The sequence below is a fragment of the Paenibacillus sp. P46E genome, assembly GCF_001909095.1.
GTDB lineage: Bacteria > Bacillota > Bacilli > Paenibacillales > Paenibacillaceae > Paenibacillus_AQ > Paenibacillus_AQ helianthi.
The window spans coordinates 57,672-173,014 of record NZ_LVYZ01000044.1; the positions used below are offsets into that span (position 1 = coordinate 57,672).

The following is a 115,343-nucleotide window of genomic DNA, read 5'->3' on the forward strand; positions in this document are numbered from 1 at the left end:
CTGAGAGAAATATGGTATTCTCCTGATTCCAGCTGTACAGGCGTTTCGAATAGCTTCAAAAGTTCATCCGCCCGAATCAGGCAATTCTCTACGCCAGTCCGGTCGTACATCAGAAAAGCAAATTCATCCGCCCCCATGCTGTACAGTTCTTCATTCAACCTCACATTATTTCCAATGCGCTTCGAGACCAGTTGAAGCAAAAGATCCCCGGCATAATGGCCGAGAGAGTCGTTGATATTCTTAAAATGGTTAATATTCATAATCACTAATGCAGCGAATCCTCGGCTTTTATCCTGTTCACCTTGAATCACGATTTCTTCCATCCGCTGCATAAGACGGCGTCTATTCGGCAGTCCTGTCAGGTCATCGTGGTATGCCAAATAGTTAATCCGGGCTTCAGCCTGCTCATTTTCTTGAAAAGGCTCTTCGATCGTAAGTCGGTATACTCCTTTCAACAGAAGGTAATAGGCGACTCCACTGCTAAGCATGCCAAACAAGTAATCCATTTTCCCTACGCTCAGCGGATTCATAAAGAATACCTGTCCGAGAGCAAAAAAGATTAATGAGCGGATAATAATCAGAAAGGAAGCCGACTTGTCTGCTTTGCCGGGGTATACAATAAGCACCAGCGCAAGCAGGTATACAAAAAGAACAACCAAATCCGTCAAATGCTGAAGTCCCGAGACCCATGAATAACCCGATATCCACGGAGTCAGCATGTAGCCAAAAATAAATACAGCCAAAGCCACCAGGATCATCACAAAGGATACCCGGAATACCTTATGCTTCTCTTCAGCCGCTACCGGCTTATCTGCCCTGCTGAAAATGAATAAAATCCCCAGCGCACTGGCTAAACGGGAGAAGGTGAGCAGCCATAGGGATTGTTCTGCATTTATATAAGAAGATACTGCAGGAATGCCTGCAAAACTCAGCGTGTGCAAAAAATCTAAAATACAGACACCCAAAAAAAGAGCAGAAGTGTGCAGTCTTGCTTTGGATAGCCGATTAGCAAAGAACAGCCAGCCCTGGGCAAAAATCGCAAATGCGAAGGCCACATTGCAGCAGCCAATAATAAGATAGAGTGCAGAGAGCATATCTTTATCTTCTATATTCCCAAGCGGCGTCCGAAAAATTTGAATCAGAAGGAACAGTACGGCCCCTATAATCGCCGCATGAATGGTCTTTTTCTCTTCTTGTCTCATAGGTCCCTCGCGTCTGAAATTGATATCTATAATAAGTGAATGGATATATTTATGTCCTATGTATAAATATCGGTTTGATAGCTCCTTAAAGTTACATTCAGCTTCTTATAAAACAAATAAAACAAATAAAAAGCACTTCACCCTGTTGAAGAGTTCAGTGCTCCTTATGAAGCCTTTATTTGTCTCCAAAATTCACTTCAGGCGTGGTCAGCTTGTCATAGAATTCAACGGCTTTGTCTTTCTCTTCAGATGCACGCAGCGCCATTGCAGAACGCGGATGCTCATCCAGTGTTCCCGTAATCATGTACGGAATGATATAACCCCATTCTTCCTTCTCGCGCAGAGGAATCATCAGTCGTTCAACAATATCGATTACAGGACGGAGCGTGTATTTGGTATTCTTCAAATGGGTAACCAGCAGTTCGGTTGGACAGTTGCCGGCAGCACGTCCCATCCCGTAGCAGGAAGCATCCAGCAGTTCTACACCTTTTTCGGCAGCTACTAGTGTATTAGAGAAAGCCAGCTGCAGATTATTATGGGTATGTACGCCCAAACGCTTATTCGGCAGATGAGTCTGGAACTTCTCCACCAGATAATGAACGTCTTTATGGTCAAGGCTTCCGTATGAATCTACAATGTATACAACATCTACAACGCTCTCGCGAATCTGTTCAAAAGCCTCCAGCAATTCGTTCTCCATAACATTCGACAATGCCATAATATTAATGGTAGTCTCATAACCTAGATCATGAAAGGTTTGCACCAGCTGCAGTGCTTTGTCCACATCTTTGCTGTAGCAGGCTACACGGATCAGATCCAGCATACTTTCACTGCGGGGCAGAATATCATTCTCATCCACCCGTCCGATATCCACAAGTGCAGAGAGCTTGGTATGACCCTTCTGCGGGATAACTTTTCTCAGAAAATCATCATTCAAAAAACGCCAAGGCCCTGCCCCCTCAGCTCCCTTAAGCAGTTTGGGCGAATTCTTATAACCGATTTCCATATAATCAACACCGGCTTCATTCAGACCGGCATACAAATTTTGAACAAATTCAACACTGAAATCCCAGTTATTTACCAGCCCGCCATCACGGATGGTGCAGTCGACAATTTTGCTCTGATTACTCTTGACCATTGTGTTCTCCCTTCAACTATAACCTTCATTTTCCTGCCAGGATAACTTCCTATGCAGTCATTATCGTTCAATCATACTGAGCAAAGAAACAATTGTAAAGGAAATTTCAGATTATTTGCATAACCCTTTTCACCAGGGTTGCGCAATGACAAATATCACTGTAAAATGTCACCTAAAATGCTACAGTACAAGAAAACAATTGAGATTGATTATCAATCTCTCTCGGGGGGATTACAAATGGCTTCTACATCCTGCTCCTTACTGCGCTTAGAACCGGGCTCCATGGGCTCCATCCAAAGAATTGAAGGCATGAATCCCATCTTGCGGCGCCGCTTGGCTGATCTCGGGGTGTCTGAAGGCGTTATGATCCGTCTGAAAGGAAAAGGGCCTTTTCTGGGTCCCATTACCCTAGAATGTAACGGTCAACTATTCGCCATCCGCCGGAAGGAAGCCTCCATGATCGAGGTGAACGTCTCATGAGTTCAATAGCTCTCGTAGGGAATCCTAATACCGGTAAAACCTCGCTTTTTAATACATTGACCTCTTCCTATGAATATGTGGGTAACTGGGCAGGCGTAACGGTAGAGAAAAAAGTCGGAAGCCTGAAGAATGGTGCCGGCAAGCTGATAGATCTTCCAGGCATATATTCACTACACCCGCTCTCCCGTGATGAGGGTGTGGCCACGCAATATCTGATCGAGGAATCCCCGGAAGCCCTCATTAATATCGTTGACGCCTCCCAGCTTGAACGGAACCTGCTGCTCACACTTCAATTGCTGGAATACGGCAAACCTACTGTCCTGGGACTCAACATGATGGATGTGGCCAAAGCACGCGGCATCTCGGTCAATCCTGAGGTGCTGGAATCACGTCTTGGTATTACTGTCCTCCCGCTGATTGCCAGAACGGGCAAAGGCAGCGGACAAGTACTCAGTGTTCTGGAGCAAACCTCGGCTATTCCCCGGGTAACCTTCAAACTGGACTATGGTGAATTAGCCGAGGAAGCCATCGCTTCTATTGAAAAAGAATTACAGGCTATTCAGGGGCTGCCTAATCTGCGCTGGATTGCGCTTCAATTAATGGAGCAGAATCCGGTGGTTCTTGAACTGCTCAAAAAACGTATAGATACTTCACGGCTTATGGCCATCTGCGACAGCTGTCAGAGTGAACTGCAGAGCCGCAAGCTTGCATTGACGCTGCCTCAATGGATTCGTTCAGTCCGTATGGACTTTATCCGTTCTCTATGTGCAGCTGCAATAGATACTACACTTATCAAACCGCATAATTTGACCGAACGCCTGGATGCTGTCCTGACTCACCGTTTCCTTGGCCTCCCCCTGTTCATCGTCTTCATGTACGCCATGTTCAAGACAACCTTTGACTGGATCGGCGGTCCTTTGTCTGATATGGTGGATGGCTTTATTTCCGGCCCGCTCAGCGATGGAGCAAATTCACTGCTTCAGACGATTGGTGCATCAGGATTTACACATGCGCTTATCGTAGACGGAATCATTGGCGGGGTTGGTGGCGTAGTGGTATTCGTCCCGCAGATTTTCATTCTGTTCCTGATGATTTCTTTTCTTGAGGACTCCGGCTATATGGCTCGCGTCTGTCTGCTGATGGACAGTACAATGGAACGCATGGGCTTGAACGGTAAAGCCTTTATTCCTTTTATAATCGGCTTCGGCTGCAATGTACCTGCGATTATGGCCGCGCGCAGTATCGAACAGCCTAAAGACCGCATGCTGACCACACTCCTGATGCCACTTATGTCCTGTTCCGCCCGGCTGCCGGTATATCTATTGTTCGCAGCAGTATTCTTCCCCGCCCAGCAGGCCACTGTAGTACTTACGATGTATGTGCTGGGCGTGGTGTTCGCACTTATTTTGTGCAAATTGTTCTCAAAATATCTGTTCAAGAATGAATCTTCCGTTTTCATCATTGAGCTGCCTCCTTACCGGATGCCGCAAATGAAGACCCTTGGACGCAGCACTTGGGAAAAGGGTAAGGGATTTCTGCGCAAAGCCGGAACGATTATTCTCGCCGGTTCCGTTATCATCTGGCTGATGTCCTACGCTGGTCCTTCCGGACTGAATGTGGACATGGACAACAGTTTCCTGGCTAAGTTTGGCGGAATGATTGCGCCGCTGCTGCATCCGCTTGGATTTGGCACATGGCAGGCCGGTTCCACCCTCGTTCCAGGTTTTCTGGCCAAAGAGGTGGTGGTATCCACCATGAATATCATCTACCATACCCCGGATGCTGCAGGACTGGAAGGGCAAATCTCGCAGGTGTTCACACCACTCAGCTCGGTCAGCTTTATGGCCTTTATTCTGCTCTACACTCCTTGTCTGGCTACTGTGGGGGTAATTAAGAAAGAAACAGCTTCATGGAAATGGACCTTTTTCTCCATAGGTTACTCCGTTGCACTGGCGTATATTGTTGCACTGGTCATTTTTCAAGGCGGCAGCTTACTCGGATTGTCTTAAAATTCGGTTAACCAAAAGTAATTTGAGCGAAAGCGGGGAACAGCAATGATTATTAATATATTAATTATAGCGCTTGTATTTGGTTACTCCGGTTGGATGATCTACCGTCACGTGCAGAAGGGCAAACAGGGCGCTTGCGCCGGCTGTGATAAAAGCAAGACCTGCGCAGCCGCTTCATCCGATTCTCCTTTCTCCTGCAGCGGAGGACCTGTAGATACCAAACATTCGGCCAAGGCTTGACCAGCCAATGCAAACAGATTCGTTTAGGATCCCTGGGATGCGGGTATGTTACTAATAAGCAACTACAGCCAGACCAACCCAAGGAGGGAATACACATGAATACCAAAAAGACGTTATGGACTACAGCAGCACTTGGAGCAGCCTACCTGCTCAGAAACAAGGATGCGCGTAACAAGGTCATGAATGGCATTCAATCTATCACTTCCCAGATGAGAGCCAAAAAGAACATCTAGCCGGAACGTTGGAACAGATTGGACAACGCTTATAGGTTATTATAGCTGCCCTGCAGAATAGACGAATTCTTATATCTATGCGAAAAGCCGCAAGACCTTGTAATAAGGGTCTCGCGGCTTTTAGTTGTAATCGATTTGGAAATGGCTAGCCTTCCACTGTATTTGCAGAACGTGCTTCTTCGTAGGAGCTTAAATGGAGTAAATATTGTAAAAGCGTGCGAACCATGACCCCCGTTGCTCCCTTCGGATTCACTCCTCGTTCCTTGGACAGAAATGCCGTTCCGGCAATGTCCAGATGAATCCATGGCAGACCCTCTGCGAACTCGCCAATGAACAATCCTGCCGTTGTGGCTCCGCCGTATCTCCCGGCCGCATTGCGGATATCAGCTACCTCACTCCGCAGCATTTCCCGAAACTCGGGATACACCGGCAGCTTCCAGATCCTCTCTCCAGCTCTAATCGAAGCCCTCTCTAATCCCTCCATCATTGCCTCGTTATTGGTTACAGCACCTGTTGCAATGTCACCCAGAACCGATAGTACAGCACCTGTCAGGGTCGCTACATCGATAATCCGCTCTGCCCCCCATTCCCGGGAATAGGTAAGGGCATCCGCCAGTATAATTCGGCCTTCCGCATCGGTATTTAGTATTTCAATGGTTCGTCCGCTCAGGGAGGTAATAATGTCTCCCGGTTTGAAGGCATTAGGTGCAGGCATGTTCTCAGCGGAAGGAATAACCATTACCACGTTAATCCGCGGACGCAGAGTCCCAAGCGCATCCATGACCCCGAGCACCGCTGCTGCCCCCCCCATATCGCTGATCATATCTTCCATACCCGGCGCTCTTTTCAGGGAAATACCACCGGTATCGAACGTAACGCCTTTGCCGATAATTGCTGTAACATCCTTCCATTGGCTAGTCCCCTGGTAACGGATTACAATCATCCGCGGTGGGTGCACGCTTCCCTTGCCAACCGCAAGCAAGCCCCCCATACCTTTTTGTTCGATCTCCTGTTCATCAAGTACTTCTGCAGGGAATCCGTGCCGCTCAGCAATTTCTATCGCGGCTCTTGCAAGTGCTGAAGGTGTCAGCAGATTGCCTGGAAGATTGGTAAGACGACGTGCCAAATGGGTCGCTTCACCAAATGCCTTTCCCTGCTTAATCCCTTGCAGCCATTCATCAGACTCTGCGGTCTCCGCTATCCGTTCCATATGCAGCACAGCAGACTCCAGTCCAGTGTAGACTGGCTGTTCCCGCTTGTAATGCATCCGGAGGTATCCACCTAGAATAACACCCTCCGCAAGCACTTGACTGGCCTCTTCAGCTCCAACATCCGTCAGCAGACTTAAGGTGTCAGGCACCTGAATAAGGAGTCTGGCAGCCTTCAGCTTGAGTGCAGCACGGGCTGCCTGAGCGGCTAGAAGACGAAGTTCCTCCGCTTGCAGAAGGCCGCTCCCGCTGCCGGCCAGAATGACAACAGGTAACTCAGGCCATCCTTCTACGGGGATAGTATAGGTTTGGTTCAGCTTCCCGGCGAATAATCCGGCTTTAGCCAGCATGCTTATTTGCCCGGACCATTCAGCAGCCATATTGCCACCTTCACATTCAGCCTCAGATATAAAGATGCATAAGGCATCAGCCTGTAGTGTCTTTGACGGGCTGCCACTGCTCCAATGAATATCGATAAGAATCCCTCCTGGCCAATAGTCCAATGATGTTTTCCTCCACCATAACACAGCGAGGCTGATTCCTACACAGACTTGCTGCGCGGGAATCAGCCTCTCATGAATCTAATTTACCTAAATATACGGGTGGATATTGAATTACTGAATCAGCGGCAGCGAAATGACAAATCGTGTGCCTTCGTTAAGCCGGCTGCTGACCGAAATGCATCCCCCATGGTTCTTGATAATCCGGTCACTGACGGACAAACCAAGTCCAGTCCCGTTTTCCTTCGTGGTGAAAAAGGGATTGAACAACCTGTCCAAGGTACAGATATCCATCCCTTTACCATTATCAGAGATAAAGATGCGAACCTCCGCCCCTTCTCTGCGAGCCCCCAGCTCGATCCTGCCCATAGCGTCATCCACTTTTTCAGTAATTGCTTCCATCGCATTCCTTATCATATTGAGAACGACCTGCTTCATCTGTTTGATATCGCCGGAGATGATCATATCCTCCTGAAACGGCTGAAGCTGGATCTCACAGCCTTTCATTAATGCTTCACTCTCGGTAAGCAGGACAACTTCCTTAAGCAACCCCGATACAGAGATCATGGCTACCTGAGGCACGGAGGGTTTGGAGGACATGAGAAATTCATGAATAATATCATTGGCCCGGTCAATCTCCGCTAATATGATCTTGGCGTATTCCTCCTTGCCCAGCTGATGAAGATGGGGATGAAGTAATTGTATAAAACCGCGGATCGCTGTAAGCGGATTACGGATTTCATGAGCAATCGAAGCTGACAATTTGCCAAGCATCACCAGACTGTCGTTCTGATATGCTGTTTGCTCAATCAGCTTGTAGTCGGAGATTTCCTTGAACGTGAACAGATAGCAGCCTTTCATTTGTTCGCCACTGCATAAAGTTACTTTCCAATACCGGCCGTATTCATCTACAAACTCATAGCTTGGCTTACCTTTTTTCATCATTTCACGATATCCGCGCAATACCTGTTTCTTCTTGAACCGGTTCATCTGGATATTAGACAATAAATGAATCATAGTGCAGCCCAACAACGAATGCCTGCTCAGTCCCAGGATAGCATACATTTGCTTGTTCACAAATGTTAGTACCCCTTCTTCATCAAAAAGCATGATTCCGCTGTCCATTTGCTCGAGTACATCCTCATATGTAGTAGTCATCGGCCCAGTTTGAAACGTTCTTGCCGGCAGAAGCAAGCTTTCCTGATATTGGCTTATCACGATACGAAGTTCCCCCTTTTACTGCATTTGACGAAGACGCTTAAGCGACATCAAATTACTATGTATATGAGTATATGACGAAGCCGCCAGAACATTCGGAAATCGTATTATATTATCCAACCGTTTCAACTATATTCCAATCATATCCAAGAGAAGCAGACAACGCAATCAGAGAAACTGTCGAATTGCAAAATTATTCCTAAAATGATTCTAAAGACACACTTATTCCTATTGTGAAACCAGTTTCCCTCCACTTTTAGTTAAACTGACTGCAAAAAGAGCCTCCGCGATAGCGAAGACTCTTGGATCTACATATCAGGCTGTTCCAGCAACAGTCTGTTCTATCAGGCTTTTTGCTGCAAGCGGTGGCGCCGCTGACTCATTACAGCCAGACGTTTCTTAAGCTCCCGCTCCCATTTGGTATCTTCGATCTGCTTGGCTACGGCCAGCAGGTCAAGGGCCATATCAATCTGGCTGCGCACGATGTGCAGCGGATCTTCACTCTCTACATTGATGACATTCTCGAAAATGGCTTCCTCGTCTTCCATCACATAATCCTGGAAGTCAACATCTGTCACACCGTCTCCATGAGCATATTCAGCCAAGATTTCATACTCATTTTCAACTTTATAATGTACCTCTACCCGATGGCAGACCGGGCAAAAAAGCAGGGGAACATTATGGACTTGCGTGCGATAATGCTTTAGGGTTCCCTTCGTTCCAACCATACTCGCTCCACAGCAAAAGCTCATTTTTGTTCACCCTCCTTGGTATTTTACATTGATTTAATATTATATTACACAATGGCACTGGAGATTCCTCTCCCTGAAGCTATAAAATAACCTTTGCGCCCATTTTCATACGGGAGATCCGTTGCCTACGGGCTATTTGGTGCAAAAAACCCCCTCGCCGGGATTTCTCCCGCAAGGAGGTTCTTTAAATATCTCAAAGATCGGTGCTTAACTGAGCCCCAGCTTACAGGTTCTTATCGCCGGGTTTCCAGTTCATGGCGCACAGTCCGCCTGATTGCAAAGCTTGCAGAACACGTAGAGTTTCTTCTACACTGCGGCCTACATCATTGTGGTTAACTACCTGATACTTCAGTTCACCGTCAGGATCGATGATGAACAAGCCGCGCAGAGCGATACCTTCTTCTTCAATCAGGATACCATAATCACTGGCAACCTTCTTAGTGATATCAGATGCGAGCGGAAAGTTGATGGGACCAAGACCGTTCGAATCCTTAGGTGTAGTGATCCAAGCCTTGTGGCTGTGTACCGAATCGATACTTACACCAAGAATTTCGGTATCAAGTGCCGTGAAATCAGCTGCAGCATCGCTTAATGCTGTGATTTCTGTAGGACATACAAAGGTGAAATCAAGCGGATAAAAGAAGAATACAAGCCATTTGCCGCGATAGTCGGACAAGCTAACCTTACCGAAATCTTTACCGTCGCCCGTTACGGTTTCCATTGTAAAATCTGGGGCTGGTTTACCTACCAAACGTTCTGCCATTGCTTAAATCCTCCTTTGAGTATGTAAGAAAAACAATTGTTGAAATCCACTTCCAGTGCAATATGCTTTTCTTGATTGGATGAGTTGGTGAATACTTGTTGCTATAGACCAAATGGTATCATCGTACAAAATTAAAGTCAATATTACAGTCATTACTTTTTTATAATTATTATAAATAAGCAATTTTCTGTGAAGTTTTTTGTTTTTCTGCTTCAAAAGGAGAACAGCTGGATTACATCCTAGGCTTTACGGATAGCGGCAACAATGAGATCACCCATCGCTGTAGTGCTGATAGCCTTACTCTTGTCTACAGCGATATCACTGGTACGGTGACCGGCATCAAGCACTTCTGCCACTGCAGCTTCAATGGCCGCTGCCGCTGCCTCATAACCAAAGGTCATACGGAACATTAGAGCGAGCGACAGAATCGTAGCGATCGGATTTGCCAGGCCTTGTCCGGCAATATCAGGCGCAGAGCCGTGTACCGGTTCATACAGACCGTAGCTGCCTTCGCCCAGCGATGCCGATGCGAGCATACCGATCGAACCGGTCAGCATCGCTGCTTCATCACTCAGGATATCGCCAAACATATTCTCAGTCACAATAACATCAAAGCTGGCAGGACGACGCAGCAGCTGCATAGCGCAGTTATCAACGAGCACATGCTCCAGCTCTACTTGCGGATATTCCGGAGCAATTCTGTTCACAACCTCACGCCAGAGGCGTGAAGTCTCGAGAACATTCGCCTTATCTACACTTGCCAGCTTGTTGCGGCGTTTGCCGGCAATTTCAAAGGCCTGGCGCACGATGCGCTCCACTTCCGTAACATTATATACGCAAGTATCCACAGCCTCTTCGCCGAATTCACCTTGACGGCGCAGCTTGTCTCCGAAATAAATGCCGCCGGTGAGCTCGCGGACCACCATAAGGTCCGTGCCTTCCAGTACTTCCGGCTTCAGTGTTGAAGCATCCTTCAGGCAATCGAAAACGACAGCCGGACGCAGATTGGAGAACAACCCCAGCGCCTTACGGATACCCAACAGGCCAGTTTCCGGACGCAGTTCCTTCGGATTGTTATCCCATTTCGGTCCACCTACCGCACCCAGCAGCACGGCATCCGCCTTGCGGCAGATCTCCAGTGTGTCCTCCGGAAGCGGAGTTCCCCGTTCATCAATGGCGATTCCGCCAAAGAGTGCCTGCTCGGTTTCAAACGCATAACCGAACAAATCTTCCGTTTTTTTCAATACTTTCAACGCTTCTGCCACAACTTCAGGTCCGATACCGTCCCCGGCGATTACGGCGATTTTTTTGACCTCGCTCATTCCCGTCACTCCTCTGATTTCTGCTGCTCGCAGACATAGTTCTTCTGTATATTGTTGTATCATACCTAGGCCCAAAGGACAAAGATATAGATTCTATGGGAGTGATAGGCCCAGCCTATAACGCAAAATAAATGAATACAGGCCAGCTGACCTTGCACTAGCGATTCCCCACCCGGAAGTACCGTCTGTTCATTTGCTCTTGATTCTTAAGTTGTTTACAATAAGTATGTACTTATGCAAATAACCGGCTTGGCCATTACAATTAGAGGAGTTGTTGTGTGGTGCAGTATGCAAAGCTTGGAAAATCCGGTATGAAGGTCAGCCGCCTTTGTCTCGGAACGATGAATTTTGGTCCGATTACGGATGAAAAGGAAGCTTTCCGTATTATGGACGCCGCGCTGGATGCGGGGGTCAACTTTTTTGATACGGCCAATGTGTATGGCTGGGGTGAGAATTCCGGACTTACCGAGACGATCATCGGACGCTGGTTCAAGCAGGGCGGCGGACGGCGGGAAAAGGTAGTACTGGCCACCAAAGTCTATGGCGCCATGAGCGACAAGCTTGACGGCCCTAATGATGAAAGCGGTCTCTCGTCCTATATTATTCGGCGGCATCTAGAGGGCTCGCTCCTGCGTCTGCAGACTGATCACATTGAGCTGTATCAGATGCACCATGTAGACCGGAGTGTCTCGTGGGACGAGCTGTGGAGCGCTTTTGAACTCGCAGTCAGCCAGGGGAAAATCGGCTATGTCGGCTCCAGCAACTTTGCCGGCTGGGATATCGCAGTAGCGCAGCAGGAAGCCAAAGCCCGGGGATTCCTGGGGCTTGTATCGGAGCAGCATAAATACAGCCTCACCTGCCGTCTGCCGGAGCTGGAGGTTCTTCCAGCATCCCAGAACCTCGGTCTGGGGATTATCCCCTGGAGTCCTCTCGACGGGGGACTGTTGGGACGCAATGCGCTCAAGAAAATCGAGGGCAGCCGCAGCGGCGGGAACGCGGATCGGGTAGAACAGTACAAGAACCAGCTTGAAGCTTTTGCTGAACTCAGCCTTGAGCTTGGCGAACCGCAGGACAACATCGCACTGGCCTGGCTGCTGGCGAATCCGGCAGTCACAGCTCCAATCATCGGACCGCGGACGCTGGAGCAGTTCGAAAGCGCACTGCGCAGCCTTGAAGTCATTCTGGACGAATCCGTACTGAAGCGTCTGGACGAGATCTTCCCTGGCCCGGGCGGTGCAGCACCGAAGGCCTATGCCTGGTAGAATGAATTCCATGTAAGCTTAAAGTCTAACGAGAAGAAGCAACAGATGGGGTGCTGAGCCCTCACTTCACACCGCAAAAAAAGAAGCTGTCGTGCCTGGCAATTATTCTGCCAGGCACAACAGCTCTTTTTATTCGCATCCGGTCTACTTAGTCAGCATCATGAATACTTAACTAAAGCTCCCAGTTATTCTGCCGTATCAACCGTCACTGATCCGTTACTTGTAGACAAGGAAACTTTGTGCGTCCCGCTCCCGAGCACAGCAGTTCCGTGACTGTTATCGTCACCATCCCATTTGACATTCCCCTTGAGTGAACCGTTGCTGGTATCTGCTGTAATTGTTGCATCGGTAACAGCCGGCAGGCCCACTACAATCTTGCCGTTGCTGGAGGAGCACTCCCATTCGCCTGTGATCGCCGAGTTAATCGTGATCTTGCCGTTGCTGCTCTTGGCGTATAGTGAACCGTCGATATTCCCAAGATTCAGAGCACCATTGGAGCTGACCAGCTTCACTTCACCCTGCACATTCTGCACAGTTAATGTCCCGTTGCTGGTATGCGCATCTACACCGCCGGCTACATCATGAATGTCCAGTCTTCCATTACTAGTATCCATTTCAACACCAGACTTCAAGTTTCCAGCTTCAATCGATCCGTCACTGGTTTCAACCTCTACTGCAAGATTGCTGGGAAGGTTGACATTTATATAGGGATCTTTGAAATTAAATCCAATATGAATGTTGGAGAGCCAGCCGGATTCCCCTTCCAGCTTCATGGTCAAGGTGTCTCCTTCGGCTACAACTGACCACTTCTGCTCCAGTGCGCTAGACCCTTCACTTTCCGATTTCCCCGGGACTTCCAGCTTCCCCTCATAGTCAAGCGTATTTCCGTCCACACCGCTCAGCTTAACCTTACCGTGTGGCAGTTCAATCTTCACTTTTTTGATCCCTGCCTGCACATCCACTGTTCCAGTTACCGGCACAAGCTGTGTTCCTCCAAAAATTCCGCTGAGCGAGCCGTCGGCCAGCACCCTCTGGGCTCCACTTGCTGCGACCAATACCACGATCAGGACAATAGCCCAGCCGCTGACACGGGTTTTGGCATCGGACTTAATAAATATCCGGAGCAGTGTCTCCAGCCCGAACAGTATAAGTAGTGCAGGCCAGAGATACGCAAGCGCCTGGTAAGTAACCACATCAAATTGGGCCAGTGCAATAATCCCCCCCAACATGATGCAGCCCAAGGCTGCGGTAAAACTGCCGATCTTCCATCTCGCCATTGTTCATTTCCCCATTTCTCTATACTTTTGGATTTTTCTTCAGCATTCTCAGCCCGTAGCCGATCAGCCCCAGGGACAACAGAATGGATCCGATATTCATATCGGTGAGTAAATCCCAGAGCCCCGGAAAGGTGGTAATGATCAGCAGCAGAATGCCAGCAGTTACACAGCCGAAACCAACCCAGACCGGACTAACTTCATCATTCGGATAAGCCGGACTGGCAGGCATCCCCATACCCCAGGGCACCCCGTAGCTATCAGGATGGAACATCATACGTTCATGTTCTTCGGCGGCTATTTTCATCCACGCTGCTTTCTGAAGAGCATCAAATAATTGATAGAACCACAGAGCAGCCAAAGCGAACGGGAAAACCGTTGGCATGGAAGGGATAAAAATAATACACAGTGCTGCTCCAATCATATACTCAAGCCCCAATTTTTTGAAGCCTAAATACAGATGCCCGATTCCCGGAATCATAGCCAGAAGAAAGGTGAGCCAACGTCTTTTTTTGATCATATAATATCCTCCTATTTGAAGTTGCTGATTTATTTATTTATTTATTTATTTATTTATTTATTTGTACCCTCGGAGTTAAGCCAGGCGCTGACTGATGTGGACATATGCCCATTAATCTCAGTGATACCGTAGGCCATATCCTTGAACACCCCAAGCTGCAGCAGCAGGAAAGTCAAACCGACCGCGACCCCGTAATGTACCCAAGAGGTTCTGGGAGCTGTGCGGCGTCTTGCCATAGTTGCTCTGACTGCCCTTTCCCGGCGACCCGATTCCAGTTGTTCTATTTGCCCCATAACATCGGCAGTAATATCCGGAAAATCAAGTGCATCCATGGACTCTTGTCCATTCTCCATTTCATTCCATAGCGCAGACATTTCTCTAGCTTCCTCCAGCCACTGTGCGCAATCGGGACAAGACTCGATGTGCAGACGGATTCTCAGCTCCGCTTCCGGAGACAGCAAGCCTTCGATATAATGCGGCATCCATTCTTTGACTGTTGCACAATTCATCGCCATTCCTCCCCGTTTTTACGCATCATCTGTCTGGCCCTGTACAGCTGTGACTCTACTGTTTTTACCGAAACGCCTTTCTGCTCGGCAATCTCCTGATAAGAGTGTCGCTGAAAATAATACATCTGCACGACCGACCGGTACGGTTCTGTGAGATGGTTCAGATTCTCGCCCAGCTCCTCCGATGCTTCCTTGCGGAGCAGCACATGCTCAGGCGTCTGCGATGTCACCCAATCATTCTCTGTATAATCCGCTGTACTGCGGTGCTTCCATTCCCTGTCATTGGCCCGTTTCCAGTCCAGGCAGGTCCGGTAAGCAATCCGGTATAGCCATGTGGAGAATGAGGATTGCCCTCTGAAGGAAGGGAGCGCCTTGTAGGCTTTGATAAAGACTTCCTGGGCCATATCCTTGGCCGACTCGGCTTCTCCTGTAATCTTGATACATACCCGATACACCATGCCTTGATAGCGCGACACCAAATGCCCAAAAGCCTGATGCTGCCCGTCTAGCACGGCTGATATCCATTCTGCCTCTTCCAAGTAGTTCTCCCCTCCTTCAGCTTCATAATGTTAGACGCCGGCCCTCTGGCTTCCCCTGCAACTTATTTAATATTTTTTAATCCCGGTAATTTCAAATCCTCTATTCTATATCCTACAACAAGAATACTCTGTTTTTGAAGGGATACCCCTGAGTTTGTCGAACTATGTAACACTATGACAAAGAAAAAACTTATTGTGGTAATCGTACTTTTCCTGATAGGACTTACCGGCCTGCGTTTCCTATGGATCGGCATCCATCCCCTCCCGGTCCCGCTTAAGGCGTTACAGGGTGTACTTGATTTGCGCGGCACCCCGTTCCCGGACGACAAAATTTACAGTTTGGGTGGCGAGTGGGAACTCTACCCCGGTACACTGCTTGCTCCCACCAGCCGTACCCATACAGTTATTTCTCCAGAGACTAAACGCAGCTATATTCACGTTCCAGGCAGTTGGAAAGAAGCGATGAAGCAGGACCATGGAGCTTATAGCTACGCCACTTATCGTCTGAAGATTCTGACGGAGCAGCCGGAGCAGCGGATTGGGATGATTTTCCCTAAGATAAATTCGTCCTCCGTCCTCTATGTAAACGGCAAGACAGTTGGGCACTCAGGCTTCCCTGCTGAAAAGGCACAAGAATACACAGCCCGGGCTGTTCCTTATCCAGTATTTTTCAATACAGTCAACGGTGAAGCTGAACTGATACTGCAGGTGGCCGACTTTGACACCGACTCAGGAGGGATTCTGCGGCCGGTCTTGTTCGGTAACGATCAGACCATACATAAGGAGCGCCTGCTAACCATCGGAATGGAGCTTGCAGTCTGCATTGTACTGCTGCTTCACGCCGCTTATGCCGTAATTTTGTACCTGATCATCCCGCGTCAAAAGGTATTGCTGTATTTCACGTTGATGGTGACCTTTGCAACAATCAGCATTTTGTCGGATGACGACAGATTGTTAATGCTCTGGCTGCCTATCAGCAACGGATGGTCGCTCAAGCTATTGCGGCTGGCTTATTTAGGAACGTTTTTTTTCATGCTTCATCTGGCCAGACAGCTGCTATTTCCGAATGAGCGTTTAAAGTGGCTGCGGGTGTTGTCCATTATTACCTCTTTATTCGCAGGTTTGTTGATTACTGTTCCCAGCAGCAGTGTTCTCTTTTCGGTACTGAGCTATCAATACGGACATCTGCTACTATCTCTGGCTATAGGCATTTTTATCATCATCTACAAATCCTTTATACGAAATGAGGAGGGGACGATTTTCCTGCTCCTGGCCATAACCAGTATCATCAGCAGCACCATATGGGGTTCAGTCAAAAACAATACCGAGTTAGGGCTCAGTTTCTATCCTTTTGATCTGATTTTTGCCTTTCTGGCTTTTGCCACTTTCTGGTTCCGCCGCTTCTTCTGGAATGCGGCGCATACAGCCAAGCTGGCCGAAAGCCTCCAACGGGCTATCAAGCAAAAGGATGACTTTCTGGCCAATACCTCACATGAGCTGCAAAATCCGCTTCACGGCATTATAAATATTGCTGAAGCGGTGTTGTCCAGCGATAAAAGCACTCTGCATAAGCAGAACGCCGAGGATTTGAAACTTCTGATCACCGTCGGGCGCCGCATGTCCCTGCTGCTCAACGATCTGCTGGATCTGTCACAGCTACGCGAGAGCAATATCCAATTGAAGCTGCAAAGCCTCCACATTCAATCCGCGGCTTCGGGAGTAGTGGACATGCTGCGTTTTATGACTGGGGAAAAACCCATAGCGCTTAAGATGGATATTCCACAAAACTTTCCAAATGTAATTGGTGATGAGAAAAGAATCATTCAAATTCTGTTCAACCTTCTGCAAAATGCCGTTAAATATACAGAGAAGGGCACTGTCAGCGTGTATGCGGATATTCACCAGCAAACGGCCCGTATTCATATTATGGACACTGGAATTGGAATGGATCAGGAAACACAGCGCAGAGTGTTTGATCCCTATGAGCAGGGTGATTCCAGTATGACCGCCATGGGCGGGGGGATCGGTCTTGGACTCAGCATCTGCAAAGAGCTTGTTCAACTGCACGGGGGAAGCTTGAGCGTAGTCTCAAGCCCACATGAAGGCTCAGTCTTCACCTTTACTCTGCAATTGGCCGATGAGCCGTCAGGGATGGTTGTTAATAACGATGTCTTCCTTCCCGAGGCCGGAGAAGCAGCACCGGTTCTAAATGCGCAGGTTCAGGATCAAAGCAGGGGACATTCTGACAGAATGTCCAAGTCCAGAGTTCTCGCGGTAGATGATGATCCTGTCAATCTAAAGATACTCACCGCACTTCTCGCCGATGATTATGATATCAAAACCGTTACCACCGGACAGGGAGCATTGCTGCTCCTGGATGAGGAATCATGGGATCTGGTCATTTCGGATGTAATGATGCCTGTGATGTCTGGATATGAGCTTACCCGGCGGATACGTGAACGTTTCTTGGTCACAGAACTGCCGGTTCTGCTTCTTACAGCACGCAACCAGCCGCAGGATATCTATAGCGGGTTCGTCTCTGGAGCTAATGACTATGTAAGCAAGCCGGTAAATGCTATGGAACTGCGGATGCGGGTTCGTTTTTTAACTGAAATGAAACAATCTGTCTCCAGGCAGCTCCGCGTAGAGGCCGCTTATCTGCAAGCGCAAATTCAGCCGCATTTTCTATTCAACACCCTAAATTCCATTTCAGCGCTGGCCTCCTTTGATACGGGAAGAATGAGTGAATTAATTGATGCGTTCAGCTCCTACCTGCGGTTAAGCTTTAACTTCCTTAATGCCGAACCGCTAGTCCCGTTTGAACGTGAGCTGGAGCTGGTCGAGGCTTATCTCTATATCGAAAAGGAACGTTTTGAGAACCGTCTGGAAATCGCCTGGTCACTGGATCCGGATCTCCATTTCCTGCTTCCTCCGCTAACGATTCAACCTCTCGTGGAGAATGCGGTCAGACACGGAATTCTGAATCGTGCCAAAGGCGGCCGTGTAGAGATCTCTGTCAGACAGCTTGGAGAGGGCACTGAAGTCACCATTGCCGACAACGGCATTGGGATAAGTGCAGAGCTTCTAGCCGAGTTGCTTACCGGGCCCCCTGAACCTGAACGGGGAATCGGGTTGCAGAACACCCACAAACGGCTGATGCGAATGTATGGCCGTGGACTGACTATCGATAGCACAGTCCTTAAGGGGACTGTAGTCAGCTTCATTATTCCTTTAAGCAAGTCAGAGGCTTCTCCGGGAGCAATGCCAAAGAATACTTAATGAGGTGGTGGAATCAGTTATGATTCAAGCCCTGCTGGTAGATGATGAACGGCTGGCGCTTATGAAATTGCAGCTGATGCTGGAAGAATTGGGCACAGTTACGGTTACCGGTGTTTTTACAGACCCGAGCGAAGCCCTAAGTGCAGCACCAAGCCTAGATCCTGATGTAATCTTTCTGGATATTGAAATGCCGGAAATCAACGGTATGCAGGCGGCCGAGCTTATGCAGAATCTTTGTCCCAGGGCAAGCATTGTGTTTGTAACCGCCTATAATGATTATGCTGTGGACGCTTTTGAGCTGAATGCTCTTGATTACGTGCTTAAGCCTGTGCGGCGTGACCGTTTGCAAAAGACGGTGCAGCGTCTGGAATCGGCCAAAGCTCAACTAGTGCCGGAAAATCAAGCCAGAGTTATGCTTCACTGTATGCAGTCGATCCGCTTTGAGCTCAGCGGTCAGCCGTTACAGAGCATCCGCTGGCGCACCTTGAAGGCCCAGGAAGTATTCGCCTATTTGCTCCATAACAGAAACCGCTTGATCATCAAGGATTATCTGATCGAATGGCTATGGCCTGAATTGGATTATAAAAAAGCCTCCACTCTTCTCTACACCACGATTTATCAGGTGCGGCAATGCCTGAAGCAGGCGGGGATTGAGCTCCAGATCAACAGTGCCAATGAAGGCTATGTTCTAGAAACAGGAGGATTGCTGATTGATACTGTCGAGTGGGAGAAGAGCATTCTGTCGCTGCCTGTAATTAACGAAAAGAATTATACAGAGCATCAACAGATACTAGATTTCTATACCGGTGATTATTTAGGGGATTATGGCTATGTATGGGCCGAAAGCGAGCGTCAGCGGCTGCGCACCATCTGGCTGCATCATGCCACCGGCCTGGCTGAATTTTTTGTCAGCAACGGTAAGCTTTCTGCAGCCGTTACGACCTATCAGCGGATTGTTCTGCTCCAGCCTTATTTCGAGCAAGCCCATCTGGACCTCATGAAAGTCTATGACAGCATGGGTGAGCGAAAAGCGGTAGAACAGCAGTACAGTACGCTGTGCGACTTGCTGAATCGTGAGCTGAACATTGAACTGCCGCCCCATATCACAGACTGGTTCGAGAACTGGAAGCATATTAATCTCAGCATTTAGCATCTCTTGTTCCTATACTCATTTTGTTAAGATACAACACCAAAGACACCCGGAAGCTCCGGGTGTCTTTGGTGTAATTGTGCAACCTATTCTCTTAATCAGCGGCTGTTTACTATTTCCCCTGTTTAATGCGTGTCTTGAATCTTCTGCTGAGAAGAACTCCCAGTACAATCAGACCTCCGCCTGTCAGATACAGCGGAAGCGGACTGTTCTCTCCAGTCTGCGGAAGCTTACCGGGCAGTGCGTCATCTCCTTTATCCGCTGTATCGGTTACTGTACCTTTTGGTACATCATCGATCCCCACCTCAATGACAACTTCTTCTTCATTACCGTCTTCATCGGTTACAACAATCGTAAATTTATCTTTTCCAATATAGCCGGAATCCGGTGTATAGGTCCATTTGCCGTCTGGAGTAATTGTAACAGTACCATGATCCGGTTTATCTCCAATGCTTGGAATGCCGCCAAGCGGGATCTCGCCTTCAATTGGAACATCAACAATTGTAGTAGCCTGAGTGGCTTGTGGAACAGCAGGTGTGCTGCTTACCACAGGCTGCCCCGGTGTGGCTGCTGGTGTTGCCGATGCCTGTACAGGCGTGGCAGACGGTACAGGTGTGGCAGACGCCGTAGACGTTGCTGTAATAATGACTCCCGGTATCGTAGAAGCCCCAGGTGTCGGCAGCGAAGTCGGTGATATCGTAGGCGTTGTTGTCGGTGATGCTGTAGGCGTTGCTGTTGGTGATGCTGTAGGTGTTGCTGTCGGTGTTGACGTCACTGTCGGTGATGCTGTAGGCGTCACTGTCGGTGTTGCTGTAGGCGTTGCTGTCGGTGTTGACGTCACTGTCGGTGATGCTGTAGGCGTCACTGTCGGTGTTGCTGTAGGCGTTGCTGTCGGTGTTGCTGTAGGCGTTGCTGTCGGTGTTGGCGTAGCTGTCTTATTGTCAGTCACCGTCATCGTTGTTTCCGTTGTTGAATTGAAGGTTACAGCAAACTTAGTCGGGTTGAGATCGTACCCGGCTGGAGCGGCAACCTCCTGAAGTACATAAGTTCCGGGCCATAGATTATTGAAGGCAGCGGCTCCGTTTGAATTTGTCGTCAGCTGATTAATGAGAACTTCCGTCGAACCTGACTTACGGTACAGGGCAAAGGTTGCCCCGCTCAGCAGTGCCTGATCCGCAGCATCTTTTTTCACAACATATAGTGTCTTGCGGGTTCCGGTTCCCACTGCGTCTACGCTTGATAGAGCTACTATTATCTCTTTACTGCTTTGTTTGGTGATTGTGGTCGAGTTATTGCCGCTGAGCCGCACACTATTGGATACTTTATCATTGTTGTTGGCCACAATCAGTGACTCATATTCAAGAATGTAGGGCTTCTCAATATCTGTTCTAAATGTAAGCACAAATTGCTGTTTTCCGGTATTCTCATCCGTGCTGATGACCAGATCATAATCTGTTCCTTTCACCAGCGGTGTTGTCACCTTAGTAATATCGCCGCCTGCATTTACCGTTGTCGGATACAGCTTGAACGAATCAGACAGCAGGATCTGATTGTCACTTGGATCATCCGTAACCGTTGCATCTTCAATGAAAGACAGGCTGTTATTGATATTAATAGTCCATTTTATCTTGGTGTTGCTCTGTGTTCCGCTCTTTGCCACATATTCTCCACCCTTGGGAATCGTAAGTGAAGCAGTCAAATCCTTGGATGCAGCCGTTGTGCCACTGTATAAATTAGCGGTATTGGCAATGGTCGGTGACTCAACGAGCTGTCCCTGCAGGTTTGTTTTGAAAATGATGTAGTAGGCCGAATTCATATCATTCTTGAAATTCACCTGCAGCAGCTTGCTGCTCTCCGTATAAGCCACGGTGTAATCTGTGCCCAGCACAAGTTTAGTGCCTTTGGAGGGGTCCCCGTTTTTGGCAACACTCAGATTATAGACCTCCACCGAACCCGGCACATACTGCTGATTGCTCTGCAGCACATCCGATACATTGGCATTTGTCAGCGGATTGCGGTTGTAGTTAACGCCAATGGTCCAAGTGATTTCCTTGCTCACCGCATTGTAGGCTCCGTTCTTGAAGCCGTTCGCTTTGTCCGACGCATTCGGATCGAAAGCTGCAATTACCGTCTTAGTCTTCACTGTTGTGGAACCGGGATCTTTCCAGTTCACCATTGCCTTATTCTCGAACTTGGCTGCAGTGTTCAACCAGTTGTAACTAAGCCAGTTGTTATCAAAATACGTATCATAAGTAATTGTATACGGTCCTGTAATCTGTGAGTTGAATACCACGTCAAATCCGGCAGTATCATCCAGGTTTTGAATGGTATAGCCTGTGCTAGTCGCAGCCGACCCTTTTTTAACCACAATAGAGCCGGGTACAATTTTCAGTCCTTTGTTCGTGAATATATCCTTAACCACCACTTCATCCATCGGATAGCTGTCTGCATTTAAGGTTACAGACCATGAGACGGTTTTGGTAAGGTAGTTGTAATCCGCTACTTTTTTGCTGATGATTACCTGACCAATGTCCCGGGTACCTGTTACAGTAGTAGTTCCGGAAGTAGCCGAATTCATGATTGTCGTGTTATCTTCTACACGGTTGATGGCTCTAGTCTGATATTTAATTTTGTAAGCGCCGTTGAGATCACTGGTGAATTTAAGTTCGAATCCGTTTTGCCCACTGACCGGGACCGAAGGTGCACTCATTGTATAATTGGTAGATTCAATGGTTCCTGCCGTGCCGCTTGAACTGGTCAGGAAATTAACCGGGAACACTTGCAGGGAACCAGGCACCAGCTCTTGCGTGTTGTTATAGTAATCCTTCAAAACAGCATTTGCCTGGGCAACCTGCAGCTCATTATAGTTGTAATCAATCTCCCAGTCTGTCACCTGTGTTGCCGGATTATAATTAGTGGACGACTTCTTTAAAAAAGTGCCCTGCGATACGTTCACAGTCGATGATGCTGTAGCCGCCGCCTGGTTTGAACCACTGAAGACTGCACTATTGGTAAAGCTCGTCTTGGCAGCATCCGTTATGTCCGTAGTATATTGGATACGGTATGCCCCCGTGATCGTTGAATCATTAAAAGCAACATTCAACTTGCCGGAAGGTATCATTACAGCATAATGCGAAGCATCGAGCTCCGCTCCCTGCGTGACGGAACCATCCAGCTTCACATTAAGGTTAAACACCTTGACGTCCAGCGGATTCACCAGCGTCAGGCCGGCAGGAAGCGTGTCGGTAACCGTTGCTCCTTGGACACTTGACAGCACTTTGTTCACGTCTACAGTCCAAATAATCTGCTTGGCGTTCAGGTTATCCTTGTTGGAGCCGGTCGGAACTCCGCTTTTGGCAATGGGAGAGGTGACATCAGGAATAAACGTAAGCGTCACCGTCTGATTGCCTCCGTTGATCGGGAATACGATCTGCTGGACAGTCGTTTCCGTAAATTTAGTTTTATCGAATTTGGTGCTTATGGTAAAGGAGCCATGTACACCGAAATAACTTTCGATGTCATCGTTAAAGGTCATAACCACTTTGTTCGGATTGCCCTTCAGGACATCAAAATGACCCAGAGGAACGCCGTCAAACATCAGAGGAGTTCCGCTAATATCACTTGCAAGCACAAACTTGTCAGGCAACTCGAAGCTGTATGTATCACCGCCTTTATACGTTGAATCCGGAAGCTCCCAATTATAGGTAAGCTTCACTTCAGCCCCTTGCTTATAGACAACGTCTGTTACGGGAACCCCATTGTCATACACGGCCATAGTTACACTGGTGATGATATTGTCGGTGATTTCCGCTGCGTTGGCCTGTGTGTTGAAGCCAAAGCTGTAAGCCCCTTGTATGAAAATGATAAGTAAACTAAGTATGACTGCCATTCTTTTTTTATTCATTACCAGTTGTCTCCTTCTTCTCCCCGAGTAAGATATCAGCCTTAACTGTAATCTTCACGCATGAACAATTTCTGAACAGCCTATGTACATACCGATATATTTCTGCTATTCCCGATTGTTTCTTCACAAAAACGACAAAAACCTAGAGTTAATTTCACAGATACCATTCTATTTAGTAACGAAAGTCACTGATAAAACACTGATGTCTTCCAGCAAACTCTATGGGCAACAGAGCTATCTGAAACATCATTCAAATTACTGCAGCACAAAAAAAGCCATCCGGTCAGCAGAGGGGACTCCACTGAAGGAATGGCTTCAAAAATTACACTAAATAAACAAAAGTCTTGAGGGCTACAACTGCGCATGATCACGCTGTGTGTACGTCTTACGTTTCTCCAGCAGCTTGTTGAGCGCATTCAGATAAGCTCTGGCGCTCGCCTCCAGAATATCTGTGCTGAGTCCCCGGCCCTGTGCGGCAACCTCACCCTGTGACAATACAACATGCACTTCACCCTGCGCGTCCTTGCCCCGGCTTACAGCCTTGATGGAATAGTCACCAAGCGTGACTTCCTCCCCTGTCGCTTGATCAATAGCATTATAGATCGCATCTACTGACCCGTTGCCTTCAGCCGATGCAATAATCGGTTGCGGGTCTGGCCCGTTAATGACTACCTTGGCTGTAGGAGTGGCCTCATTGCCGTAAGTGACATAAATCGTCTGCAGGCTAAAAACTTCCGGCGTATCGATTAGTTTTTCATCCAGCAGTGCCAGAATGTCCTCATCGGATACTTCCTTCTTCTTATCTGCCAGATCCTTGAATTTGGCAAACGCAGTATTCAGTTCTTCTTCCAAGAGCTCATAGCCCAGATCACTGAGCTTGTCGCGGAATGCATGGCGGCCGGAATGTTTACCCAGCACCAGCTTGCTCTCTTTAAGCCCGATGGTTTCAGGTGTCATGATTTCGTAAGTGGTTTTCTCCTTCAACATGCCGTCCTGGTGAATCCCGGATTCATGAGCGAAGGCATTAGCACCGACAATCGCCTTGTTGCCTGGAACCACCATGCCTGTCAGCTTGCTGACCAGACGGCTGGTACGGGCGATCTCAGAAAGTACCAGCGATGTCTTGGCATCAAAAAACTCACTCCGTGTCTCCAGCGCAAGAGCTACCTCTTCAATAGCTGTATTCCCGGCGCGTTCGCCGATGCCGTTAATGGTGCCTTCGATCTGATCGGCACCGTTCTGAATCGCAGCCAGCGTATTCGCTGTAGCCATTCCCAAATCATTATGACAATGGGCGCTAAGCTGAACTTTTTCAATATCTGGTACGGTGTCCTTAAGAAACTTGAAGATTGCACCATATTCCGAGGGGTTCAGATAACCGACAGTATCGGGAATATTGACCACATTCGCACCTTCACGAATCGCCATCGCCACCATTTCAGCCATGAAGTCACGTTCAGTGCGGCCGGCATCCTCCAATGAGAATTCCAGCTTGGAGAAATATTTCTTGGCATATCGGATGGCAGCTTGTGCAGTCTCCAGAACCTGGGCCTTTTCCATTCGGAGCTTATGCTGCCGGTGAATCGGTGATGTCGCCAGGAAAAGATGAATGCAGGGGTCCTGCGCTCCTTGAAGCGCTTCTTTAACCGCATCGATGTCGCTCTCTCTGGAACGGGAGAGGCCAATCAAAGTTACATTCTTTACGGCTCTTGCTACCGCGTTTACCGCAGCCAGGTCTCCGGGTGACGCTGCAGGAAACCCTGCCTCCATCCGGTCAATCCCCAGCTTCTCCAGCTGGTACGCAATCTCTACCTTTTCACGTGTATTGAGATTGACGCCCGGCGACTGCTCTCCGTCACGCAACGTCGTATCGAACACATATATTTTCCGCAAAGCTGAGCACCTCCTGAAAAAGATTGTGCTAAAACCCTCAAATGCGGCCCGCAAAAAACACGGCCGCATCTGAGAATCACACTATATTACGTTCTTCATTTGAAGTATATGAGACTATTTCTTAATCCAGTGCATCATTTCACGCAGCTGGCTGCCAACTACTTCTACCGGATGAGCAGCTTCGTTGCGGCGGGTAGCTGTCAGGAAGGCACGGCCGGATTGGTTTTCAAGAATAAAGTCGCGGGCGAACTTACCTTGTTGGATATCGCTGAGCACTTCTTTCATCGCTTTTTTGGTTTCGTCAGTAATGATGCGAGGACCTGTTACATAATCTCCGTACTCGGCAGTGTTACTGATGGAATCGCGCATGGTTGCAAGTCCGCCTTCATACACAAGGTCAACGATCAGCTTCATTTCATGCAGACATTCGAAATACGCCATTTCAGGAGCATAACCGGCTTCGGTAAGTGTCTCGAAACCTGCTTTGATCAACGCGGATACGCCACCGCACAGAACGGCCTGCTCACCGAACAGATCGGTTTCGGTTTCTTCACGGAAGGAAGTTTCGATAACCCCTGCACGTGTACAGCCAATGCCTTTGGCATAAGCCAATCCGATAGCCTGAGCATTACCGGTTGCATCCTGTTCAATGGCAATCAGGCCGGGAACGCCGAAGCCTTCAACATAAGTACGGCGAACCATGTGACCCGGGGATTTTGGAGCCACCAGCAGCACATCCGCATCCTTAGGAGCTACGATTTGGCCAAAATGTACGTTGAAGCCGTGGGAGAACATCAGAGCCGCACCGTTTTTGAGGTTTGGTTCGATTTCATTTTTATATACGGATGCCTGTGTTTCGTCCGGCATAAGAATTTGTACTACATCTGCACGGGATACTGCTTCAGCTACCGGCAATACTTCAAAGCCGTCATTTTTGGCGGTTTCGAACGATTTGCCTTCGCGCAGGCCGATGACAACCTGAAGACCACTGTCACGCAGGTTCTGTGCCTGGGCATGCCCTTGGCTGCCGTACCCGATTACTGCAATTGTCTTCCCTTTTAGTACACTAAGTTCTGCATCCTGTTCATAGTACGTTGTCACTGCCATTGTCAATATCCTCCTTTAATTTGGGACCCATCGTAAAGAGCGGGTGCTTCAAGAGCCTTCATTCCTTAATTGGATAGGCTGCTCCTCAAGCCCCCGCTCTTTCGCGGGAATTGCCTTACCCTTATCTTATCAAATTAATGCAAACAAGCAGTAATCCGTTAAAGCTGTAAAATATGACGATCAGGCATTGCCCCGAATCATTGCCGTAACTCCGGTACGGGACAGCTCTTTGATGCCATAAGGCTTAAGCAGTTCAATCATTGCATCAATTTTCTGGGTATCTCCAACCACCTGTACGAGCAGGCTGGTTGTACCAATATCCACCACAGAAGCACGGAAAGTCTCAACAACACCCATGATTTCCGGACGTTCAGCCGGTTCCGCTTTGACTTTGATCAATGCGAGCTCGCGGGCTACCATTGGTTTTGAGCCCAGATCCACTACCTTGATTACATCAATCAATTTGTAGAGTTGCTTCTCGATCTGCTCCAGGGTGTGCTGGTCACCCAGTGTAACAATCACCATCCGGGACAGGCCTATTTCTTCAGATTGCCCGACGGTGATACTCTCAATATTGAAGCCCCGGCGGCCGAACAGGCCTGACACCCGCTGCAGCACACCCGGCTGGTCATTCACAAGCACAGCAATTGTATGTTTCATCACTGTCATTCATCCCCCATCAGCATTTGATCGATGGTTGACCCTTGAGTTACCATCGGGTAGACATTCTCGTCCTTGGGAACAACGAATTCTACCAGAACGGGTCCCGGCGTTTCCAGTGCTTCTTTCCACGCAGCGCCTGCTTCTTCCTTGTTTGTGGCCCGTAATCCTTTTACCCCGTATGCTTCAGCCAGTTTTACAAAATCCGGGCTGCCTGCGAGGTCGGTATAGCTGTACCGCTTCTCATAGATGAGGTTCTGCCACTGACGGACCATCCCCAGAACCTGGTTGTTGATCACTACAATTTTAACCGGAATCTTATTGATTGCACAGATTGCAAGCTCCTGTGAACACATTTGCATGCCGCCGTCACCGTTAATGGAGACTACCAGTCGGTCCGGATGCGCCATCTGTGCTCCGATTGCCGATGGAAATCCGAATCCCATCGTTCCAAGTCCACCAGAAGTGATCCATGAACGCGGATGATTGAACTTGTAATACTGAGCTGCCCACATCTGATGCTGGCCTACGTCTGTAGTTACGATGGCTTCCCCTTTAGTGGTGTCATTAATCATCTCAATGACCCACTGAGGTTTGAGTTCAGTATCGGAATCGTTGTAGCGGAGCGGATAATCCAGCTTCCACTGGGCAATCTGCGTTCTCCAGGCATCGGCATTGGCGGCTCGGCTTACTTCAGGAATCAGCATCTCCAGTACCGTCTTCACATCACCGACAATCGGAATATCCGGCGATACATTTTTACCGATTTCAGCCGGGTCAATGTCGATATGAACAATTTTCGCTTTTGGTGCGAAACCGTCCAGCTTGCCCGTCACACGGTCATCGAACCGGGCACCGATATTAATCAGCAGATCGCATTGCTGAATGGCATTGTTAGCCGTGTAAGTACCATGCATACCCGGCATTCCCATCCACAACTCTTCTGCACTCGGATAACAGCCCAGACCCAGCAATGTTGTGGTGATCGGAATTTCTGTCCGCTTTACGAATTCGTACATGGCCTCATGAGCACCGGAGTATATAACACCACCGCCGGCAATGATGATTGGACGCTCTGCCGATGAAATTGCGCGGACCAGCTTATCCAATTGAAGCTTGTTCGGAACCGTGCGCGGATTGTAGCCGCGAAGATTGACGCCCTGCTGTTTGGCCGGGGCAAACAGTGTCTTGGCAGCCGATACATCCTTAGGAATATCAATCAGTACCGGACCTTTGCGGCCGGTGTTTGCGATATGGAATGCTTCATGAATGATGCGCGGAAGATCCTCAACATCACGTACCAAATAGCTGTGTTTTGTAATCGGCATGGTTATACCTGTAATATCCGCTTCCTGAAAAGCGTCCGTTCCAATCAGGCTGGAAAAGACATTACCTGTGATTACTACCAGTGGAACGGAGTCCATAAAAGCGGTGGCAATACCTGTTACCAGATTGGTTGCTCCTGGCCCCGAGGTTGCTATACACACACCCGCCTTTCCACTGGCTCTGGCATAGCCGTCCGCCGCGTGAATCGCGCCTTGCTCATGCCGTGTCAGGATATGGTTGAAATCGGTGAAGCCATGAAGGGCATCGTAGATGTACAATACGGCACCGCCCGGATATCCGAATACGGTATCTACCCCTTCCAATACAAGACTGCGCAGCAGCACTTCGGAACCCGTAATCACCTCGGGATTTTTCCATTTCTCACGTAACTGCTCTATAGACTGTACTTCCGGTATTTGCGCGCTCATCAGTATTCCTCCCTTCGATAGTTAACATTCATTATGCAAATGACAGAACGTCTTATATACGACCGATAATGTTCCTGGCAACAAAAAAACCTTTCGCCGCCCACGCGCAAAAGACAGCGCGTGAGGGACGAAAGGTTGATCTTCCGTGGTACCACCCATGTTTGCATTGCATCTCACGATGCAACACCTTATCAGGATACAAAAATCCATCGATGTAGGCAGGGCCCAAATCTCTGTAACCTGAAGTCCCTAACGCGGACCAAACGATTCCCCCTAATAATTCCACCACTCTTGCCGATGGACCTTTCAGGGAAACAGCTCCGAGGTGAGCTCGTATATAAGGGATTCTGGTGGAGGTTGCAGCAATTCCTCTCACTCTCTGAGCAAAAGAGCCCTTAAAACTTCGTCCTCATCATTGCCGATGCATGTATGTTCGTTAAATGTTTAGACACATTATATGATTCCTCACACGGTTAGTCAATACCCATCTTTTCTGCAATCGTCATAAATCGTTGTTCTATTCCTGCCGGAACGCCCACACCCCTCCGGGCATATGATGTACGACAATGCGTGAAGGGGGCGCTTTATGATTCGTTACCGCAGACCCAAGCAGGATGACACCGTCATTCTTGACTTGATTGAGAAACAGCTGGTTCCATTATCGCATCTTCCGCAGACGGTAATCAACCAGGTCCGAAAAGATCTGCCCCGGCGTCTGGGTCAAGGGGTTACCCTTGTCGCTTGTCCGGATTACGAAAGTGATCCGCTGGGCTTCGTTCATTTCATGCTGCATGGAGACTTGCTCTATATCGACATGCTGGCTATATCCCCTTCCGCGAGGCGTAAACGTTGGGGGAATATGCTTATGGATAGAGCAGAACGGTTTGCACTATCTCGCGGGTGTCAGAGGGCCAAAGTTTCTGTAGACATTGGCAATGTGCCAGGCATTTCCTTTTATCAAAAATTGGGCTACAGCGTAGCCCGTTATCAGCCGCAAAACTTCTGCTACGAGTTTGAAAAACCTTTAGCCGGCAGGCTCAGAGCTTAGAAGAAACCAATCGGCGGGACACCGTAACCAGGTCCGTAGCCGCCATAAGGTCCGGCTCCAGGCCCGCCGTAAGGTCCTGGAACCCCGCCACCATAAGCATAACCTCCGCCATAAGCATAGGGTGCTGTACCGATGGCCAGCAAATCAAACAGCACCAGCGGAATCAAGGCCTTGGTTTGCACTTTTTTACCGGTGATCCGTTGTAGTACCAGACGACTGCCTGATACTCGGAGTAGCTTGCCCGTTACTTTCGTGCCATCCTTTTTCACTGCGACAATATTTTTGCCTACCAGCTTCATCACCTGTCTTTTTGTAACCGGCTGTGCCATATTATCCCTCCTAAAAGTTTGTATGCCTAGGCTTCCTGATTGGCATTGTACAAAACTTGCTTTCTTCAAAACAGTCTATTCGAGACTAGCGTACTTCGCCTGTACACCTGTCCCTGTCGGCTTTTTGTGGAATTCCAACAAAAAAACGCATTCCCGGATCATACCGGAAATGCGTTTTTCGATCAATGCAGCAAACACTGCATCAAGATTAACGTTTGCTAGGGTCGTAAGGTTCACCCAATGCCTTCGGAGCCGAAGAACGGCCAACCGCACTGACTAGAACAATAATCGTTAACACATAAGGAATCATGAAGATAAATTCCTGCGGGATGTCCTTAGACCACGCGAACAATTGCACATAGTTGCGGATTGCTTGAGAGAACCCGAAGAATACGGCAGCCCCAAACGCTCCAAGCGGATTCCATTTCCCGAAAAGCATCGCCGCAATTGCGATAAAGCCCTGACCGGAAACCGTGTTATGCGCAAAGGTGCCTGTTGTCGTAAGTGTGATGGTGGCTCCGCCAATACCAGCCAAGAGCCCGCTCAGCATTACGCCGATATATCTCATACGGTTTACATTGACACCAAGCGTATCCGCCGCACTTGGGTGTTCACCGACTGCACGGAGGCGGAGGCCAAATGGAGTCTTGAAGAGCACAAAATAAATGACAATAACCAGGATTATCGCAAGATAAGTCGTCGGATAGGAATTAAAAATCCCTTCACCGATTATTGGAATCTTGGAGAGCCCAGGGATAGCCACTTTACTAAATCCGTCCAGCAGCGGTGTTTCGCCAGCTCCGTCAAAAATGAGTTTTACTACATAAAGCGTACTCCCGGCAGCCAGAAAGTTTATGACTGTACCACTGATGGTCTGATCTGCCTTGAATGTAATCGATGCTACCGCATGAATAAGTGAACCAAGCACCCCGACCACCATAGCACAGATTACACCGACCCATGGAGCCCATTCACCCATACCTGCATCCTGTGCATAATATCCGCCTACAGCTGCAGCAAAGGCACCAAACATCATCAAGCCTTCAAGTCCAATGTTCACGACACCGGAGCGTTCAGAGAAGATGCCACCGAGGGCGGCAAAAATCAGCGCTGTGGAAAAAACGAGCGTTGTATTGAGCAATTGGCCTAATACTTCCATCTATAACACCTTCTCTTTCTTGCGCTTGAAGTAGAACGGTTTAAGCACCCAGCGCACAATTCCTTGTGCCGCAATGAAGAAAATAATTGAACCGATTACGATTCGGATGAGTTCAGGAGGAACATCCGCTCCAAAGCTCATACCTGCAGATCCATAAGTCAAACTACCATAGAGAATAGCAGCCAAAATTACTCCAAGTGGATGGGTCAGACCAAGCAGCGCAACGGCAATCCCGTCAAAACCATAACCTGGAGAAGCCGCAAATACAGATTGGTAATGGAATACACCAAGCACTTCTCCTGCACCTGCCAGTCCGGCAAAAACACCGCTGATGAACATGGCTTTGATGACATTGCGGCCAACATTCATACCTGCGTATTCTGCAGCATGCGGATTCAAGCCGACGGCGCGCATTTCGTATCCCTGTTTGGTTTTCCACAGATAGACATAGAAGAAAACTGCTGCTGCAAGTGCGATTGCAGTCCCCCAGTGAATCCGTGCATTATCAAACATTGAGTTTAAAAATGTCATGGACAGCGAGGCCGAAATATCCTCAGAACGGTTCTGCCCCTGAAGCAGCAAGAACGTTCTGACAATATAGTTGGACAGGAACAGTGCAATCCAGTTCAACATAATAGTTGTAATAACTTCGTTGATTCCGCGTTTTGCCTTGAGATATCCAGCAATGCCTGCCCAAAGACCGCCACAGACTCCAGCAATGATAACTGCTAGCGGAACCAGCAAGAAATTCGGCAAGATTCCGGCCAGCTTAATACCAACAACAGAAGCTGCTGTCATTCCAATAAGCACTTGTCCATCCGCACCGATATTGAACATCCCTGAACGGAAGGCGAAGGCTACTGCAAGTCCTGTGAACATCAGTGGTGTCATCTCGCGGATGGCCTCACCAAAGTCATAAGGACTGCCAAATACACGTTTGAACAGCGCTGAGTATGCGGCTATAGGATCGTAACCGCCGATCAGCATAACAACAGCCCCAACCAGGAAGCCCATCACGATTGCGACTAAAGGAACGATGTAGCTGTCTGTCGCGAATATTTTTTTGAGTCTATACATCCGTATGGCCTCCCCGCTTCAAACTTCCCGCCATCATCAGACCCAGTTCCTGATCATTGGTATCCTGCGGGAATACTTCACCGACAATCTGGCCTTCATAGATAACGGCAATTCTGTCGGACACATTCATAATTTCATCGAGTTCAAAAGAGATCAGCAGAACTGCTTTGCCTTGATCGCGCTGAGCAATCAGTTGCTTCTGCACAAATTCAATCGCACCAACATCGAGGCCGCGGGTAGGCTGAGCCGCAATCAGCAGTGTCGGATTTTTATCTATTTCCCGCGCAATAATCGCTTTCTGTTGATTACCGCCTGACAAAGAGCGTGCTTTGTTCTCAATAGAGGGGGTTCGCACGTCAAACTGCTTGACCAAATCCTCGGCATGCTTATCGATGACTTCTTTGTTCAAGAAGCCATTCTGATTATACGGGCTCTTATAGTATGTCTCCAGCACCATATTCTCGCTAACTGTAAAGTCCAGCACTAGCCCATGCTTATGACGGTCCTCCGGAATATGGGAGACATTCATTTCAGAAATTTTGCGTGGACTCAGATTGGCAATCTCCTTGCCGGATACGGTAATTGAACCGGAATCAATCTTGCGCAGGCCGGTTATTGCCTGGATCAGCTCACTTTGTCCGTTGCCGTCCACTCCAGCAATACCTAGGATTTCGCCAGCCTTCACTTCAAAACTGAGGCCGTCCAGTACCGATACGCCATCTTTACTCTTACTGCTGACATTCGTCAGCTTGAGCACACTTCCACCAATATGCGGAGGCTGCTTGTCTACCTTGAAGGTCACACCGCGTCCTACCATTTTTTCAGCCAGCTCATTCGGATTGGTCTCAGCAGTCCTCACAGTATCTATAACTTTTCCCCGGCGGATGATGGTAACCCGGTCAGAAATTTGCATGATTTCCTTAAGCTTATGCGTAATCAAAATGATGGATTTGCCCTCTGCAACGAGCCGCTTCATAATCGCCATCAGTTCGGTAATTTCCTGTGGCGTAAGCACAGCGGTAGGCTCGTCGAATATAAGTATATCCGCACCACGGTACAGCGTCTTCATAATTTCTACCCTTTGCTGCATACCAACCGAAATGTCGTAAATCTTGGCATTGGGATTGACTTGAAGACCGTACTGTTCCGATAGCTTGCGAACCTGCTCCGCAGCGGATTTATAGTCGATTTTAAGACCTTTTTTCGGTTCCATACCAAGAACAATGTTCTCAGTTACCGTAAAAGGCTCTACAAGCTTGAAATGCTGGTGAACCATTCCAATGCCAAGCTCAATCGCTTTATTGGGGTTATCGATAATAACCGGCTTTCCGTCGATTTCGATGCTGCCTTCATCGGGTTGATACAATCCGAAGACAATGTTCATCAAGGTGGATTTGCCTGCTCCGTTTTCACCTAGCAGTGCATGAATTTCTCCTTTTTCGAGCGTAAGACTGATGGAGTCGTTCGCAACGATACCGGGAAAGCGTTTTGTGATTTGCTTCAACTCTACGACAGGAGCCGCAGCACTCATGGAATCACCCTCATCACAGAATATATATATTTCCTTATAGACACGGCTGTACCGTCCTATGAAGGACGGTACAGCTCAGCCTAAGTTATTGCATGTTACTTTCCACTAACAAGGAACAAGGCCAGCACAATAACCGGCCTTGTTCCTTGTTCATTATTGTAAGGCAAGAAACATCAAGTCAGTCTTACTCGGTAGGAACTTTGATTGTTCCATCAATGATTTTTTTGCTGTATTCATCAACTTTGGCAAGAATTTCAGCCGATACGTTAGCTTTGGAAGTTTCAGGAAGGCCTACACCGTTGTCTTTTAGACCCAATACAGTTGTAGTGCCGCCTTTGAATGTTCCGTCAACAACCTGCTGGGAAACCTTCTTAACCGCTTCGTCAACACGTTTGATCATGGAAGTCAGAGTTACATCATCGCCAAATTCCAGGGATTGGTCTTTGTCTACGCCGATTACCCATACTTTAGCACCGCCTGCTTTGTTACGGGATTTAGCCTCGTTGAATACACCGTTGCCAGTTGCACCGGCAGCAGGGAAGATGATGTCATTGCCATCATTGTACAGGGTAGCAGCCAAAGATTTACCAACATCCGGCTTGTCATAAGCACCTGCATAAGTAACTTTTACTGTTGCATTAGGGTTAACAGCTTTTACACCAGCAACGAAACCTACTTCAAAGCGTTTGATTACTGGGCTTTCCATACCGCCGATGAAACCTACTTTGTTGGTTTTTGTAGTCAGACCTGCAACTACACCAACCAGGAAGGAACCTTCATTTTCGGAGAAAGTAACGGATTCTACGTTAGGAGCATCTACCACACTGTCGATGATCGCAAGATTAGCGTTCGGATTTTCAGTTGCAACTTTCTTAACTGCATCACCAAGGTCAAAACCAATACCCCAAGTCAGGTTGTAGCCGCCTTTAACGAATTGGTTAAGGTTAGGCTCGTAGTCTGCATTGGATTTACTTTGCAGATATTTGATATCAATACCGGATTCTTTTTGAAGAGCCTGCAGAGCTTCCCAAGCAGATTGGTTAAACGATTTGTCGTTTACGCCACCTACGTCAGTAACCAGACCGACTTTGACATCAGTTTTAGGAGCATCCGTTGGTGCTGCTGTTGCTTCAGCTGGTGCGTTAGTTGCTGTTCCAGCGTTGCTTGCTGCATTGCCGGAGTTGTTATTGTTCTTTCCGCAGCCTGCCAGAATGACAGTGAACGCAAGCAACATAACAAGAGATAGTTGGTAAACCTTTTTCATTGAGTGTGATCCCCCTTAAGAAATTGGATGTCTTCTTTGTTCTTGGACATACCATTAGATCAAATTATAACTGGTAAAAACCCTAAAATCCAGTCTATTAATGACCTCAGGTCAATAATAATTTGCATTTTTTCACAAGAAACCGCTTACTGTTACATTGTGTGTCAACAAAACATTCAAACCATGTCAGAAACCCTCGAATTTCCTGATTATCTCCAGCACAATATAAATATTATTGCACGGATATGCGTTTTCTATTATCATGAATGTTTACATATTGTATAAAAAGGGAGTACTGAAAAATGGATGATCAAAACCAACCCCAAGCTGCACCGGATTTCAAATACTGCCGAGAATCCCGCGTGTTCAAAACTGGCCGTGTATTCCCGAATGATGTCAACAATCACAAGACGCTGTTCGGAGGCAAGTTAATGAGTACGATTGACGAAGTCGCATCCATCTCTGCAATGCGTCACTGCCGGACTAATGTAGTTACCGCCTCTGCAGACTCTGTAGACTTCCTCCTGCCTATTAGGCCCACAGATTCAGTATGCTTCGAGTCCTTTGTCTCTTGGACAGGCAGAACCAGTATAGAGGTATTCGTCAAAATCATTTCAGAGAACCTGTACACCGGGGAACGCGCTGTTGCCGCTACATCTTTCCTTACCTTTGTAGCTGTCCATGAAGACGGCACACCGGCACTGGTACCTGCAATCATTGCTGAAACCGACGAGGAAAAGCTCATCAGCGCTTCAGCAGATCAACGTTCAGAACTTCGTAAGGTCAGAAGAACCAGCAGCAAGCTATTGGCATCCCAACTGAGCACAACCAAGTACTGGGAGTGAGCGGTGCGGGGGACTAAGCATCCTCTGAGCCAACACCAACACTCAAGTCTCGAGCTTGTCCTTCAGGGACTGCAAACCCTTTCCAAGGCCCAAAAAAAAGCACCGTCACACGGGATGTCCCGCAGGCGGTGCTTTTCGGTTACTTCTAAGTAATTACGCGTTGATCTTCTCTTTGGCTACTACAGCCAGGGAGTTGAATGCGTTAAGGTCGTTAACTGCCAGGTCAGCCAGCATCTTGCGGTTCACTTCTACTCCAGCCAATTTCAGGCCGAATACAAGCTTGCTGTAAGACAGGCCGTTCAAACGGGCTGCTGCATTGATACGCACGATCCACAGTCTGCGGAAGTTACGTTTCGTCTGACGACGGTCACGGTATGCGTAAACCATCGATTTCATTACCTGCTCGTTAGCAGTTTTAAAAATGCGGTGTTTGGAACCGAAATAACCTTTTGCCAGCTTCAATACTTTTTTATGTCTACGACGAACTACAAATCCGCCTTTAACTCTTGCCATATTAATAAACCTCCCAAAAATGTGTGATAAAACTATTTCAAGTTAGCGAGTCCTTGTTTCAAGCGTCTTACATCCCCAGGGGCCATAACCGGATTGCCGTTCAATACGCGTTTTGCGCGTTTGGATTTGTGGGAAAGCAAGTGGTTCTTGTGAGCTTTGTAACGCAGTACTTTGCCAGTTCCAGTGATCTTGAAACGGCCTTTCAGACTGCTGTGAGTTTTCATTTTAGGCATGGTGTTTCCTCCTTGAATATTATGCGGCGCCAAATTGCTGTGCAAGTGACTCCAAATTTATTGGGCTTTGGGAGCCAAGATCATAATCATGCTGCGGCCTTCCAGCTTAGGCTGGCGTTCTACAACAGATATATCTTCAACTTCGCTCTTTACACGTTCCAAAATCTTCTGACCGATGCTGGCGTGTGTAATCTCACGTCCGCGGAAACGCACGGAGCATTTCACTTTGTCGCCTTCACCCAGAAACTTGATAACGTTGCGGAACTTGGTCTGATAATCATGCTCCTCGATGTTGGCACGGAACCAGACTTCCTTGATGTCTACGATCTTCTGGTTCTTGCGCGCTTCCTTCTCTTTCTTCTGCGTTTCATAACGGAACTTGCCGTAATCCATGATGCGGCATACTGGCGGTTTCGCCTGCGGTGCTACGTTGACTAAATCCAGATTAAGATCAATCGCCATCTGCAACGCTTCGCGGATCGGTTTGATACCGATTTGCTCGCCTTCCGCTCCAACCAACCGAACCTCTTTGGCCCGAATTTCATCATTGATCATATGTTCCTTACTGATAATACTCCACCTCCGGATCTACTTGGAAAAATCACTTCTGCGGTTCTCCATAAAAAAGGGGTGCCGGTAACTCCCGACACCCCGTTTGATCAACGTTCATGAATTATAACATCCATAAAGCATTGAGATCAAAACCAGCTGGCTTATAGCCAGTCAGGTGAGAAGCCGGTGCTTCTGCTTGCAATCCCTATGTTTTGCATACTTGAATACTATACAACACTGCGCACATGGTGTCAACAGTTACAATAACTTTTTTTCCTGGGACAACCTTCGTTAAGAAACCTGCTTGCTCTGCACTTCCTCAAGCCGTACGACACGCGTATGCTTGGTATGGCTCCACTGCTTGTTGTTCTGCGTAAAGAATGCATAGAACGTGATGGGGTACCATGAGATCAGGTAGATCGGGAAGACCAGCAAGTACAGATATACCTTCTTGAACTTAACCTTCTCCAGCGCCATCGCGAGCAGGAAGGTTAGAATATTGGCGCCAACCGCAAAGTAACTGAGCCACAATGGCAGTTGCCCATAGATGTTGGCTATATGCGGGCCTCCAAACATGGAATTGTCGATAAACATGACAGCAGTCATCAAGAACGTCAGCAGTACGATGTAGACATTGGCACCGTATAGAGCCAGGTCAAATTTCGTAAGACTGCGTTCTTTAACGCTTTGCCACAACAAAGGAAAGAAATAACGGCGAGCCACTGTAAAGTGACCCTGCATCCAGCGCAGCCGCTGTCTTGAAGAAGCCTTGAATGTCAATGGCTTCTCGTCGAACACCTTGGCGTCATAATTAAATCTTGGATAGACACCCTTGGAGGCACTCCGCATAGTAAATTCCAAATCCTCTACAAGGCTTGTCGCTCCCCAGCCCATTTCCTTCAGCAGGTTGGTCTCGAAGCACATACCTGTTCCACCAAGGAAGTTCGCCATATTAAGATTGTGACGCGACAGCTGCCAGAGCCGGTTGATGTACCAGTAGGATACACCGTAAGCGGCAGTGATCCAGGAATCCTCCGGATTCTTCGTATCGATGTAGCCTTGAATAACGCGTGCGCCTGAGCAGAGATCATTGTTCATCTCCATCAGAAATTCTGTGTGAGCCAGATTATCGGCATCGAACATAACTACGGCATCATATTGCCGCGGCATGGCCCACAGTTCCTTGAGCATCCATTCAATGGCATAGCCCTTACCCCGCAGGCTGTTGTTGGTACGGACGCAGGCATTCATGCCGTGTTCCCTTACAATCTTTGCTGTACCATCCGTACAGTTGTCGCAGATAACAAATACATCGTACAGTTCCTGGGGATAATTAAGCTGTTTCAAATTCTCCATCAGCGCGCCGACGACTTCTTCCTCGTTATGTGCGGCAACCAGTACAGCAAATGATTTTTGCGGCGTGAAATGCGCCTTATTCCTTTTCTTGTGCAGTCCAAATAAAGAAAACGTAAACTGATAGACTGCAATAGCCGCCAAGATCACTTGGAGCGTAACAAACAGTGCGTCTGCCATGACCTTTGATGCCCCCTTTTCAATCTTGATGTTCTTTTTTTCTCTCTCTGGCATAGCTAACGTTCTTGCTGACCCTTTTGTTGCATCCCTTACAGTAAGACCTATTGCTTCCCTTTTTGCTAAGGCAGGCTTGCCTGTATGTGTATCACGTCAAAAGATAAGGCCCGGATGCCTCTGTCTTCGGCTCCTCTTTTTCTCTGTTACCTTATAAACGCGTTCCGCCTGCTTGAATCATTGTAAGGCGTAAGTGGTGATGAAGTCAAAACTGGCATTTTCCGAGCGAACCCGAGCTTTTTCCTTGAAATGGACTACCTTAAAAAAGTATGATAAAGACAGCTTTATGGCATAGACCGGATTGCTGCAGCTGCGACTATAATCATCAGCCGGACTATCGGAGGGACAAGATATGAGACATCTGTTTATAAAAATGCATCTCTTGGAGCAGCGCCTGTTCAAGTGGATTAACGGACGATTGCATCACCCTTTCCTGAACTTCTGGCTTTTTTATCTGACCCATCTGGGTGGAGCCACAAGCGCCATTGGCATTAATCTGCTGATCTGGGCGCTGTCCCCTGAGCCTTTGAGAACTGCGGGGCTTAAGGCGCTGACTGCCCTGGCTATCAGCCATCTGCCTGTTGCTGTGGCCAAGAAGCTCTATCCGCGTATGCGGCCGTATCTGGCGCTCCCTGGCACCAATACGTTTCACAATCCGCTTAAGGATCATTCTTTTCCTTCAGGCCATACGACTGCTATCTTCGCTTCTACAGTACCTTACATGATGGCCTTTCCTGCCCTGACTGCCATCCTGCTGCCTTTGGCCTGTATTGTCGGATTTTCCCGAATTTATCTCGGACTGCACTATCCGTCAGACGTTTTTGCAGGTGCAGTAATTGGTTCCGGAGTCGCTGCAGGTACAGTTGTCTTATGGTTCTAAAGTCAGAGATCATCTAAACCAGCGAATACCATTCATGAAAACAGGTGGATTATACATTGCGTAAAAAGAGAGTACTATTGCTGTCTGAAGGTTTTGGCGCTGGGCATACGCAAGCGGCTTACGCGCTGTCAAGCAGCCTGCGTAAATTGTCGCCTAATCTGCAAACAAAGGTGCTTGAGCTTGGAAGCTTTCTGAATCCCAAAATGGCGCCTCTGATTGTGTCGGCATACCGTAAGACGGTAATCTCCCGGCCCAGGCTGATGGGATATGTGTACCGTCACCAGAAATCATTCAATCGTCTTACCACACTTGCCCTGCACCGCATATTTTATACACGTACACAAAAAATTGTGAAGCAGCTTAGGCCCGACATTATCGTCTGTACTCATTTCATTCCCAGTGCCGTCGTTTCCCGCCTCAAACGGCTCGATCCGGCCTTCAAGGCACCCCTGATCACCGTCATAACCGATTACGACGCCCATGCGACCTGGATCAGTCCGGAAGTTGACCGGTATCTGGTCTCTACTCCAGAGGTCAAAGCGAAGCTGCGCGGCCGAAGCGTTACTGCAGCCAAAATCCAGGTCACCGGCATGCCGGTTCATCCGAGCTTCTGGGAGCATCCGGGCAGAGCCGATATTCTGAAGCAGTTCACTCTTCAGGACATGCCAACCGTTCTGGTTATGGGAGGCGGCTGGGGAATGATGAACGACGAGGTCATTAACGAAGCTTTGGCCGGCTGGCGGGACAAGGTACAGATTATTTTTTGCCTGGGCAAAAACGAGAAGCTGCTTCAAGTGATGCGGGAGAATCCACTCTACAGTCACCCCAACGTTTCGCTGATCGGCTTCACACGTGAAATTGACAAGCTGATGGAAATCTCCGATCTGCTGGTTACCAAGCCGGGTGGAATGACCTGCAGCGAAGGTCTGGCCAAGGGAATTCCTATGCTGTTTTATGATCCGCTCCCCGGGCAGGAAGAAGAAAACTGCCGTTATTTCACGGCAGCCGGTCTGGGCGAACCCATTTCTTCACTTCAGGTAGTCGACGGATGGATGAAACGTCTGCTGTACAGCTATGACGAGGTGCAAGCCGAGCGCCAAAGCCTGCTTAAGGAGATCGACCGCTTCCATCCCATGCAAAGCGCCCAGAGCATTATTGATATGCTGGTATAGCCAGGGCAAGAACTTGAATCTATAACAATCATATCGATCATGAATCATAAAAAGGCGGTCCAGGTATTTGTTTACTGGTCCGCCTTTTTGTGTACACACCGGCTTATGAAGTGGAACTTCTTCGCCGCTGAGATCCGATTACAGGCGGTATTTGTCCAATCGCGAGGCCTGATAGCGTTCCAGTGCTTCTGCGCCGACAATCGCCTCACAGCGGTGAATATTGACACCCCGGCCAAAAAATTTGGTTTCGTACTCTGTCATAACCTGTTCTTCGTTCATCACTCCGTCCGGATGCAGATCGAGAGAGATGTTCTTCATCTGCAGACCATAGTCGGCAAAGGCATTCAGAGAGAACTCAAACAGGCTGCGCGAATCCGTCTTCAGATGGATCTCGCCAAGCGGACTGAGCAGACCGCGGTATTTGTCGAGAAAACGCGGATGGGTCAGCCGGCGGCGCGCATGCTTGCCCTTAGGCCACGGATCGCTAAAGTTCAAATAGATCCGCTCAAGCTCTCCAGGGGCAAATACTTCCTCTGCATAGTTAATATTGGCAAGCGCCACTCTGAGGTTAGGTGGCGTCTCCTGCCCAGCCGGTTCCCAGACTGCACGGGCCTTCTCAGCCGCACGGCGGATCAGCTCATCATACATATCGACGCCGATAAAATTTATATCCGGATATTTGAAGCTCATCTGGCTGATGAACTGTCCCTTGCCCATGCCAAACTCTACATGAATAGGATGATCGTTGCCGAACAGTTCAGACCACCGCCCCTTCAGGCTGCGTGGATCCAGGATGACCAGATCGGTCTGTCCTTCCAGACTTTCACGTATTCCTTTTCTTCCGCGTAAACGCATAAGTTTTCCTCCGCTTTCTCTGATACAAACACTGTCACTTGCAATATTGTGCCGAACTTACCCGCAAAAGTAAAGGGATTTTAACAAGAAAGCAGGCAGAAACCGAAGAATAGTGAACAACGCAAAGCTTAAGTATTCTCAAAATTCAAACAAAAAGGAATTCTCCGCTGGCCTGCATACGGCCGGACAGAGAATTCCTTTTTGATATATTTGGAATTGGGGTCCATGTTTTCATGCAGCTAATAGTCTACCTTGGAGGAGATTGAAAATCAAATCTCTTCTCAAAGGCACTGCGGATCTTGCGTTGTGCTTCGGTCTTGATCTTGTGATTGCCATTAAATTCAACACCCGTGAGCGCAAGCGCTTCGTCGGGAGTCAGCTGCACGTCAATGGAGCCTTTTCCTTCGGCATACACCGTTTGAGAATTCATCGTGATCACCTCTTGGTTTTATTATGGACCTTGCGACACGAAATTATGAATTCAAGAAATAGAGATTATGGTTGCTGCAGCGGTGTTTTTACACCCTAAATATAACACACTATGTAAGCAATATCAAGATGAAAGCGCTGTTATTACAGCCTATTTTCCACTGTTTTTAGAGAGGCCTGAGTGTTACGTTCACCGCTGATTTTTGATACAATAGAAAGGTTAAGTTGAAACGGTGTTATCTCAGTTAGATATATAAGGATCATGTATGGATTTAAAATCTATACAACCTTATGTTGCAAAGAAAGGAGTACCCATGTCTAATCTTTTACAAACCTCCTCTCCACTATTGTGGGGGGATAAACGTTTCCATACCTGGAATTATGAAATGCGCGAGCAACTGGACGCCAAGGTATTCAAGGTGATGCTCGATGCCGGGTTTACGTGCCCAAACCGCGACGGGTCCATCGCCAAAGGAGGCTGCACCTTCTGCAGCGCCAGAGGGTCCGGGGATTTCGCCGGCAGCCGCCGCGACGATCTGGTCACCCAGTTCAATAACGTAAGGGACAGGCAGCACTTGAAATGGCCGAATGCCCAATACATCGGTTACTTCCAGGCCTATACAAACACCTATGCTCCAGTTGAAGAGCTTAGAGAATATTATGAAGTGATTCTGCAGCAGCCCGGCGTAGTCGGCCTCTCCATCGCAACGCGTCCCGACTGCCTTCCGGATGATGTGGTCGAATACCTGGCGGAGCTGAACCAGCGAACCTATCTCTGGGTCGAAATGGGCCTGCAGACCATTCATGATTCCACCTCGGAGCTGATTAACCGGGCACATGATACCCAGTGTTATACCGAAGCTGTCCAGAAGCTGCGCCGTCATGGGATCCGCGTCTGTACCCACATTATTCACGGTCTTCCGCAGGAAACCCATGAAATGATGCTGGAGACGGTATCTGCAGTGGCGAATATGGATGTACAGGGAATCAAGATCCATCTGCTACACCTGATGCGCAAGACGCCAATGGTTAAGCAATATGAAGCCGGGCTGCTGCGATTCATGGAGCAGGACGAATATGTGAAGCTAATCGCCGATTCTCTGGAAATCCTGCCGCCGGAGATGATTGTGCACCGGCTGACCGGCGATGCTCCGCGCGACCTGCTGGTCGGACCCATGTGGAGCCTAAAAAAATGGGAAGTGTTGAACGCGATTGACGATGAATTGATTGCGCGCGATACCTGGCAGGGTAAATACTGGAGGAAGAGCTAATGGGCTTTATGTCGGTCCTTAGCTTTGCTCATAAATTAACCGAGGAACGCCTGCAGCCAGGCGGCCGGGCCATTGATGCTACCGTCGGCACCGGTGCCGACACGCTGTTTCTCGCCAAAACGGCCGGTCCGCGCGGCGGAGTATACGGCTTCGACATCCAGCCTGCGGCGCTGGCTCTTGCTGAAGAGCGCCTGCGGCTGGCCCGGGAGGAAGTGCAGGCGGCGCTGTCTCCCGTAACGCTGCTGCTGCGCAGCCATGCAGCCATGGCAGAAGCCGTTCCGCCGGACTGGCGCGGAACGGTCTCGGCGGTGATGTTCAATCTTGGCTATCTGCCCTCGGGCGATGCCGATAAGACGATCATCACCGAGCCTGTGAGCACGCTGGCCGCGCTGGATGCCGCCCTTGCGCTGCTGCGGCCGGGCGGCATCATCACAGCGGTGCTCTACCCCGGCCATGAAGGCGGCCAACATGAAGCCGCCGCAGTGGAAGCCTGGGCGGCGGCCCTTCCGTCCCAGCAGGCGCAAGCAATTGTCTACCGCCAGCTGCAGCGGGCAACCTCCCCCTACACGCTGGCAGTCGAGAAGAAAAAAGGAGCTGATCTGTAAGTGGCCGTAACCAAAATTGAGCACATTGGTATTAAAGTGAACCACCTGGAGCGTTCGCTGCAATTTTACCAGGAGGTCATCGGTTTGACCCTTCAGAACATTCTGGGTGAGCCGGGAGACGAGATCCGTCTTGCTTTTCTAAGCTTCCCTGGCCAGTCCAGTGTGGAGATCGAATTGATTGAACGGGCATTTGAAGGCCTCCCCCAGGAGGGCAGAGTCAGTCATGCCGCCTTTACAGTGGATGATATTGAGCAGGAACACCGTAGAATTGCCGGACTCGGCATACCCGCTCTAACCAGCATTTCGACGCTTGCGAACGGCTGCCGCTATTTCTTTTTTGACGGGCCAGACGAAGAAAAGCTGGAGTTTTTTGAATCCAAACGAACCAGGTAAACCAAGCAGGACATTATTCTATAACTTGGAAAGGAAGATAAAAAATGACTAAGCCTTATCCTTTAAAATTTCAGCCGGAGTTCAAAGAACGTGTGTGGGGAGGCCGGGCCCTGGAGAAATTCGGTCTCGAGCTGCCGGAAGGGCACATTGGGGAAGGCTGGATGATCGCCGACCATCCAAACGGCACTTCATCTGTGCTAAACGGCGAGCTTGCTGGTCAAGGGCTGGATCAGATTCGCCAGCAATTCGGTCAGGAATGGTTCGGAAGCAAGGGCAGCCCGAAGGAAGGCGGACGTTTTCCGCTCCTGATCAAGCTTCTGGACTGTAACGACAATTTGTCGGTGCAGGTGCATCCAACGGATGAGTATGAAGGATTGCCAAAGGGAGAATTGGGCAAAACAGAAATGTGGTACGTACTTGATGCCAAACCAGGCGCCAAAATCATCTATGGCCTCAAAGACGGGGTAACCCGCGAAAGTCTGCGCGAAGCACTGGAAAGCGGCAAAGTGATGGACAGCATGCAGGAAATCACTGTCTCGGCCGAGGACGCTTTCTACATCCCTGCCGGAACCGTTCATGCATTGTGCGCCGGTGTGGTTGTAGCGGAAATCCAACAAAACTCCGACACTACATACCGGATTTACGACTACGACCGTCCGGGTCTGGACGGCAAGCCGCGTGAGCTTCATATTGAGGATTCCCTTAACGTGACCGCTTATGAAGGCGCTGGCGCAACTTCCATGAAGACCGACGGGGCTGTAGCCGGAGAGTGGCTGCAGATTGCCTCGTCCCCTTATTTTATTGTAGAAAAAGGGGTCGTTAACGGAGAGTGGAACCTCTCTACCACACCGGACAGCTTCACAATCCTCGTGGTCTGCGAAGGCAGCGGGCATCTGACCTGGGAGGGCGGCTCCCAACCTTATTCCGCTGGAGAGTGCTACCTGCTTCCGTCCACCCTGGGTGCCTACGGAATTGAAGGCCACTCTACTGTGCTCCGTTCGTATCTGCCATAAGCCATGCCCGCACCGGCATATGATTAAGGCAGAAGGCCACAAAACTTAGGCCTATGCTTACGAAGTGAGTTTTGTATGTCGCATCTCCAAGAAGTATTGCTCACAAAACTTTTAGGAGGAACGGTATGAGGGAGAAAAGCTTTAAGATGACTGATCCGCTAGGGGTCGCCATTCATGTCTATGAATGGCTGCCAGAGCCGGAGGCTCCGGTGAGGGGAATTGTCCAGATTGCCCACGGCATGTGTGAAACGGCTGCCCGCTATGCACGGTTTGCAGCGGCACTCACCGGAGCAGGTTATGCGGTGTATGCTAATGACCACCGGGGTCATGGGCATACCGCAGACCGGATCGATTTACTCGGTGACACAGGTGAGGACGGCTTCTACTGGATGCGGCGTAATCTGCTCCAGCTGGCTGGCATCGCCTCATCCCGGCATGAGGGCCTGCCAATCTTCCTCCTGGCCCACAGTATGGGCTCCTTTTTGGCGCAGAAGCTAATGTGCGAGGATGGCCACGAAGTCTATACCGGCTTTATCCTGAGTGGTACGAACGGGCCGCGCGGTATGCTCCGGCTCGGAGAATCGCTTGCCGGACTGCAGTCCAGGCTGCAGGGGATACGTCACCGCAGTGTTCTTATGAACGGGATTGTTTTTGGCCCTTATAACCGTTCCTTCGCCCCGGTAAGAACTGCTTTTGACTGGTTGAGCAGTGATTCACAGGAAGTAGATCTCTTCATAGCTGATCCTTACTGTGGAGCAGTCTGCACAACCCGGTTCTTCCGCGACTTTTTCCGGCTGCTGCGGGATATCCATTCTCCGGAAACTCTGCTTACACTATGCAAGAATAAACCCGTATATTTATTTGCGGGAGCCAAAGACCCTGTAGGCATGAACGGTCAAGGTGTAATCCGCCTGGCCGGAATCTATCAGGAGCATGGAATATCCGATGTAGAATTCAAGTTGTATCCCGAAGGCAGGCACGAAATGCTCAACGAAGTGAACCGGGATGAGGTGACTTCGGATGTGCTGGATTGGCTTGTACGCCACCTTCCGGCAGAATCGCTGCTGCTTCAACCCGCTGCTCATTAGCATACTATAAAAGACAGGCTTTCCGTCAGTTCCGGAAAGCCTGTCTTTGTATTTTTCCGCTATAAATCTACTAATGATCCATTTTTTAACATGCCGAATGTGATATGATTTTCTTGTACAACATTGTTCATGAGCAGAAGGCGCGCTCTCCCATAGAGGAGGTGACGGTAATGGACGTAAAAGATGCTATTACCCTGATGTTCATGTTCGGTATGTTCCTATTGGCTCTACTTGGCTACATTAAAAAGAAATAGACCGCCCCGGAAGGTAACGGTCTACTCCAAACCACAAAAGATGAGACGACCGGCTGCTCTACAGCAGTGGTTGTACACCAGGGCTGTGCTGATGACACAGCTCCTTTTTTACTTTATTTAAGCACAATCTATATTATTACATAAAGACCTGCCGGGCAATTCTCTCCGCCTAGCTTCCCTTTCCGAACACTCTCCTTCACTGGCGCCTCAGAAGATAGACTAGCTACAAAGGCAATGAGTAGTACTTCGCCCGCTGGCTCTCGTCCTGCTGGTACATAACGATCAGCAGCGTGCTTCCGGCAATATGCGCCATGGGTTCTGCAAGAGCAATGGAACTCTTGTCTGCAGCAGCAAGCAGCGGCGTGCTATCCATTGCCAGATCTGCTGGCTTTGTCTGCACTGAAGCTGCTGCCGTGCCTGTATGTTCGCCGCTCGTTGCAATGAGGTTCCCTAGCGTACTATCGTCTGTTTTCTCGGCCCCCTCAGCTTCAGAAGCCACAGGATCAAAACGCAGCCCGCTAATCGAATTCAGCACGGCATCCAGCTGGAATGGCAGCACTTCGAGCACGGTGAACTTCTGCAGCTCCCGCTCACTGAATCCCGCCTCTGCCAGCTTGGCGGACAGGCGCTCCGGATGATTCGTGATTTCCTTCATATAACGGGACCAGTCAGATTTATCCAGCGTGATATCCCACCAGATTTTACGTGGCTTATATTTGTGGCCCAGGAAATAATCCAGTTTCATCAGCCCGGTGATTACTTCCATGGAATCCGTTCCCCGGTCCGTCAGAAAGGCATGCAGCCGGGTAAACAGATCCTCCAGCTGGTGCCCGATCTTTTGCCAGCCCCGCTCCTCCCAATAATCGCCAAACTCCTGGAAGAAATCAAACGGAGATGGGAATACATGCCGGATCAGGTACTTGACCGAATGATCCAGCCGGTGGCTGTTCCAATATTTCTCCAGCACATCCTCCAGCCGTTTGAGTCGGATGATGTCAGAGAAAGGCATCACGTGGCTGCTGAGTATTTCGTAAGGAGCGTGCTCCATATACGTATAATCGTATTTGGCCGCCTGGGCGCGCAGGCCGGTGCCGCGCAGCATTTTGAGGAATCCGAGCTGCAGCTCTTCCGGCTCCATGGCAAATACATCGTTGAAGGTTTTGCGGAAGGTGGAGTAATCCTCCTGCGGCAGACCGGCTATCAAATCGAGGTGCTGATCGATGTTGCCGCTGGCCTTGATTTTCATGACGGTGCGGGATAGCTTGGTGAAGTTCTGACGGCGTTTGACCAGCTCATTCGTCTCGTCATTGGTGGACTGCACGCCAATCTCGAACCGGAAGATGCCCGGAGGCGCATTCTCCGCCAGGAAGTCTAGTACCTCTGGACGCATAATGTCAGCCGTAATCTCGAACTGGAATACACAACCCTGATGGTTGTCGATTAGGAACTGGAACATTTCCATGGCATAATTGCGGTTGATGTTAAAGGTACGGTCGAGAAATTTGATGACTTTTGCACCATTCTCAATCAGATAGAGCAGATCGGATTTGACCCGTTCAATATCGTAGTACCGCACCCCCACCTCGATGCTGGACAAGCAGAACTGGCAGTTGAACGGACAGCCCCGGCTGGTCTCAAAATAAACGATCCGCTTGCCAAGATCCGGCAGATCATCCGGGAACCGGTGCGGCGTCGGCAGGGTGTTGAGATCGCTTTTGGGACGCGGCGGATTGACGATCAGCTCTTCGCCCTTGCGGTAGGCAGCCCCATAGACAAAATGGAACTTGTGGTCATCCCGCAATTCCTGCAGCAAATGATGGAAGGTCTCTTCCCCGTCTCCATTCACTACAAAATCAATCCCGGCCTCACGCTGCATCCAGTATAGCGGCTCATACGATACTTCCGGCCCTCCCAGTACAATCTTAACCTCCGGCATCACTTGCTTAAGAATCCCGATCAGCTTGACGGTCTCCTCGATGTTCCATATATAACAGGAAAAACCGATCACATCCGGTTTCTTCTGGAATAGGTCCGACACGATATTCATCACGGGATCTTTGATGGTATATTCTGCCAAATGAATATCTTGAAACTCATGTTCGCTGTATGCCTTCAAGAGACGGATCGCCAGCGAGGTGTGAATATATTTGGCATTTAATGTGGCCAGGATGATTTTCATGCCTCATAACCTTCTTTACATTTCATTTTGAAAAAATTCCAGGAATGGCTTGCCATACTTCCGGTATTTCACTTCGCCGACCCCTTTGACTCTCAGCATTTCCGCTTCGGTCTGCGGACAAACCACGCTCATCTCGCGGAGGGTCGCATCATTGAAAATAATGTAGGACGGCACATGCTCGCGCCCTGCCAGCTCGCGGCGGATCAAGCGCAGCTGCTCGAATACCGTCTCATTGACAGCCGACGGCGACAAATCCCGGACACGGCTGCGGTCCCGCGAACCGGATGCACTTCCTCCGGTACGGAGTGGACGGGCCACACGCTGCAGTACCTGCCGCTGTCCGCGCAGCACTTCAGCTGCCAGAGGCTGCAGCCGTACAACAGGATACTGGCCCTCCGACAATGCCAGATAACCTTCTGAGATCATTACATTGATGGTCTCTGTAATCTCCTTCTCCGTGCGGCTGGACATCGCCCCGTGGGTAGGCAGATTCTCAAAGCCGTACTGCAGCACCTTTTGGTTACGTGAGCCTTTCAGCACAGAGGATACCAGGGCCACGCCATAACGCTCGCGCATGCGGTGGATACAGGAGAAAATCTTCTGGGCATCCACTGTCATATCTACCAATTCCCGTTCATCCGTACAAGAGCTGCAGATTCCGCACGGCTTGTCCCCGTGCTCCTCGCCGAAATAATCCAGCTGGGCACTGCGCAGACAGCGGGTGGTATAGCAGTAATCGATCATCTGCTGAAGCTTGCGGTATTCATTGGCTTTGCGGTCCGCGTCCTGCGGATTCTGCTCGATCAGGAATTTCTGCGTCATAATATCCTGGGCGCTGAAGAGCAGAATACACTGGCTGGGCTCTCCATCCCGTCCGGCACGGCCCGCTTCCTGCACATAGGCTTCCATATTTTTTGGCATATTGTAATGGATGACGTAACGTACATTCGACTTATCGATACCCATCCCAAAGGCGTTGGTAGCGACCATAACGCGGATATCGTCGTAGAGGAACCCTTCCTGGCTCTCAGCCCGCTCCTGATCATTCATTCCCGCATGATAACGCCCGGCGGCGACACCGGACGCCTGCAGCCGCTGATAGAGATCATCAACCTCTTTACGCGTAGCCGCATACACGATTCCCGGCTCATTAGAGTGCTGCGCGGTATAGTCCATCACAAACTCACGTTTGTTCTCCCCGCGCAGTACAGACATCGCCAGATTGTCTCGGCCCAGTCCGGTCATGAAGACCCCAGGCTGGCGAAGCCGCAGCAGCCGGACCATATCCTCCATCACCTCAGGCGTAGCCGTTGCGGTAAAAGCCGCAAGAATCGGCCGCTCCGGCAACTCCTCCACGAACGGGGAGACCGCCAGATAACTGGTGCGGAAATCATGTCCCCACTGGGAGACACAGTGTGCTTCATCCACTGCAACACAAGAGATAGCCAGTCCGGCCATTTCCAGGCGGAACCAGTCCAGCTCCAGCCGCTCAGGAGCCACATAGAGGAGCTTCAGCTCGCCCCGGCGTGCAGCGCGGATGCGATCATTGACTTCTTTGCCGCTGAGTGTGCTGTTGATATATGCGGCTGGAATTCCTGCCGTGGTTAGCGCATCCACCTGGTCCTTCATGAGCGAGATTAACGGGGAAATAACCAGGGTAAGCCCCGGCAGCAGCAGTGCGGGAACCTGATAGCAGATCGATTTCCCCCCGCCCGTCGGCATAATTCCCAGCGTATCGCGGCCTTCCAGCAAATTCATGACAATTTTCTTCTGGCCTTCCCGGAAGTCGGGATAGCCGTAATATTTTTGCAGTTCAGCCTGCGCCTGTTCCATAGTAGGTGCTTGCATCTTCATCTCTATCATAACTCCTTAAGACTTTCTATCTTTAGTTTACATAAAAAACCCTCTACTAACCAACACTTTATAGTGATCTTCCATACTGTCAGCCCAAAGGAGGCGGCCGAATGCAAGCTTGGAAAGAGAAATACGAATCCTATATGCACAAGCAAAAGCAGCCCTCCCCTGTACCTCCCGTTCCCGGCAATAACAAGATAAGCCTCAGCCTGAAAGAAAATACGGAAGATCTGCTCGACCGGCTCGGCCTAAGCGGAGATCTTGTCGTGCGTGATTTTCTGCTGTTCGGCAGATATGAGGCGGTGCTAATTTTCTTCTCCTCTCTGGTCAATCAGGAGCAGATTCAGGAATACATTCTCAGACCGCTCATGGACCGTTCTGCCGGTCATCCCGGAATGCCGGATAAGCTTGCTGATATGTCCCATTATATCTGGAATGTAGCGGTACAAGTCACACAAGGAACCACAGAACAAGACCTGTCCGCACTGCCTCCCGCAATCGTCAAGGGCCATCTGATTCTGCTCATAGAAGGTTCAAGTGAAGCTCTAGTGCTGGATATGCGGCAGATCAACATCCGAAGTGTAGAACAGCCACAGACGGAACAAGTGATCCGGGGCCCTCGGGAAGGATATGTGGAGAAACTTGAGAACAACCTCTCACTCCTGCGCTACCGCCTGCAGAGTACGGACTTCCGGATTGAAATCAGTCCGCTCGGAACCCGAACCCAATCCAGGGTGGCCTTGTGCTATTTGGACAGCTTGGCTGACCCGAAGCTCGTAGCCGAGGTGATGCGCAGAATTTCAATTATCCATACCGACGGAATTATCGATGCGGGCTACATCGAACAATTTATTGAGGACCAGCCGTTGTCACCCTTCCCGCAGGTTCAGAGTACGGAGCGGCCGGACAAAACCGTAGCTTCTTTGCTCGAAGGCCGGGTGGCTATCCTGGTGGACGGCTCCCCTTTTGCACTCATTGTTCCGGCTTTGTTCAACCAATTCTTCCAAACGGTTGATGACTATACGGAACGTTTTATTATGGGCAGTCTCATCCGGATGATCCGTCTGATCGCACTTGCTTTCTCCCTGTTTTTCCCGGCTCTGTACGTGTCCGTAATCTCCTTCAATCCGGAGCTGATGCCTACAGATTTCGCTGTAGCCATATCCGGGGGACGGGCCGGTGTTCCCTTCCCGGCTGTGCTGGAGGTGCTGATCATGGAGGTATCCATGGAGGTGCTGCGGGAGGCCACGATCCGCCTCCCGCAGATGATTGGCGGGGCCCTCTCCATTGTGGGCGTACTCGTGATCGGCCAGGCTGCGGTATCGGCGGGACTGGCAAGTCCGATCACTGTGGTTATTGTCGCGCTGACCACTATCGGCTCTTTTGCCACCCCGGCTTATAATGCCGCAATTGCTCTGCGAATGCTGAGGTTTCCCCTGATCTTTCTCGCGGGAATGTTCGGACTCTATGGTGTAATGATCGGTACGATCCTGATTATTAACCATCTGTTATTCCTCGAATCCTTCGGTGTCCCGTTTATGTCACCGTACATCCCCGGCAAATGGCGGGATTGGAAGGATACGCTGGTGAGGGCGCCTTTGTGGTGGATGCGCCGGCGGCCCAGTTTTTTGTATACCCAGGACAGCACCAAACTTCCGGACTCTGTACCTGGAACTTATATAGACCAGATACTTCAGCAAGGAGGAGAGACCGGTGAACCATTCCCGTCCGATCACGACCCTGCGCGCGGCAGCCGTAATCAGTAGCACAATCATTGGTGTAGGGTTACTCAGCTTTCCCCGCTACATGGCCGTTGCCGGAAATAGTGCCGGGCCTTTTGTGGCGCTCACCGGCATCCTGATTTCCTTCTTCAGCTTTTGGCTGCTTGCCTCCTTATGCCGCCGTTTCCCCACAGAATCATTGTTTGTATTCAGCCGCCGATTAATTGGCCGCCCGCTGGCCATGTTCTTCACTATGATCATATGGCTCATATTCATGACGCTTACCGGCCTTACTGCCCGCCAGTTTGGAGATGTCGCTACCAGTGTTTTATTCAATAAAACACCGATCGAAGCAACCGTTTTTCTGATGTTGCTGATCTGTCAGCTGTCAGCCAGAAGGAATATCATCAAGTTTTCCTACATTCATTTCTTCTATCTGCCGCTGATCATCGGCTCTGTTCTGGTGACCATTATGATTTCCTTGAGGAATGTTGATGTGCTGAACCTGCAGCCTGTTCTGACGGCTCCTACAGCCTCATTTTGGAAAGGCGCACGTGAAGCCAGCTACCTGTTCCAAAGCTCCTTTGTGATCACGCTGCTGATCCCTTTCATGAAGGCGCCAAAGCAGGCGGTACGCGCAGGGGCCATTGGTATTTTTGTATCGGGGGCTGTCTATTTGCTGATTGCTCTAGCATGTATTGGCTTGTTCGGCGCAGAGGAAACCAAACTGCTGGTTTACCCCACGCTGGAAACCGCCAGATCAGCGGCGGTAGGCGAAGGGTTTTTGGAAAGGCTGGATGCCCTATTTATTGTCATATGGGTAATTTCTGTCTATACCACCATTTACACTACCTATTACCTGGCATCCTATCTTCTGCAGAATCTGCTTGGTCTGAGAGATCAGCGGATGACCTCAAGCGCCGTGCTTCCTTTCCTTTTTGTGATCGCCATGCTACCGGAGAATGTCTTTGAGACCTATACCTGGTCACTGGCGCTGGGGAATGTCTCCATGTTCGTCTTGCTTGGCTACTCCATGCTGCTATGGGCGGTCTATGGGCTCCGCCGCTCCGGAAAGAGGGGCCTGTCATGAAAACTTTGTTGCGAAAAATAGGCTCGGTATTATTGCCGGCTGCCGTTATCGCTCTCTTCCTTACCGGCTGCTGGGATCAGGTTGAAATTGAGGACCGGGCATTGGTGCTGGGCTTATCCATTGATACTGCCCCGCCCGAAAAGGCAACCGAGGAAGAACAGGTCACCCATCTTAAGGATACTGAAATGCCGAATGAAATGATCAGTATCACAGCACAGATTGCTGTTCCAGGGCGGGTCCCGCTGGGCCCGGGCAGCGGCGGAAGCCAGGACGGAAAGATAAGCCCGGTGTGGGTGGTTACGGTGCTTGGACATTCGCTTGATGATGCCATGAACAATCTGCAGCAGCAGATCGCAGACCCCCGGTATCTCGTGCATTTGCGTGTGATCGTCATCAGCCAAGACATCGCCCAGGGAAGAATGGACGATCTGGATGATTATCTCCGGCGCAATCCCGAAGTCCGGCGCAGGACCTGGCTGCTGGTATCCGAAGGACGTGCCTCGCAGTTCATGGATGTCAAGCCTCCGCTGCAGCGCGTGCCAACGCTCTATGTGCTCTCCATGATGGAGAAAGCGGTAACCTCGGGCAAATTCCCCCCGGATTATATCGGCACCTACTGGTCGGCAGATTCCAAATGGGGACAAAGCGCCTATCTTCCTTATGTGGCACTCCGCAACAAAGAGAATATTCTGATTAACGGTCTGGCGTATTTCAGCCAGGGCAAAATGATCAACACTACACAGCCGCTTGAAATCGGCGCTTTCATGGCCGTTAAAGGAATGGACCCGGGTGGCTACTCTACCCTTTTCAAGACGAAGGAGCTCGGTATGGTCATGACCAAAATAAATAAGCGCTACACCAAGGCCCGCAGCTTCATCCGGGACGGCAAGCCGGTGCTATCCTTTGATATTAACTTTGAAGGGGATCTGGATGAGCACTATAACGGCAAGAAGCCTGCCGATTCCACTGCAAGACTGCATGAGATTGAGCGTGAATTCGAAAGGAATGCGAGGGGTGTGATCGGAAGGCTGATACGGCAGACCCAGAAGGATCATGCCGATATTTTTGGAATGGGAGAGGTTATCCGCGCCCACCACCCTGAGTATTGGAGACAGCACATTCATAACAAAAGTGACTGGGAAGTGCTCTACGGCAGCATCACTGTGGACATTAACCTAGAACTGCACCTGCGGAGAGTCGGACTTAAAAAGACTTAGGAAACGGGGAGATACTCATGGTCAGTCTATTTGCCAGTTCCGCCGCCATTGCGATGTTCTCCGCACTGATGCTGCTCACTGTAGACCGGAATATCTACAAATCCAGCGGGTGGGTAAAAGAAAAAAAATACGCCTCCGCACTGGGATGGTGCTTTGCCGGTATTGCCTTAATCGTCATCGCCTGGCGGATTATGATGATATAGCCGCCCTACAGCAGCCTGATGAACCCATTCCCGGCGCTCCGTAGTATTTCTTAACTGCTCATGGTATATTGAGGAGTACATTATTAGAGGACGGAGAATGCTTCCATGAATACAAGACGAAATCCCAAAGATAGTTCCAAACGCGGTGCGAGGCCGGGAATGAACGCCAAAGTTCAGCCTAAGTCCGGCACAAGAAGCTCTAATAGCAAAACGGGCGGCAAGCCGGAGGCCACAGCCAAAGCACCCGCTCCAGTTAAATCGTATACAGTGGCCGAACCTGCCGAGCTGCTGGCTTTTCTGCTGAAGACCGTCACAGGCCGTGGAAGAAACTCCATCAAATCCATGCTCTCCCGGGGGCAGGTTTCTGTGAACGGCAAGGCAGTGACCAAACATAATTTTCAGCTGCACCCTGGACAGACCATTACCATTGATCAGGAAAAGCCGGCCCAGGTGAAGGAAATGATCGGACTGACGATTGTGCACGAGGATGACGATCTGATTGTCATTCAAAAGGATGCGGGTCTGCTGTCCATCGCCACCGGCGAAGACAATGAACTGACCGCCTACCGCCAACTGATGGAACATGTACGCCTAAGCAACCCCCAGAACCGCGTCTTTGTGGTACACAGGCTGGACCGCGACACTTCCGGGGTCATGATGTTTGCCAAGAGTGAACCGCTTCAGCAAATGCTGCAAAATACGTGGAAAGACACGGTGAAAGAACGCTCCTATGTAGCTCTCGTCGAAGGTGTTGTCAAAAAACCGGAGGGCACCATCAGCTCCTGGCTGAAGGAAACCTCGACGCTCAAAATGTATTCCAGCCCCCATGAAGGGGATGGCCTACACGCCGTGACCCACTATAAGCTTATTCAGGCCAACCGCCACTTCTCTTTGCTGGAGGTACACCTGGAGACCGGACGCAAAAATCAGATCCGTGTGCACATGTCCGATATCGGACATCCGATTGCCGGAGACAAAAAATACGGTGCAGAGACCAAAGCGGTGGGCCGGCTTGGACTGCATGCCCGCGTGCTCTCCTTTGTACATCCGACCACCGGAGAATTGCTCACCTTTGAGAGTGCCATCCCTAAGACGTTCCTGAAATACTCAGCACCTGCACCAACGAACTAAAGTTCCATTCATCCTTATAGGGGTGCTTATCCGGCTGATCAGTGGGATAAGCACCCTTTTCATCCGGCATAGAACGTGCCTCCCGGCCCCGCAACATTTTCGCAGCAATCGGCGTCATGATACAATATAGAGAAACATAAGAAGGTGCCATTCATGTTCCATCCTACTGTCTTTGACAATATTAAAATTGCTTTTGAAAACCAGCTCTACGACTATGATAATCTGGATGGCATTCTAGTGATAACAGACCGGACCGATCTACTGAACCTCGCGCTGATGTCGCGGGAATTCAGCCTATCCTTCAAGCTGACCGATGGCAGAAATGTGACCTCCGAGGTGGTGCTGCTCTCATCTGTGAAGGAGCTCAGCGATGAAATTCTGGAAACTCCGGGCAGTAATCCCGGCTGCAGCCTTCTTTTGCGCTTCTATATGGAAATTGAGGATGTTAACGTCCAGTGTCCGGCGATTGATGATGTCCTCTCCGCGATCTGGGGACCTGATTTCCAGCCTGTTCAATCCCTGAGTTACCTTTACGGACAGGATGCCGATACGTACAACAACTGCATCGAATTGCAGTTCAAGAGACAAATTACCGAAGATCAAATGGAGGATATCCCCAATCTTCTAAAGTTTCTTTTGCAAAGTGCTGAGGAGCTGGAGGACATCTAAATATTCCTATAAACGAGGTGGAGAATTCATGAGTTTCCTGCCAACCGCCAAAAGCAGCCGCTGGTACATCTGGTTCCCCGTCTATGCCCTTCTTCTGTGGCTGCTGCTGATTCTGCACCGTTTTGTCCTGCTGGACAAGGAATTCAGTGCTCTTCTGCTCGGCCGATATGCCGCGCTTGCGCTCGGCGTGTCCATTATCGTGAACGGCTTCGGCTGGCTCGGCGCAAGGCTGGTGTGGCTGATTACCACGGCAGGGATTCTGATTGGGCTGGGACTCATGATTGTCTACACCTACCGGGAAATGTCCGGATGGGAGGATCTGGCGGGCTTTCTCACGTTTGCCATGTTCACCCTTGGAGGCTTTGCGGCCGGCCTGCTCACGGAGGGAATCTATTGGTTGGCCAGACGCAGCCGAAGCGCATAATTCCTTATGAATAACGAAGCTTTGTCAACCATCAGGACCACATGATAAGGGGGTAGCCCATGTCCAATTCCCTTCTAACCAAAAAAGCCCTCGCCCATTCGCTGAAAGCCCTGATGGAGCATATCCCGCTGAACAAAATCTCCGTTAAGCATCTGGTAGACGATTGCGGGCTGAACCGTCAGACGTTCTATTATCATTTCCAGGATATTTTTGAGCTGCTGGGCTGGATTTATCAGACAGAAGCTGTGGAGAGCATCGCCCAGTACCGCAGCTACAGCACGTGGACGGACGGATTTTACCGGATCTTTTGCTATATTGGGGCCAATAAAGCCTTTTGCTGCAATACGCTGGACTCTCTGGGCCGAACGCATCTCGATGCGTATCTGTATGAAGTGACGAATGACCTGATTATGGGGGTTATCCAAGAGCTCGCGGGTGATTTGGAGGTTAGCGGTGAGGACAAGCGGTTTATTGCCAATTTTTATACGCTGGCTTTTACGGGACTTGTGATCCAGTGGATGCGCGGCGGCATGAAGGAAGAGCCGAAGGTGATCATCGATAAGCTCAGTGTACTTATTGAGGGCAATTTTGCCAAAGCGCTGCATCAATATGCAAGAGTAGACGGTCTTACCAACCTCTAAGAGAGGCGATTTCCGTCGGAAAACCTTACACTTTGCCTCAAGTGACCAAAATTCATACACTCGCAGACTTTTGACCATACTCACCGCGTCAGCCTTGGTTTACATTAGGGACAGCAACAGCAAACAGCAACCCTATGGAGGCGACTCACAGTGAAAAAAGAGTACGGTAACGGCCAGGTTTATTTTGTCGGCGGCGGTATTGCATCCCTTGCAGGTGCGGCCTACCTCGTCAGAGACTGCGACTTCCCCGGACAGAACATTCACATTATTGAAGAGATGAAAATCCTCGGCGGCAGCAATGACGGCTCGGGCAGCGGCGAACAAGGCTATGTCATCCGGGGCGGCCGGATGCTGAACGATGAAACCTACGAGAATCTCTGGGAGCTCCTGAGCACCATTCCTTCGATCGACCATCCGGGGCAATCGCTGCGGGAGGAAATTACAGCATTCGATGATGCCAACCCTACACACTCCAATGCCCGCCTGATTAACCGGGAAGGTGAAGTCGAGGATGTACTATCGATGGGCTTCGACATGGCGGACCGTCTGGCTATGGGCAAGCTGATTATCACTCCCGAAGACAAAATGGGCAAGGCACGGATCAACGACTGGTTCGGCCCTCATTTTTTCCAGACCAATTTCTGGTACATGTGGGCAACGACGTTCGCCTTCCAGCCCTGGCATAGTGCGGTTGAATTCAAAAGATATATGATCCGCTTCATGCATGAATTCCCGCGTATTCAAACGCTTGAAGGAGTCACCCGCACTCCTTATAACCAATATGATTCCATTATTCTGCCGCTGCACAAGTATCTGGAGCCTTTCGGCGTAGATTTCACCCTGAAATGCACAGTCACCGATCTGGATTTCAAAGACAGCGAAGGGATTACAGTTACGAAAATGCATGTGCTGCGCCAAGGCGTGCCGGATGTCATCGAGATTAGCGAAGAGGATCGCGTAATCATTACGAACGGCTCGATGACCGAAGGCTCCAGCCTCGGTTCGATGACAACCGCTCCGCGACTGAACGGCAAGGGAAGCTCCTGGAAGCTATGGGAGAATATCGCCGCCAAGAAACCGGGTCTCGGCAATCCCTCCCCTTTCGACGATCATGTGGAAGGCTCAAAATGGGAATCGTTCACCGTAACATTCCAGGACTCGGCATTCTTTGATCTGATGGAAAAGTTCACTCGCAACCGGGCCGGTACAGGCGCCCTTGTAACCTTCAAGGATTCCAGCTGGTTCATGTCTGTGGTGCTGGCGTTCCAGCCGCATTTCCGCAATCAGCCGGAGCATGTCAAGGTATTCTGGGGCTACGGGCTGTATCCGGACAAGGTCGGTGATTTCGTAAAAAAGAGAATGTGCGACTGTACTGGTGAAGAAATTATGCAGGAGCTGATCGGCCACCTTCATTTCGAAGCGCATAAGGAAGAGATCATGGCTACCGCCAACTGTATCCCATGCATGATGCCATACATTACCTCCCAGTTCATGCCGCGGCTGAACAGCGACCGGCCGCAGGTCGTTCCAGCGGGGTCAACCAACCTCGCCTTTGTCGGCCAATACTGCGAGATCCCGGACGACGTAGTGTTCACCGAGGAGTATTCCGTCCGGGCAGCCAGAATTGCCGTCTATACGCTGATGGGCGTGAACCGCCCTGTGGAACCGATTAAGCAGCATCACTATGATGTGCGGACATTATTTACGAGCTTTGTGACTTCGTTCAGATAACTGCTGGTGTACCTGTTGCCGCTGCTTTCCCTCCATTCAAAAGCCCCCTTACCGTTAGCCATTGTTAACGGGAGGGGGCTTTTGTGCAGCTTCATGTAAGCACTATTCATTCATCCGGCCCAAGACCGGAGGTCCTGGATTCGATCGGACATGAAAAATCAGATACTGCAGGAGCCGTCGTCACAGCCCTCGGCATCTGCCGCTTTGGACTGGGGCTTACCGACTACCTGAAGCTCAGGGGTGTTTTTCTCTTCCGCCCAGACCGTATCCAGTACTTCGGAGAAAACCGGCCCCGGCTGAGCGCCCGAAACGGCATATTTATTATTGAAGACAAAGAAAGGCACGCCTGTGATATTCAGCCGTTGTCCTTCCGCGATATCTGTGTTTACCGCATCGGCATAAGCGTCTGTCTCCAGCATAGCCGCTACATCTGCAGCATCCAGTCCAACCTCGGCAGCCAGGGAAGCCAGCTCCTGACGGTCTGCCAAATTATGCCCATTGGTAAAATAAGCCGCCAGCAGCCGCTCGGACATCTCAGGACCTTTGCCCTTGGCGGCAGCATAGTGGCCTAACCGGTGGCTGTCAAAAGTGTTTGTATTCTGCACGATATCAAAGTTGAAATCCAGACCAACCCCTTTGGCTTGTTCTGCGAGTTGAACGTTCGTCGCTATCGCTTTCTCACGGGTCATGCCATATTTGGCAGCCAGCATATCATAAATATCCATGGTTGCCTGAACCGGAGCATTCGGATCGAGCTGGAAGCTGCGGAAAACCACTTCTACCTTGTCTTGGCCTTCGAACTGGCTCAATGCGTTCTCCAGCCGTCTTTTGCCGATATAACAGAACGGGCAGGCATTATCGGACCATACATCTATTCTCATAGGGATTCCTCCTAAAGTTAAGTAACTAAATATTTGTCACTTACAATTGTATAGTTAAAAACCGAAAATTACAAGTATATTTCACCACTTCGGCCTTACCTTCTCCAAATATGCACCGAATCCGCAAAAAAGCGCCTCACTCCGCAAAAAGCCTGCCGGCATTCTTTGCGGAGCGCAGAGCGCTGTAGAGATCGGTATATGTTAGGTTCTACACACGTTACCACGTTGTACTCGGGCTGTTCAGACGGGGGTGCTCAGCTTCGTTGCAAAGCCGTCCCCGCCAAATTGAGCCGGCAAAGGGTCAATCCCCAGACTCTCCTGCAGCAAATTATACAGCCTGGCACCGATGATCTCCTCAGAATAGTCAGAGCGGACGATCTGCAAAGCGGCTTCCCCCATTTCTGCACGCAGCTCCGGATTGGCTAGCAGCGTATCGAGTGAGGCAGCGAGTGCGGATGGGCTCAGCCCTTCAGCAAGCAGGCCGTTCACCCCGTGCTGCACCAGCCCGCGTACTCCCATTACATTAAAGGCAACCGTTGGCAGCCCGCAGGCACCAGCTTCCAGAATGACCAGCGGCAGCCCTTCATACCGTGAAGGCAGTACGAAAAGCTCGGAAATACTGTAGTAGCTGGCCAGGACCTCCTTGTTGCGGATCGTACCGAGAAGAATCATACGGTCCTCAAGACCTTTTTCAGCAATCAGCGCCTTCAGGCTCTGCTCATCCGGCCCGCCGCCGGCGATCAGTACCTTCAGGCCCGGAATGGAACGCAACTGCTCCATGGCCTGAACCAGCAGAGAATGTCCTTTTTGATGCTCGAACAAACGCCCTACAGTGATAATATATCTGCTGTCCGGGTCCAGCCCAAGTGCCGTCAGTGCCTGTTCCTTGTCCCGCTTGTAAAAGACCGCCGAATTCACAAAGTTCGGCAGCAGCCGTATCCGGTTCGCGATATGCGGGAAATGGCTTACCATACTTTTCTGTTCATCCTCATTAAGTGTGGTCAGAAAGGAGGCCTTGTGCAGCGTATGTTTTTTGATTGGCAATATCCATTTATGAATGCTGCCTCCGTGATATGCGGCTATGATTGGGATGTTCAGCTGCTTGGCCGTTGAAGCCAGCCGTTCAAAACGTCCGGAAGCATATTCCTGGGCATAGATCAGATTAATCCCATCCCCCCGCAGAATCCCGGCCAGGTCCTTTTGAATGGTGGAGATATATTGGGAGATAAATTTACCGATGGGCGTCCGGTGCGAGTGCGGGATCAGACAATACGTTTTATATAGTCTCCCTACAGGGATAAATTTAACCGTGCAATCCACCATGCCATGCTGGTAAGTTCTGACCTCATCACCGACACGGGTGAAGTTATAAATAGTGGTACGGATGCCTTTGGTTTGCAAGAGACGCGCATAATCGAATGAAAAATCGTTATGATACGAACTTACATATTCCTCTTCACTGAGACCCAGGCCCTTCACGAAGAAATCTTCAAAGTAATTAGTATGCATAAAGATCCCGACATGCATAACGTCTCCTCCTTAAAGTTTTGATAGCATAAGCCTTCTGAACCAGCTTCGCAAAACTGACTTCGGAAGCATAGGCTTAAGTTTTGTAAGCATAGTTCATATTACTTAAAATCAAATGCAACTTATTTCCTAATAATTATAATCGTAAACGCTATAAAAAAAAGTAAACGAAAGTGGTATATACGGCCTACCTGAAGGGGGGTAAACTTAGAGCAACAAGAACTCTCGGTGCATTATATTCTCGTAAAGCGGACGCTTAAGGCGTCCCGGAAGGGGTCAGCGGCATGCATGATGTGTCTATAGTAATTCCCACGCGCAACCGGATCAAAGATCTTACGCTGTGTATTGAGTCCATCGGCAGGCAGACCGAACTCGAAGATGTCTCGATAGAGCTGCTGATTGTAGACGATGGTGATATTGAAGAGTCTGTCCTGGAGTATTTCCGCAAGGTACTGAACCGGATGCCTCAGGCAGAGCTGCGTTATTACCGCAAAACCAAACCCGGCGTTTGGCTGTCCCGTTATGAGGCACTCGGACTCATTAACGGAGACATTCTGCTCAGCTTCGACGATGATGCCGAACTGGATGATCCACTGTACATCCGCCGGATGCTGGATACCTATGCGGCGGACAAGTCGATCGTCGGCGTCGGCGGCATAGCCAAAGGCATGTCCAGCAGCAGATCCGGCAAACTGCTCGGCATGCTGACCTTCCAAATGTCGGCGTCGCCAGGCAGATTGTCTGCCAGCACCCTTGCCGGCTCCCTGCTGCTCTGGGGGGAAACCCATGACACCTTTGAAACGGATTTTTTCCATGGCTGCAATATGTCATTCCGCGCTTCGGCTCTTAAAGACATGAAGCCTTATCCTTGGATGACCAGCTATGCAGTGGCTGACGATATTTATATGTGTCATCTGGCCAGCAAATACGGCAAGCTTGTAATTAACCCGGATATGAAAATCACCCACCACGAGTCTCCAAGCTCCCGTGACAAGGCGGGACGTGTGGCACGGGCGACAGCGGTCAATCATTATTATCTGCTGAACCTGCGCAAAGCTCCGGTGAAAAATTACGCCGCCCTGCTGTGGACACTGACCTATCTGACCGGTAAGTTTACGCTGAAGCGCAACTTCAACGCAGTTTCAGGCTATATCAGCGGCATCCTCTTTGTACTGAATCCCCGTAAGGATAAGTACCGCGAATATATGCTGGACTAACATAATAAATCTTAATTTCTAGATAATACAGCAAAAACTCCCGTTCCCCTTCAGGGGCGGGAGTTTTTGCTGTATGCTTGCATGCCTGCTGTGGTTCTGGTTCTGTGCTCCCCGTTGCTTAAGCTGTCAGCTCTTTCGGAGCAGCTGTTGTACGCTTGGTCTCACGGGCAAAGTACAGGAATGTAAGCACTAGGAAAATTACGGCATAGATAAGCAAATACATGATTTGCTGTCCCATCAGCGCGTAGTCACCGGTGCCGACAATCGCCTTGTAACCGACGATGCTATGCGTCATGGGGAGCCAAGGATTGACCTTCTGCATCCAGTTGGGCAGCAGCTCCAGAGGGAAGGTGCCTGCACTTGAGGTTAATTGGAAGATCATCAGGACAATTGCCAGGAAGCGCCCCGGATTATCCAGCCAGGTAACCAAGGCCTGAACAATCATGGTGAAGGTGAAGCTGACAATCAGCGAGAACAGGAAGAAGAGGGGAACGCTCTGAACTTCCAGCTTCAGACCATATAGCAGGATTATATCGGCAAGAACCGATTGGAGAATACTAACCATTACGAAGGTGAGCGTCCGGCTGACGAATCTGCCCATCGGAGAAGCTCCCGGCACATTCGAGTCCCGCAGCGAGAACACAGTGGTGAACACGAGCGCTCCCACAAACAGGGCTAGCGATAAGAAATACGGAGCGATTCCCAGTCCGTAGTGATCCAGCTTGTGACCGGTCTTCTCTGTCAGCTTCACCGGTTCAGCAAACATATTCACGGTGTTATCCCCGGATTTCACACTGGAGGTATCCGCTGCAGCATCGTTCAGCTTCTGCGCCAGCTCACTGCTGCCGCTGGCCAGCTTGCCTGCACCGTCCTTCAGTTCGCCCGCTCCATCATTCAGCTTGACGGCGCCTTCCGAGAGACCGTCCACACCTCCAGACAGCTTGGTTAATCCTTGCTTCAGCTGCAGTGCGCCTTTGTTGAGTGCCGTTGCCCCGGCAGCCAGCTTGCTTCCGCCCCTACTAGCCTCATCCAGCTTCTTGCCGAAGGCCTGCATTCCTGCGGCCAGCTGAGCACCGCCATCACTGAGCTGTGTGGCGCCCTGGGCCAATTGCTGCTGTCCCCGGTCCAGCTGCGTGCTGCCGGCGAGCAGTTGTGCCTGCCCGGTGTGCAGCTGCTCACTGCCCGCGGCAACCTGCCGGCTTGCGGCCAGTAGCTGCTGGAATTGCTCACTCTCCTGCAGGCCGGGCGTAGCGGCCATCATCTGCTCCAGCCCCTTGGCGACCTGAGCTGCACCGGCAGCAAGCTGGCTGCTGGCCGCTTCGGATGCAGTCAGCCCCTCCTTGAGCTGGCTGCTGCCAGTCTGCGAAGCCAGCAATCCCTTTTTTAACTGCACCGCGCCGTTCTGTGACTTCACAGCACCATCCTGCAGCTGCTGCTGGGCCTTGGCCAGCTGGCTTAAGCCGCTAGCAAGGTCCGTCGTCCCTGTAGTCAACGTGCCTGAGCCCTGATTCAGACTACCCGCCCCGTTATACAGCAGCTTCAGTCCGCTTTGCAGCTCAGAAGTGCCTGTGGCAAGCTTGTTCAGGTTGGTCTTAAGCGTGGTCAGCCCGTTAGTGAGCTTCCCTGCTCCGTCCTTAAGCTCGGTTGCACCGCCGCCGGCATTCCCAAGGCCTTCAGAGATCGTGTCTACCTGCTCGAACATGCTTCGGGTATACGCCGCCGTAATCTGGGTAGACAGCTTCGACTTCAGTTTACTCATCGCGCTGATGCCGATTTGGCCAGCCACAAAGTTATAATCACTGTTCGGCTCGAACACAATCTCTGCCTGGACCGGATGATCCTCGGTTAAGGTAGTCGCATTTTCCGAGAAGCTAGCAGGAATAGTAATCGTCATATAATAGCGGTTATGGGCCATGCCATCCTCCGCTTCGGCCGCATCAACGAAATCCCACTTGAAATCACTATTATCCTTCAGCTCATCGACAAAATCCTTGCCCACGTCCATGGTCTTACCCTCGTAGACAGCTCCCTTATCCTGGTTGACCACGGCCACAGGCAGCTTGCCCGTATTGCCATAGGGGTCCCATGAAGCATCTACCAAAAAGCCGCTATACAGCATCGGCAATGCCGCAACACCCAGCAAAGTGAGCGCAAGCATTGGCTTCGTCACCAGGATTTTTAAATCCTTCAGAAATACAGTAATAGCTTTCATGGCCGGCACCTTCTTTCTCTTGTTTGTAAGTTTATGAAAATTTTCACAATCAATCATTATTATCGGAAAAAAATAGCCTTTGCAGGCCGGGTGGCTTGGTTACTACACGAGAATGCCCTTCGAAATAAACAAAATCATGTGTTCCTTAATCCGGTTTTTGTCCAGAGGCTCATGCCCTTTGTTCCATTCAGTAGTCAAAGCCAGATATAAACGCAGGATCATAAACGCGGCCACACTTGGATCACACGGCTTCACTTCTTCCCGCTGGATCGCACGCTCAATCTGTTGCCGCAGAAAATCGAGTGCATATTCCTCCATCCGTTTAACCCCTTCGAGTGCCTGGACGGTACCGATATCGCGCACCTCCTGCGCCAGCTTGACGAACAGCTCATGGTCGGAGCGGAATTCCAGAATGGAATCGAGGAGATTCAGCAGCTTCTGAGTAAATGTGTGATCTTCCGAAGCCAAACGGTTCATGACCGAGGTCAGCTCCTGGGACGCCTTGTCCAGAATTTCTTCGAACAGTTCTTCCTTGGTTTTGAAAAAGGTATAAATCGTACCCTTACCTACATTGGCGATCTTGGACACTTGATCCATGGTCGTGGCTTTATAGCCAAACTGCACAAAGGACTTTGTCGCCGCCTGCAGGATTAATGCTTTGCGGTCGATAGACATGGTTCAAGCTCCTTTCCTTCTAATGAATCAGCCTAATTTTGACTAAATTTTCATTTTGGTCAGTCGGTCATAAAACAATTTAACATGTCTGCGCCCAAATGACAACAATTTTAATTAAATTCCATCTGGTGTATGAATCTCATCTATTTCTTATGCCCAAAATGTTATGAAATAAGTATCCATTGCCTCCATATCTGGGGTATGATAAAAAAGATGTGATCAAGAAACTAACTTTATGGATGGTGGAATATGTTTAAGAACAAAAAATCGGCACTTGTCCTACTCACTCTCGTCATTGTCATGGCTCTTGCTGTCTCAGCCTGCGGCAATAATAAGGACAAGAACAGCAGTCCCGAAGAAACCTCCGGCGGTGCTAAGGTTGCTACGGATGGGGGAACGAAATCCCTGGAGCAGACGTTTTATATTTATGATACCGTCGTGAATATCAAGGTGTTCGGCGACAAGGCAGAACAGAAAAATATGGATGACATTCAGCAAATGCTGGAGCGCATGGATAAAGAGTTCAGCCGGACTAAAGAAGGTGGAGAACTATATGCCGTGAATAAAGCTGCTGGCAAAGAAGCCGTTGTTGTCTCCGATGAAACGCTGGATATTGTCAAGCAGTCATTGAAATATGCCGAAAAAATGAACGGGCTGTTCGATCCGACCATCGGTCCGCTTGTAGATCTCTGGAATATCGGCAGCGGCGGAGAATCGGTTCCACCTCAGGCGGATATCGACAAAGCCAAAGCCTTGACCAACTATAAAGATGTAATTGTGGACGATGCCGCGAAGACGGTTAAACTGGCCAAAGAAGGCATGGTGCTGGATATGGGCGGGATCGGCAAAGGGTATGCCGCCGACCGGATTGCAGAATATTTGAAAAAGCAGGGTCTGGACAGCGCGATGATCAACCTTGGGGGCAGCAGTATTATTGCCCTGGGCAACAAGCCTAACGGTACTCCATGGAACATTGGTCTGCAGGACCCTGACCAGAGCCGGGGTACGCAGCTGGGAACCATTAAGATTTCTAACGAAGTCATCGACGCTTCTGGTGTATACGAACGTTTCTTCATGCAGGATGGGGTGCGTTATCATCACATTCTTGATCCGCGTACCGGCTTCCCATCCCAGAACGGGCTGAAAAGCATTACGATTATGAGCCCCAATGCCACGGATGCGGATGCCTTGTCCACCGGGGTGTTTCTCATGGGTCTGGAGGACGGTATGAAATATCTTGAATCGCTGCCGGAAAAAATCGATGCCTTCTTCATCACGGACGACAACAAGATTTACGCGACCTCGGGACTGCGGGATCGATTGCAGCTGACTGATCCCACGTACACTTTTGCCAACAAGTAGAAACGGCTACGCCGTCCTTTAAAAGGACGGTACCGTTTCAGCGAGAAATAGAAGGATGATTTGTAGCGTGAAACATATAAATCCTTATATTTTTAAATATCACCTGTTATCAGAATCAGCAGATAATAGCAAAAGCGGCAGAGCCTGGGCTCCGCCGCTTTCTTTTTGCTGCGTATAGGATAAGGATGGGGATTCAAATCAATGGAAGCTCGCTGAATTCCCGGTAACTGGTGAAAATATGGCTTGGCTTATGCTCCGTTCCCGGCTGGCGGCCGCGGGGATTATACCAGCATACCTTCCAGCCTGCCGCAAGCGAACCAACCACATCATTATCCCACGTATCTCCTACGTAGAGTGAATGCTCGGCCGTTGTCCCTGTTACCTGGTTCACATGGGCAAAGATTGCCGGGTCCGGCTTGGCCAGTCCAACCGCATCCGAGATAAAGATCATATTCTCAGGGATCAGCTTGTCTACGCCGAGTCCGCGCAGCTTGCTCATCTGATGGTCCTGCGGACCGTTCGTAATGATGCCTACTTTGTGGCCGAGGGAGATGAACCGCTGAAGCTGCTCAGCCGCGCCCTCAATCATCTTAATACTGTACTGTCGGCCGATATAGGCTGCCTGTATCTTCACTGCCTGTTCGCGTTCCAGTTCTATGCCATATTCCGCAAAAGCCAGCTCCAGCCGCCGCACCCGTGTTTCTTCTAATGCAAGCTCGCCCCGCAGATACTTCGGCCAGAGCAAATCACTGTGATGCCTAACCTTGTAGAAGAGATCCGCATAGATCAAACGGGTCTCGTCCGGCTGCAGCACCTCGCGCACCGCTTCCCGGAAAGGCACCAGATGGTCGTACAGTGTATCATCCAGATCAAAAAATATGGCTAGCTTCCCATTGCTGTTATCCACGTTAACGCTCCTAACTTTCTTTTCACAAATGTACTTACTCCTTGGAATCGTAGAAAATATGGCGTGCGCTGATCTTGCCTTCTTCAATATCAATCAAACCAAAAGAGTATTGTTTCTCCCGCCGCTTGTCCGTAGGAGAGCCGGGATTGAACAGCAGAATATCGCCCTCCTGCCGCAGCAGCGGCTGGTGCGAATGGCCGAAGAGAATGCAGTCCACCTGCTCGCCTTCAAAAGCAAGCAGTGCATTGCCGTCGGTTCCCTTGCGCGAATAGGGTGCATGTCCATGAATCATTCCGATCCGCTTGCCTTCAAGCGTAACGATCTTGCGCTCCCCGAACCGCTTGATAACCTCTCCTCCGTCGTTATTGCCGGCAATCCCCTCCACTGGGGCCAGCTCTGCCAGAAGATCATAAATCTCCAGCGACACCCAATCGCCCAGATGGAGAATGATATCCACCTTACTGAATTCCTCCATAAGCACGGATGGCAGCCCTTTGGCTCTGCTTGAGAGATGCGTATCCGATACTACTCCTACCTTCATCTACTTCAACTCCTAATCTGCGAAAACTAATTTTCAGATAATTGTACGATCTGCAGGGATGAGAAGCAAGTGCAGCAGTTACAGGGGAGGTCATCACAAAGCGCTGAGCCGACTTATATCACCTGTTCATTTCCCCCGGTCCCGCCAGTTCCACAGCCGCACTTCCCCAATCCGGATATGGCTGACCCAGGGTTCTTCTTTCAGCTTCAGCAGTTCCTTTACCGGTCCGGTGACAACAGCTCCATAGAGCTGAACTCCGTGCTTCTGCAAATAGCTGAGCGCTCCGTCCAATTGGAGGAATGGGGCAGCATTACGGGCTAGTGTTTTATGCTGCTGCAGAAGCTGCAGCGTCTTGATGAAGTTTTCGTCCCGCAGTTTGCCATCCCCGTAGGATTCAACGGACGGATACGCTATACTTCTGGAGCTCACGCTGCTGAACCAGCCTGTCTTTTCCTTGGATTCCTGCAGAACCTTCGCATCAGACTCATGCCACATGGGCATGTAAGGGAACCCGAGTGGAGCAGTGTCAACCGTGCTTCCGGACGACTCTGGTCCGATATCGGCGGCAAACCACACAGGCAGCAGATTCAGCGGTTCAAGCTTTTTCAGCAGCGTATCTGTTGTGAACAATTGATCGAATGACAAGTAGGCTTCGGCCACTGTGCCTTCGGGAAGCTTTTGCAGCTTCGTCCACTCTGCACGGTCATCCACTCCCCCACCGGAGCCCGCTGCCTTATCCGGGTAATAGAAATAATAATTCCCGGCGTTCCTCATATCCGTCCAATTCATCATACCTGGACCGGACAACCCGAAAAGATAATTCTGTGTATATTCCCCGGCATCCACCTGCTCCCCGCCGATTTGCTTCTGCAGCCTTCCAGTTAACTCCATTCTAAAAAGGGTCTTGACGTTTGCGCTTAGATTTACTATCGTATTGGGCCGGGAGACGGCTATGGCGGAGGACACAACATCACGGTAGATGTCTGTCCGGTCACCTGTGCTATAGAACAGTGTAGTAATTATGGTACTGATGATCATAAAAGCCAGAAGTGCCGCGATCACGGTAAACGTATTTACAATCCGCGCCTTCCATTTACCCCGGCGGATTATTTTTTTGGCCTTGCCTGGCGGCGGAGCCGACTGAGGGGAAAGGGTTTCTTTTCGCCACCCCGGTGGCTGATCCTCATGCTCCATCTGCTCCTCCAGATAGACCTGGTATGCCTCCAGCTTCTCCAGCTCCTGCTCCATTTCTTTGCGTTCTGCTTCCGGCAGCTTGCCTTCACTATATTTCCGCAGCTTCTCCTTGAACTCCTCACTCATCGCCGTTCCTCCTCCACTCCACTTCACGCAGCGTTTGTCTGGCGCGGAATACGAGTATTTTGTATTGGGACAGTCCGATCGCCATGATCTCTGCCGCTTCAAGATAAGACATTCCATGCACTTCATGCAGCAAAAGCGCATGACGCTGCCTCTCCGGAAGCTGGTCTACAGACAATGCTACCTCCTCCAAACGTTCCTGACGAAGCAGCGTTTCCTCCGTAGTATCCGGGTGAGCCAGCTTGTTGAAATAATCCGCCTCTGTAATGATGCTCCTCTTCGCTTTACGCGTATCATCCACAAAAGCATTGTAGGCAACACGGAACAGCCAGGGCTTCATCTTGTCTTCCGGGCAGTTCTCCAGGTACAGATAGGCACGGTAAAAGGTCTCCTGCATCAGATCCTCGGCAAGGTGATGATCATGGCAAAGGGAGCGCAAATAGATGTATATATCCTGAACATAGATCTGATACAGCTCATCTAGCGAATTCGGCTCCATTCCCTCCCCCCTTACCCCATCCACGTATAAATTCGCCGAAAGTTACACCTTCGCCTCCATTTCAGGAAAAATCATCCTAAAGACTAACGAGGTGATGACCGAAGTTGTTGATCCTATGCAGATGTCTAAACTGTCGGGCTCGGATAATACGGATAGGATTAGACTGGCTTCTAATAAAAAACAGCGGCAGTCTTGGACTGGAAACTAGCCCCTGACTGCCGCTGTTTTATTGAATTAACATGTCTCACTTAGCAAAGGGTTGCTCTCTTGGTAGACCTTTATACTTCAGTTAGTGACTAAACACCAAACTGATTTAAGTGATGGTCTAGGTGCTTATATAATCCTTTTCCCCATTGCTCAGAAGTCAGTTTCCCAAAAAAAGGATGTGGATGAGACGTGCATTTTTCCGGGCCATTATTCTGGAATGTTATAATTTTTTGTTTTAGTTTTTCTTTTTCTGTTTCAAATTCTTTTTCTTCTACAATCAAAATTGTAGGAATAGTGGACATGTTGCGGGCAAGCGGCTTGTCATTAAAAAAAATGGGTTTCACAAACGTTCCAATTAATACGCCTAACCAACCTCTTGGGGGAAAGGCATTTCCCATTGCAATGTCGTGGAACGATGAGCAATGAGCTAGCATTTGGGCGACATCCATCGTACCCCATTGAGGGCGTAAATTTGGACTCAATTTGTCTATTCGGTTCAAGATCTCCACTGTGTCCGTTTGATTAAAGATGTTCTTCATAACAGACTCCCTTTAATTTAATGGCTGAAGATTGTATGGCTTGACAGTTACCAAGTTAATTTTACCAAATATTCGCATACTCGGTTTCTTCGGGATTGCTCATTTTTTTTACAGTCCGTCTCCTCGGTTAATATCAATATTTTGCAAAACGCTTCCACGTGTTGGAAAATTTCGCCAAACCGCCCGCTCGTATTATGGGTCAGCCAGCTTTCACTGGTTGATCCTTTTTTTATTTGCATAGAGGATTAAGGTAGCCTGGTCGAACGTACCTGCCTGTGGGACTTGATCCCAAGCGCTATAGTGTTCACCCCTACTTGTCATGACCATGATTGAGGCTCGTTGGGACGTAAGATCCCGTATGTCAAGCGACGCTATTGTTAGTGGAATAATATCTATTTATAATCTATGGCACAGTTCATTCAACTTTTTTACATAAGAAAGCTACTCGGCTAAGAACTTCGCCGTTTCTTAACTCTCCTTCTATTCATACCATGGTTCGAGGGGGTGATAAACTATGGCAAATCCGGTTACCATAGGTTCCAATTGTATTGCACAAATAGGAAGTAAATTTTTCCTAATATCTGAAATTGAAGCGAAAACGACAGGGGTAGAAATAGACCCGATTTTCGCAGTTAGAACGACTACTGAACAAGCACGCCGTCTAATACGTGCGGGTGTAATGCGTTGCAAAATTCAAAATACTGTTCCAAGACCAACCCGTGGAAAAGAAGTTGAGCTTAAAGGAGTACTGTTCGCCAATGGGCAGATCTTTTCAGTATTCGACGTTGAGAACTCTACCGACGTAGCAGTGCTCGTTAGAATAAATGTGGCTCAAGCACAAAGACTGATTAGTAAAGGGGTACGCATTATTAAAGTAATTCGCCGTCCTTTTAAATGACTAAACTGCCCAATTAGTAAAGAAAAACAAAAGCGGTTCCCGCAAGAAACCGCTTTTTCTATCGTTTTCAGTTAGCTCTAAGCCATCGAGTAGTAGATACTTGTGATTGTCGTAATTGTCGAAAGGGCGAAGTAACTTATAGTTTAATTAATCAAATTCTCTCATGAGATCTAAGGCATTTCTAGAATATTTACTTTGTATATAGAACCTGCTGCAGGTATAAAAAAGGGACCATACTCATTCTTTTGAAACCATTTCTTCTTTATGAATGGATTCCTTGTAGGCATCCAACGATATATGAAGATGTAGCGTTTCTGTATTCACGTCGCCTGGCGTAGGTCAGTTGTGTCCCGCAAGGCTTTGCTCTATTTGTATCCCTGCCGGACTGAATTGAGCCCGGGACGTACTAATCAACAAACTACCACTCCCTCCATTCTTCTGTAATATCTTGATCCTCCTCAATTTCTAATCCGGCTAGCCTAGCTGCCTTGTCAATAAAATCAGCCAATTCTTCACGCTCCATTGTTTCAATAAAATAGCCATTATCCTCATTCATTTCATTAAACGTAACTACAGCTTCTTCCACAGCCTTCATAATACTCTCAGGATGTTTAGTTTCTTGAACTAATATTAATTGGTTTAAAAATTTATCCAGGACTTTATCAGACATTAGTAATCTCTCTTTCGTAAAAAGCTCATCTCCATCTTCTGTCATTCTTTCATTCCACAATTTAGTTGGTTTTTCGTTAAATAAGTTTTGTAACGTCATTGAGCTTATCCCTCATTCCCTTGTTTTTAATGGTATTTCACGTAACGTTTCTTTCTTCATGACATCCTGGGTCGGTTTTAAAAACATCCGAATCATCGCATTGTTTCACTTCCATCATTCCTCCCCCCTCTTTTGAAGGAAAATCATGTCCAGTCAATATCCAATAAATATATCCATATTTTACATGTACTCATTTAGTTTAGGAGTTCTAGAACTCATCGATCAACGAAATCCCTTTTGTAATGCGCATTCTACTATCTTGCAAGAAATCGTGGGTCCAATCATCGGGTTGAGTTAGGTCCCAACTCCGGTACATACCGACGACTACGATAATTTCACGTAGTTTAAGAAAAAGCTTCATCTGATTTTTCCAGCCGTCAGGCATTTGTCGGCCATCCTCAGTGTAGCCTAGCTCGAAATGTTTAATGAAAAGTTCGTATTGCGCCTTACGTTCAGACTTCGAATCTTCCCCGAATACATACAGCAAGTAATAGAGCTGGATAGCAATATCCTCGACATACCAACTGTACTGACACTCGTCGAAGTCGAAGAGCGTTATTTGCCCTGATTCATTGACCGTGAAATTACCTACATTGATATCTCCGTGAATTAAACCAAAATGATCAGATGTCACAGGCAGACCAGCCAGATTTGCTTTAAGTTCATCAAGAGCATGAATAATAATGGGTTGAAGCTCTGCCGGTAAATAATCTTTCGCTCGTAAGAGGTAATCATTAAATTCCCAAGTGTGCCTTGTGGATACAGGTTTATGCAGCTTGGTCAGTTCATGAAGACGGCCTGTTATGCGACCACATTGTTCATAAAGTATTGAATTACCCAGGCATTCTGGATATCCGATTTTTCTGCCAGGTGCATAGTTGAAAGAGGTTGCGTAAAAATCTACCACATTCCCTTCGATATGTTCAAAATCCTTTCCATTAACCGATACAACCGGGTCTGATACCGACAAACCATTATCCGAAAGATAACGAATCCATTCTATTTCAGCTGCAAGTCCTTCCGACGTGCGAAGGGTGCTCGGAGTAAAACGGAGAATATATTTTGATTCATCGCGATTATAGGAATAAATAAAGTTTTGAAAGCCTCCGATGAAAGTCAGATCTTTGGGACTGATCCCGAAGCGCTCAGCACCTTCAGCAGCATGTTCATCCAGGAACATCAGTTTTATTTTTGGGTCCATGATTTCTCCTTGGTGATTGAATTTAGATGGAATACTATAATTCTAACCCATTACTGATACATCGCTTTTACTGACCGGTACCCACAATAAATCCTGGGGATATTAAAAACCTGAGGTGATTCGGTGTAAGCCTAATTAGAGCGTCTTAACCAATTTCTGAATCTTGGAGTGGGAAATTAAATATACAGGACCCATTATTTCTATTTTGCCGTCCTTTACACGCATTGCACTCTCCTGTTCTGCCGCATAAACATCGATCTCTTCAGACAAGGGGAACAGGTAGCCTTCAACAAACGTAGCGTAGTCGCGCTTAGCATGAGATTCATAGGCAAAATGATCAAAGCCAATACCATCATAAATAGTACTAGTTTCCACTTCATTGCCAGTGATTTTCAAGCATAACCATTCTGCAGCCATGTTTAACGCACCAGCGCTGGCACCCATTACAACGGCACTGCTGTTCTTAATCACATCCGATAATTCATAATCTGCCAAAAAATCATTTTGCAAAACAGGATCTCCACCGCATAAAAAAATGACAGAAGCGCCCTGAATAATTCGCTGAGCATCTTCCTTCTGCATGCGGTAATCAATGAAATGATATTCATCAAAAAAAATGTTAGCCTGATTTAACCATGTATATTCAGAGACATCATCAATGATAATTTGCTCATCTGTATGACCTGATAGATCAGCACTAATCATAACAAGCGATTTTCTGTCTTGTATATCTTCATGCAAACAATGGACCAGCTTCTCTGGAAGAAAATGATTAAACCAACTGAAATAGTAATGAGTACTCAAACTTAATTACCTCCATATGTATTATTTACTTTCATCCAATCTTAACGAGAATTATACACGCTAGAAAGATGAACGGTTCTTCAGCCATTTCGCTTGCATCTCTTGTATACTTTTCACAAATATTACTTCGCATTACCATAACATGGAATTTAAACATGTGAAATATATTTCCACGCTAAACTGCTCGTTAGCTTAAAAGGCTACCGATCTGCCGGCAGCCTTCTGTCTTTACGCTATAGATCTGGTTGTTGAGCTATCGTTTCCCGTTTGGAAGTAGGACCTTCCCGAACCTTTGGGGTTTTAGTCTTCCCTTTCTCGATTAATCTACAATTACTAAGTTTTTATAATATGAGCCATCGCCGATGTTGTCTGCGGACAGCCATTCAAAATAGCTTAATCCTAGTTTATTTGCGATAAAATAAGCTGGAGGCTCTTCACCAACATATTCCGCTAAATCTAAAGCTTTTTCCAAGTCTTCAATTGAATTACCTTGCTTAATAATTAGTTCTTTAAGTAGAACTATATCAAACTCATCTTTCTCAATAATTAGTTCCTCAGTCCAATCGCACTTATATGTAGATATCATTGTATCCTTCTCAAAAAATGATAGTGCCCATCCGTGATCTTCCATATATGAGTAATGAACTAATAAGCCTGGATTTAGCGATACAATCGCTTTCCGGATACCAAATGCCGGTCCCTTAACAATAAAAGTCACCCAACCATTAGACTCAGGGAAAACAAATCCTTTATTGTTTGAAGCTCTAATTAATTCAACGGCTTTTTGCTGATCGCTTGTCTGTAAATGATAACTTGCGCTAAATTCGCTCATCTTTCAGCTCCTAGTAAGTTTTTTATAGCGTACCAACACGTTCTCTTTTATGACTACAAGCTCAATGGTTTTTTAACCGTTCTGCTGAAATAAAGCAGAGAATTCATCAATAATTTCTACTACTTCGATTTGTCCGTTGATCAATAGCTCAGGAAGTTTGTTATGTATATTGCCTTTCCAATATTCTCTGGCTTGTTCGATTTTTTGGGAAAAAGGAATTGCATCTTCCTTTGGTAGAAGATTGCCGTCACCTTCAAAAATATTCCCAATGACCCGAAGTTTAACGATCTGCAGAACTTTTCGATGGTAAGCATCGAATAGTTCTTTCCATTTCTGAGCGTCTTCATAGCTCTTCGCAGCATATAAGCAAGACAAGCGTGAAGGATATTCAGGATATTCCTGCAATCTAACCATCTCACATATGGCTTCTCTAATAGCCCTGATTGTCTGCCCCATATATCTGATCGCTACATCTGCATTCTCTTTATCCATCTTTAAGCCGTCATTTGTATAATGACCATGCAAAATTTGAATCATATCTTCACCTTTAGAATTCATCTGTTCCTTCTCAAAAAAGAAGTGATATAAGGTGTTTTTTTGATTTTTATCAAAGCTAATGATCTGCCCAAGGTCCATCCTTTTCCTAGTGACAATGTGATAAACATACAACTCGCTTCCTTGCATGGACTCCCCCCCTATTCACCATAGTTAACATAGGTAAATTCGGCATTTACCAGCATTATCCTGCCTGTTCGTGTGCCTTGCGGTCAGTCTATCCCACAGCATAACAGCAAAAAGGGAGCCCTCCGGCTCCCCTGCATTGCAATACAGCTTATCTGCAAATGTAATAATGAAAATTACAGTTCTAATAAAATCCGATAGTCGACGCAGCGTCCTTCATCCATTCCCGCTTGCGGCCTTTATCCAGCTCGCCGCGCATCCCCCGGACAAGAGCCTCGACATCGGCCCGTCCGTTCTCGTGCCATTCCAGTGCGGCACTGACATACAGCTCGCCGAGCTGGGTCAGGGAGAAATCCGCCGTCAGGCGCGCTGCGGTGGCCACACCCTCTTCACCGGCAAACGCTTTGAAGCCGCGCAGCTTCAGATACTCCATCCGCAGCTCCTCGTCCGGCATTCGGATCTCATACGCCCGGTCGAAGCGCCCGGCGCGGTTCATGAGCCCGGGATCTATTTTCTCCGGATAGTTGGTGGTCCCGATCAGAAAAATCCCCTCCTTAGAGGTGGCCCCGTCCAGCGTATTCAGGAAAAAGGATCTGACCTCCTGCGGCATCGAATCGATATCCTCGATCACCAGCACCATAGGCGCCAGCCGGGCTGCGGCTTCGAACACCTCATTCACCGATTCACTGCTGGTGTATTCGGTAATCTGCCAATAGACGACAGGACCAGGCACACTTCCTGCAATAGATTTGACCAGCGTGGTCTTCCCGTTCCCCGGATGTCCGTAGAGCAGAATCCCTCTTTTGTAGGGAATGTCATAGGTTACATAAAAGCTGCGGTCCGAATCAAAAAATTGGTCCAGCGAACGGTATATTTCTTTTTTGATTCCCGCTTCCAGCACCACATCCTCACGTCCGACAGAACGTGTAATCGGTTCATCCTCACGGAAGATCCCATTGCGTCTGTCGGTGTACACCGTCACCTTATTGATATTCTGTTCCCGCTGCCGCTTGCGCACATTGCCGAGAAAAACCTGCAGCTGCCCGTCGGAGGCGGCAAACACATAATCCTGGAAGTTGATGCCGTTCTCCTGAAATACAGGGACCCGTGCAAGGGCCACGCCCATATCCGGATAGGCCAGCACGTTATTGCGAATCGACAAGTGGATACTGTATTCCGGCTGCTCCTTGTCATCGTCATACACAAATGTCCGGTCCTCCAGACGGTCAAAAATCCGCGCCACATGCTCCACGCCGGGATTGCCGCTCTGCACATCATTCTCCAGCAGCTTCCAGTACTCACTGTTGGGGTCGTCACTGGCATACAGCTCATAACGGACACCATAACGGGTGTGCAGAGCCTCAAGAATGCCGTCCACCAGACGTGCATAGGCATCGTAGCCCTTGATCATACCGGTGGTATTCTCGTCGTATTTGTAAATTACAGTATGCTTCTTGTTCTCCTTCTCCATGGTTACTTGGTCCCCTTTATCGCTGCGAGCGGCTTGCATTTGGCCACGACCGCAGCCAGCCCGGCGCCCGTAACGCTCTCTATAATCTCATCTACATTCTTATAGGCTTGAGGCGATTCGTCAATGATAGATTCCAGGGAATGCTGATTGACCACAATCTCATCCTCTTCGCCTACTCTCATCGACTTGGAAAAATCATGGACCGACACCAGCCGCTTCGTTGCTGAACGTGAGCGGATACGTCCGGCGCCATGACAGATGGAATAATAATTCTCTTCCCCTCCCGGCAGACCGACCATGATGTACGAGGCCGTACCCATAGATCCCGGAATCAGCGCCGGATGGCCGGTAGCCGCATAAGGCCGTGGATTATCCGGGTGTCCGGCCGGCAGCGCGCGGGTTGCCCCTTTGCGGTGGACGAACTTGGACCCGGAAGCGGTCTGTTCCTGCCAGGCATAGTTATGCATCAGGTCGTAAAGAGTCCGCAGCTCACATTTGGGTCCGAATACTTCGCGGAACCCCTCGCGGACCGCGTAGGCGATCAGATGGCGGTTCACCACTGCATAGTTCAGCGCTGAGTACATCAGATTGACGTAGCGCTGGGCCTGAGGATGTGCCAGCGGTGCATAGATCAGGCGCGGATCGGCGCTGCCAAGACCCAGCTGGCCCATCACCTTGGCGAAGGCCGGTGTGCAGAACTGGTTGACGATCCCTCCCCAGGCCCGGGAGCCGGAATGGATCATTACGACGATCTGCCCGTCGTGCAGCCCCCAAGCCTCAGCCAATTCACGCTGCTCCTCCGCAACTTCAATCGACTGGATCTCCACAAAGTGGTTGCCCCCGCCCAGGGTTCCGAGCTGGCGGTGTCCCCGGTGCCAGGCCATGTCGGGAAGCTCATTCAGAATCTCCTCGTCAAACGTGAGCTTGCTGATCTCAACATGCGACAACGCGCTTGACTTCTTCGGGGTATAGCTGTCCGGCACATACTTGTTCGGCAGCCCGTGCAGCCCTTTGCGGATAATGTTCTCCAGCCGGATATCACTGTAACTTCCCCGCTGCTGCTGCTCCATCGGTAAATATTTCTCAATGGCGCGTACCAGCTTCCGGCGTAGCTTCACTTCACGCAGATCATCCTTATGCAATGTCGTCAGATGCACTCGCATGCCACAGCCGATATCGCTGCCCACAATGGAGGGAGACACATACCCTTCAGCGGCATCCCATACTGCCGTAGTGCCAATGCAGGTTCCGACACCTACATGCACATCCGGAGTGTAGCTCATGTATTCGATATTAGGAATTTGCAGATTGTTGTTCGCCATTTCCAGTACTTTATAATCCAGTGATGCAAACAGCTGCTCACTGGCGTATACCTTCAGGTCGCCGCCCGGCAGGGCAAGCTCATGTTTATAACGGGGCATATCATTGCCCGCAATTTGCATGTTCATATTCATAATTGTTGTTCAATTCCCTTCAAAGTGTAAGCTATTAATGTGTGGAGCAAATAAAATGGGTACGCAAAAAGAGCCGCAGATCATCATTCTGATCCACGGCTCTTCGCAGAGTTTCCGTATATAGCACCCTGCCAAAGGTTCATTACAGTATGCCAGTCGTACCTATCCTGCATAAATTCAGCAGAACAGGCCGGTGCACATCATGTTTCCCGAACGGGGCCGGTGAGATCAGATCTTCCATATGCGGTTGTAAGCTGTGTATTTCCAATCATGACTCATCGACCTCCCTTTAATTTGATAAACCCAATATAAACGCACGTTCCGGTTCATGTCAATCCTTTTACTGGAAAAACATTCATTTAAATTTGTGCCAATCCTGACTGCTGTTCTCCAGCAAATGGGCAAAATCATTCTCCAGACGCTTCTGCTCCGCCTTGCGCTGGTCCTCCACCGCCTTACGGGCGGCTTCTTTTTTGTCGTTCTCTTCGGCCTTAAGGGCATCACCCTGCGCCTTGAGCTTCTCCAGCACATCGCTGCTCAACAGATCCTTCAGAGTTGCCGGAGCCTCCGAAGCTGCGGGGCGCGGTGCATGGGCTGGTTTTTTCTTTTTAGCCAATTCAATCATCCTTTCGGGGAACGCTATATACTTCAAATTTGTTTTAGTTAAAGGTCTTTTCGTTTATAATGTTAAGTAAGAGGTGAGCCTTATGAAATCTACAGACTTGTGTCCAAGGTTACAAAAAAGCATGGATATCATCGGCAGACGTTGGACGGGCTTAGTCATCTACCAGCTTCTACAGGGACCCCAGCGGTTTAGCGTTATTGAAGCCTCTCTGCCGGTTAGCGGCCGGCTGCTCTCAGAGCGGCTCAAGGAACTTGAACAAGAGGGCATTGTCCTCCGTGAGGTGTTTCCTGAGACACCTGTTCGAATCCAGTACTCTTTGACAGACAAAGGCCGGGCACTGGAATCGGTTATTCGGGATCTTCAGCAATGGTCAGATTCATGGATTACCGCCGAAGAGTGCCAGTCTGAATCTGTCCGTCCGCATTGAGCCAGAATACGGGAACGATACCGGAGAAGCTGCCATTTCTCACAGTTTGCGGCCGATAATCACCAGGTCACGCAGAATGCCGTCCATCTCAGCAACACCGGGCAGCAAGCCCCACTGTTCAAAACCGAATTTCCGCAGCAGCGACAGGCTTGGCTCATTATGGCCAAACACAAAGCCGACCAGATTCTGCAGGCCAAGACGCGGGCACTCCTCCAGAGCCTTGGCCAGCAGCAGGCTACCTGCCCCTGTACCGCGGAATTTTTCATTTACATAGACGCTGATTTCTGCAGTACCGTTATAGGCCGGACGGCCGTAAAAAGACTGAAAACTAAACCAGGCGGCGATTTCACCGTCTTTTTTGAGCACCCAGAGCGGCCTGTGATGACTGTTATGCTCCTGAAACCACTTTTCTCTGTCCTGAGTGCTCACCGGTTCCAGATCAGCAGTCACCATCCTTCCCGCAACTGTTGAGTTATAAATATCTACAATGGCCCCTAAATCCCCAGCCACTGCATCTTCAATCCTGTAATTCTGCGCTGCCATTGATCTATTCCTCCTGCAAATATATGAATTTCAAACGTACCCGGTCTGATCCAGACTCCACTGCCACAATTGTGCTGAGGCTGCAGCATCCTGCGCTCTGGGGGACAGCTCCTGAACCTTGCGGCGGTAATAATACTCTCCGCTTACTTCCCCCAGCTCCGGCGCTGTTGCCAGCCAAATGGCTGTATCAGCCCCCTGCTCCGGCGTCAAAAAGAAATGAGACAGAAGCTTCAGGACCGAGCGCCCAAAACCGGTCTCCCGGTTCACCCCGATGCTTGTTCCAACTGCCCCTGGATGCAAGGCGTTCACCGTGACTCTTGTCCCCTGCAGCCGTGAAGCCAGCTCCCGGGTGAACAAGATATTGGCCAGCTTGGAACGGGCGTAGGCCTTAGCCGGATTATAACCACGCGAGAGGGTATGATCGTCCAGATGAAGTTTACCGATCTTATAGGCACCGGAGGCAACCACTACAATCCGGCCCTGCTCTGCCGCAGCCAGCGGCTCCAGCAGCAGATTGGTCAGCAGAAAGTGGCCCAGATGGTTGACACCGAGATCCATTTCATAGCCGTCTGCTGTGAGCTGTCTCTTGACTGTAACCACTCCTGCGTTATTAATCAGCACATCAAGCACAGGATAACCGGCCTTGAATTCCTCCGCAAAAGCCCGGATGCTCTTGAATGAGGCCAGATCGCACAGCATCAGCCTGATATTATCTGACCCGCTTTGCCGCTTCACTTCCCCCAGCGCTTCTTCTCCCCGCTGGCGGCTACGGCAGGCCATAATAACCGCCGCTCCCCGCCGGGCCATTTCAATGCTTGTCGCCAGTCCCATACCGGAGTTGCCTCCGGTGACCAGCACCGTCTTCCCTAGCATGGGCAAGTCCCCTCTCCTCCAGGTGGAAACGCTTCGCCGTTCTTCTTTGGACGGCATCCGCTTCGGCCTGGCCTTTACAAAGCACATGATTTATGAATATGTTACATCATATCAGGGGATGAAGAAAAGCTCTAATACACAAATAGGCTGACCCGCCCGTAGAATGTTAATCTGCGTGCAGGCCAGCCTTTAGTTAGTGATAGGACAGTTTACTCTACTTCAGTTGATAAAGTCTGTAGATCAGTGCTGCTGCTTCTGCTTTGGTTGCCGTTTGTGCTGGACGGAAGGTACCGTCTTCAAAGCCCCCAAAGAGCTTACTGCTCTTGGTCAGAGCTACACCTGCTGCTGCCCATTTAGCAATTTTACCGTTATCGGTAAAGGCTGCATTTACATTCCCTGGGTCGGAAACGTTCTTAGCCCCGTTATAGAGAGTAAGAGCACGTGCAAGCATGGTGGCCATTTCCTGACGGGAAATGGTTGCCTTAGGGTCAAAAACCGAAGCGGATTTGCCTGTAATGATTCCTGCTGCGTAAGCAGCGGCAATTTCATTATAACCGGCGCTTCCGGCAGCAAGATCTTTGAATGGCAGAGTCAGCCCTGTGCCATCCAGACCATAGGCTTTGGAAATCCAGGCTGCAAACTGTGCGCGGTTTACCTTATCCGAAGGATTAAACTTAGCTGTCTGCTCCACAATTCCCTTGGTTAACAGGTAATTGATTTCTTTCACGGCCCAATGATTTTCAGCCACATCCGTAAATGCACCTTTTCCGAGCATTACAGTATAACGACTGAAGTGGCCTCTTGGAGCAGTCACGGTTTGTGTAACCGGATCAAACTTACCGCCGACCGCTTCCCAGGTCAGGCTGGTCTCATTCAGTACATACACTGTGAGTTTTTCAAGGTTAGCCGCCGAGTATTTGGATGTGTCAATTGCGGATACATCGAAGGACACGTTGATCGGCTTCTCGAAGCTTTTGACTGCCTTATCTCCTACCTTTGCACTGAATTCCATCACCGGCAGGGTAGCCAGCGGTTCCGCCTGGCTTGGCTTACCGATCACGGCGTTCTCCACAACTTCAGCTGCAAGGGTAATCTTCTCCCCGGCTTTCACCGTACCGAATGTATCCGGCTCAATGGTAAATGCTGTTTTTCCCATCTGGAGCTTGAGTCCATCAATACCATTGTTCTGTATCATCGTCAGAATCTCCGATGGGAGCGAGGTGTTCAGCTTATTCACACCTTCACCAACCGGAGGAATCTCTACGGTCAAGGAAACCTTGAGTTCACTGGCCAGACCCGCACCAAGCTTGGCGTTCAGGTCCTCTGATACAGCAGCCAGAGCTTTTTTGGAGGCTTCAATCTGCTTGCTGACCAATCCTTCTGTCAATTGAGAGGAGACCGAGTTTCCCTCCACCGTTACGTTTTCCTTGGCAATCGTTACTTCACCAGCTTTGTTCAGGGCCGCTTGGCTGGAAGACACTATGCCATTCTTGATTTGCAGGATATCGGCCGCAGCGACCCCCTGTGCGTTATTCAAGACTGCTGCTGCATTCTGAATCAGCGACTGTGCAAAAGCAACTGCCTTCTCACCGGTTTCCAGATGATTCAGCACATAAGGGGCGCTATTGACGAGTTCATTAACTGAGCTGACAATCTTCAGCTTCTCTGCCGGATCTTGAATCGTTGCGAGTAATTGGGCAGCGCTGTCCAAGGCTTGGGACAAGCTCTTGCTGTTCTGCTCAGCCCCTTGAGCCGTTGTAACGGATTTGAGCGAAGTTGCAATGCTGCTCAGTGCACTTTGAGCTGCGGCTGCCTTCTCTGCCGGTGTTCCTGTCACGCTTTTGACCAGTTCCTGAAGCTTGGTGTTCTGTTCATTTACGCTTACATTCGGCGCTTGGGTTGGTGCAGGAGTTGTTACTGTGCCACTGCCTGTACCGCTACCTGTACCACTACCTGTACCACTACCAGTGCCGCTGCCAGTGCCGCTGCCAGGATTAGTTCCGTTTCCTGGTGTACTGCCACCGTTCTCTAAATCTTCACCTGGAGGAGTGGTTCCCGGATCAACGATTGTGCCCTCTTTCGTTTCCAGTACAATTTTCTTGTTAAGGGTGTAAGTTTTTCCGTCAATAGTAACATTCGCTTTCACTACATAGCTTCCGTCTTTCAACATTACGGAGGCATTCAATGGATAGCTTAACGAACTTCCTTCATACAGCTTGTTCCCCACTTCATCCTCAATGGTGTAAGAAGATGCTTCCGGATTAATCGTGGTGTGACCGCTGGATGAACCATAGCTTGTAACCAGAATTCTTGGTTTGGACAGTTGGCTTATTGCGTTACCTGCTGTATCAACCAATCCGATATTCAGCCAGTTATAGGCGCTGCTGCGGACCAATTTTCCATTCTTCAGACCCACTATATCCAGTCCGGCAATAGCGCCGGGACTCAGCTCGTTGAAGGTTCCCGCTTTGAGTGTATCTCCTGAAAGGTGAATATTATATTGGTACTCCAGACTCCCGATCATCTGGTCCAGATTCACAATCACTTCGCCGGGTGTCAGTTGGACCTGTGTAGCGTCATATGCATAACCCCTAAGCTTCGATTGATCTGCTGTGATGAAATCCACAGAGTAAATGCTTCCTGATTCCGGTGCTACCACCGTAGCCAGATCACTAGGGGAATCAGTATACAACCATGTATTATCCCCTTCGGTGACCACTACATTATCACGATAAATGAAAGTGTCTCCACTTGTATGCGCCAATACGCTGTAAGTTCCTTCTGTGGCATAAAAGTAGTTCTGGTCACTACTGTTGCTGTCGATTACGTAAGGAACATAATCTACTCCGGACAAGCCCTTACGGATAAGAGATAGTTCCTCCATATACTCCGTAAGTTTGACTTTACTTACCTCTTGAAGAGGATCCCTGGCATCCAGCACCAGTGAATATTCCTTGCCTGGATTGGTTTGCACAGAACCGTACATATAGTAACCGTACTTGGACTCTACTCCCATATTGCTGCGGTTATAGCGCATAAAGTCTACACCGACTACCGATGGTGCTTCTACAATAAGAAAAGCCTGCTGATCATCAATGTTGATAAACTGAGTCTGTTGAATGTATGTGCCGTCGCTTTTCTTGATTCTAGCCTGCACGTAGGCATAATCCAGCGGCACTCCACCGGCATATTCCCCCTCCGGCTTATCGAGTCCCCGGACCCGTATTACGGATTGCGTTTTCGGATCAATTACAGCTACCGATACCGTTTTGGACAAGTAATCCGATTTTTGGAAGAAGAACTCTCCAAGATAGGAGCTTTCGCTTGCAGGCAGTGTGAATTGCCCCTCTGCATCAGTGATCCCCATTTCCTGTCCATAGCGTGTAATTTTCACACCCGGAAGAGCCTTACCAATAGCCCCTGTTACATGTTCACGTACAGTGAAGGTAACCTTCCCGGCTTGATCCACGGTTAGATAAGGTTTATTCACCAAGTCGACCAGCTTACCAGCCTTATCGCGGACTTCCACTTCCAGTTCCTGCTTAGACAAGACCTTCAGGTCGGCTTCCGCAAGAACTTCACCCTTCACATATCCCCCATTCTGATAGAAGTAAGGGACAAATTGGACTTTATAGTCTCCGGACTTCACAGGTTTCCATTCCCGTTTGTTCACACGCTGGAGATAGCCATCCTTTTCTTCCGTAGTCCAATAGAGCGAATTCTCTTCAACGATAGCTCCGGCTGCATCCAGAATCTGGATTCTGTAGTTGCCGTTCAGATCCACAACATTCTGATTCTCATCAGTCATAACCACCCGCGTCTCCAGATTTTCACCCAGAACGATCTGGTTGCGGACTTCGTCCTGAGCATAATAATTCGAGCCCAGCACATTCAGAATAATTTGCGATTTGTAGCTGCTTCCAGCCTTAAGAGAATACTCTTTCTCTACCGGCGTGAAAAAGGATTTCAGAACAACCTGATTCGTGTAGCTGCTGCTGCCATTATTTCCGATTGTTGTTGTCGCAGTCAGACGGTGAATTTCTTCCCCTTTATGAACATACACGGTTGAATCCGCTGAAGGCACTGTTACGCTGGCCTGGTTGAAGTTCAATTTGGCATTTAAAAAGGATACCTTAATCTGACCTTGACCTTGTCCCCGATCCGGGACCTGGAGCTTCAGTGCACTGAAGTCCTCAGACTTGGCTGCATACTCTATGGTACTAACCGGTTCACCCGGCTTTATCTGATGATGCAACACAACTCTGCTGTCCGTTCCCGGAATAGCGGCAACGGCTGTGACATCGTATTCGATGTCTTTCTTAACGTATAATACATTTGCAGTTATATCCTGAGAGATGTTGGAGCTGCTGAGCTGTTTATAGTGATTATTTGCTGTAACAGAGACGGATTTCACCTCTAATGGCGCTCCATCCCAAGAGTACTTCAGGTTCAGGCGGCTATAGTCACTGCCATTCTGGATAATAGCAAGATGACTTCCGTCTACGGCGGAGTACAGCGCCGATTGGCTCGTATGGAACATATACACTTCATTGTTTGCGGATTTAATGAGTGTTTTGAAATCACCCGTGACACCGGCTGTTTTTAGAACCAGCATATCTAGTCCAGAAACACCAATTCTTTGAACAACACCGTTTGGCCAGCTAGAATTGTCATAGTTCTGGCGCATCAGATTACCATCAGCATCAAGATAACGGATAGCAGCTGTATATGTCCCTGCCTCCTGCTTATCTGTAATATACACCGGTGTGGCCTCATAGTTATCCGTTCCTGATTTGACAGAAAGGATCAGGACAGAGTCAACCAACGGAAAATCTGCTTTACCCACCAGTTCGATCTGACCAGATGCATTAGTAACAAAGTTACTATAATATTTAGTGTTCGCCCGTACGTCAATTCTCTCATTTACCAGCGGTACCCCATTGCTCGTAAACGAGATTCTGATGCTTTTATCATCACTGCGAACTTCCCCTGCAGCGGCTTCCACGTATGTATCCGAGTCTTTGGCCATATGTTCTACGACCACTTTAATTTTTGTTGAAGCAGGGATTGTTATGCTCTGGGGATCTGTAACGACTACCCCCGACTTTCCCTGGTACTCTGCCCGCAGAGTGTATTCCTCTCCTGCATTCAGCCCCTCAAAGGCAATGTTGGAATAATAGACAGAGTAAACCGAGTCTGCTGCAGACATATGCTCGATCTGGTATTTCGACCTCGATTGACTGGCTACTTCATTTCCGTCCTTAAGAAGGGAGAATTTCACCGAATTTAGCGTCGTATAATCACCGTAGGTTACATCCAGTACGCTGTTGACGGAGATTTTCTGCTTCCCGTTCAGCATTTTTTCCGAGGTTACCACCCCCGCCTTCAAAGATGCCGCCGATACCTCCAGCACACTTAGAAAAGATAAAAGTAAAACTAAAACCAGCGAAACCGTAGTTCTCAACCTTTTTGAATACATAGCTGTCTCCCTTTTCCCCATGATAGTATCCTACCCATGACTACTCCCCCAGCAGAATTGTCATAATTAGATAGACCTAGTGGAAATCGTACCCAACGGCCTATTATATGTCAATCTATTCCTCTATTAAAATCTCGTATTTTATCGTAAAAAAAGATAATTTGTCACATTCCCCCAATAAACCCAAGTTAGAGATAGGACTAAAGTTGTGTATTTCACGAACATGTAAGAATTATATGATTATCCGTTTCCCATTCAGTAACCAGCGTTACTGCACGTGCACCCTGACGGGTTATGATCTATAATGAGAACGTTGATTTTAACGTGAAGCCGAAAGGGGAACTAATGAAATGAATAAGGCTCTATCCACTTTGGAGCAGGGAATGGCTGGCGGGAGCCTGGATGCGCTGCTCGTCACCGATCCGAAGCATGTGTACTATTTGACCGGATTTGCCAGCAATCCTCATGAGCGTTTTTTGGGACTGCTGCTGATCCGCGGCGAAGAGCCGGTGCTGATCGTTCCCGCACTCGATGCCGAAGCCGCTTCTGCTGCCTCCTCAGTGACCAAGATTCTGACACACAGCGACACGGATAATCCGTATGAGCTGCTGAAATCATGTTTTGCAGGCTTGAGGCCCGGAACGCTGGGCATCGAGAAGGAGCACTTCACCGTGAGCCGTTATGAACAACTGGCAGAAGCGGTTCCTGCGGATGTTTTCCGTGATATCGGCCCTATCCTGCGGGCGATGCGCGCGAAGAAAACCCCGGAGGAAGTCAGCCGCATGAAGCATGCCGCCGAGCTGGTGGAGGAGGTACTCCGTCAAGGCCTCACTCATGTCAAAGCCGGAGTCAGCGAAATCGAGCTGGTGGCCGAGCTGGACTATCTGATGAAAAAGGTTGGCGCTTCCGGCCCTTCCTTCGATACGATGGTCCTCTCCGGTCCGAATACCGCACTGCCCCACGGTGTGCCTGGCAGCCGGGTCATTCAGCCGGGTGACTTCCTGATGTTCGACCTCGGCGTATACGCTGCAGGCTATGCCTCCGATATCACCCGTACGTATGCCGTTGAAGAAGCAAATCCCAAGCTGGTTGAAATCTACAACACGGTTCTGGCGGCTAATGAAGCCGGCATTGCAGCTTCCCGGGCCGGAGCCACCTTCGGTTCGGTAGACCGCGCGGCTCGTGAAGTGATCGAAGCCGCAGGCTATGGCGAGTATTTCATGCACCGGGTCGGACATGGCCTCGGGATGGACACGCATGAATATCCTTCACTGCACGGAATGAATGGGGATTTCATCGACATCGGCAATGTCTTCACTGTAGAGCCAGGTATTTATGTAGCCGGTCTGGGGGGCGTCCGGATTGAAGATGATGTCTGGATTACACCAGAGGGTCCCAAGACGCTGACGACTATGCCGAAAGGGCTGACGGTGCTGCATTTATAGATTTATAGCGTAAATCCTTACATTCAGCAAAAAGCAGCAAACCAGCTCCTCCCGGAGTTGGTTTGCTGCTTTTTTGATGCAATGATAAGGCACCTTCTGTGGTGCGGTGATTCTTCTGCCAGGCTTCAGGAAGCGCTGCGTGAATCTGCCGCCGGGTGAGCAGGCACCTCGTCCTCTGCAAATTTGAAGGAACGGGCAATGTACAGAATTGGTGTTCCGGCACCGGTAAGCAGAAATTTCACGATATACGTGGTCAGCAGAATTTCTGTCCATACCCGCAGATCATAGGTTCCCGCAAAGGCAATGGTGCAGAAAATTAGTGTATCAACAAAAGAACTGACCATCGTACTTCCGTTGGAGCGGATCCAGAGCTGTCTTGAACTGCTGTAATATTTGCGAATCCAGGCATACAGCCGGACATCAAGAAACTGGCTGATAAAATAAGCGGTTAGGCTTCCCGCCGCGAGACGCGGCATCAGACCAAAGATGATCTTGAGCGACTGTTGGGCGATATCCGTTTCCTGGGGCTCGAACCGCAGCACCATCTGCATGATTACCGTAGTCATCAGCAGCGTGAAAAAACCAAACCACACCGCATTCCGCGCCTCGGCCCGTCCATATTTCTCATTCAGCAGGTCACTGGTCATATAGAGTGTGACATACATCGTGTTGCCCAGTGTCATCACAATATCGAAGGGCATGGCAATCGTCTTGGCGACCTGAATGTTGGCGATGACAGTAGCCACACCGACCCAGGCATACAGGCCTTTTTTGCCAAAAAGCCGGTAGCAAAGCAGATAGAAACCAAAATTGACAACGACGAACAACATTCCCCACAACAAATTAAACACGAATCAATTATTCCTCCTAGTTTTGGTTACGCGGGATGGTTACGAACCGCGGCGTTCTTTTTTTGAGAACAAAACATTTTCACTTTACCATAATCAAAGCTAACATGCTATGAAATATAAATTCATTTTTTTCATAAAACAGCTAAAGTATTCGATAAATATACATAAATTTTCTGAAAATTCTTCAGCATTAAGCAAATTTTCACTATTCAACCTGAGGTTAATTCTATAGAATAGTTATCAATCACATTCCTGGAAACGATAGCTCCATATATGACCATACCTACGGAATATATTGCTGCTTGCCTGCCCAAAAAGCATTGGCATGGGATAGAAGGATGTAATTGAAGGAAAAGGAGAGAATGAAATGTTTCAAGTCAAGAAATCCATTGGCCGTAGATTTACGTTTTTGCTGTTCATTGTTCTGTTGCTGTCATCTGCTTTATTAAGTACCAGCTATTATTTCATATCTATCAATACCTTTGACAGTTATGTGATCCCGCAGATTGACAAGATTCTGACCAGTTCCGCGCAGGACATCTATAAAAATATGAATGCGACACATGCCCAGCAGACTCTCAACAAAAACGAACAATCGAGGACAACGATCGAATTTTATTTTCAGGATAAACGAAAACAGCATGGCCTGGAAACCATCTTTCTCATCGATTTGAAGGAAGGCAAAGCTACTGTACTAACTGCAGATCATGGCGCGAAGCTGCAGCCGGATGAGAGCATTGAGGTTCAACCCGCCATGGAGCGGGCGACCAAGGGAAAAGCCGGACTTAGTGAAATATATAGTGATAGTCACGGAATACATAAGACTGCGTATGTCGGGGTCCCCGGCACTACAATGGTCATCGGAGCAAGTTCAGATGTTGCTTTTATCCAGGATAAAATGAACAGCATCCTTTGGATTAGTGCAGGAATCACTTTGGGTGTGCTGATCGTTGGTGTGGGCGCTGCGCTGCTGATGACCCGCAGAATCACACGTCCGATCACACAGCTAGCCGTCTACAGCACGAAGCTGGCCAGCGGGGATTTCACCCAGCAACTGGAGATTAAAGGCAACGATGAAGTAGGCCTGCTGGCTGAGAGCTTCCGGACCATGAGCGAGAGGCTGAGAGAGATGATTGGACAGGTTCTGGATACCTCCAGCATTGTGGTCGCGGATTCCAATGTCTTGAAGGAACGCACTGACATTCTGAACGGGATGGCTGAGGAATCTGCCCTGTCTGTTGTAGAAATCAGCAAAGGCAGCACGGCCATTGCCGGCAGCGCGCAGGATAATTCCCGGGCGATGGATGAGATCAATATCGGCATCCAGCATATTGCTTCAGCCGCAGGTGAAGTTACCGAACAGATCATTGAGGCTTCCCAAGAAGCCTCAGGCGGCAATGATATCGCTCAAAGCGCTGTGGATCAGATGCGTCATGTGGCCGAGGCTTCGGTGAAGTCGCTGGAGCAGTTCCGCATCATGAATGAGCGTTCTATGCAGATCGGTGAAGTTGTCCAGGGAATTACAGAGATCACCAAGCAGATTCAAATGCTCTCGCTGAATGCTTCCATTGAAGCTGCACGGGCGGGTGAACATGGCCGCGGTTTTGCAGTGGTTGCCGGAGAGGTCCGCAAGCTGTCCGAGCAATCCAAAGAATCGAATGAACAAATCCGTGAGTTCCTGCTTAGCCTGCAGGAGGATATGAACCGGTCGGTAGAAGAAATGAATCATGTGAATGCCGAGGTGGCTTCGGGTGTGGGCAAAGTGTCTGAGGCCGGAAATGCTTTTAGCCACTTGCTGATTCTTATTCAGAGCATCAACCACAGCATTCAGTCCGTATCTGCCGCTACACAGCAAATCTCGGCAGGTACCGAGGAGGTCAGTGCCTCCGTGGAGGAAACCGCCCAGATCACTTCCAAGTCACAGCAAAATGCCGACACACTTGCTGCCAACTCCGAGCAGCAGCATCAGGAGCTTGAAGTTCATGCTGAGACTGTAGAGCATTTGTACCAGCAAGCCGTGAAGCTGCAGGAAGCGGTACAGCAGTTCAAAATTTAGTCCCGCGGTGAATTATGATAATTGCCGCAGAAGCATACAGCAACGGGTGCCGTCCTATGAAGGAACGGCACCCGTTGCTGTTTTTGTGTGTATGCGGTGCGGCCCTTAGTCCCGGTACACTGGTGAGCATTCACGTTTGCTGCCGGTCAATGTCTCGGTGCCCAGAGAATGACGGCCACTCCGATTACACAAATGCCGGCACCGATCCAGTCATAGAGATCCGGTGTTTTTTTATCCACCAGCCAGCCCCATAGCACGGCTAGCACGATGAATACCCCGCCATAGGCTGCATAGACTCTGCCGAAGGAAGGAAACTTCTGAAGGGTGGGAATAATGCCGTATGCTACGAGAATCAGCGCTCCAACTCCTCCGTACCAGAGCGGACGCGATTCGCGCAGCCACAGCCAGATCAGATACCCGCCGCCGATTTCGGCCAGACCGGCAACGATAAAGAGAAGAATCGCTATGGCCATGGTTACCTCCCTTATTGAGTTAATCCCATGATCTCATAGACCGCTGCCATGTCAAGGTTCGCACGCACGCTATCCGCCAGCCTGTCAAACTCCTGTTCGCGCAGCGCTGCTGCCGAGAAGGTCTGCGCAAGCGGTATAAGCCCTTTGGAGAGTCTCAGACCATCAAGCCAGGCTCTGCGCAAGCCGTCATTGTGGAACAATCCATGCAGATAGGTTCCCCAGACCCGGCCCTCCGGTGTTCCCCAACCTTCGGGCTGCGTACTCCCTTCCGGTCCCTTCAGCTGAAAGAGGCTTCTGACCAATGAGGGATCATGGTTCACAGTGGTTCCCATATGAATTTCATACCCTTCAATAGAGAGTTCCATTACTGATCCGGGAGGTGTTCCGCCTAAGAGCAGCGGGTGGTTCTGAGCCAGCACACCGCTGGCACGGACCGTAATCTTCTGCTGGAGAAAAGAAGTGGACAGCGGTAACAGCCCAAGCCCTTCTCTTTCACCCGGTTCTGAACTTTCTACCGCATGCGGGTCATACAGCTTCCGGCCCAGCATCTGATACCCTCCGCAGATGCCAACAAGCTGCCTGGTCCCCTGGTTCATTGCCGCGGCGATCGCTTCCGGGAAACCCTGTTCCCGCAGATAATCTAAATCGGCACCTGTGTTCTTAGTCCCTGGCAGGATGATGGCATCCGGCGTGCCCAGCTCATCAGCAGCTGCCACATAGCGCACAGCAGTATCCGGCTCGTCCTCCAGAGGATCAAAATCGGTAAAGTTGGAGATTCTCGGGTAGCGGATGACGGCGATATCCAGCTCTTTGCCCTTCATCGCCCGCAACCGTCCAGTCGTTCCTTCCAGAACCACGGAATCCTCAGCTTCGATCCGCAATTGAGGCAGAAATGGCAGGACTCCCAGAACCGGTATGCCTGTCCGCTGCTCCAGCCAATCGAGCCCTGGCTGTAGTAACGACAGATCGCCGCGGAATTTATTGATAATGAAGCCTTTGACACGAGCCCGCTCATGCGGCTCCAACAGCTCCAGGGTGCCGACCAGAAAAGCGAACACACCGCCCCTGTCAATGTCAGCCACCAGCAGCACCGGGGCATCCGCCCATCCCGCCAGATTCATATTGACGATGTCCCTCGCCTTCAGGTTGATCTCAGCCGGGCTGCCTGCGCCCTCCATCAATACGACATCATAAGAGCTCCGCAGCCGTCCAAGCGCATCCATCACCGTGCTTTTGGCTTCCGGCAGGAATTTCTCCCGGTATTCGCGGGCGCTCAGCGCTGCATGCGGCACTCCGTGCACTATAATCTGCGCACTCATCTCGCCGGAGGGCTTCAACAGAATCGGATTCATATCGGTGGTCGCGGTAGTGCCGAATGCTTCAGCCTGCATGCCCTGGGCACGGCCGATTTCCTTGCCGTCCACAGTGACGTAGGAATTCAACGCCATATTCTGCGATTTGAAAGGCGCTGTCCGGTATCCGTCCCGGGTCATAATCCGCCCAATAGCGGCGGTAACCAGACTCTTCCCGACATCCGATGCCGTTCCCTGAATCATCAGCACAGCCGCAGGCTGTGGCTTCATTCGTGTTGTTACTGCTTGATCTTCCATGCCAAGCCTCCTTGCTATTATTCTGCTGACGGAGAAATATAAAGATGATTGATAGCGTAAAACATATCAATGCTTATATTCTTAAAATAAGCCGGCACACAGGCCGGCTATAATCCGCTCTAAGGCTCGGGGCGCTACAGGTTATGCTGTAGCAGCACCAGAAACAGCAGGAGCAGCGCTTCCAGCAGCTCGTTCAGCGCGCCGTACACATCGCCGGTGAGCCCGCCGAGCCGGCTGCTGATCCGCCGCGCCGCAAGCGTGCCGCAGGCCAGCGCCAGAGCGGGCGCAAGGATGGCCGCCGCCAGCAGCTGCGGCCAGGCGCTGTCCGCGCCGAGCGCCAGAGGCGCGGCGGCTGCGGCCAGCGAGAGCAGCGCTGCCAGCAGCAGCGTGCGCCGCTCCTGCCGGGCAGGCAGCCCCTTGAAGCTGGCGGCCAGCCCTTCATTGCCGCGGGCGAGCGGGTAGCGGGCCATAGCCCGCACCATGTACCAGCGGCTCCAGACCGGCGGCAGCAGGAGCAGCGGCAGCTCCGACCAGGAGCCGCCTTCGATGAATGCCGCGAGCAGCGAGGCCTTCAGCAGCAGAAGCAGCACGCAGGCCAGCACCCCCATGGCCCCTACGCGGCTGTCCTTCATAATCTCCAGCATTCGCTCACGTGTACGGTAACTGAGCAGCGCATCCGCGCTATCCATCCAGCCGTCCAGATGCAGGCCGCCGGTCAGCCCCACCCATAGAATGAGGGTGATCACAGCAGCAGGCCAGGCAGGCAGCAGCCAGGCCGCGATGCCTGCACCCAGCGCTGCACTCAGTCCGATGGCTGCGCCAACCATCGGGTAATAGACCACACTGCGCTGCAGCAGATCGCGGGAGAAATCCCCGCCATCCTTGACCGGAAACCGCGAAAGAAACTGAAATGCGGCGGCAGCATCCCCACGAGCGCTCATAACAGATACTCCCTGCTCTTCAGCTCTATCGGAATGCCGGCAGTGACCAGAAAGACCTGCTTACTGCTCCGGGCCAGCAGCGCATTCATGCGTCCGGCCAGATCCCGGTACAGCCGGCCAAGCGCATATTCCGGCACAATGCCGTCCCCCACCTCATTTGTCACCAGCACCAGCACACCCTGAAAAGACGATACACTGTGCTCCAAGCGGGCGATTTCCCGCTCCACCCGTTCCTGTCGGTCCTCCTGATCCTCCACGGCCAGCAGTACATTGGAGAGCCATAGTGTCAGGCAATCCACAAGCACCGCCTTTCCGCCAGAGAGACGGTCCAGAAGCGCTGGCAGAGCATGCGGCTCCTCCAGCGTCTCCCAGGCACTGCCATTCGCTTCGCGAAGCTTGCGGTGCAGGGCAATCCGCAGCTTCATTTCTTCATCAAAGGCTTGTCCGGTAGCCACATATACGGCCTGATTCGCCAAGGAGAGCGTCAGCCGCTCAGCAAAGCTGCTTTTACCGCTCCGCGCTCCTCCGGTTACAAGGATGCTCATTTTCCCTCAGCCCCGGATACTCCGGCGCTCTCAAAGGTAGCCATCTCGGTCATGATGCGGCTGACCGCGTCAATCAGGTGAAGGCTGAGCACGCCTCCCGTTCCTTCGCCCAGACGCAGCCCCAAATCAAGCAGTGCTTCCAGTCCCAGGCGCTCCAGCATCAGCTTATGGCCCTGCTCGTTTGAGACATGGGAAGCGATCATATATGCTGTGGATTCAGGCGCAATGGCCTTCGCTACAAGTGCAGCGGCACCCGAGATGAATCCGTCCAGAATGACCGGTACGCCCAGTGCAGCAGCTCCGAGAATGAGCCCGGCCAGACCGGCGATCTCAAGTCCGCCTACCTTGGCAAGCACATCCAGCGGATCTGCCGGGTCCGGAGAATTCACGCGCAGTGCACGCGCAACGACTTCAATTTTGTGCAGCAGCCGTTCATTATCAATCCCCGTTCCTCGGCCTACAGCAACCTCCGGTGAGATGCCCTCCAGAGCGCACAGAATGGCGGCACTGGCCGTTGTATTGCCGATGCCCATTTCACCGGTGATAAAAATCTCCGTTCCGTTCTTAACCGCTTCCCGGGCAACATTTACACCGACAAGTACAGCCTGAAGAGCCTCTTCCCGGCTCATGGCCGGTCCTGCTGCCATATTGTCCGTTCCAGGCCGCACCTTACGGTTGATCAGTTCCGGATGCTCGAGCTCCGCATTGATTCCAATATCCACGAACTGCACACTTGCTCCAGCCTGACGGGCCAGGACATTGACCGCCGCCCCACCTGTGAGAAAATTATAGGCCATCTGCACCGTAACTTCCTGCGGAAAAGCACTGATCCCCTCACAGCAGACACCGTGATCGGCAGCCATTACAACAACAGTACGTGTCCCGTAGCTGGCCTGCGCCTTCTTCGAGATGCCAGCCAGCCGGACAGCCAGCGCTTCCAGACGTCCGAGGCTTCCCGGCGGCTTGGTCAGACTGTTCAGGCGAAGCGCTGCCTGCAGCTCGGCTTGTTCATCCGGCGGAGTAATCCGTCCCGTTACTTCTTCAATTGCTGAAATCATCATTATAGCCTCCTGTTTGTTCTTGCATTGAAATTAGAAGGGCCCCCTTCTCTGAAGAAGAGGGCCCTCTGCTGCGGCTCGCCAGCTATTTCGTCACTAATACTCCCTATTTCTTCCTTATGGATTATAGGGGATAGAGATTAATCTTACAATTACATTTTTACCTTCATAAAACCTTCCATCCGTTCGAGCGCTTCAGTCAGCTTCGCTGTGGAAGCGGCATAGGAACAGCGGAGATGACCTTCACCGCCCGTACCGAACACTTGGCCCGGCACAGCAGCAACCCCGGCTTCCCGCAGCAGGCGAAGCGCAAAATCTTCTGATGACATTCCGGTATGTTTAATAGAAGGAAAGGCATAAAAAGCCCCTTGCGGCTCATGGCAATGCAGCCCGATGGATCTGAGCCCTTCAACAAACAGAGAACGGCGCTGCCGGAAACATTCTTTCATTGTATTCTTGTCCGGCAATCCGTGGCGCAGCGATTCTATCGCGGCAATCTGGCCCAGCACGGGCGCGCACATCGCCGTATACTGATGGATTTTCAGCATTGCAGACAGCAGCTCCCGGTTCCCGCAGGCATAACCGACCCGCCAGCCGGTCATGGCGAAGGCTTTGGAGAAACCGCTGATTACGATCGTCCGCTCCTTCATGCCGGGAAGCGAAGCAATGCTGACATGTCTGCTGTCATAGGTCAGCTCGGCATAGATTTCATCCGAGAGTACGATCAGATTATGGGCTTTTACGATTTCTGCAATCGGAAGCCAATCCTCATAAGACATTACTGCCCCTGTAGGATTATTCGGGAAATTCACCATCAGCAGCTTGGAACGCGGGGTAATGGCTCTGAGCAGCGCCTCGGCGGTAAGCTTGAAGCCCTGCTCCACAGTAGCCTCCACTTCCACCAATGTTCCCCCGTTCAAATAGGCGATCGGCGAATAGGCGATGTAACTGGGCGAAGGAATGATTACCTCATCACCCGGCGCGGTGAAGGCACGCAGCGCCAGATCAAGGGCTTCACTGCTGCCCACCGTTACCAGCACCTCCTCCAGAGGCTGATAGGACAGCCCGAAGCTTTCCTGCTGATAGCGGGCGATCTCCTCCCGCAGCTCGGGCAGCCCGGCATTCGGGGTATAACTCGTCTCTCCCCGCTCCAGGGCACGGATACAGGCGGCTCTAATATGCTCAGGGGTAGTGAAATCGGGTTCACCTACACCCAGTGATATAATCTCGTTGTTACCCGCACTGAGATCAAAAAAAGCACGGATGCCCGAAGGCGCTATCTCCCGTACACGCGGTGCAATCAGATCACTCAGCAGGGCGCTGTGATCCTGTTGCTGAAACCGTCTGTGTTTATCCATAGTGGACAGCCCCCTGCCGCACAGTCTGCAGTGCCTGCGTGTCACGCAAACTCTGAGCGCCCTGCTTATTTTCATTACCGACTTCTCCCTGTACGCTCCGGACTCCCGGTAAGCCTACTGTGCCTGGAACCTCCGGCTCCGACGCGATCCCCCGCCGCTCTGCGAGCGAACCGGAGATAATCTCATCCAGCAGCCCGCTGAAGGTATATCCGGCAGCAAGCGCACTTCTTGGCAGCAGGCTCGTTTCGGTCATGCCCGGCAATGTGTTTACCTCAAGCACATAAGGAACGCCGTCCTTAAGCAGCATATCCACCCGCGCATATACCGTACACTTCAGCGCCTGATAGCAGGTCAAAGCCGCCGCACGCACCTGTTCTTCAAGCCCTTCCGGTAGCTGAATGACCTGTTCCTCCGCACCGCCCAGCTCATATTTGGCACTGTAATCGAACCAATCTGCTCCCAGTGAGCGGATGCCGATAACGGGCAGCATTTTTCCTCCAAGAATGGGGCAGGTAATTTCCTGGCCTTCAGTATATTCCTCGATCAGCACCGAACGGTCAACGGCAAAAGCCTTCTCTACCGCGCTCTGCAGCTCTTCACGGCTGTTCACCTTTGTCATACCGATGCTGGAGCCGCCCGAATTTGGTTTTACCATGACAGGATATCCGAGTTTCGCTACAGCTTCCGGCACGAAATCCTCCATACGGTCCAGGCAGATCCAGGCAGGCGTGTTCACACCTTGGCTGCGGAGAATGGTTTTGGACAGCGCTTTATCCATGCACAGGCTGCTGGACAGCACACCGCTGCCGGAATACGGAATCCCCAGTGTTTCCAGCGTCCCTTGTACGGTTCCGTCCTCGCCGTAGGCACCATGGAGGGCAAGCAGCGCGAAATCCAGATCTTTTACCGCATCAACCAGCTCTTCCCGCGAAGAAATGACTACCGGGACGCCTTCATATTTACTGCGGTCCAGATGCTTCAGCATTTCTCTGCCCGTATTCAGCGACACCTCATATTCCGAGGATACCCCGCCCATAATTACGCCTACTCTTCTCATTCTCTTAACCCCTCTTCATCCCAGTAGTTGCCGTGCAGTACTGCCAATAATTTCAACGCCCTTCCGGATATCCCCGTCAGCCACCCTGGAGAACCCCAGCCGCAGTGTGTTTTGCCCCTGCCCATTCGTATAGAACATATCTCCCGGTGTAAAAATAACCCCCTGCTCCCGGCATGCCGTAAGCAGCTCCCTCGTGCTGAAGCCCTCGGCAAACGTAATAAAAAGATGCAGGCCCCCATCCCCGGTGAGTGATGTATACGGAATGTGCTCCTGGCAGCAGGCCAGGGTCAGCTCGTATTTGCGCTTATATTCCGCTCTCGCCCGTTTCAGGTATTTCTCCAGATTGCCGCCCAGCAGATATTGATACAGAATGGATTGATCCAGCGTTGAGGTATGAATGCTTCGCGCTCTTTTGACGCTTTCCAGGTAATAGATCAGCTCCTGATCCGCAAGCACCCAGCCCACACGCAGTCCAGGAAAAAGCACCTTGGAGAAGCTTCCCAGATAAATCACGCTATTCCCGCCGCCCGCTGCTGCGATCAGAGGCGCCACGTGGGAACCCGAATACCGGAGTTCCTCATTAAAACCGTCCTCGATCACGGGTACCTTGTACTCCGTCATCAGCTTCATCAGCCGCTGTCTTTTCTCGGGAGACATGACGATGCCCGTTGGATTGTGGTAGGAGGGGACAAAATACGCACAGTCATACTCACGCGCCTCAAGCGCCCGCTTCAACTCACCCAGATGGATGCCGTCCCGCTCCATAGACACACCTGCAATCTCAAAACCGTGCAGCTTCATATTCTTAATGGCCGTGTGATGCGTCGGATTCTCGCAGAGCACCGCCCCAGCCTTGCGGCCGAGTGCGGACAATACGACATCAAACCCTTCGGTAAAACCGTTCGTAATCAGAATGTCCTTACCCCGCGTATCCACGCCCTTATGCTCCATATATTGCCGTAAATAGTCTATTAAAGGCTTATACCCCTTGGCATAGCCATAGTTCAGCAGAACATTGCCTTCCACCGCCATGCGCTCCATAAATGCCCGCTTCACATTGTCCAGATCGAACAGGCTCTCATCAGGCGCGATGCTGGTAAAAGAAATCGTACCCTTCTCCGCGCGTATTCCGCGCTTCATAATATCCAGTTCCTCGGCCAGCTTGGCCTGACTGCTCAGCCGCTCTTTCCAGTCTACTGTCCACGCGGAATCCCGGGGACTTCCGGCTTGCTCAGCCGCTGCATGTGATACATAGCTGCCCTGGCCCTGCACCGCATAGGTGAAGCCGTCATCCGTAAGTGCCTCGTAGGCGGAAATGACCGAATTGCGGCTGACCCCCAGCAGTGTGCTGAGCTCGCGGGTAGACGGCAGCTTTTGGTCACCCTGAAGGGCGCCTTTGAGAATCAGCTGCTTCATGTAATCTTTTACTTGAATGAATACCGGCCGTCCGGCAATGAGCCTGAAGTCCTTGAACATGCTTCCATCGCCCCCATAGCTATCATGGCACAGTCCTCTTCGTAAAAAAAGAACCACAGCCCGGGAATTTCTTCCCGCTGTGGTTCTATGGCTATAGAAGCTGGTAAGGCCGGGTGCTCCGGGCGATCGCTTACGGCTGTTGGAACACAAATTACCCCTATTTGCGAGGTGGCTAGCTTTGGTGGAATTTATCCACTTCATTCTGCTGAGAGACCACCACGGAGATGCTTAGCGGGAAAAATTCCACTTATTTGCTCCATATCACACTGAATGGGTGGAAATGGAGGAAATTAAATCTACTTTTTCCACCTAATCGTCGAATAATCGGTGAAATTCACAAATTAGTTTTTTCACTTTACTCAGTGACAGCTGCCTTCTTCCCCTCCGCGCCACCGCAGCCTCACCGTGGTTGCCGTTCCCGGCGGAGGTGCAGCAGCTTCACGGAAGCCAAGCCCAGCGGTTGTCCGTGCCAGCATCTGGCGGATAACGCCGCCGTGAGTCACAATCAGCACTCTTAAAGGTCCATTCCTAGGGCCGGACGCCTCGGCAGCTGTATGGAGCAGGTCGGACAAAAAACTCTCCACACGTCCGGTGAATACTGCCCAGGATTCTCCGCCCGGCGGGGCAAACGCCGTAGGATCATCAATCCAGCTCCGATAGCTTGGATTATTCTGCAGCTGCTCATAATTCTGTCCCTCCCAAGCACCAAAGCTCATCTCGCGCAGCCGTGAATCGTACACTGCCGACTGCCCGAGGGAAGGGGCAATGACCGCCAGTGTCTCCCGGCATCTGCGCAAATCACTGCAGTACACACGCCAGAAGCTGCCGGCAAGTTCGGGCTGGTGCCTTAGAGCAGACAGCTTCACCTCCGATTCAGGCAGCAGCGGAAGATCGGTGCTGCCCAGGTAACGGTGTTCGGCATTCCACTGGGTATGTCCATGGCGGATCAGCACCAGCTCAAGCTCGACTTGAAGTTCTACTTTGCTCTCACATGCCCGTTCATTCACAGGGTCTGGTTCACTCTTAGGGTCTGGTTCACTCTCAGGGTCCACATCCTGTCCAGGGTCCGGTTCATACTCAGGATTCAGTGCTTCCTCAGGTTTCCTTTCATTCCGGGCGCCCGGCATATACTCAGGGTGCAGTACATGCTCAGCGTCCAATCCGGCTAGGTTATTTGCCATCTCTCTGGATCAGCCTCCAATCCCGTGCCACAGCATAACCGCCGCTGCACACAGGCAGACAAATATGGCGGAAGACCACAGCATCAGCCGTGAGGCAAGAATGATGTCCTCCGGCTCCATAGTGCGGAGGGGGTCGCCCATGTAGGCGCGGAACGAGGCCACGCCGTGGTATACATTTTCGCCGCCCAGACGGATGCCAAGCGCTCCGGCTACCGCCGATTCGGGGAATCCGCTGTTCGGGCTGGGATGGCGGCGCGCATCGCGCCTCACAATACGCCAGCTGCTGCGCCAGTCCAGACGCAGCAGACAGGCGCACAAGACTAACAGCACTGCTGTCATCCGCGCCGCTATGTAATTGGCTACGTCATCGAGCCGGGCTGAGGCCCATCCGAGATCACGGTATTTGTCGTTTTTGTAGCCGACCATGGAATCCAGCGTATTCACCGCACGGTAAGCCATGGCCAGCGGTGCTCCGCCGAGCAGGGCGAAGAACAGCGGAGAAATAATCGCATCCACAATATTCTCCGCCACAGTCTCCACCGTGCCCCGGACAATATCCGGGCTCTCCAGCTTGGTGGTGTCGCGGCCAACGATCATCCCGAGTGCTGTGCGGGCTGCAGGGATATCTCCCTTGCGCAGCTCCACATAGACGGCCATCCCGGCATCTTTTAGTCCCTTAGAGGCAATAGTTGTAGCGATCAGCCAGACCTCCGCTGCCCAGCCCAGCCCAGGCGATACCCTGGATAGCAGCATTAGAAGGGCTGCTGTCACTCCCCAGGCTCCGCCAGCGACCAGCAGCGGAAGCAGAATTCCTGCGCGTTTCAGAGTGCGCGGCTGCGTGCAGAAGCGGCGGATCAGCCGTTCAAGAGCTGTAATCGCTTTTCCCATAAGCACCACCGGATGAGGGATACTGCGCGGGTCGCCTATAATCCGGTCCAGCACATAGGCTGCAAGTAAAATAATTGCTAGCTTCACCGGGCAGCACCCGCAAGCGGCTTGTTGCTTATGCGGCTCATTGGCTGTCCTTCCTTGCCAGTTGGGCTGCTTTCACTGATCCGAGGCTTGCCGTTACAGCGGCATACACCAGCCTGCCAATCGCTCCGCCCAGGTCGGTGGCGGTTCCGGCGTAGACATGCTCTGCAGCGTAGCGTCCGCTCCCACTCACTGCGAGCACAATAGCATCTGTAGTGGTACCAGTGGCAATCAGGCCATTCTCGGGATCTGTGATCCCGAGATCGGCGAGCGCGGCAGCCTTCGCCTCGGTTGCCGTTATCACGGCATTGACCATCGCAGACGGAGTCAGCCGGCCGTCAATGCCCAGCATGATGTTGATCGTCCCGGAGCGGTAAGCGGCCAACACGTTCCGCCGGACTCCGGCGCGCGCGGCATTACCAGAGGCTGCGGTAACACAGCAGAAAATACCCGCCGAACCGATATCCTCCTCGGCAACAGCAGCATGCTCCAGCGGCACCGCTGTCATCAGACCGGCGCAGCCTTCCAGCGGATAACCCCATTCGCGCAATTTGTTCTCCATATCACGCACCGGATTGCTGCACTCATAATCACGGCTGACGAACTGGTTGACCGCCCGTTTCAGACGGACCATCCCACCGCCGTACACCGCGCTCGACAGCCCTTCCGCTTCAACCGGGAATTCCAGCAGCAGATGCTCCTGCTTCCATTCGAGCACAAGTCCAGGCCAGACGCTAGAGTGATACACCGCCGCGCCGCTGCCTGGGTTAAAAGGAAGCTGTACTTCACCCATTTGATCCCGCTCCTCTCACAGCATTAATGTTCAATAACTACTATAACTACCGGAAACAATAAATCAGAAAAAGAGTTAGATCTAAAAAATGTTGTGATAAACAAAATTCAATTTATCTTCATAAAACTATAGAAGTAATTTCAGATCATACCCATCTTACACAGAAAAAACGCTAATTCTCAAATGAAATAACGTTACCACATGTTCCATCATGATATACAAGATTTGAACAAGATTTTATGATTTCATATTTACCATCGGTATATTCATTAATAATGCTATCCCAAAATCTAATAGACGAAATATTATCCGGATGTTCTCCTATTTCCCATTTCCCGCGAAACATGTCAAATACAGCTTTTGCCGCATATCGTCCTACTCCGGATCGGCGATACTTATGCAAAATAAAAAATTCACCCATTGAATAATCAAAATTAGGATGTAATACGAAATCATCATCAATTAGGACAAACCCTGCTAATATTCCATTCACTTTCACGAAAACGGATAGTGTTTTTCTTTATCCCAATAATCAGAAATATGATATTCAAATTCATATTCGCCTTTGTCATTTACATCAAATTTATTATACTGTGACCACTCGTAGCAATACATTTTCAATAGATTTTTCAATATTGCTTTCTCTTCCACAGGTACTTTTACAACTTCTATATTCATAATTTCAAACTCCTAAAATGATTTTCGGTACACTTAGATGCATAGTTTTATATCGCTCTTATTCCCATTATGTATGATTTGATATAAACATCATGCCATTCCAGTGGAATGGGGACATACTCAGACGACCTCGATATATAAGTGGAATTCCTCCAACGAATCTGCACCTGTCGACTCTCCCGAAGGAGCTAGTTGGAAAAAGTAAACTTAATCCGGCCCTATCAGCAGATATGTAGGAATTTCGCCTGATTTAGTTGTAGAAAATCCCACTAATGCCCGCTGTAGCGTGGATTTCTGCCAATTAGTTATACTAATTCCACTTTGCAATAAACCAGGCCAGCGAGCAGAGGCATTAGGTATTTGACTGTACTCATTCCGCTTATCGGATTCACGCTTATCTCATTCACGCTTATCTCATTTCCGCTAACTCATTCACGCGTATTTCATTCCGCTGTCAGCCTGCTTCCCTACGCTACCGGTCTTTAGTCCATCCTTCCGTCTCCTTCATCCTTTACTCCCGCCCGCAGCGTCTCCTCCAGTTGGTGAAGAAGACGTGCGTTGTCCTCGTTTCCTTTGACCGCGACGCGGATATGCCCCGGCGTAAGGCCCGGATACATCGCGCAGCTGCGCACGAGAATGCCGCTGCGGCCCAGCCTCTCCTGCATGGCTGCAGCGCTCCACCCTGCGGGCAGTCCGAGCAGCAGGAAGTTCGCTTCGCCCGGCGGCACCTCGCAGCCGAGCCGCAGCAGACCCTGCCGCAGCGCTTCGCGCTCTGCGGTAATCAGCCCGCGCGTGCGCTCCTCATACTCGCGCCCGCTGCGCAGGCAGGCTTCCCCGGCCAGCAGCGCCAGGCCGTTCACGCTCCAGGTCACCTGCTTGCCGGTCATGGCCGCGGCAAGCTCCGGAGCTGCGATGGTGAAACCCAGTCGCAGCCCCGGAATGGCATAAAATTTCGTCATCGAACGGATCAGCACCGTCTGACGATAAGCCCCAAGCTCCGGCAGCAGCGATTGCCGCCGCTCTTCGGGGATGAAGTCGATGAACGCTTCATCCACCGCCAGCACCGCCCCGCAGCGCTCCGCCTGCTGCGCCAGCACCCGGAGTTCGTCCAGCGCATACTGGACGCCATTCGGGTTATTCGGCTGCCCGAGGAACAGCAGATCCACCTGTTCCAGCAGCCCGGCGATGTTATCCGCACCGGCACGGTAGCCCTGCTCCTTCGTGCCTTGAACGGATATGACCTCTGCACCGAATTGCTCTGCGAGCTGGCGGTATTCCGAGAAGCAGGGCTCGATGATGCCCACCTTACGCGGTTTCACTGCTAAGAGCAGCAGTGCCATCGATTCCGCCGCCCCGTTGCCCACCGTAATGCAGTCGTTGTCTACCCCCAGATTCTCCGCAAACAGGGACTTCAGTCTGCGGTGCCCGGGATCGGGATAGGCCGTTATGGCAGTTAATGAATCCCGCAGCAGGTCCAGCACACCGGGCGGCGGACCAAGGGGGTTGATATTTGCGCTAAAATCAACAAAAGCACCGCTCCCCTCCCCGTACAATTCCGCAGCCGTCAGCAAATCACCGCCGTGGCCGTATTTTTCAAGCATGCCTACACTCCTCTTTATCTTTCTATTCACTCATTGTCCCCATTATTGCCCCATTGCCGGAAATACGTCAATGTTTTGCATCCCCGCACCGCAAGAGAATGCCGCTTGCCGCAGATATGCCTCTGCCTCGCCGCAACCATTGGTTCTTTTGTACAATCCACACTTTTGGTTTAAAATAACTACAGCAGTTCATCATGCCCAAGCGGAGGAATTTACTATGCTTTTTATCGATAACACCGGAATTACAGACGCATCGATCAATCTCGCGATTGAGGAATTTGCGCTCAAGAATCTGCCGATGGACGACAGCTATCTGCTTTTTTATATCAACAGCCCGTCCATTATCATCGGCAAACATCAGAATACCATTGAAGAGATCAACCAGGAATACGTGAAGGACAACAATATCCAGGTCGTGCGGCGGTTGTCCGGCGGCGGGGCTGTCTATCACGATCTCGGAAATCTCAACTTCTCCTTCATTACCAAAGACGACGGGCAGTCTTTCCATAATTTCCTGAAATTCACCCAGCCGGTCATCGACTACCTGCAGTCCATGGGTGTGAATGCCGAGCTGAGCGGACGCAATGATCTTCAGGTCGGGGAGCAAAAAATCTCCGGCAATGCACAGTTCTCCACACGCGGTCGCATGTTCAGCCACGGCACCCTGATGTTCGATCTCAATCTGGACGATGTGCAGGCCTCCCTGAATGTGAACCCGGAGAAATTCAAATCCAAGAGCACCAAATCCGTGCGCAGCCGCGTGGCTAATATCAAAGAGCTGCTTGGAAGCGACATGACCATTGAGGAATTCCGTGAGGGCCTGCTGCGTTCCATCTTCGGCATGGAGCCTTCGGAGGTTCCGCAGTATAAGCTGACTCAGGACGACTGGGTGCGGATTAACGAAATTTCCAAGGAGCATTACCAGAACTGGGATTGGAACTACGGCCTCTCGCCAAAAAGCAATATAAAGCATACCCGTAAGTTCCCGGCAGGGCTCGTCGATATCCGCATGGACATTGAAGATTCCTACATTAAGGATATCAAAATCTACGGCGACTTCTTCGGCGTCGGCGATGTGGTGGACGTGGAGAACGCGCTGCGCGGCAAACGCTATGAAAATGCAGAGGTCAGAGATGCCCTATCCGGGCTGGACCTGAAGCATTATTTCGGCCGGATTGAGCCGGAGGACTTCATCGGGTTGATATTCCTGGAGGAATAGCTCCTGGTTAGCGGACCCGAATCTGGAAAGAGGGATGAGCCACTCTTGCAGGAACCAGCCCTCCCTTCTTCCAACGACCAAAAAGGCCTTCTGTGAATGATCCGCAGAAAGCCTTTTTGATGTCCTCGGGCAAAAGCACTTTATATACCGGGAGTAAGCACAAAAACATACGTAACCAGTGCAAGCGTAAGTATGATGCAGAACTTCTCCACCGCGTTGCCTTTCTTCGTCCCTGTGCTCATCAGCTTCAAGCGAAGCTTGAAGGGCAGTGGAGGCAGCGGGGTAATGCCGCGCTGGGTCAGGGAATCAGCCAGCAGATGCAGCGCGTAGGACATGCCTCCTGCAATCCAGAGGCTGCCGCCGTCGTTCATACCAAGCGAGGCAAAATAAAGTAACGCTCCCCAGCCAGCCACGCCGTACAGCGTATGTGTCAGTCCGCGGTGCGGAACAACCGAGGATACGACGAGCACACAGGCCGCAATGTAGTTCCATGGATCGTAGTCTTCCGCGAACGCAAACAGCCCCAGTGCCAGCAGCAGCATCACCAGATGCCGCAGACGCCTGCCCGGCAGGAAGGATACGCTTCCGACAAGCAGCGCCAACGCAATGTTCCAGGGCGGTGCGGCGATTCCGGCAAAATACAGATAGATGGCCGCCCCGATCAGAGCCACCTGCAGGATTCGCAGTAGGAATTCAGGCAGAGCTTTGCGCACCAGCAGAGAATTGGGCTCATCGATATCAGGCAAGAGGGCGCTAAGTCCCGCTACGGCAACCGCCGGAATCGTAATCTCATGGCCGAGCAGGCTCATGACCGATAGGGTAACCCCGGTGCTGATGATGAAATGGGATTTGCCCATCATGGTGTACCCGCTCCTTTCTAAGGTGTAGGGTTTATCTTGTACAAAAATAAGAACAAGTGTACGGTTATCGAAGTATAACAATTGCTTGCTTTTTTGTCCAGCCTTTGGCTGTTTTTCGGGTGCCAAGGCCCTTATCCCGCCTGCCCTGCGCACAGTTCTGTCTTGTCCTCCCCCCTGTTTTAAGATACAATTTGGACAACTTGATCCGAAACTCCCGTACCAAGAAAGGATGACCTGTGTGAATCGCTCCCGAATAGCTGATCTCAGTCTGCTGCTGGTGGCGATGATGTGGGGATGTACGTTTCTGATTGTGCAAAGCGCAGTCAAGGTGCTGCCGCCGCTCGCATTTAACAGCATCCGTTTCACCGGTGCCGCCGTGCTGCTGGCGCTGATCACCGCCGTTTTCTACCGCCGGGAATGGAGGCTGCTGAGCTGGCGCATGACTGGGCACGCCTTATTGCTGGGTCTTTTTCTGTTCCTGGGCTATGGCTTCCAGACGATGGGACTGCTCTATACCACTACGTCCAACACCGGGTTTATCACTGGACTGTCGGTAGTCCTCGTCCCTTTCCTGTCGCTGGCCTTGTTACGGCATGCCATCTCACGGTATACCTGGTTCAGCGCAGGACTCGCGGTGGCAGGCCTCTACCTGCTCACCTTCACCGGCTCTGCGCTGTCCCTGAACCGGGGCGATGCACTCGTCCTGCTATGTGCCGTCGCCTTTGCGCTGCAGGTCGCATATACCGGCGTATATGCTCCGCAGTATCCGGCGCTGCCGCTGGCCACGCTGCAGCTTGCCTTTGTCGGGCTGCTCAGCGCCCTCGCTTCCCTGCTTGTGGATGGGCCTGCCCCGCTTGCGCACAGCGGGGCACTGATCCTGAAACCAGAGGTAGTGTGGGCACTGCTCGTCTCCATCGGACCGACCAGCGCGTTTGCCTTCTGGATTCAGACCGCCTGCCAGAAATACACTACACCCTCCCGGGTGGCGATTATCTTTGCCACGGAGCCAGTATTCGCTGCCCTGACAGGACTGGTGTTTGGCGGGGAGACGCTCGGCGTGTCGGCGTTGCTTGGCTGTCTATGTATTCTTGCAGCTATGCTGATGGCCGAACTTAGCCCGGAACCTGGACCTGCGGCCCAAGAAAGTGAAGAACCTGGCCTTCTGATTTCATCAGATAAATGATTTGATCAGACAAATTGAGCTTATGTACAGAGATTCACCCGAACGATGCTTGAAGCAAAGGCAAAATGCGGGATGACTTGAGGGGACCTGATACCAGGCAGCAAATGCAGCATTTTAGAAAAAAAGCCTGAGTTCCCCCAAGTTCTCCGCCTATTAGAGAAAGAGTCTAGCCTTCCGCATAGGCTCACAGCATGATTACTACAGCGTACCGCACGGGTGTGAACACACTCGTTGGCTGCGCTCACCAAACCATTAGGAGAGAACCTGCATGTACAAATTGATTGCAATCGATATTGATGACACCCTGATTACGGATACCAAGGAAGTTACCCCTGCCACACAGACAGCACTGGAACAGGCCGTTGCCGCAGGTGTTGTGGTTACCCTGGCTACCGGACGCGCCTATGCTTCCGCGCAGGCCATCGCCCGCCAGACCGGACTGAACGTGCCGATTATCACCTACCAGGGTGCACTTGTGAAGAACCTGATGGATGAAAAGGTGCTCTACGAGCGTTATGTGCCACAAGATGCCGTACGGAAGCTGTTCAGCTATTGCGTAGAGCATAACCTGCACTTACAGACCTACATTGATGACAAGCTGTATGCGCGTGAAGAAAATCAAAAACTGATTGACTATGCCACACTCAACGGAACCCAATACTTTATTGAGCCGGACTGGGAAAAGCTTGTTCCGCAAAAAACACCAAAGATGCTGATCATCGACGATCCGGCCTTCCTGGATGAGCTGTCACCGATTCTGCGCGAGCTGCTGGGCGATTCCGTACACATCACGAAATCCAAGCCGCATTTCCTGGAGATCATGCACCATGAGGGTACTAAGGGTCTGGCTCTGGAGTTCCTGGCAGCCCACTTCGGCTGCGAGCTGTCCGAAACCATCGCCGTCGGCGACTCCTGGAATGACCACGAAATGCTCGAAGCTGCCGGCCTTGGCGTAGCCATGGCTAACGCAATCCCGGCGCTGAAGGACATTGCCGATTTCATCACCCTCAGCAACAATGAGGACGGTGTGAAATACGCCATCGATAAATTCATCCTGCACACTGTAGAATAGGGAGCGTAAGCTTGCTCTAGCGCAGTACAAAGGGTGCCTTTCTCCGGTTGTGATCCGGCTGTAAGGCACCCTTTGTGTTACTGTAAGATAACTTAAGATTCGTACAATTTCATAACAATGTTACGAAGATTCAACAAACCGGTAGGTCCAGAACTGTTCCGTTCCAAACCGCCTCCGCATTTCCTCTTCCGTAAGATCCTGGTTTCCCACAAGCTCTGCCGCTTGGAATTGCGTCCGGTGCGCCTGAATCGAGGCCATTTTCTTCGCAAGGAATTCGGTTACGTCTATGGTGACATCCGCTTTTCCGATCATTTGCTCGCGATTGCTGGCGAACGCGCTGCAATATACCAATGGACGCTCTGCCGCAGGGAGCCGGCCAATCGTTCGGATGACAGCAGCTCCGGTGGCATCGTGATCGGGATGCACACTGTACCCTGGATAGAAGGTGATGACCAGCGATGGCTTCAGTTCCTTGAGCAGCTCCATAATCTGAGAATCCAGAAGTTCCTCGTCTTCGAATTCGATCATTTTATCGTGGAACCCGAGCATTCTTAGATCCTGGATACCGATCGCAAGGCAGGAGGCAGCCAGTTCATCCTTACGGATTGCCGTCAAGGTGACACGGTTCGCGAACGGCGGGATGCCCATGTTGCGCCCCATCTCTCCCAGGGTCAGACAAGCATAGGTGACCTGGGCACCGCTTGCTATATACATTGATAACGTCCCTGATGCAACAAAAGATTCGTCGTCGGGATGAGGGAGCACAACCAGGATTCGCTGGTGTTCGGCTTGATTATGATTCATAGATGTTTGATCCTCCGCTTTCATCAAAACTTGTCCCGGCTTAGTTGCAAGGCAACAATTAGCTTTCCCTGACTGTCATGCCCTGCCAGGATTAACCGATCCTTGTCCATTTCATCAATGTGTGTAAGGCCTTCGGCATAAATCCAGCCAAGCGTTGTCTTTAAGCCCACCCGGTATGGACCTGTACCAGAGATAGAACCTTGTGTATACCGGATCACCGCATTGGAGATGAAGGCTGATGCCGGATGCCGGGTACTGTCCAGATGACTGGCATAGGCGCCTGTCGTAAGTTCAAGGTGTACATAAAGTTCCTGATTGGCAAGTTGATCGATCCGGAACTGGATATCTTCGGGGAGTATCGGCTGCATGGCGGCCTCCTTGTCTGGTAGAATGTATTAGTGCCATTTTAGCATATGACCCGGGAGAATATACAATAGTGCTTAGTCCGGGTGACTATTCACCGAAAGGGGATGACCTGTATGATTACACTTAGAACAATCACGCTGGAGAACCGGCGTATCCTCTTCAATCTTGAAGTTTCAGAAGATCAAAACCGCTTTGTAGCGTCCAATCTGTCAAGCGTGGCTTCGTGTTATGTCCTTGCAACCAATGGGGGACATCCATTTCCATTTGCCATTTATGCGGATGAGGAGCCAGTCGGGTTTGTGATGCTGACGTATGGAATTACCGGATACGAACTGCCGTCCATCGCAGACGACAGCTATTGCATCTTGCGGCTGATGATCGGCAAGCAGTATCAGAACCGGGGCTACGGCCGGGAAGCCATGACAAAAATCCTGGAATTTATCCGCACCTTTCCGGCCGGGCCCGCACATTACTGCTGGATCCCCTATGAAGCCGATAACATCACCGCGAAAAAGCTCTATGAAAGTTTCGGCTTCCGTGACAACGGCGAAATCTGCGACAACGAGCCAATCACCGTATTGCGGCTGTGATATGCAGCAAGTCTCAACAGCGTTATTGCCGTTCCGATCTCACCAGGTCTTTGCGGCCCAAGATCCGCCATTTATCCAATATACATGGCTTAATTGTTCTTTTAGATAATTATCATTTATGTTCATGCTTCCCCCTCAAATTTTAGTTTTGAGAGAGGAGAACTCCCTGCTTATCCCCATACATTTCATTCGATGCCTTTTCTTCCTGCCCCTCCGTCTCATCCCGCTCCAACTGGGAGTTGTAGAGATCATAGTAGCGCCCTTCTGACGCAAGCAGTTCCTCATGGTTACCGCGCTCTACAATCTCCCCGTTCTCCATCACCAGAATGACGTCGGCGCTCTGAATCGTTGACAGACGGTGGGCAATGACGATGGTGGTTTTGTCCTTCATCAGCTTGCGGATGGCCTGCTGCACCATTTTCTCCGATTCGTTATCCAGCGCGGCTGTTGCTTCATCCAGCAACAGAATCGGCGCGTTCTTCAGCATCGCTCTTGCAATCGAAAGCCGCTGGCGCTGGCCGCCGGAGAGCCGCGAGCCATGCTCGCCGATCTCAGAGTCTACCCCTTCAGGCAGCTCCATTACGAAATCATAGGCATTGGCCTGACGAAGCGCCTCTATTACCTCTTCCTCCGACGCATCCTGCCTGCCATTGCGGATATTTTCGCGGATACTGCCTGTATACAGCCCGGACTCCTGTGGCACATAGGCAAAGTGGCTTCTAAGCTGCTCCAGACTCATCCCCTGAACCGTTTGTCCATTGATTAAAATCTCGCCTTCATCCGGATTGTAGAAGCCCAGCAGAAGCTTGAATAACGTAGACTTCCCGCCTCCGCTCGGCCCGACCACCGCCATCTGCATCCCCTGCGGCAATTCAAGACTAACCTGGTTTAAGCTAAGCTTCCCGGCCCCGGGATAACTGAACGTTACTTCCGACAGACTAAGCTGCTCAAACTCGGGATGCTGCATTTGTTTCTCCGGCAGAGCCTCTACCTCAGCAGGCGCATCCATCACCTCAAAGATCCGCTGCGCCGCTCCCAGCGACTGCTGCATGGAGGCCACCAGTCCCGGCAGCGCCGAGAAAGGCATAACCAGATAATTCATTAATTGAATGAATGCGATCATGGCTCCTACCTCAAGCGAACCTTTGGCGACAAAATATCCCGCGATGACCAGAGCCAGCAGAAAGGTGAGATTTCCTAATACAGAGGACAGTGCCCCCGTAGCCCCTTCAATCCGTCCCCGATTCTGCTCTCCGGCATTAATGCTGTCACTGTAGCCTTTGTACTGCTTCATCAGTCTGCGCTCAATCGAGAATGACTTGAAGACCATACTGCTGCCCAGAATATCGTTCAGAAATGAAGTCGTCCGGCTCATATTCTCCTGTACCTGCACACTGTTCTTCCGCATCGCTTTGCCAAAAACCTTACCGACCAGATAGAGCAGCGGCCCCATGGTAATACAGATCAGTGCAAGCAGCCAGTTAATATAGATCAGATAGGCAAAAGACGCCACAGCCAAGAGCGGATTGCGCAAAAGATCAATCATAACCTGTCCGCAGGCTTCTCCGACCGATTGATTATCATTGGTAAAACGGGACAATAGATCTCCGGAATGATTGCGGTCAAAATAGGATTGCGGCAGCAGCAGCGTATGGTTCATCAGATCCAGGCGCAGCTCATTTCTGATCTTGGCGGAGATATTGATTTTGAGGTAGGCACTGAAATAGCTGCTCACGCCTGCGGTAATCAGGAAAAGCCCCCCGAACCAGGCGAGTCCGCTGAAAGCCTCCACATCCTTACGGACCGCCGCATCCGTAATTCTGGCCAAAAACCAGGCCATTGTCAGATCCAGAACAATGCTGAACAATGTGATCAGCAACAGTACGGCATAGAGCAGCTTGTGCTTCAGCATATATGTACTCAACCTCGAAAATGCGCCTTTCTGCTTCAATCCATCATCTCCCTCTAAAATTCAGTTCTTCGCAAATTTCAATTTTCAACCAAATCAGCCACAAGTGATTCCCATTATATAGGCGGCTATCTTTCTTTGAAAGGAAAATTAATATTCAGGAGCAGAACCTATGCAAGGAAAACCCATAGAAAAACCGCCCTTCGGTTCCAGAAAGGCGGTCATCCCACTTACACAAACGCAAATCACTCATGCGTCCCACTCTCTTCCCAGGCTATACGGGCAAGCGGAAACGGTGAAATCGCCCGCTCCAGAATACCCTGGACATAGGCTATCGCAACGCCATAATTGACGATGGGCACCCCGGCCCTAATCGCTTGCTCCACCCGCCAGAGCATCTGTCTGCGGTTCAGCATACAGCCCCCACAGTGCACAATAAGGGAGTAATCGTCCAGATTGTCCGGGAACTTCATGCCACTGGCGTATTCGAATTGCAGCTGCTTGCCGGTGGCTTGCCGGATCCAGCGCGGAATCTTCACTTTGCCGATATCATCTGCCTGCCCGTGATGGGTACAGGCCTCGGCAATGAGCACTCTGTCACCATGCTGAAGCCCGTCGATGGCAAGCGCCCCCCTCACCATCTCTTCCAGATTACCTTTGTGCCGGGCAAACAGGATAGAAAATGAGGTAAGCGGAATGTCTTTGGGTGTATCAGCTGCAGCCTTCAGGAATACCTGTGAATCTGTCACCACAAGCCGGGGCTTCTTACCGAGACTCTCCAGCGTTTCCTTCAGCTCGAATTCCTTCGTAACCACCGCAATGGCGTCGCTCTCCAGCAGGTCACGGATGGTCTGCTGCTGCGGAAGAATCAATCTGCCTTTGGGCGCTGCCTTGTCAATCGGAACCACCAGTACGACCAAGTCTCCCGGAGAGACCAGGTCGCCGATAATGCGGAATTTATCCTCGGCATCCGGCGCAGCAGCAATCAGTGCCTTCATCAGTCCGCTAATTCCCTGCTGCTCAAGTGCAGATACAGGGATCACCTTACAGCCCAGTTCCTGCTCCGCCTGATCAACAAGAACAGCAAGATCACCCGCATGGGATGTCTGCTGGTCCGCTATGCAGTCTATTTTATTCAAAATGCCCATTGTGGGGATACCCTTGCTGCTGATGGTCCCGGCAATCTGCCGGTCACACGGGTTCACACCGCAGACAGCATCGACAACGATCAGGGCCATATCGGATTGGTTAAGCACCTCCAACGTCTTCTGTTTCCTCAGCTCACCCAGCTCACCCGCCTCATCCAGACCAGCGGTATCAATAAATACTACTGGCCCGAGCGGCAACAGCTCCATAGCTTTATACACCGGATCTGTTGTCGTTCCTTTGACGGGTGACACAACCGCGGCATCCTGTTTGGTGATTGCGTT

At 50.2% G+C, this 115,343-nt stretch carries 105 protein-coding genes (2 of these 105 cut by a window edge); 36 read left to right on the top strand and 69 right to left on the bottom strand.

Annotation, left to right across the window (positions count from 1 at the left end; all coding sequences use genetic code 11):
• Both A3849_RS16085 and A3849_RS16090 read right to left on the bottom strand, forming a co-directional pair.
• Window positions 1-1,202, bottom strand: the 5' portion of a protein-coding gene (locus A3849_RS16085; protein ID WP_074112331.1) for a putative bifunctional diguanylate cyclase/phosphodiesterase. It extends 922 nt beyond the left edge of the window; the window shows 1,202 of its 2,124 coding nt (coding positions 1-1,202); the start codon lies at window positions 1,200-1,202; its stop codon lies beyond the left edge, outside the window.
• A gap of 175 nt (window positions 1,203-1,377) precedes the next feature.
• Complete coding sequence (locus A3849_RS16090) at window positions 1,378-2,340, bottom strand: aldolase catalytic domain-containing protein (protein ID WP_074112332.1); 963 nt, start codon at window positions 2,338-2,340, stop codon at window positions 1,378-1,380.
• 237 nt (window positions 2,341-2,577) lie between these two features.
• Between A3849_RS16090 and A3849_RS16095 the strand changes: the two genes are divergently transcribed.
• The 4 genes from A3849_RS16095 to A3849_RS32945 all read left to right on the top strand — a co-directional run bounded on the left by A3849_RS16095 (window position 2,578) and on the right by A3849_RS32945 (window position 5,302).
• Window positions 2,578-2,820: a FeoA family protein gene (locus A3849_RS16095; protein WP_074085829.1), complete on the top strand. Its 243-nt coding sequence runs from the start codon at window positions 2,578-2,580 to the stop codon at window positions 2,818-2,820.
• Window positions 2,817-4,829, top strand: coding sequence for a ferrous iron transport protein B (feoB, locus tag A3849_RS16100; protein ID WP_074112333.1), 2,013 nt, complete (start codon window positions 2,817-2,819; stop codon window positions 4,827-4,829). Before A3849_RS16095 ends, feoB begins: the two co-directional genes overlap by 4 nt.
• Before the next feature lie 45 nt (window positions 4,830-4,874).
• A complete protein-coding gene (locus tag A3849_RS16105; protein ID WP_074112334.1) occupies window positions 4,875-5,069 on the top strand; it encodes a FeoB-associated Cys-rich membrane protein in 195 nt (64 codons plus the stop codon).
• Window positions 5,070-5,164: 95 nt separating this feature from the next.
• Entirely contained in the window at window positions 5,165-5,302 is a 138-nt protein-coding gene (locus A3849_RS32945) for a hypothetical protein (RefSeq protein WP_167374757.1), read from the top strand.
• Between the two features lie 145 nt (window positions 5,303-5,447).
• Here A3849_RS32945 and A3849_RS16110 read toward each other — a convergent pair whose 3' ends face one another.
• From A3849_RS16110 to leuB, 5 genes are all read right to left on the bottom strand, one after another.
• On the bottom strand, window positions 5,448-7,013 hold the full coding sequence (locus A3849_RS16110) for a leucyl aminopeptidase (protein ID WP_256700796.1): 1,566 nt from the start codon (window positions 7,011-7,013) through the stop codon (window positions 5,448-5,450).
• Between the two features lie 111 nt (window positions 7,014-7,124).
• The gene (locus A3849_RS16115) at window positions 7,125-8,228 is read right to left on the bottom strand and encodes an ATP-binding protein (RefSeq protein WP_074112335.1); all 1,104 of its coding nucleotides are present in this window, start codon (window positions 8,226-8,228) and stop codon (window positions 7,125-7,127) included.
• A gap of 344 nt (window positions 8,229-8,572) precedes the next feature.
• Entirely contained in the window at window positions 8,573-8,980 is a 408-nt protein-coding gene (locus tag A3849_RS16120) for a hypothetical protein (RefSeq protein ID WP_074085833.1), read from the bottom strand.
• Window positions 8,981-9,203: 223 nt separating this feature from the next.
• Complete coding sequence (locus tag A3849_RS16125; RefSeq protein ID WP_074085834.1) at window positions 9,204-9,743, bottom strand: peroxiredoxin; 540 nt, start codon at window positions 9,741-9,743, stop codon at window positions 9,204-9,206.
• 239 nt (window positions 9,744-9,982) lie between these two features.
• Window positions 9,983-11,065, bottom strand: coding sequence for a 3-isopropylmalate dehydrogenase (gene leuB, locus A3849_RS16130; protein ID WP_074112336.1), 1,083 nt, complete (start codon window positions 11,063-11,065; stop codon window positions 9,983-9,985).
• Between the two features lie 281 nt (window positions 11,066-11,346).
• Here leuB and A3849_RS16135 point away from each other — a divergent pair, with 281 nt between their 5' ends.
• Complete coding sequence (locus A3849_RS16135) at window positions 11,347-12,327, top strand: aldo/keto reductase (protein WP_074112479.1); 981 nt, start codon at window positions 11,347-11,349, stop codon at window positions 12,325-12,327.
• Window positions 12,328-12,512: 185 nt separating this feature from the next.
• Here A3849_RS16135 and A3849_RS16140 read toward each other — a convergent pair whose 3' ends face one another.
• Genes A3849_RS16140 through A3849_RS16155 form a run of 4 tightly spaced genes read right to left on the bottom strand, consistent with a single transcriptional unit; the run spans window position 12,513 to window position 15,169 of the window.
• Complete coding sequence (locus A3849_RS16140) at window positions 12,513-13,604, bottom strand: DUF4097 family beta strand repeat-containing protein (RefSeq protein WP_074112337.1); 1,092 nt, start codon at window positions 13,602-13,604, stop codon at window positions 12,513-12,515.
• Between the two features lie 19 nt (window positions 13,605-13,623).
• Window positions 13,624-14,121, bottom strand: coding sequence for a hypothetical protein (locus A3849_RS16145; RefSeq protein ID WP_074112338.1), 498 nt, complete (start codon window positions 14,119-14,121; stop codon window positions 13,624-13,626).
• 53 nt (window positions 14,122-14,174) lie between these two features.
• Window positions 14,175-14,630, bottom strand: coding sequence for an anti-sigma factor family protein (locus tag A3849_RS16150; protein WP_074112339.1), 456 nt, complete (start codon window positions 14,628-14,630; stop codon window positions 14,175-14,177).
• A complete protein-coding gene (locus tag A3849_RS16155) occupies window positions 14,627-15,169 on the bottom strand; it encodes an RNA polymerase sigma factor (protein WP_074112340.1) in 543 nt (180 codons plus the stop codon). Before A3849_RS16155 ends, A3849_RS16150 begins: the two co-directional genes overlap by 4 nt.
• 195 nt (window positions 15,170-15,364) lie before the next feature.
• Between A3849_RS16155 and A3849_RS16160 the strand changes: the two genes are divergently transcribed.
• Both A3849_RS16160 and A3849_RS16165 read left to right on the top strand, forming a co-directional pair.
• The gene (locus tag A3849_RS16160; RefSeq protein ID WP_218619243.1) at window positions 15,365-18,448 is read left to right on the top strand and encodes a hybrid sensor histidine kinase/response regulator; all 3,084 of its coding nucleotides are present in this window, start codon (window positions 15,365-15,367) and stop codon (window positions 18,446-18,448) included.
• A 19-nt stretch (window positions 18,449-18,467) separates the two neighbouring features.
• The gene (locus A3849_RS16165; protein WP_083613537.1) at window positions 18,468-19,598 is read left to right on the top strand and encodes a response regulator; all 1,131 of its coding nucleotides are present in this window, start codon (window positions 18,468-18,470) and stop codon (window positions 19,596-19,598) included.
• A 112-nt stretch (window positions 19,599-19,710) separates the two neighbouring features.
• Here A3849_RS16165 and A3849_RS16170 read toward each other — a convergent pair whose 3' ends face one another.
• From A3849_RS16170 to ilvB, 5 genes are all read right to left on the bottom strand, one after another.
• On the bottom strand, window positions 19,711-23,502 hold the full coding sequence (locus tag A3849_RS16170) for a collagen binding domain-containing protein (protein WP_074112342.1): 3,792 nt from the start codon (window positions 23,500-23,502) through the stop codon (window positions 19,711-19,713).
• 351 nt (window positions 23,503-23,853) lie between these two features.
• Window positions 23,854-25,395 carry a 2-isopropylmalate synthase gene (locus A3849_RS16175; RefSeq protein WP_074112343.1) on the bottom strand — a complete coding sequence of 514 codons (1,542 nt, stop codon included), beginning with the start codon at window positions 25,393-25,395 and terminating at the stop codon, window positions 23,854-23,856.
• Window positions 25,396-25,509: 114 nt separating this feature from the next.
• Complete coding sequence (gene ilvC / locus A3849_RS16180) at window positions 25,510-26,502, bottom strand: ketol-acid reductoisomerase (protein WP_074085844.1); 993 nt, start codon at window positions 26,500-26,502, stop codon at window positions 25,510-25,512.
• Between the two features lie 180 nt (window positions 26,503-26,682).
• Window positions 26,683-27,171 (bottom strand): acetolactate synthase small subunit, encoded by a 489-nt coding sequence (ilvN, locus tag A3849_RS16185; protein ID WP_074112344.1) that lies wholly within the window; start codon window positions 27,169-27,171, stop codon window positions 26,683-26,685.
• Window positions 27,168-28,916 carry a biosynthetic-type acetolactate synthase large subunit gene (ilvB, locus tag A3849_RS16190; RefSeq protein ID WP_074112345.1) on the bottom strand — a complete coding sequence of 583 codons (1,749 nt, stop codon included), beginning with the start codon at window positions 28,914-28,916 and terminating at the stop codon, window positions 27,168-27,170. The genes ilvN and ilvB overlap by 4 nt, the downstream gene beginning before the upstream one ends.
• Before the next feature lie 586 nt (window positions 28,917-29,502).
• On the opposite strand from ilvB, the gene A3849_RS16195 reads away from it, so the two are divergent.
• Window positions 29,503-29,964, top strand: a complete 462-nt coding sequence (locus tag A3849_RS16195) for a GNAT family N-acetyltransferase (RefSeq protein ID WP_074112346.1) — start codon at window positions 29,503-29,505, stop codon at window positions 29,962-29,964.
• Here A3849_RS16195 and A3849_RS16200 read toward each other — a convergent pair.
• The 5 genes from A3849_RS16200 to A3849_RS16220 all read right to left on the bottom strand — a co-directional run bounded on the left by A3849_RS16200 (window position 29,961) and on the right by A3849_RS16220 (window position 35,324).
• Complete coding sequence (locus A3849_RS16200) at window positions 29,961-30,293, bottom strand: hypothetical protein (protein WP_074112347.1); 333 nt, start codon at window positions 30,291-30,293, stop codon at window positions 29,961-29,963. The genes A3849_RS16195 and A3849_RS16200 overlap by 4 nt on opposite strands.
• Before the next feature lie 208 nt (window positions 30,294-30,501).
• Window positions 30,502-31,452, bottom strand: coding sequence for an ABC transporter permease (locus A3849_RS16205; protein ID WP_074112348.1), 951 nt, complete (start codon window positions 31,450-31,452; stop codon window positions 30,502-30,504).
• A complete protein-coding gene (locus A3849_RS16210; protein ID WP_074112349.1) occupies window positions 31,453-32,529 on the bottom strand; it encodes an ABC transporter permease in 1,077 nt (358 codons plus the stop codon). It lies immediately after the preceding gene.
• Window positions 32,522-34,060, bottom strand: a complete 1,539-nt coding sequence (locus tag A3849_RS16215) for an ABC transporter ATP-binding protein (protein ID WP_074112350.1) — start codon at window positions 34,058-34,060, stop codon at window positions 32,522-32,524. Before A3849_RS16215 ends, A3849_RS16210 begins: the two co-directional genes overlap by 8 nt.
• A 184-nt stretch (window positions 34,061-34,244) precedes the next feature.
• Window positions 34,245-35,324 (bottom strand): BMP family lipoprotein, encoded by a 1,080-nt coding sequence (locus A3849_RS16220; RefSeq protein WP_074112351.1) that lies wholly within the window; start codon window positions 35,322-35,324, stop codon window positions 34,245-34,247.
• A 302-nt stretch (window positions 35,325-35,626) separates the two neighbouring features.
• Between A3849_RS16220 and A3849_RS16225 the strand changes: the two genes are divergently transcribed.
• Entirely contained in the window at window positions 35,627-36,169 is a 543-nt protein-coding gene (locus A3849_RS16225; protein ID WP_074112352.1) for an acyl-CoA thioesterase, read from the top strand.
• Between the two features lie 153 nt (window positions 36,170-36,322).
• Here A3849_RS16225 and rplT read toward each other — a convergent pair whose 3' ends face one another.
• From rplT to A3849_RS16245, 4 genes are all read right to left on the bottom strand, one after another.
• Complete coding sequence (gene rplT, locus A3849_RS16230; RefSeq protein ID WP_038587257.1) at window positions 36,323-36,682, bottom strand: 50S ribosomal protein L20; 360 nt, start codon at window positions 36,680-36,682, stop codon at window positions 36,323-36,325.
• Window positions 36,683-36,714: 32 nt separating this feature from the next.
• The gene (gene rpmI / locus A3849_RS16235) at window positions 36,715-36,915 is read right to left on the bottom strand and encodes a 50S ribosomal protein L35 (protein WP_036696104.1); all 201 of its coding nucleotides are present in this window, start codon (window positions 36,913-36,915) and stop codon (window positions 36,715-36,717) included.
• Between the two features lie 57 nt (window positions 36,916-36,972).
• Window positions 36,973-37,470, bottom strand: coding sequence for a translation initiation factor IF-3 (infC, locus tag A3849_RS16240; protein ID WP_020427376.1), 498 nt, complete (start codon window positions 37,468-37,470; stop codon window positions 36,973-36,975).
• 288 nt (window positions 37,471-37,758) lie between these two features.
• Window positions 37,759-39,000 carry a glycosyltransferase family 2 protein gene (locus A3849_RS16245; RefSeq protein WP_074112353.1) on the bottom strand — a complete coding sequence of 414 codons (1,242 nt, stop codon included), beginning with the start codon at window positions 38,998-39,000 and terminating at the stop codon, window positions 37,759-37,761.
• Window positions 39,001-39,406: 406 nt separating this feature from the next.
• On the opposite strand from A3849_RS16245, the gene A3849_RS16250 reads away from it, so the two are divergent.
• Together A3849_RS16250 and A3849_RS16255 are read left to right on the top strand one after the other, a co-directional pair.
• Window positions 39,407-39,934 carry a phosphatase PAP2 family protein gene (locus tag A3849_RS16250; protein WP_074112354.1) on the top strand — a complete coding sequence of 176 codons (528 nt, stop codon included), beginning with the start codon at window positions 39,407-39,409 and terminating at the stop codon, window positions 39,932-39,934.
• 56 nt (window positions 39,935-39,990) lie between these two features.
• The gene (locus A3849_RS16255) at window positions 39,991-41,106 is read left to right on the top strand and encodes an MGDG synthase family glycosyltransferase (protein WP_074112355.1); all 1,116 of its coding nucleotides are present in this window, start codon (window positions 39,991-39,993) and stop codon (window positions 41,104-41,106) included.
• Window positions 41,107-41,244: 138 nt separating this feature from the next.
• Here A3849_RS16255 and trmB read toward each other — a convergent pair whose 3' ends face one another.
• Complete coding sequence (gene trmB, locus A3849_RS16260; protein WP_074085858.1) at window positions 41,245-41,961, bottom strand: tRNA (guanosine(46)-N7)-methyltransferase TrmB; 717 nt, start codon at window positions 41,959-41,961, stop codon at window positions 41,245-41,247.
• 247 nt (window positions 41,962-42,208) lie between these two features.
• Window positions 42,209-42,391 (bottom strand): hypothetical protein, encoded by a 183-nt coding sequence (locus A3849_RS16265; protein WP_074085859.1) that lies wholly within the window; start codon window positions 42,389-42,391, stop codon window positions 42,209-42,211.
• Between the two features lie 313 nt (window positions 42,392-42,704).
• Here A3849_RS16265 and mnmL point away from each other — a divergent pair, with 313 nt between their 5' ends.
• The 6 genes from mnmL (at window position 42,705) to A3849_RS33885 (ending at window position 47,014) form a co-directional block, all read left to right on the top strand.
• The gene (mnmL, locus tag A3849_RS16270) at window positions 42,705-43,661 is read left to right on the top strand and encodes a tRNA modification radical SAM protein MnmL/YtqA (protein WP_074112356.1); all 957 of its coding nucleotides are present in this window, start codon (window positions 42,705-42,707) and stop codon (window positions 43,659-43,661) included.
• Window positions 43,661-44,266, top strand: a complete 606-nt coding sequence (gene mnmM / locus A3849_RS16275; RefSeq protein ID WP_074112357.1) for a tRNA 5-(aminomethyl)-2-thiouridylate-methyltransferase MnmM — start codon at window positions 43,661-43,663, stop codon at window positions 44,264-44,266. The genes mnmL and mnmM overlap by 1 nt, the downstream gene beginning before the upstream one ends.
• A complete protein-coding gene (locus A3849_RS16280) occupies window positions 44,267-44,659 on the top strand; it encodes a VOC family protein (RefSeq protein WP_074112358.1) in 393 nt (130 codons plus the stop codon).
• 44 nt (window positions 44,660-44,703) lie between these two features.
• Window positions 44,704-45,672, top strand: coding sequence for a type I phosphomannose isomerase catalytic subunit (locus tag A3849_RS16285; RefSeq protein ID WP_074112359.1), 969 nt, complete (start codon window positions 44,704-44,706; stop codon window positions 45,670-45,672).
• Window positions 45,673-45,797: 125 nt separating this feature from the next.
• Window positions 45,798-46,760, top strand: a complete 963-nt coding sequence (locus A3849_RS16290) for an alpha/beta fold hydrolase (protein WP_074112360.1) — start codon at window positions 45,798-45,800, stop codon at window positions 46,758-46,760.
• A gap of 170 nt (window positions 46,761-46,930) precedes the next feature.
• Window positions 46,931-47,014 carry a putative holin-like toxin gene (locus tag A3849_RS33885; protein ID WP_256701671.1) on the top strand — a complete coding sequence of 28 codons (84 nt, stop codon included), beginning with the start codon at window positions 46,931-46,933 and terminating at the stop codon, window positions 47,012-47,014.
• Window positions 47,015-47,237: 223 nt separating this feature from the next.
• Here the strand turns inward: A3849_RS33885 and A3849_RS16295 are convergent, their stop codons facing one another.
• The gene (locus tag A3849_RS16295; RefSeq protein WP_074112361.1) at window positions 47,238-49,193 is read right to left on the bottom strand and encodes a B12-binding domain-containing radical SAM protein; all 1,956 of its coding nucleotides are present in this window, start codon (window positions 49,191-49,193) and stop codon (window positions 47,238-47,240) included.
• 15 nt (window positions 49,194-49,208) lie between these two features.
• Entirely contained in the window at window positions 49,209-51,047 is a 1,839-nt protein-coding gene (gene recQ / locus A3849_RS16300; RefSeq protein ID WP_074112362.1) for a DNA helicase RecQ, read from the bottom strand.
• A gap of 110 nt (window positions 51,048-51,157) precedes the next feature.
• Between recQ and A3849_RS16305 the strand changes: the two genes are divergently transcribed.
• The 9 genes from A3849_RS16305 (at window position 51,158) to A3849_RS16345 (ending at window position 59,874) form a co-directional block, all read left to right on the top strand.
• Window positions 51,158-52,813 carry a spore germination protein gene (locus A3849_RS16305; RefSeq protein WP_074112363.1) on the top strand — a complete coding sequence of 552 codons (1,656 nt, stop codon included), beginning with the start codon at window positions 51,158-51,160 and terminating at the stop codon, window positions 52,811-52,813.
• Complete coding sequence (locus A3849_RS16310) at window positions 52,761-53,858, top strand: GerAB/ArcD/ProY family transporter (RefSeq protein WP_074112364.1); 1,098 nt, start codon at window positions 52,761-52,763, stop codon at window positions 53,856-53,858. The genes A3849_RS16305 and A3849_RS16310 overlap by 53 nt, the downstream gene beginning before the upstream one ends.
• Window positions 53,855-55,075 (top strand): Ger(x)C family spore germination protein, encoded by a 1,221-nt coding sequence (locus tag A3849_RS16315; protein WP_074112365.1) that lies wholly within the window; start codon window positions 53,855-53,857, stop codon window positions 55,073-55,075. Before A3849_RS16310 ends, A3849_RS16315 begins: the two co-directional genes overlap by 4 nt.
• Before the next feature lie 17 nt (window positions 55,076-55,092).
• A complete protein-coding gene (locus tag A3849_RS16320; RefSeq protein ID WP_074112366.1) occupies window positions 55,093-55,278 on the top strand; it encodes a CLC_0170 family protein in 186 nt (61 codons plus the stop codon).
• A gap of 105 nt (window positions 55,279-55,383) precedes the next feature.
• The gene (locus A3849_RS16325; protein WP_074112367.1) at window positions 55,384-56,409 is read left to right on the top strand and encodes an RluA family pseudouridine synthase; all 1,026 of its coding nucleotides are present in this window, start codon (window positions 55,384-55,386) and stop codon (window positions 56,407-56,409) included.
• A gap of 153 nt (window positions 56,410-56,562) precedes the next feature.
• The gene (locus tag A3849_RS16330; RefSeq protein ID WP_074112368.1) at window positions 56,563-57,078 is read left to right on the top strand and encodes a hypothetical protein; all 516 of its coding nucleotides are present in this window, start codon (window positions 56,563-56,565) and stop codon (window positions 57,076-57,078) included.
• A 28-nt stretch (window positions 57,079-57,106) separates the two neighbouring features.
• A complete protein-coding gene (locus A3849_RS16335; protein ID WP_074112369.1) occupies window positions 57,107-57,502 on the top strand; it encodes a hypothetical protein in 396 nt (131 codons plus the stop codon).
• Between the two features lie 59 nt (window positions 57,503-57,561).
• Window positions 57,562-58,143, top strand: coding sequence for a dihydroxyacetone kinase transcriptional activator DhaS (dhaS, locus tag A3849_RS16340; RefSeq protein ID WP_074112370.1), 582 nt, complete (start codon window positions 57,562-57,564; stop codon window positions 58,141-58,143).
• A gap of 150 nt (window positions 58,144-58,293) precedes the next feature.
• Window positions 58,294-59,874, top strand: coding sequence for an oleate hydratase (locus tag A3849_RS16345; protein WP_074112371.1), 1,581 nt, complete (start codon window positions 58,294-58,296; stop codon window positions 59,872-59,874).
• Between the two features lie 158 nt (window positions 59,875-60,032).
• Here the strand turns inward: A3849_RS16345 and A3849_RS16350 are convergent, their stop codons facing one another.
• Together A3849_RS16350 and A3849_RS16355 are read right to left on the bottom strand one after the other, a co-directional pair.
• Window positions 60,033-60,755, bottom strand: a complete 723-nt coding sequence (locus tag A3849_RS16350) for a DsbA family oxidoreductase (RefSeq protein WP_074085874.1) — start codon at window positions 60,753-60,755, stop codon at window positions 60,033-60,035.
• 240 nt (window positions 60,756-60,995) lie between these two features.
• A complete protein-coding gene (locus tag A3849_RS16355) occupies window positions 60,996-62,282 on the bottom strand; it encodes a glycosyltransferase family 4 protein (RefSeq protein ID WP_074112372.1) in 1,287 nt (428 codons plus the stop codon).
• 284 nt (window positions 62,283-62,566) lie between these two features.
• On the opposite strand from A3849_RS16355, the gene A3849_RS16360 reads away from it, so the two are divergent.
• Window positions 62,567-63,499 (top strand): glycosyltransferase family 2 protein, encoded by a 933-nt coding sequence (locus A3849_RS16360; RefSeq protein ID WP_074112373.1) that lies wholly within the window; start codon window positions 62,567-62,569, stop codon window positions 63,497-63,499.
• Window positions 63,500-63,617: 118 nt separating this feature from the next.
• Here A3849_RS16360 and A3849_RS16365 read toward each other — a convergent pair whose 3' ends face one another.
• Both A3849_RS16365 and A3849_RS16370 read right to left on the bottom strand, forming a co-directional pair.
• On the bottom strand, window positions 63,618-65,711 hold the full coding sequence (locus A3849_RS16365; protein ID WP_074112374.1) for a YhgE/Pip domain-containing protein: 2,094 nt from the start codon (window positions 65,709-65,711) through the stop codon (window positions 63,618-63,620).
• A 102-nt stretch (window positions 65,712-65,813) separates the two neighbouring features.
• Entirely contained in the window at window positions 65,814-66,386 is a 573-nt protein-coding gene (locus A3849_RS16370; protein ID WP_074112375.1) for a TetR/AcrR family transcriptional regulator, read from the bottom strand.
• A 249-nt stretch (window positions 66,387-66,635) separates the two neighbouring features.
• On the opposite strand from A3849_RS16370, the gene A3849_RS16375 reads away from it, so the two are divergent.
• A complete protein-coding gene (locus tag A3849_RS16375) occupies window positions 66,636-67,748 on the top strand; it encodes an FAD:protein FMN transferase (RefSeq protein WP_074112376.1) in 1,113 nt (370 codons plus the stop codon).
• A 193-nt stretch (window positions 67,749-67,941) separates the two neighbouring features.
• On the opposite strand, the gene A3849_RS16380 is transcribed toward A3849_RS16375, so the two are convergent.
• From A3849_RS16380 to A3849_RS16400, 5 genes are all read right to left on the bottom strand, one after another.
• Window positions 67,942-68,655 (bottom strand): HAD family hydrolase, encoded by a 714-nt coding sequence (locus A3849_RS16380; protein WP_074112377.1) that lies wholly within the window; start codon window positions 68,653-68,655, stop codon window positions 67,942-67,944.
• Window positions 68,656-68,689: 34 nt separating this feature from the next.
• Window positions 68,690-69,196 carry a metallophosphoesterase family protein gene (locus A3849_RS16385; RefSeq protein ID WP_074112378.1) on the bottom strand — a complete coding sequence of 169 codons (507 nt, stop codon included), beginning with the start codon at window positions 69,194-69,196 and terminating at the stop codon, window positions 68,690-68,692.
• A gap of 126 nt (window positions 69,197-69,322) precedes the next feature.
• Window positions 69,323-70,516, bottom strand: a complete 1,194-nt coding sequence (locus A3849_RS16390; protein WP_074112379.1) for an anti-sigma factor — start codon at window positions 70,514-70,516, stop codon at window positions 69,323-69,325.
• Window positions 70,509-71,012 (bottom strand): sigma-70 family RNA polymerase sigma factor, encoded by a 504-nt coding sequence (locus tag A3849_RS16395; RefSeq protein ID WP_074112380.1) that lies wholly within the window; start codon window positions 71,010-71,012, stop codon window positions 70,509-70,511. Before A3849_RS16395 ends, A3849_RS16390 begins: the two co-directional genes overlap by 8 nt.
• A gap of 296 nt (window positions 71,013-71,308) precedes the next feature.
• Entirely contained in the window at window positions 71,309-71,758 is a 450-nt protein-coding gene (locus tag A3849_RS16400) for a DUF1569 domain-containing protein (protein ID WP_074112381.1), read from the bottom strand.
• 514 nt (window positions 71,759-72,272) lie between these two features.
• Between A3849_RS16400 and A3849_RS16405 the strand changes: the two genes are divergently transcribed.
• A complete protein-coding gene (locus A3849_RS16405; RefSeq protein ID WP_074112382.1) occupies window positions 72,273-72,656 on the top strand; it encodes a hypothetical protein in 384 nt (127 codons plus the stop codon).
• Between the two features lie 418 nt (window positions 72,657-73,074).
• On the opposite strand, the gene A3849_RS16410 is transcribed toward A3849_RS16405, so the two are convergent.
• From A3849_RS16410 to A3849_RS16445, 8 genes are all read right to left on the bottom strand, one after another.
• On the bottom strand, window positions 73,075-73,425 hold the full coding sequence (locus tag A3849_RS16410) for a hypothetical protein (RefSeq protein ID WP_074112383.1): 351 nt from the start codon (window positions 73,423-73,425) through the stop codon (window positions 73,075-73,077).
• Between the two features lie 208 nt (window positions 73,426-73,633).
• Window positions 73,634-74,626, bottom strand: a complete 993-nt coding sequence (locus A3849_RS16415) for a phosphotransferase enzyme family protein (protein WP_074112384.1) — start codon at window positions 74,624-74,626, stop codon at window positions 73,634-73,636.
• A 135-nt stretch (window positions 74,627-74,761) separates the two neighbouring features.
• On the bottom strand, window positions 74,762-75,430 hold the full coding sequence (locus A3849_RS16420; protein WP_074112385.1) for a Type 1 glutamine amidotransferase-like domain-containing protein: 669 nt from the start codon (window positions 75,428-75,430) through the stop codon (window positions 74,762-74,764).
• 319 nt (window positions 75,431-75,749) lie between these two features.
• The gene (locus A3849_RS16425) at window positions 75,750-76,262 is read right to left on the bottom strand and encodes a hypothetical protein (protein ID WP_074112386.1); all 513 of its coding nucleotides are present in this window, start codon (window positions 76,260-76,262) and stop codon (window positions 75,750-75,752) included.
• Between the two features lie 72 nt (window positions 76,263-76,334).
• Window positions 76,335-76,946 (bottom strand): DUF2441 domain-containing protein, encoded by a 612-nt coding sequence (locus tag A3849_RS16430; RefSeq protein ID WP_074112387.1) that lies wholly within the window; start codon window positions 76,944-76,946, stop codon window positions 76,335-76,337.
• Between the two features lie 181 nt (window positions 76,947-77,127).
• Entirely contained in the window at window positions 77,128-78,414 is a 1,287-nt protein-coding gene (locus A3849_RS16435) for an AAA family ATPase (protein WP_074112388.1), read from the bottom strand.
• A gap of 2 nt (window positions 78,415-78,416) precedes the next feature.
• Window positions 78,417-79,862 carry an RtcB family protein gene (locus A3849_RS16440; RefSeq protein ID WP_074112481.1) on the bottom strand — a complete coding sequence of 482 codons (1,446 nt, stop codon included), beginning with the start codon at window positions 79,860-79,862 and terminating at the stop codon, window positions 78,417-78,419.
• A 361-nt stretch (window positions 79,863-80,223) separates the two neighbouring features.
• Window positions 80,224-80,493, bottom strand: coding sequence for a YqkE family protein (locus A3849_RS16445; RefSeq protein WP_372237771.1), 270 nt, complete (start codon window positions 80,491-80,493; stop codon window positions 80,224-80,226).
• Between the two features lie 82 nt (window positions 80,494-80,575).
• Here A3849_RS16445 and A3849_RS16450 point away from each other — a divergent pair, with 82 nt between their 5' ends.
• Entirely contained in the window at window positions 80,576-80,920 is a 345-nt protein-coding gene (locus tag A3849_RS16450) for a winged helix-turn-helix transcriptional regulator (RefSeq protein WP_074112390.1), read from the top strand.
• Between the two features lie 39 nt (window positions 80,921-80,959).
• Here the strand turns inward: A3849_RS16450 and A3849_RS16455 are convergent, their stop codons facing one another.
• The 3 genes from A3849_RS16455 to A3849_RS32140 form a co-directional block, all read right to left on the bottom strand.
• Window positions 80,960-81,463: a GNAT family N-acetyltransferase gene (locus A3849_RS16455; RefSeq protein WP_074112391.1), complete on the bottom strand. Its 504-nt coding sequence runs from the start codon at window positions 81,461-81,463 to the stop codon at window positions 80,960-80,962.
• A 30-nt stretch (window positions 81,464-81,493) separates the two neighbouring features.
• Entirely contained in the window at window positions 81,494-82,336 is an 843-nt protein-coding gene (locus A3849_RS16460; protein ID WP_074112392.1) for an SDR family oxidoreductase, read from the bottom strand.
• Window positions 82,337-82,550: 214 nt separating this feature from the next.
• Window positions 82,551-87,815: an S-layer homology domain-containing protein gene (locus A3849_RS32140; RefSeq protein WP_143191832.1), complete on the bottom strand. Its 5,265-nt coding sequence runs from the start codon at window positions 87,813-87,815 to the stop codon at window positions 82,551-82,553.
• Between the two features lie 350 nt (window positions 87,816-88,165).
• On the opposite strand from A3849_RS32140, the gene A3849_RS16485 reads away from it, so the two are divergent.
• Complete coding sequence (locus tag A3849_RS16485; protein WP_074112393.1) at window positions 88,166-89,260, top strand: M24 family metallopeptidase; 1,095 nt, start codon at window positions 88,166-88,168, stop codon at window positions 89,258-89,260.
• Between the two features lie 125 nt (window positions 89,261-89,385).
• Here the strand turns inward: A3849_RS16485 and A3849_RS16490 are convergent, their stop codons facing one another.
• The gene (locus tag A3849_RS16490; protein WP_074112394.1) at window positions 89,386-90,111 is read right to left on the bottom strand and encodes a queuosine precursor transporter; all 726 of its coding nucleotides are present in this window, start codon (window positions 90,109-90,111) and stop codon (window positions 89,386-89,388) included.
• 367 nt (window positions 90,112-90,478) lie between these two features.
• Between A3849_RS16490 and A3849_RS16495 the strand changes: the two genes are divergently transcribed.
• On the top strand, window positions 90,479-92,167 hold the full coding sequence (locus tag A3849_RS16495) for a methyl-accepting chemotaxis protein (protein WP_074112395.1): 1,689 nt from the start codon (window positions 90,479-90,481) through the stop codon (window positions 92,165-92,167).
• A gap of 146 nt (window positions 92,168-92,313) precedes the next feature.
• On the opposite strand, the gene A3849_RS16500 is transcribed toward A3849_RS16495, so the two are convergent.
• From A3849_RS16500 to cobD, 14 genes are all read right to left on the bottom strand, one after another.
• A complete protein-coding gene (locus tag A3849_RS16500) occupies window positions 92,314-92,640 on the bottom strand; it encodes a YnfA family protein (protein ID WP_074112396.1) in 327 nt (108 codons plus the stop codon).
• Between the two features lie 11 nt (window positions 92,641-92,651).
• Entirely contained in the window at window positions 92,652-94,250 is a 1,599-nt protein-coding gene (locus tag A3849_RS16505) for a cobyric acid synthase (RefSeq protein ID WP_074112397.1), read from the bottom strand.
• Between the two features lie 134 nt (window positions 94,251-94,384).
• Window positions 94,385-95,191 carry an adenosylcobinamide-GDP ribazoletransferase gene (cobS, locus tag A3849_RS16510; protein ID WP_074112398.1) on the bottom strand — a complete coding sequence of 269 codons (807 nt, stop codon included), beginning with the start codon at window positions 95,189-95,191 and terminating at the stop codon, window positions 94,385-94,387.
• Window positions 95,188-95,736, bottom strand: a complete 549-nt coding sequence (gene cobU, locus A3849_RS16515) for a bifunctional adenosylcobinamide kinase/adenosylcobinamide-phosphate guanylyltransferase (RefSeq protein ID WP_074112399.1) — start codon at window positions 95,734-95,736, stop codon at window positions 95,188-95,190. The genes cobS and cobU overlap by 4 nt, the downstream gene beginning before the upstream one ends.
• Entirely contained in the window at window positions 95,733-96,794 is a 1,062-nt protein-coding gene (gene cobT, locus A3849_RS16520) for a nicotinate-nucleotide--dimethylbenzimidazole phosphoribosyltransferase (RefSeq protein WP_074112400.1), read from the bottom strand. The genes cobU and cobT overlap by 4 nt, the downstream gene beginning before the upstream one ends.
• Before the next feature lie 152 nt (window positions 96,795-96,946).
• On the bottom strand, window positions 96,947-98,152 hold the full coding sequence (locus A3849_RS16525; protein WP_074112401.1) for an aminotransferase class I/II-fold pyridoxal phosphate-dependent enzyme: 1,206 nt from the start codon (window positions 98,150-98,152) through the stop codon (window positions 96,947-96,949).
• Window positions 98,145-99,209 (bottom strand): D-alanine--D-alanine ligase, encoded by a 1,065-nt coding sequence (locus A3849_RS16530; protein WP_083613539.1) that lies wholly within the window; start codon window positions 99,207-99,209, stop codon window positions 98,145-98,147. Before A3849_RS16530 ends, A3849_RS16525 begins: the two co-directional genes overlap by 8 nt.
• Before the next feature lie 15 nt (window positions 99,210-99,224).
• Window positions 99,225-100,685, bottom strand: a complete 1,461-nt coding sequence (gene pdxR / locus A3849_RS16535; RefSeq protein WP_074112402.1) for a MocR-like pyridoxine biosynthesis transcription factor PdxR — start codon at window positions 100,683-100,685, stop codon at window positions 99,225-99,227.
• Window positions 100,686-101,044: 359 nt separating this feature from the next.
• A complete protein-coding gene (locus A3849_RS16540) occupies window positions 101,045-101,866 on the bottom strand; it encodes a histidine phosphatase family protein (RefSeq protein ID WP_143191833.1) in 822 nt (273 codons plus the stop codon).
• 9 nt (window positions 101,867-101,875) lie between these two features.
• On the bottom strand, window positions 101,876-102,841 hold the full coding sequence (gene cbiB, locus A3849_RS16545) for an adenosylcobinamide-phosphate synthase CbiB (protein ID WP_074112403.1): 966 nt from the start codon (window positions 102,839-102,841) through the stop codon (window positions 101,876-101,878).
• A 37-nt stretch (window positions 102,842-102,878) separates the two neighbouring features.
• Window positions 102,879-103,631 (bottom strand): adenosylcobinamide amidohydrolase, encoded by a 753-nt coding sequence (locus A3849_RS16550; protein ID WP_074112404.1) that lies wholly within the window; start codon window positions 103,629-103,631, stop codon window positions 102,879-102,881.
• Between the two features lie 172 nt (window positions 103,632-103,803).
• Window positions 103,804-104,130 carry a GNAT family N-acetyltransferase gene (locus A3849_RS34005; RefSeq protein ID WP_372237772.1) on the bottom strand — a complete coding sequence of 109 codons (327 nt, stop codon included), beginning with the start codon at window positions 104,128-104,130 and terminating at the stop codon, window positions 103,804-103,806.
• Window positions 104,127-104,309 (bottom strand): hypothetical protein, encoded by a 183-nt coding sequence (locus A3849_RS33345; protein ID WP_218619244.1) that lies wholly within the window; start codon window positions 104,307-104,309, stop codon window positions 104,127-104,129. The genes A3849_RS34005 and A3849_RS33345 overlap by 4 nt, the downstream gene beginning before the upstream one ends.
• Window positions 104,310-104,791: 482 nt before the next feature.
• On the bottom strand, window positions 104,792-105,910 hold the full coding sequence (cobD, locus tag A3849_RS16560; protein ID WP_074112405.1) for a threonine-phosphate decarboxylase CobD: 1,119 nt from the start codon (window positions 105,908-105,910) through the stop codon (window positions 104,792-104,794).
• A 217-nt stretch (window positions 105,911-106,127) separates the two neighbouring features.
• Between cobD and lplA the strand changes: the two genes are divergently transcribed.
• Complete coding sequence (gene lplA, locus A3849_RS16565) at window positions 106,128-107,129, top strand: lipoate--protein ligase (protein ID WP_074112406.1); 1,002 nt, start codon at window positions 106,128-106,130, stop codon at window positions 107,127-107,129.
• A 140-nt stretch (window positions 107,130-107,269) separates the two neighbouring features.
• Here the strand turns inward: lplA and A3849_RS16570 are convergent, their stop codons facing one another.
• On the bottom strand, window positions 107,270-107,989 hold the full coding sequence (locus A3849_RS16570) for a metal-dependent hydrolase (protein WP_074112407.1): 720 nt from the start codon (window positions 107,987-107,989) through the stop codon (window positions 107,270-107,272).
• Between the two features lie 238 nt (window positions 107,990-108,227).
• Between A3849_RS16570 and A3849_RS16575 the strand changes: the two genes are divergently transcribed.
• Together A3849_RS16575 and A3849_RS16580 are read left to right on the top strand one after the other, a co-directional pair.
• Window positions 108,228-109,172: a DMT family transporter gene (locus A3849_RS16575; RefSeq protein WP_083613540.1), complete on the top strand. Its 945-nt coding sequence runs from the start codon at window positions 108,228-108,230 to the stop codon at window positions 109,170-109,172.
• 268 nt (window positions 109,173-109,440) lie between these two features.
• Window positions 109,441-110,244, top strand: coding sequence for a Cof-type HAD-IIB family hydrolase (locus A3849_RS16580; RefSeq protein WP_074101583.1), 804 nt, complete (start codon window positions 109,441-109,443; stop codon window positions 110,242-110,244).
• A 120-nt stretch (window positions 110,245-110,364) separates the two neighbouring features.
• On the opposite strand, the gene bshB2 is transcribed toward A3849_RS16580, so the two are convergent.
• Both bshB2 and A3849_RS16590 read right to left on the bottom strand, forming a co-directional pair.
• Window positions 110,365-111,048: a bacillithiol biosynthesis deacetylase BshB2 gene (bshB2, locus tag A3849_RS16585; protein ID WP_074112409.1), complete on the bottom strand. Its 684-nt coding sequence runs from the start codon at window positions 111,046-111,048 to the stop codon at window positions 110,365-110,367.
• Window positions 111,049-111,071: 23 nt separating this feature from the next.
• Window positions 111,072-111,416 carry a YojF family protein gene (locus A3849_RS16590; RefSeq protein WP_074112410.1) on the bottom strand — a complete coding sequence of 115 codons (345 nt, stop codon included), beginning with the start codon at window positions 111,414-111,416 and terminating at the stop codon, window positions 111,072-111,074.
• Between the two features lie 111 nt (window positions 111,417-111,527).
• Here A3849_RS16590 and A3849_RS16595 point away from each other — a divergent pair, with 111 nt between their 5' ends.
• The gene (locus A3849_RS16595; RefSeq protein WP_074112411.1) at window positions 111,528-112,004 is read left to right on the top strand and encodes a GNAT family N-acetyltransferase; all 477 of its coding nucleotides are present in this window, start codon (window positions 111,528-111,530) and stop codon (window positions 112,002-112,004) included.
• 142 nt (window positions 112,005-112,146) lie between these two features.
• Here the strand turns inward: A3849_RS16595 and A3849_RS16600 are convergent, their stop codons facing one another.
• Window positions 112,147-113,955 carry an ABC transporter ATP-binding protein gene (locus tag A3849_RS16600; RefSeq protein WP_074112412.1) on the bottom strand — a complete coding sequence of 603 codons (1,809 nt, stop codon included), beginning with the start codon at window positions 113,953-113,955 and terminating at the stop codon, window positions 112,147-112,149.
• A 203-nt stretch (window positions 113,956-114,158) separates the two neighbouring features.
• On the bottom strand, window positions 114,159-115,343 hold the 3' portion of the coding sequence (gene hydF / locus A3849_RS16605) for a [FeFe] hydrogenase H-cluster maturation GTPase HydF (RefSeq protein ID WP_074112413.1). The gene runs 84 nt beyond the window's last position; 1,185 of the gene's 1,269 nt are visible here — the last part of the coding sequence; its start codon lies off the right edge, out of view — the gene reads right to left on this strand; the stop codon is at window positions 114,159-114,161.

Bases quoted from the DNA above. Each gene is read 5' to 3' on its own strand.
- A3849_RS16590 (WP_074112410.1), bottom strand. From the start codon at position 111,416: ATGCAGCCGATACTCCCCGAAGATATCCAGTTCCGGATCGATCAACTT.
- A3849_RS16125 (WP_074085834.1), bottom strand. From the start codon at position 9,743: ATGGCAGAACGTTTGGTAGGTAAACCAGCCCCAGATTTTACAATGGAA.
- mnmM (WP_074112357.1), top strand. From the start codon at position 43,661: ATGGGCTTTATGTCGGTCCTTAGCTTTGCTCATAAATTAACCGAGGAA.
- A3849_RS16460 (WP_074112392.1), bottom strand. From the start codon at position 82,336: ATGCTAGGGAAGACGGTGCTGGTCACCGGAGGCAACTCCGGTATGGGA.
- feoB (WP_074112333.1), top strand. From the start codon at position 2,817: ATGAGTTCAATAGCTCTCGTAGGGAATCCTAATACCGGTAAAACCTCG.
- A3849_RS16105 (WP_074112334.1), top strand. From the start codon at position 4,875: ATGATTATTAATATATTAATTATAGCGCTTGTATTTGGTTACTCCGGT.
- A3849_RS16495 (WP_074112395.1), top strand. From the start codon at position 90,479: ATGTTTCAAGTCAAGAAATCCATTGGCCGTAGATTTACGTTTTTGCTG.
- A3849_RS16335 (WP_074112369.1), top strand. From the start codon at position 57,107: ATGAGTTTCCTGCCAACCGCCAAAAGCAGCCGCTGGTACATCTGGTTC.
- A3849_RS16220 (WP_074112351.1), bottom strand. From the start codon at position 35,324: ATGAAAAAGGTTTACCAACTATCTCTTGTTATGTTGCTTGCGTTCACT.
- A3849_RS16365 (WP_074112374.1), bottom strand. From the start codon at position 65,711: ATGAAAGCTATTACTGTATTTCTGAAGGATTTAAAAATCCTGGTGACG.
- A3849_RS16330 (WP_074112368.1), top strand. From the start codon at position 56,563: ATGTTCCATCCTACTGTCTTTGACAATATTAAAATTGCTTTTGAAAAC.
- A3849_RS16195 (WP_074112346.1), top strand. From the start codon at position 29,503: ATGATTCGTTACCGCAGACCCAAGCAGGATGACACCGTCATTCTTGAC.
- A3849_RS16170 (WP_074112342.1), bottom strand. From the start codon at position 23,502: ATGAATAAAAAAAGAATGGCAGTCATACTTAGTTTACTTATCATTTTC.
- leuB (WP_074112336.1), bottom strand. From the start codon at position 11,065: ATGAGCGAGGTCAAAAAAATCGCCGTAATCGCCGGGGACGGTATCGGA.
- trmB (WP_074085858.1), bottom strand. From the start codon at position 41,961: ATGCGTTTACGCGGAAGAAAAGGAATACGTGAAAGTCTGGAAGGACAG.
- recQ (WP_074112362.1), bottom strand. From the start codon at position 51,047: ATGAAGATGCAAGCACCTACTATGGAACAGGCGCAGGCTGAACTGCAA.
- A3849_RS16450 (WP_074112390.1), top strand. From the start codon at position 80,576: ATGAAATCTACAGACTTGTGTCCAAGGTTACAAAAAAGCATGGATATC.
- A3849_RS16540 (WP_143191833.1), bottom strand. From the start codon at position 101,866: ATGGCAAATAACCTAGCCGGATTGGACGCTGAGCATGTACTGCACCCT.
- A3849_RS16440 (WP_074112481.1), bottom strand. From the start codon at position 79,862: ATGAACATGCAAATTGCGGGCAATGATATGCCCCGTTATAAACATGAG.
- A3849_RS16200 (WP_074112347.1), bottom strand. From the start codon at position 30,293: ATGGCACAGCCGGTTACAAAAAGACAGGTGATGAAGCTGGTAGGCAAA.
- rplT (WP_038587257.1), bottom strand. From the start codon at position 36,682: ATGGCAAGAGTTAAAGGCGGATTTGTAGTTCGTCGTAGACATAAAAAA.
- A3849_RS16430 (WP_074112387.1), bottom strand. From the start codon at position 76,946: ATGCAAGGAAGCGAGTTGTATGTTTATCACATTGTCACTAGGAAAAGG.
- A3849_RS16375 (WP_074112376.1), top strand. From the start codon at position 66,636: ATGTTTAAGAACAAAAAATCGGCACTTGTCCTACTCACTCTCGTCATT.
- A3849_RS16090 (WP_074112332.1), bottom strand. From the start codon at position 2,340: ATGGTCAAGAGTAATCAGAGCAAAATTGTCGACTGCACCATCCGTGAT.
- rpmI (WP_036696104.1), bottom strand. From the start codon at position 36,915: ATGCCTAAAATGAAAACTCACAGCAGTCTGAAAGGCCGTTTCAAGATC.
- A3849_RS16595 (WP_074112411.1), top strand. From the start codon at position 111,528: ATGATTACACTTAGAACAATCACGCTGGAGAACCGGCGTATCCTCTTC.
- A3849_RS16580 (WP_074101583.1), top strand. From the start codon at position 109,441: ATGTACAAATTGATTGCAATCGATATTGATGACACCCTGATTACGGAT.
- A3849_RS16505 (WP_074112397.1), bottom strand. From the start codon at position 94,250: ATGGAAGATCAAGCAGTAACAACACGAATGAAGCCACAGCCTGCGGCT.
- A3849_RS16145 (WP_074112338.1), bottom strand. From the start codon at position 14,121: ATGATCAAAAAAAGACGTTGGCTCACCTTTCTTCTGGCTATGATTCCG.
- A3849_RS16405 (WP_074112382.1), top strand. From the start codon at position 72,273: ATGGCAAATCCGGTTACCATAGGTTCCAATTGTATTGCACAAATAGGA.
- cobU (WP_074112399.1), bottom strand. From the start codon at position 95,736: ATGAGCATCCTTGTAACCGGAGGAGCGCGGAGCGGTAAAAGCAGCTTT.
- A3849_RS16350 (WP_074085874.1), bottom strand. From the start codon at position 60,755: ATGAGAATAGATGTATGGTCCGATAATGCCTGCCCGTTCTGTTATATC.
- A3849_RS16250 (WP_074112354.1), top strand. From the start codon at position 39,407: ATGAGACATCTGTTTATAAAAATGCATCTCTTGGAGCAGCGCCTGTTC.
- A3849_RS16445 (WP_372237771.1), bottom strand. From the start codon at position 80,493: ATGATTGAATTGGCTAAAAAGAAAAAACCAGCCCATGCACCGCGCCCC.
- A3849_RS16370 (WP_074112375.1), bottom strand. From the start codon at position 66,386: ATGTCTATCGACCGCAAAGCATTAATCCTGCAGGCGGCGACAAAGTCC.
- A3849_RS16215 (WP_074112350.1), bottom strand. From the start codon at position 34,060: ATGAGTGCTGCGGCTCCTGTCGTAGAGTTGAAGCAAATCACAAAACGC.
- A3849_RS16435 (WP_074112388.1), bottom strand. From the start codon at position 78,414: ATGGAGAAGGAGAACAAGAAGCATACTGTAATTTACAAATACGACGAG.
- dhaS (WP_074112370.1), top strand. From the start codon at position 57,562: ATGTCCAATTCCCTTCTAACCAAAAAAGCCCTCGCCCATTCGCTGAAA.
- A3849_RS16225 (WP_074112352.1), top strand. From the start codon at position 35,627: ATGGATGATCAAAACCAACCCCAAGCTGCACCGGATTTCAAATACTGC.
- A3849_RS16140 (WP_074112337.1), bottom strand. From the start codon at position 13,604: ATGGCGAGATGGAAGATCGGCAGTTTTACCGCAGCCTTGGGCTGCATC.
- A3849_RS16315 (WP_074112365.1), top strand. From the start codon at position 53,855: ATGAAAACTTTGTTGCGAAAAATAGGCTCGGTATTATTGCCGGCTGCC.
- A3849_RS16455 (WP_074112391.1), bottom strand. From the start codon at position 81,463: ATGGCAGCGCAGAATTACAGGATTGAAGATGCAGTGGCTGGGGATTTA.
- A3849_RS16165 (WP_083613537.1), top strand. From the start codon at position 18,468: ATGATTCAAGCCCTGCTGGTAGATGATGAACGGCTGGCGCTTATGAAA.
- lplA (WP_074112406.1), top strand. From the start codon at position 106,128: ATGCTTTTTATCGATAACACCGGAATTACAGACGCATCGATCAATCTC.
- bshB2 (WP_074112409.1), bottom strand. From the start codon at position 111,048: ATGAATCATAATCAAGCCGAACACCAGCGAATCCTGGTTGTGCTCCCT.
- pdxR (WP_074112402.1), bottom strand. From the start codon at position 100,685: ATGTTCAAGGACTTCAGGCTCATTGCCGGACGGCCGGTATTCATTCAA.
- A3849_RS16530 (WP_083613539.1), bottom strand. From the start codon at position 99,209: ATGAGAAGAGTAGGCGTAATTATGGGCGGGGTATCCTCGGAATATGAG.
- A3849_RS16205 (WP_074112348.1), bottom strand. From the start codon at position 31,452: ATGGAAGTATTAGGCCAATTGCTCAATACAACGCTCGTTTTTTCCACA.
- ilvN (WP_074112344.1), bottom strand. From the start codon at position 27,171: ATGACAGTGATGAAACATACAATTGCTGTGCTTGTGAATGACCAGCCG.
- A3849_RS16400 (WP_074112381.1), bottom strand. From the start codon at position 71,758: ATGAAGAACATCTTTAATCAAACGGACACAGTGGAGATCTTGAACCGA.
- A3849_RS16245 (WP_074112353.1), bottom strand. From the start codon at position 39,000: ATGGCAGACGCACTGTTTGTTACGCTCCAAGTGATCTTGGCGGCTATT.
- A3849_RS16285 (WP_074112359.1), top strand. From the start codon at position 44,704: ATGACTAAGCCTTATCCTTTAAAATTTCAGCCGGAGTTCAAAGAACGT.
- A3849_RS16355 (WP_074112372.1), bottom strand. From the start codon at position 62,282: ATGCATGTCGGGATCTTTATGCATACTAATTACTTTGAAGATTTCTTC.
- A3849_RS16410 (WP_074112383.1), bottom strand. From the start codon at position 73,425: ATGACGTTACAAAACTTATTTAACGAAAAACCAACTAAATTGTGGAAT.
- A3849_RS16390 (WP_074112379.1), bottom strand. From the start codon at position 70,516: ATGAGTGAGGAGTTCAAGGAGAAGCTGCGGAAATATAGTGAAGGCAAG.
- ilvB (WP_074112345.1), bottom strand. From the start codon at position 28,916: ATGAGCGCGCAAATACCGGAAGTACAGTCTATAGAGCAGTTACGTGAG.
- A3849_RS16295 (WP_074112361.1), bottom strand. From the start codon at position 49,193: ATGAAAATCATCCTGGCCACATTAAATGCCAAATATATTCACACCTCG.
- A3849_RS32140 (WP_143191832.1), bottom strand. From the start codon at position 87,815: ATGTATTCAAAAAGGTTGAGAACTACGGTTTCGCTGGTTTTAGTTTTA.
- A3849_RS16500 (WP_074112396.1), bottom strand. From the start codon at position 92,640: ATGGCCATAGCGATTCTTCTCTTTATCGTTGCCGGTCTGGCCGAAATC.
- A3849_RS16525 (WP_074112401.1), bottom strand. From the start codon at position 98,152: ATGGATAAACACAGACGGTTTCAGCAACAGGATCACAGCGCCCTGCTG.
- A3849_RS16325 (WP_074112367.1), top strand. From the start codon at position 55,384: ATGAATACAAGACGAAATCCCAAAGATAGTTCCAAACGCGGTGCGAGG.
- cobD (WP_074112405.1), bottom strand. From the start codon at position 105,910: ATGCTTGAAAAATACGGCCACGGCGGTGATTTGCTGACGGCTGCGGAA.
- A3849_RS16415 (WP_074112384.1), bottom strand. From the start codon at position 74,626: ATGGACCCAAAAATAAAACTGATGTTCCTGGATGAACATGCTGCTGAA.
- cobT (WP_074112400.1), bottom strand. From the start codon at position 96,794: ATGATTTCAGCAATTGAAGAAGTAACGGGACGGATTACTCCGCCGGAT.
- A3849_RS33345 (WP_218619244.1), bottom strand. From the start codon at position 104,309: ATGAATATAGAAGTTGTAAAAGTACCTGTGGAAGAGAAAGCAATATTG.
- cobS (WP_074112398.1), bottom strand. From the start codon at position 95,191: ATGAGCGCTCGTGGGGATGCTGCCGCCGCATTTCAGTTTCTTTCGCGG.
- A3849_RS16095 (WP_074085829.1), top strand. From the start codon at position 2,578: ATGGCTTCTACATCCTGCTCCTTACTGCGCTTAGAACCGGGCTCCATG.
- ilvC (WP_074085844.1), bottom strand. From the start codon at position 26,502: ATGGCAGTGACAACGTACTATGAACAGGATGCAGAACTTAGTGTACTA.
- A3849_RS16425 (WP_074112386.1), bottom strand. From the start codon at position 76,262: ATGAGCGAATTTAGCGCAAGTTATCATTTACAGACAAGCGATCAGCAA.
- A3849_RS33885 (WP_256701671.1), top strand. From the start codon at position 46,931: ATGGACGTAAAAGATGCTATTACCCTGATGTTCATGTTCGGTATGTTC.
- A3849_RS16305 (WP_074112363.1), top strand. From the start codon at position 51,158: ATGCAAGCTTGGAAAGAGAAATACGAATCCTATATGCACAAGCAAAAG.
- A3849_RS16485 (WP_074112393.1), top strand. From the start codon at position 88,166: ATGAATAAGGCTCTATCCACTTTGGAGCAGGGAATGGCTGGCGGGAGC.
- A3849_RS16290 (WP_074112360.1), top strand. From the start codon at position 45,798: ATGAGGGAGAAAAGCTTTAAGATGACTGATCCGCTAGGGGTCGCCATT.
- A3849_RS16395 (WP_074112380.1), bottom strand. From the start codon at position 71,012: ATGGAGCCGAATTCGCTAGATGAGCTGTATCAGATCTATGTTCAGGAT.
- A3849_RS16265 (WP_074085859.1), bottom strand. From the start codon at position 42,391: ATGAATTCTCAAACGGTGTATGCCGAAGGAAAAGGCTCCATTGACGTG.
- A3849_RS16360 (WP_074112373.1), top strand. From the start codon at position 62,567: ATGCATGATGTGTCTATAGTAATTCCCACGCGCAACCGGATCAAAGAT.
- A3849_RS16385 (WP_074112378.1), bottom strand. From the start codon at position 69,196: ATGAAGGTAGGAGTAGTATCGGATACGCATCTCTCAAGCAGAGCCAAA.
- A3849_RS32945 (WP_167374757.1), top strand. From the start codon at position 5,165: ATGAATACCAAAAAGACGTTATGGACTACAGCAGCACTTGGAGCAGCC.
- A3849_RS16120 (WP_074085833.1), bottom strand. From the start codon at position 8,980: ATGAGCTTTTGCTGTGGAGCGAGTATGGTTGGAACGAAGGGAACCCTA.
- mnmL (WP_074112356.1), top strand. From the start codon at position 42,705: ATGTCTAATCTTTTACAAACCTCCTCTCCACTATTGTGGGGGGATAAA.
- A3849_RS16570 (WP_074112407.1), bottom strand. From the start codon at position 107,989: ATGATGGGCAAATCCCATTTCATCATCAGCACCGGGGTTACCCTATCG.
- A3849_RS16550 (WP_074112404.1), bottom strand. From the start codon at position 103,631: ATGGGTGAAGTACAGCTTCCTTTTAACCCAGGCAGCGGCGCGGCGGTG.
- A3849_RS16210 (WP_074112349.1), bottom strand. From the start codon at position 32,529: ATGTATAGACTCAAAAAAATATTCGCGACAGACAGCTACATCGTTCCT.
- infC (WP_020427376.1), bottom strand. From the start codon at position 37,470: ATGATCAATGATGAAATTCGGGCCAAAGAGGTTCGGTTGGTTGGAGCG.
- A3849_RS16150 (WP_074112339.1), bottom strand. From the start codon at position 14,630: ATGAATTGTGCAACAGTCAAAGAATGGATGCCGCATTATATCGAAGGC.
- A3849_RS16320 (WP_074112366.1), top strand. From the start codon at position 55,093: ATGGTCAGTCTATTTGCCAGTTCCGCCGCCATTGCGATGTTCTCCGCA.